General features: G+C 65.3%; 110 protein-coding genes and 1 tRNA gene (1 of these 111 running past the window's edge). 57 read left to right on the top strand and 54 right to left on the bottom strand.

All coding sequences use genetic code 11. The features are described from left to right. Nucleotides 1–124 precede the first annotated feature (124 nt). Nucleotides 125–502: a PRC-barrel domain-containing protein gene (locus AC066S_RS28505; RefSeq protein WP_126258537.1), complete on the bottom strand. Its 378-nt coding sequence runs from the start codon at nucleotides 500–502 to the stop codon at nucleotides 125–127. Between the two features lie 397 nt (nucleotides 503–899). On the opposite strand from AC066S_RS28505, the gene AC066S_RS28500 reads away from it, so the two are divergent. Together AC066S_RS28500 and AC066S_RS28495 are read left to right on the top strand one after the other, a co-directional pair. After that, the gene (locus AC066S_RS28500; RefSeq protein ID WP_126258536.1) at nucleotides 900–1,124 is read left to right on the top strand and encodes a hypothetical protein; all 225 of its coding nucleotides are present in this window, start codon (nucleotides 900–902) and stop codon (nucleotides 1,122–1,124) included. A gap of 298 nt (nucleotides 1,125–1,422) precedes the next feature. Next, on the top strand, nucleotides 1,423–1,617 hold the full coding sequence (locus AC066S_RS28495; protein WP_126258535.1) for a hypothetical protein: 195 nt from the start codon (nucleotides 1,423–1,425) through the stop codon (nucleotides 1,615–1,617). 303 nt (nucleotides 1,618–1,920) lie between these two features. Here the strand turns inward: AC066S_RS28495 and chrA are convergent, their stop codons facing one another. Together chrA and AC066S_RS28485 are read right to left on the bottom strand one after the other, a co-directional pair. Continuing rightward, the gene (chrA, locus tag AC066S_RS28490; protein ID WP_478271178.1) at nucleotides 1,921–3,306 is read right to left on the bottom strand and encodes a chromate efflux transporter; all 1,386 of its coding nucleotides are present in this window, start codon (nucleotides 3,304–3,306) and stop codon (nucleotides 1,921–1,923) included. Continuing rightward, entirely contained in the window at nucleotides 3,306–4,124 is an 819-nt protein-coding gene (locus AC066S_RS28485) for a chromate resistance protein ChrB domain-containing protein (protein WP_135169429.1), read from the bottom strand. Before AC066S_RS28485 ends, chrA begins: the two co-directional genes overlap by 1 nt. 196 nt (nucleotides 4,125–4,320) lie before the next feature. Here AC066S_RS28485 and dmeF point away from each other — a divergent pair, with 196 nt between their 5' ends. Continuing rightward, nucleotides 4,321–5,301, top strand: a complete 981-nt coding sequence (gene dmeF, locus AC066S_RS28480; protein ID WP_478271177.1) for a CDF family Co(II)/Ni(II) efflux transporter DmeF — start codon at nucleotides 4,321–4,323, stop codon at nucleotides 5,299–5,301. 77 nt (nucleotides 5,302–5,378) lie between these two features. Here the strand turns inward: dmeF and AC066S_RS28475 are convergent, their stop codons facing one another. Beyond that, on the bottom strand, nucleotides 5,379–5,570 hold the full coding sequence (locus tag AC066S_RS28475; protein ID WP_478271176.1) for a hypothetical protein: 192 nt from the start codon (nucleotides 5,568–5,570) through the stop codon (nucleotides 5,379–5,381). A gap of 31 nt (nucleotides 5,571–5,601) precedes the next feature. Beyond that, nucleotides 5,602–6,759: an MFS transporter gene (locus AC066S_RS28470; RefSeq protein ID WP_478271181.1), complete on the bottom strand. Its 1,158-nt coding sequence runs from the start codon at nucleotides 6,757–6,759 to the stop codon at nucleotides 5,602–5,604. A 170-nt stretch (nucleotides 6,760–6,929) separates the two neighbouring features. Here AC066S_RS28470 and AC066S_RS28465 point away from each other — a divergent pair, with 170 nt between their 5' ends. Next, entirely contained in the window at nucleotides 6,930–8,189 is a 1,260-nt protein-coding gene (locus tag AC066S_RS28465; RefSeq protein ID WP_126258530.1) for an adenylate/guanylate cyclase domain-containing protein, read from the top strand. Between the two features lie 111 nt (nucleotides 8,190–8,300). Here AC066S_RS28465 and AC066S_RS28460 read toward each other — a convergent pair whose 3' ends face one another. After that, nucleotides 8,301–9,545, bottom strand: coding sequence for an MFS transporter (locus AC066S_RS28460; protein ID WP_126258529.1), 1,245 nt, complete (start codon nucleotides 9,543–9,545; stop codon nucleotides 8,301–8,303). Between the two features lie 167 nt (nucleotides 9,546–9,712). On the opposite strand from AC066S_RS28460, the gene AC066S_RS28455 reads away from it, so the two are divergent. The 5 genes from AC066S_RS28455 (at nucleotide 9,713) to AC066S_RS28435 (ending at nucleotide 19,248) form a co-directional block, all read left to right on the top strand. After that, entirely contained in the window at nucleotides 9,713–11,065 is a 1,353-nt protein-coding gene (locus AC066S_RS28455; protein ID WP_126258528.1) for an Nramp family divalent metal transporter, read from the top strand. Between the two features lie 558 nt (nucleotides 11,066–11,623). Beyond that, nucleotides 11,624–14,737, top strand: coding sequence for an ATP-binding protein (locus AC066S_RS28450; RefSeq protein WP_478271175.1), 3,114 nt, complete (start codon nucleotides 11,624–11,626; stop codon nucleotides 14,735–14,737). Further along, complete coding sequence (locus AC066S_RS28445; protein WP_478271174.1) at nucleotides 14,734–16,020, top strand: cytochrome P450 family protein; 1,287 nt, start codon at nucleotides 14,734–14,736, stop codon at nucleotides 16,018–16,020. Before AC066S_RS28450 ends, AC066S_RS28445 begins: the two co-directional genes overlap by 4 nt. A gap of 19 nt (nucleotides 16,021–16,039) precedes the next feature. Continuing rightward, entirely contained in the window at nucleotides 16,040–17,851 is a 1,812-nt protein-coding gene (locus tag AC066S_RS28440; protein ID WP_478271173.1) for a hypothetical protein, read from the top strand. Further along, a complete protein-coding gene (locus AC066S_RS28435) occupies nucleotides 17,848–19,248 on the top strand; it encodes a Dyp-type peroxidase (RefSeq protein WP_478271172.1) in 1,401 nt (466 codons plus the stop codon). Before AC066S_RS28440 ends, AC066S_RS28435 begins: the two co-directional genes overlap by 4 nt. A 58-nt stretch (nucleotides 19,249–19,306) precedes the next feature. On the opposite strand, the gene AC066S_RS28430 is transcribed toward AC066S_RS28435, so the two are convergent. The 3 genes from AC066S_RS28430 to hemB form a co-directional block, all read right to left on the bottom strand. Beyond that, the gene (locus AC066S_RS28430; RefSeq protein ID WP_126258524.1) at nucleotides 19,307–20,083 is read right to left on the bottom strand and encodes an arginyltransferase; all 777 of its coding nucleotides are present in this window, start codon (nucleotides 20,081–20,083) and stop codon (nucleotides 19,307–19,309) included. Nucleotides 20,084–20,203: 120 nt separating this feature from the next. Continuing rightward, nucleotides 20,204–20,746: an RDD family protein gene (locus AC066S_RS28425; protein ID WP_126258523.1), complete on the bottom strand. Its 543-nt coding sequence runs from the start codon at nucleotides 20,744–20,746 to the stop codon at nucleotides 20,204–20,206. Nucleotides 20,747–21,028: 282 nt separating this feature from the next. Continuing rightward, nucleotides 21,029–22,090 (bottom strand): porphobilinogen synthase, encoded by a 1,062-nt coding sequence (gene hemB, locus AC066S_RS28420; RefSeq protein WP_478271171.1) that lies wholly within the window; start codon nucleotides 22,088–22,090, stop codon nucleotides 21,029–21,031. 125 nt (nucleotides 22,091–22,215) lie between these two features. Here hemB and AC066S_RS28415 point away from each other — a divergent pair, with 125 nt between their 5' ends. The 12 genes from AC066S_RS28415 (at nucleotide 22,216) to AC066S_RS28360 (ending at nucleotide 32,947) form a co-directional block, all read left to right on the top strand. Further along, a complete protein-coding gene (locus AC066S_RS28415) occupies nucleotides 22,216–22,701 on the top strand; it encodes a DUF6163 family protein (RefSeq protein WP_126258521.1) in 486 nt (161 codons plus the stop codon). A 521-nt stretch (nucleotides 22,702–23,222) separates the two neighbouring features. Continuing rightward, nucleotides 23,223–23,741, top strand: coding sequence for a transcriptional regulator LdtR (ldtR, locus tag AC066S_RS28410; RefSeq protein ID WP_018320040.1), 519 nt, complete (start codon nucleotides 23,223–23,225; stop codon nucleotides 23,739–23,741). Nucleotides 23,742–23,944: 203 nt separating this feature from the next. Continuing rightward, a complete protein-coding gene (locus tag AC066S_RS28405) occupies nucleotides 23,945–24,181 on the top strand; it encodes a hypothetical protein (protein WP_135169439.1) in 237 nt (78 codons plus the stop codon). A 37-nt stretch (nucleotides 24,182–24,218) separates the two neighbouring features. After that, on the top strand, nucleotides 24,219–24,440 hold the full coding sequence (locus AC066S_RS28400; RefSeq protein ID WP_135165432.1) for a hypothetical protein: 222 nt from the start codon (nucleotides 24,219–24,221) through the stop codon (nucleotides 24,438–24,440). A gap of 266 nt (nucleotides 24,441–24,706) precedes the next feature. Next, the gene (glyA, locus tag AC066S_RS28395) at nucleotides 24,707–26,005 is read left to right on the top strand and encodes a serine hydroxymethyltransferase (protein ID WP_126258517.1); all 1,299 of its coding nucleotides are present in this window, start codon (nucleotides 24,707–24,709) and stop codon (nucleotides 26,003–26,005) included. A gap of 29 nt (nucleotides 26,006–26,034) precedes the next feature. Further along, nucleotides 26,035–26,517 (top strand): transcriptional regulator NrdR, encoded by a 483-nt coding sequence (nrdR, locus tag AC066S_RS28390; RefSeq protein ID WP_028135990.1) that lies wholly within the window; start codon nucleotides 26,035–26,037, stop codon nucleotides 26,515–26,517. Further along, the gene (ribD, locus tag AC066S_RS28385; RefSeq protein ID WP_478271170.1) at nucleotides 26,514–27,662 is read left to right on the top strand and encodes a bifunctional diaminohydroxyphosphoribosylaminopyrimidine deaminase/5-amino-6-(5-phosphoribosylamino)uracil reductase RibD; all 1,149 of its coding nucleotides are present in this window, start codon (nucleotides 26,514–26,516) and stop codon (nucleotides 27,660–27,662) included. The genes nrdR and ribD overlap by 4 nt, the downstream gene beginning before the upstream one ends. Beyond that, nucleotides 27,662–28,285 (top strand): riboflavin synthase, encoded by a 624-nt coding sequence (locus AC066S_RS28380; RefSeq protein WP_135165429.1) that lies wholly within the window; start codon nucleotides 27,662–27,664, stop codon nucleotides 28,283–28,285. The genes ribD and AC066S_RS28380 overlap by 1 nt, the downstream gene beginning before the upstream one ends. A 155-nt stretch (nucleotides 28,286–28,440) precedes the next feature. After that, on the top strand, nucleotides 28,441–28,932 hold the full coding sequence (ribH, locus tag AC066S_RS28375; RefSeq protein WP_135169442.1) for a 6,7-dimethyl-8-ribityllumazine synthase: 492 nt from the start codon (nucleotides 28,441–28,443) through the stop codon (nucleotides 28,930–28,932). Between the two features lie 4 nt (nucleotides 28,933–28,936). After that, nucleotides 28,937–29,434, top strand: a complete 498-nt coding sequence (gene nusB, locus AC066S_RS28370; RefSeq protein ID WP_126258513.1) for a transcription antitermination factor NusB — start codon at nucleotides 28,937–28,939, stop codon at nucleotides 29,432–29,434. A 155-nt stretch (nucleotides 29,435–29,589) separates the two neighbouring features. Further along, entirely contained in the window at nucleotides 29,590–30,591 is a 1,002-nt protein-coding gene (gene thiL / locus AC066S_RS28365) for a thiamine-phosphate kinase (protein WP_478271169.1), read from the top strand. A gap of 235 nt (nucleotides 30,592–30,826) precedes the next feature. Continuing rightward, nucleotides 30,827–32,947: a sodium-translocating pyrophosphatase gene (locus AC066S_RS28360; protein ID WP_478271168.1), complete on the top strand. Its 2,121-nt coding sequence runs from the start codon at nucleotides 30,827–30,829 to the stop codon at nucleotides 32,945–32,947. 189 nt (nucleotides 32,948–33,136) lie between these two features. Here AC066S_RS28360 and AC066S_RS28355 read toward each other — a convergent pair whose 3' ends face one another. Both AC066S_RS28355 and AC066S_RS28350 read right to left on the bottom strand, forming a co-directional pair. Further along, nucleotides 33,137–34,135 carry a Bug family tripartite tricarboxylate transporter substrate binding protein gene (locus tag AC066S_RS28355; RefSeq protein ID WP_478271167.1) on the bottom strand — a complete coding sequence of 333 codons (999 nt, stop codon included), beginning with the start codon at nucleotides 34,133–34,135 and terminating at the stop codon, nucleotides 33,137–33,139. Nucleotides 34,136–34,363: 228 nt separating this feature from the next. Further along, nucleotides 34,364–34,849, bottom strand: coding sequence for an outer membrane protein assembly factor BamE (locus tag AC066S_RS28350; RefSeq protein WP_164718717.1), 486 nt, complete (start codon nucleotides 34,847–34,849; stop codon nucleotides 34,364–34,366). A gap of 98 nt (nucleotides 34,850–34,947) precedes the next feature. Between AC066S_RS28350 and AC066S_RS28345 the strand changes: the two genes are divergently transcribed. The 7 genes from AC066S_RS28345 to AC066S_RS28315 all read left to right on the top strand — a co-directional run bounded on the left by AC066S_RS28345 (nucleotide 34,948) and on the right by AC066S_RS28315 (nucleotide 39,675). After that, nucleotides 34,948–35,499 (top strand): ubiquinol-cytochrome C chaperone family protein, encoded by a 552-nt coding sequence (locus AC066S_RS28345; RefSeq protein WP_126258508.1) that lies wholly within the window; start codon nucleotides 34,948–34,950, stop codon nucleotides 35,497–35,499. Then, nucleotides 35,496–36,065, top strand: coding sequence for a YceD family protein (locus tag AC066S_RS28340; RefSeq protein ID WP_478271166.1), 570 nt, complete (start codon nucleotides 35,496–35,498; stop codon nucleotides 36,063–36,065). Before AC066S_RS28345 ends, AC066S_RS28340 begins: the two co-directional genes overlap by 4 nt. Before the next feature lie 301 nt (nucleotides 36,066–36,366). After that, entirely contained in the window at nucleotides 36,367–37,428 is a 1,062-nt protein-coding gene (gene plsX / locus AC066S_RS28335; protein WP_135165422.1) for a phosphate acyltransferase PlsX, read from the top strand. After that, nucleotides 37,425–38,405, top strand: coding sequence for a beta-ketoacyl-ACP synthase III (locus AC066S_RS28330; RefSeq protein WP_126258505.1), 981 nt, complete (start codon nucleotides 37,425–37,427; stop codon nucleotides 38,403–38,405). The genes plsX and AC066S_RS28330 overlap by 4 nt, the downstream gene beginning before the upstream one ends. A gap of 134 nt (nucleotides 38,406–38,539) precedes the next feature. Further along, complete coding sequence (locus tag AC066S_RS28325; RefSeq protein WP_205680496.1) at nucleotides 38,540–38,881, top strand: integration host factor subunit alpha; 342 nt, start codon at nucleotides 38,540–38,542, stop codon at nucleotides 38,879–38,881. Nucleotides 38,882–38,905: 24 nt separating this feature from the next. Then, a complete protein-coding gene (locus AC066S_RS28320; RefSeq protein ID WP_478271165.1) occupies nucleotides 38,906–39,487 on the top strand; it encodes a MerR family transcriptional regulator in 582 nt (193 codons plus the stop codon). A gap of 110 nt (nucleotides 39,488–39,597) precedes the next feature. Further along, nucleotides 39,598–39,675, top strand: a tRNA-Pro gene (locus tag AC066S_RS28315). A gap of 99 nt (nucleotides 39,676–39,774) precedes the next feature. Here the strand turns inward: AC066S_RS28315 and AC066S_RS28310 are convergent. The 5 genes from AC066S_RS28310 to AC066S_RS28290 form a co-directional block, all read right to left on the bottom strand. Continuing rightward, nucleotides 39,775–40,902 carry an acyltransferase family protein gene (locus tag AC066S_RS28310; RefSeq protein ID WP_478271164.1) on the bottom strand — a complete coding sequence of 376 codons (1,128 nt, stop codon included), beginning with the start codon at nucleotides 40,900–40,902 and terminating at the stop codon, nucleotides 39,775–39,777. A 463-nt stretch (nucleotides 40,903–41,365) separates the two neighbouring features. Beyond that, nucleotides 41,366–42,148 carry an outer membrane protein gene (locus AC066S_RS28305; RefSeq protein ID WP_478271163.1) on the bottom strand — a complete coding sequence of 261 codons (783 nt, stop codon included), beginning with the start codon at nucleotides 42,146–42,148 and terminating at the stop codon, nucleotides 41,366–41,368. Between the two features lie 212 nt (nucleotides 42,149–42,360). Next, nucleotides 42,361–42,696 carry a hypothetical protein gene (locus tag AC066S_RS28300; protein WP_478271162.1) on the bottom strand — a complete coding sequence of 112 codons (336 nt, stop codon included), beginning with the start codon at nucleotides 42,694–42,696 and terminating at the stop codon, nucleotides 42,361–42,363. Continuing rightward, nucleotides 42,693–43,946 (bottom strand): OpgC domain-containing protein, encoded by a 1,254-nt coding sequence (locus AC066S_RS28295; RefSeq protein WP_478271161.1) that lies wholly within the window; start codon nucleotides 43,944–43,946, stop codon nucleotides 42,693–42,695. The genes AC066S_RS28300 and AC066S_RS28295 overlap by 4 nt, the downstream gene beginning before the upstream one ends. A 260-nt stretch (nucleotides 43,947–44,206) precedes the next feature. Then, nucleotides 44,207–44,446, bottom strand: coding sequence for a hypothetical protein (locus AC066S_RS28290; protein ID WP_126258496.1), 240 nt, complete (start codon nucleotides 44,444–44,446; stop codon nucleotides 44,207–44,209). Nucleotides 44,447–45,055: 609 nt separating this feature from the next. Here AC066S_RS28290 and AC066S_RS28285 point away from each other — a divergent pair. Continuing rightward, nucleotides 45,056–46,027: an SDR family NAD(P)-dependent oxidoreductase gene (locus AC066S_RS28285; RefSeq protein ID WP_478271160.1), complete on the top strand. Its 972-nt coding sequence runs from the start codon at nucleotides 45,056–45,058 to the stop codon at nucleotides 46,025–46,027. 255 nt (nucleotides 46,028–46,282) lie between these two features. Beyond that, nucleotides 46,283–47,398: an alpha/beta hydrolase family protein gene (locus AC066S_RS28280; RefSeq protein ID WP_478271159.1), complete on the top strand. Its 1,116-nt coding sequence runs from the start codon at nucleotides 46,283–46,285 to the stop codon at nucleotides 47,396–47,398. A gap of 16 nt (nucleotides 47,399–47,414) precedes the next feature. Here AC066S_RS28280 and AC066S_RS28275 read toward each other — a convergent pair whose 3' ends face one another. Next, nucleotides 47,415–47,921, bottom strand: coding sequence for a MarR family winged helix-turn-helix transcriptional regulator (locus AC066S_RS28275; RefSeq protein ID WP_126258493.1), 507 nt, complete (start codon nucleotides 47,919–47,921; stop codon nucleotides 47,415–47,417). Between the two features lie 407 nt (nucleotides 47,922–48,328). Between AC066S_RS28275 and AC066S_RS28270 the strand changes: the two genes are divergently transcribed. After that, a complete protein-coding gene (locus tag AC066S_RS28270; protein WP_126258492.1) occupies nucleotides 48,329–49,816 on the top strand; it encodes a porin in 1,488 nt (495 codons plus the stop codon). Nucleotides 49,817–50,087: 271 nt separating this feature from the next. On the opposite strand, the gene AC066S_RS28265 is transcribed toward AC066S_RS28270, so the two are convergent. The 3 genes from AC066S_RS28265 to AC066S_RS28255 all read right to left on the bottom strand — a co-directional run bounded on the left by AC066S_RS28265 (nucleotide 50,088) and on the right by AC066S_RS28255 (nucleotide 51,971). After that, nucleotides 50,088–50,558, bottom strand: a complete 471-nt coding sequence (locus AC066S_RS28265; protein WP_135169452.1) for a GcrA family cell cycle regulator — start codon at nucleotides 50,556–50,558, stop codon at nucleotides 50,088–50,090. A gap of 72 nt (nucleotides 50,559–50,630) precedes the next feature. After that, on the bottom strand, nucleotides 50,631–50,828 hold the full coding sequence (locus AC066S_RS28260; protein ID WP_007603456.1) for a hypothetical protein: 198 nt from the start codon (nucleotides 50,826–50,828) through the stop codon (nucleotides 50,631–50,633). Nucleotides 50,829–51,029: 201 nt separating this feature from the next. Beyond that, nucleotides 51,030–51,971, bottom strand: a complete 942-nt coding sequence (locus AC066S_RS28255) for an acetamidase/formamidase family protein (RefSeq protein WP_478271158.1) — start codon at nucleotides 51,969–51,971, stop codon at nucleotides 51,030–51,032. Nucleotides 51,972–52,138: 167 nt separating this feature from the next. On the opposite strand from AC066S_RS28255, the gene AC066S_RS28250 reads away from it, so the two are divergent. From AC066S_RS28250 to AC066S_RS28240, 3 genes are read left to right on the top strand one after another with little or no spacing between them, the layout of a single operon-like run. Then, a complete protein-coding gene (locus AC066S_RS28250) occupies nucleotides 52,139–52,906 on the top strand; it encodes a YdcF family protein (RefSeq protein ID WP_164718737.1) in 768 nt (255 codons plus the stop codon). 57 nt (nucleotides 52,907–52,963) lie between these two features. Then, on the top strand, nucleotides 52,964–53,746 hold the full coding sequence (locus AC066S_RS28245; RefSeq protein WP_135169453.1) for a DUF169 domain-containing protein: 783 nt from the start codon (nucleotides 52,964–52,966) through the stop codon (nucleotides 53,744–53,746). Nucleotides 53,747–53,755: 9 nt separating this feature from the next. Further along, complete coding sequence (locus AC066S_RS28240) at nucleotides 53,756–54,934, top strand: saccharopine dehydrogenase family protein (RefSeq protein ID WP_478271157.1); 1,179 nt, start codon at nucleotides 53,756–53,758, stop codon at nucleotides 54,932–54,934. Nucleotides 54,935–54,946: 12 nt separating this feature from the next. Here AC066S_RS28240 and AC066S_RS28235 read toward each other — a convergent pair whose 3' ends face one another. Next, the gene (locus AC066S_RS28235; RefSeq protein WP_478271156.1) at nucleotides 54,947–55,387 is read right to left on the bottom strand and encodes a hypothetical protein; all 441 of its coding nucleotides are present in this window, start codon (nucleotides 55,385–55,387) and stop codon (nucleotides 54,947–54,949) included. 331 nt (nucleotides 55,388–55,718) lie between these two features. Between AC066S_RS28235 and AC066S_RS28230 the strand changes: the two genes are divergently transcribed. Then, on the top strand, nucleotides 55,719–56,189 hold the full coding sequence (locus tag AC066S_RS28230; protein WP_135169456.1) for a MarR family winged helix-turn-helix transcriptional regulator: 471 nt from the start codon (nucleotides 55,719–55,721) through the stop codon (nucleotides 56,187–56,189). A 100-nt stretch (nucleotides 56,190–56,289) separates the two neighbouring features. On the opposite strand, the gene AC066S_RS28225 is transcribed toward AC066S_RS28230, so the two are convergent. From AC066S_RS28225 to AC066S_RS28215, 3 genes are all read right to left on the bottom strand, one after another. Continuing rightward, nucleotides 56,290–57,537, bottom strand: a complete 1,248-nt coding sequence (locus AC066S_RS28225) for an O-antigen ligase family protein (protein ID WP_478271155.1) — start codon at nucleotides 57,535–57,537, stop codon at nucleotides 56,290–56,292. Between the two features lie 156 nt (nucleotides 57,538–57,693). Then, nucleotides 57,694–59,241, bottom strand: coding sequence for an undecaprenyl-phosphate glucose phosphotransferase (locus tag AC066S_RS28220; RefSeq protein WP_167767506.1), 1,548 nt, complete (start codon nucleotides 59,239–59,241; stop codon nucleotides 57,694–57,696). A gap of 118 nt (nucleotides 59,242–59,359) precedes the next feature. Continuing rightward, complete coding sequence (locus tag AC066S_RS28215; RefSeq protein ID WP_126258482.1) at nucleotides 59,360–60,493, bottom strand: glycosyltransferase family 4 protein; 1,134 nt, start codon at nucleotides 60,491–60,493, stop codon at nucleotides 59,360–59,362. Nucleotides 60,494–60,696: 203 nt separating this feature from the next. Here AC066S_RS28215 and AC066S_RS28210 point away from each other — a divergent pair, with 203 nt between their 5' ends. Continuing rightward, nucleotides 60,697–62,988, top strand: a complete 2,292-nt coding sequence (locus AC066S_RS28210; RefSeq protein ID WP_478271154.1) for a GumC family protein — start codon at nucleotides 60,697–60,699, stop codon at nucleotides 62,986–62,988. Between the two features lie 316 nt (nucleotides 62,989–63,304). Here the strand turns inward: AC066S_RS28210 and AC066S_RS28205 are convergent, their stop codons facing one another. Beyond that, nucleotides 63,305–64,486, bottom strand: a complete 1,182-nt coding sequence (locus AC066S_RS28205) for a GNAT family N-acetyltransferase (protein ID WP_478271153.1) — start codon at nucleotides 64,484–64,486, stop codon at nucleotides 63,305–63,307. A gap of 171 nt (nucleotides 64,487–64,657) precedes the next feature. Between AC066S_RS28205 and AC066S_RS28200 the strand changes: the two genes are divergently transcribed. Beyond that, on the top strand, nucleotides 64,658–65,704 hold the full coding sequence (locus tag AC066S_RS28200; protein WP_478271152.1) for a polysaccharide deacetylase family protein: 1,047 nt from the start codon (nucleotides 64,658–64,660) through the stop codon (nucleotides 65,702–65,704). Here the strand turns inward: AC066S_RS28200 and AC066S_RS28195 are convergent. Next, nucleotides 65,688–65,909, bottom strand: a complete 222-nt coding sequence (locus AC066S_RS28195) for a DUF2842 domain-containing protein (protein WP_126258479.1) — start codon at nucleotides 65,907–65,909, stop codon at nucleotides 65,688–65,690. The genes AC066S_RS28200 and AC066S_RS28195 overlap by 17 nt on opposite strands. Nucleotides 65,910–66,003: 94 nt before the next feature. Here AC066S_RS28195 and AC066S_RS28190 point away from each other — a divergent pair, with 94 nt between their 5' ends. Then, entirely contained in the window at nucleotides 66,004–67,080 is a 1,077-nt protein-coding gene (locus tag AC066S_RS28190) for a COX15/CtaA family protein (RefSeq protein WP_478271151.1), read from the top strand. Nucleotides 67,081–67,097: 17 nt separating this feature from the next. On the opposite strand, the gene AC066S_RS28185 is transcribed toward AC066S_RS28190, so the two are convergent. From AC066S_RS28185 to AC066S_RS28170, 4 genes are all read right to left on the bottom strand, one after another. Further along, nucleotides 67,098–67,439: a hypothetical protein gene (locus AC066S_RS28185; RefSeq protein ID WP_135165397.1), complete on the bottom strand. Its 342-nt coding sequence runs from the start codon at nucleotides 67,437–67,439 to the stop codon at nucleotides 67,098–67,100. Between the two features lie 173 nt (nucleotides 67,440–67,612). Continuing rightward, entirely contained in the window at nucleotides 67,613–68,893 is a 1,281-nt protein-coding gene (locus AC066S_RS28180) for an O-acetylhomoserine aminocarboxypropyltransferase (RefSeq protein ID WP_126258476.1), read from the bottom strand. A 138-nt stretch (nucleotides 68,894–69,031) separates the two neighbouring features. After that, nucleotides 69,032–69,616 carry a CoA-binding protein gene (locus tag AC066S_RS28175; protein ID WP_126258475.1) on the bottom strand — a complete coding sequence of 195 codons (585 nt, stop codon included), beginning with the start codon at nucleotides 69,614–69,616 and terminating at the stop codon, nucleotides 69,032–69,034. A gap of 107 nt (nucleotides 69,617–69,723) precedes the next feature. Continuing rightward, nucleotides 69,724–70,548: an enoyl-CoA hydratase gene (locus AC066S_RS28170; RefSeq protein WP_135169465.1), complete on the bottom strand. Its 825-nt coding sequence runs from the start codon at nucleotides 70,546–70,548 to the stop codon at nucleotides 69,724–69,726. Between the two features lie 86 nt (nucleotides 70,549–70,634). Here AC066S_RS28170 and AC066S_RS28165 point away from each other — a divergent pair, with 86 nt between their 5' ends. From AC066S_RS28165 to AC066S_RS28140, 6 genes are all read left to right on the top strand, one after another. Then, nucleotides 70,635–71,063 (top strand): PaaI family thioesterase, encoded by a 429-nt coding sequence (locus tag AC066S_RS28165; protein WP_126258473.1) that lies wholly within the window; start codon nucleotides 70,635–70,637, stop codon nucleotides 71,061–71,063. A 157-nt stretch (nucleotides 71,064–71,220) separates the two neighbouring features. Next, on the top strand, nucleotides 71,221–71,685 hold the full coding sequence (rplM, locus tag AC066S_RS28160) for a 50S ribosomal protein L13 (RefSeq protein ID WP_011087726.1): 465 nt from the start codon (nucleotides 71,221–71,223) through the stop codon (nucleotides 71,683–71,685). 1 nt (nucleotide 71,686) lies between these two features. Further along, nucleotides 71,687–72,166 (top strand): 30S ribosomal protein S9, encoded by a 480-nt coding sequence (rpsI, locus tag AC066S_RS28155; protein ID WP_478271150.1) that lies wholly within the window; start codon nucleotides 71,687–71,689, stop codon nucleotides 72,164–72,166. A 229-nt stretch (nucleotides 72,167–72,395) separates the two neighbouring features. Further along, nucleotides 72,396–73,616, top strand: a complete 1,221-nt coding sequence (locus tag AC066S_RS28150) for a GGDEF domain-containing protein (protein ID WP_478271149.1) — start codon at nucleotides 72,396–72,398, stop codon at nucleotides 73,614–73,616. A gap of 60 nt (nucleotides 73,617–73,676) precedes the next feature. Beyond that, complete coding sequence (locus tag AC066S_RS28145; RefSeq protein ID WP_126258471.1) at nucleotides 73,677–73,916, top strand: hypothetical protein; 240 nt, start codon at nucleotides 73,677–73,679, stop codon at nucleotides 73,914–73,916. Between the two features lie 101 nt (nucleotides 73,917–74,017). Next, the gene (locus AC066S_RS28140) at nucleotides 74,018–74,314 is read left to right on the top strand and encodes an antibiotic biosynthesis monooxygenase family protein (protein WP_478271148.1); all 297 of its coding nucleotides are present in this window, start codon (nucleotides 74,018–74,020) and stop codon (nucleotides 74,312–74,314) included. 16 nt (nucleotides 74,315–74,330) lie between these two features. On the opposite strand, the gene AC066S_RS28135 is transcribed toward AC066S_RS28140, so the two are convergent. After that, nucleotides 74,331–75,482, bottom strand: coding sequence for an AI-2E family transporter (locus tag AC066S_RS28135; RefSeq protein ID WP_478271147.1), 1,152 nt, complete (start codon nucleotides 75,480–75,482; stop codon nucleotides 74,331–74,333). Between the two features lie 134 nt (nucleotides 75,483–75,616). Between AC066S_RS28135 and AC066S_RS28130 the strand changes: the two genes are divergently transcribed. Together AC066S_RS28130 and AC066S_RS28125 are read left to right on the top strand one after the other, a co-directional pair. Further along, nucleotides 75,617–76,315: a hypothetical protein gene (locus tag AC066S_RS28130; RefSeq protein ID WP_478271146.1), complete on the top strand. Its 699-nt coding sequence runs from the start codon at nucleotides 75,617–75,619 to the stop codon at nucleotides 76,313–76,315. A gap of 89 nt (nucleotides 76,316–76,404) precedes the next feature. Next, nucleotides 76,405–77,178 carry a gamma-glutamyl-gamma-aminobutyrate hydrolase family protein gene (locus tag AC066S_RS28125; protein ID WP_478271145.1) on the top strand — a complete coding sequence of 258 codons (774 nt, stop codon included), beginning with the start codon at nucleotides 76,405–76,407 and terminating at the stop codon, nucleotides 77,176–77,178. 179 nt (nucleotides 77,179–77,357) lie between these two features. Here the strand turns inward: AC066S_RS28125 and AC066S_RS28120 are convergent, their stop codons facing one another. Then, the gene (locus tag AC066S_RS28120; protein WP_478271144.1) at nucleotides 77,358–78,239 is read right to left on the bottom strand and encodes an AraC family transcriptional regulator; all 882 of its coding nucleotides are present in this window, start codon (nucleotides 78,237–78,239) and stop codon (nucleotides 77,358–77,360) included. A gap of 160 nt (nucleotides 78,240–78,399) precedes the next feature. Between AC066S_RS28120 and AC066S_RS28115 the strand changes: the two genes are divergently transcribed. Next, nucleotides 78,400–79,026, top strand: coding sequence for a cupin (locus AC066S_RS28115; protein ID WP_478271143.1), 627 nt, complete (start codon nucleotides 78,400–78,402; stop codon nucleotides 79,024–79,026). A gap of 20 nt (nucleotides 79,027–79,046) precedes the next feature. On the opposite strand, the gene AC066S_RS28110 is transcribed toward AC066S_RS28115, so the two are convergent. After that, nucleotides 79,047–79,763 (bottom strand): Crp/Fnr family transcriptional regulator, encoded by a 717-nt coding sequence (locus AC066S_RS28110; protein WP_478271142.1) that lies wholly within the window; start codon nucleotides 79,761–79,763, stop codon nucleotides 79,047–79,049. 416 nt (nucleotides 79,764–80,179) lie between these two features. Here AC066S_RS28110 and AC066S_RS28105 point away from each other — a divergent pair, with 416 nt between their 5' ends. Next, nucleotides 80,180–80,917, top strand: a complete 738-nt coding sequence (locus AC066S_RS28105; RefSeq protein WP_135169473.1) for a Crp/Fnr family transcriptional regulator — start codon at nucleotides 80,180–80,182, stop codon at nucleotides 80,915–80,917. A 13-nt stretch (nucleotides 80,918–80,930) separates the two neighbouring features. Here AC066S_RS28105 and AC066S_RS28100 read toward each other — a convergent pair whose 3' ends face one another. From AC066S_RS28100 to lptF, 9 genes are all read right to left on the bottom strand, one after another. Beyond that, complete coding sequence (locus AC066S_RS28100; protein WP_478271141.1) at nucleotides 80,931–81,647, bottom strand: Crp/Fnr family transcriptional regulator; 717 nt, start codon at nucleotides 81,645–81,647, stop codon at nucleotides 80,931–80,933. Nucleotides 81,648–81,796: 149 nt separating this feature from the next. Then, on the bottom strand, nucleotides 81,797–82,033 hold the full coding sequence (locus tag AC066S_RS28095) for a hypothetical protein (protein WP_478271140.1): 237 nt from the start codon (nucleotides 82,031–82,033) through the stop codon (nucleotides 81,797–81,799). Nucleotides 82,034–82,110: 77 nt separating this feature from the next. Beyond that, nucleotides 82,111–83,169 carry an alcohol dehydrogenase gene (locus AC066S_RS28090; protein WP_478271139.1) on the bottom strand — a complete coding sequence of 353 codons (1,059 nt, stop codon included), beginning with the start codon at nucleotides 83,167–83,169 and terminating at the stop codon, nucleotides 82,111–82,113. 23 nt (nucleotides 83,170–83,192) lie between these two features. Further along, nucleotides 83,193–84,050: a 16S rRNA (adenine(1518)-N(6)/adenine(1519)-N(6))-dimethyltransferase RsmA gene (rsmA, locus tag AC066S_RS28085; RefSeq protein WP_135169476.1), complete on the bottom strand. Its 858-nt coding sequence runs from the start codon at nucleotides 84,048–84,050 to the stop codon at nucleotides 83,193–83,195. Continuing rightward, nucleotides 84,050–85,084, bottom strand: coding sequence for a 4-hydroxythreonine-4-phosphate dehydrogenase PdxA (pdxA, locus tag AC066S_RS28080; protein WP_135169477.1), 1,035 nt, complete (start codon nucleotides 85,082–85,084; stop codon nucleotides 84,050–84,052). The genes rsmA and pdxA overlap by 1 nt, the downstream gene beginning before the upstream one ends. Then, nucleotides 85,084–86,019, bottom strand: coding sequence for a SurA N-terminal domain-containing protein (locus AC066S_RS28075; RefSeq protein ID WP_167767507.1), 936 nt, complete (start codon nucleotides 86,017–86,019; stop codon nucleotides 85,084–85,086). The genes pdxA and AC066S_RS28075 overlap by 1 nt, the downstream gene beginning before the upstream one ends. Before the next feature lie 69 nt (nucleotides 86,020–86,088). After that, complete coding sequence (locus AC066S_RS28070) at nucleotides 86,089–88,575, bottom strand: LPS-assembly protein LptD (protein ID WP_164718713.1); 2,487 nt, start codon at nucleotides 88,573–88,575, stop codon at nucleotides 86,089–86,091. Continuing rightward, nucleotides 88,575–89,672 carry an LPS export ABC transporter permease LptG gene (gene lptG / locus AC066S_RS28065; RefSeq protein WP_126258455.1) on the bottom strand — a complete coding sequence of 366 codons (1,098 nt, stop codon included), beginning with the start codon at nucleotides 89,670–89,672 and terminating at the stop codon, nucleotides 88,575–88,577. Before lptG ends, AC066S_RS28070 begins: the two co-directional genes overlap by 1 nt. Then, nucleotides 89,669–90,838 carry an LPS export ABC transporter permease LptF gene (gene lptF / locus AC066S_RS28060; protein ID WP_126258454.1) on the bottom strand — a complete coding sequence of 390 codons (1,170 nt, stop codon included), beginning with the start codon at nucleotides 90,836–90,838 and terminating at the stop codon, nucleotides 89,669–89,671. Before lptF ends, lptG begins: the two co-directional genes overlap by 4 nt. 339 nt (nucleotides 90,839–91,177) lie before the next feature. On the opposite strand from lptF, the gene AC066S_RS28055 reads away from it, so the two are divergent. From AC066S_RS28055 to AC066S_RS28040, 4 genes are all read left to right on the top strand, one after another. Beyond that, nucleotides 91,178–92,677 (top strand): leucyl aminopeptidase, encoded by a 1,500-nt coding sequence (locus AC066S_RS28055; protein ID WP_478271138.1) that lies wholly within the window; start codon nucleotides 91,178–91,180, stop codon nucleotides 92,675–92,677. 6 nt (nucleotides 92,678–92,683) lie between these two features. Continuing rightward, nucleotides 92,684–93,136, top strand: a complete 453-nt coding sequence (locus AC066S_RS28050; protein ID WP_141935871.1) for a DNA polymerase III subunit chi — start codon at nucleotides 92,684–92,686, stop codon at nucleotides 93,134–93,136. 165 nt (nucleotides 93,137–93,301) lie between these two features. Continuing rightward, nucleotides 93,302–93,781 carry a hypothetical protein gene (locus AC066S_RS28045; protein ID WP_478271180.1) on the top strand — a complete coding sequence of 160 codons (480 nt, stop codon included), beginning with the start codon at nucleotides 93,302–93,304 and terminating at the stop codon, nucleotides 93,779–93,781. 343 nt (nucleotides 93,782–94,124) lie between these two features. Continuing rightward, nucleotides 94,125–95,090, top strand: coding sequence for a tripartite tricarboxylate transporter substrate binding protein BugD (locus tag AC066S_RS28040; RefSeq protein WP_478271137.1), 966 nt, complete (start codon nucleotides 94,125–94,127; stop codon nucleotides 95,088–95,090). Between the two features lie 188 nt (nucleotides 95,091–95,278). Here the strand turns inward: AC066S_RS28040 and AC066S_RS28035 are convergent, their stop codons facing one another. The 4 genes from AC066S_RS28035 to AC066S_RS28020 form a co-directional block, all read right to left on the bottom strand. Next, nucleotides 95,279–97,141: an ABC-F family ATP-binding cassette domain-containing protein gene (locus AC066S_RS28035; RefSeq protein WP_478271136.1), complete on the bottom strand. Its 1,863-nt coding sequence runs from the start codon at nucleotides 97,139–97,141 to the stop codon at nucleotides 95,279–95,281. 62 nt (nucleotides 97,142–97,203) lie between these two features. Beyond that, a complete protein-coding gene (locus AC066S_RS28030) occupies nucleotides 97,204–97,377 on the bottom strand; it encodes a hypothetical protein (RefSeq protein ID WP_478271135.1) in 174 nt (57 codons plus the stop codon). Nucleotides 97,378–97,601: 224 nt separating this feature from the next. Next, the gene (locus AC066S_RS28025) at nucleotides 97,602–97,862 is read right to left on the bottom strand and encodes a sulfur globule protein precursor (protein ID WP_126258448.1); all 261 of its coding nucleotides are present in this window, start codon (nucleotides 97,860–97,862) and stop codon (nucleotides 97,602–97,604) included. A gap of 75 nt (nucleotides 97,863–97,937) precedes the next feature. Next, nucleotides 97,938–98,180 (bottom strand): hypothetical protein, encoded by a 243-nt coding sequence (locus tag AC066S_RS28020; RefSeq protein ID WP_126258447.1) that lies wholly within the window; start codon nucleotides 98,178–98,180, stop codon nucleotides 97,938–97,940. Here AC066S_RS28020 and ndk point away from each other — a divergent pair. Both ndk and AC066S_RS28010 read left to right on the top strand, forming a co-directional pair. Beyond that, the gene (gene ndk / locus AC066S_RS28015) at nucleotides 98,173–98,595 is read left to right on the top strand and encodes a nucleoside-diphosphate kinase (protein WP_126258446.1); all 423 of its coding nucleotides are present in this window, start codon (nucleotides 98,173–98,175) and stop codon (nucleotides 98,593–98,595) included. The genes AC066S_RS28020 and ndk overlap by 8 nt on opposite strands. Nucleotides 98,596–98,636: 41 nt before the next feature. After that, on the top strand, nucleotides 98,637–99,497 hold the full coding sequence (locus tag AC066S_RS28010) for a TerC family protein (protein WP_478271134.1): 861 nt from the start codon (nucleotides 98,637–98,639) through the stop codon (nucleotides 99,495–99,497). A 9-nt stretch (nucleotides 99,498–99,506) separates the two neighbouring features. Here AC066S_RS28010 and AC066S_RS28005 read toward each other — a convergent pair whose 3' ends face one another. The 5 genes from AC066S_RS28005 to AC066S_RS27985 form a co-directional block, all read right to left on the bottom strand. Beyond that, on the bottom strand, nucleotides 99,507–99,818 hold the full coding sequence (locus AC066S_RS28005) for a DUF3240 family protein (RefSeq protein ID WP_478271133.1): 312 nt from the start codon (nucleotides 99,816–99,818) through the stop codon (nucleotides 99,507–99,509). Then, on the bottom strand, nucleotides 99,815–102,889 hold the full coding sequence (locus AC066S_RS28000; RefSeq protein WP_478271132.1) for an efflux RND transporter permease subunit: 3,075 nt from the start codon (nucleotides 102,887–102,889) through the stop codon (nucleotides 99,815–99,817). The genes AC066S_RS28005 and AC066S_RS28000 overlap by 4 nt, the downstream gene beginning before the upstream one ends. Further along, nucleotides 102,890–103,924 (bottom strand): efflux RND transporter periplasmic adaptor subunit, encoded by a 1,035-nt coding sequence (locus AC066S_RS27995; protein WP_235884747.1) that lies wholly within the window; start codon nucleotides 103,922–103,924, stop codon nucleotides 102,890–102,892. 329 nt (nucleotides 103,925–104,253) lie between these two features. Then, nucleotides 104,254–104,817, bottom strand: a complete 564-nt coding sequence (locus tag AC066S_RS27990; protein WP_478271131.1) for a cytochrome b/b6 domain-containing protein — start codon at nucleotides 104,815–104,817, stop codon at nucleotides 104,254–104,256. A gap of 11 nt (nucleotides 104,818–104,828) precedes the next feature. Beyond that, nucleotides 104,829–105,104, bottom strand: a complete 276-nt coding sequence (locus AC066S_RS27985) for a PepSY domain-containing protein (protein ID WP_478271130.1) — start codon at nucleotides 105,102–105,104, stop codon at nucleotides 104,829–104,831. Nucleotides 105,105–105,275: 171 nt separating this feature from the next. Here AC066S_RS27985 and AC066S_RS27980 point away from each other — a divergent pair, with 171 nt between their 5' ends. From AC066S_RS27980 to AC066S_RS27970, 3 genes are read left to right on the top strand one after another with little or no spacing between them, the layout of a single operon-like run. Next, nucleotides 105,276–105,563: a PepSY domain-containing protein gene (locus AC066S_RS27980; protein WP_430644572.1), complete on the top strand. Its 288-nt coding sequence runs from the start codon at nucleotides 105,276–105,278 to the stop codon at nucleotides 105,561–105,563. Beyond that, the gene (locus AC066S_RS27975; protein ID WP_126258438.1) at nucleotides 105,563–106,228 is read left to right on the top strand and encodes a response regulator transcription factor; all 666 of its coding nucleotides are present in this window, start codon (nucleotides 105,563–105,565) and stop codon (nucleotides 106,226–106,228) included. Before AC066S_RS27980 ends, AC066S_RS27975 begins: the two co-directional genes overlap by 1 nt. Then, entirely contained in the window at nucleotides 106,225–107,598 is a 1,374-nt protein-coding gene (locus tag AC066S_RS27970) for a sensor histidine kinase (protein WP_478271129.1), read from the top strand. Before AC066S_RS27975 ends, AC066S_RS27970 begins: the two co-directional genes overlap by 4 nt. A 37-nt stretch (nucleotides 107,599–107,635) precedes the next feature. Here AC066S_RS27970 and ppx read toward each other — a convergent pair whose 3' ends face one another. The 3 genes from ppx to AC066S_RS27955 all read right to left on the bottom strand — a co-directional run. Beyond that, nucleotides 107,636–109,138: an exopolyphosphatase gene (gene ppx / locus AC066S_RS27965; RefSeq protein ID WP_135165361.1), complete on the bottom strand. Its 1,503-nt coding sequence runs from the start codon at nucleotides 109,136–109,138 to the stop codon at nucleotides 107,636–107,638. 15 nt (nucleotides 109,139–109,153) lie between these two features. Beyond that, on the bottom strand, nucleotides 109,154–111,346 hold the full coding sequence (locus tag AC066S_RS27960; protein ID WP_164718710.1) for an RNA degradosome polyphosphate kinase: 2,193 nt from the start codon (nucleotides 111,344–111,346) through the stop codon (nucleotides 109,154–109,156). 153 nt (nucleotides 111,347–111,499) lie between these two features. Beyond that, nucleotides 111,500–111,924, bottom strand: partial view of a P-loop NTPase family protein gene (locus AC066S_RS27955; protein ID WP_135169488.1) — the 3' portion only. 253 nt of this gene lie beyond the right edge of the window; only the last 425 of its 678 coding nucleotides appear in the window; its start codon lies off the right edge, out of view — the gene reads right to left on this strand; its stop codon occupies nucleotides 111,500–111,502.

The raw sequence follows: 111,924 nt of genomic DNA, 5'->3' as shown, positions 1-111,924 counted from the left end.
AGCCTTGACGGCAGCACACCGGATCAAGCCTACTTCACCCCGCTGCCGCTCCGCACGGCAGCCTAACCCCGGCAGAGGCTCCACTTATCGACGCGGATATTCTGTTCAGACAACCGGGGCCAGCTCACAGGCCGCCTCGCCCTTCCCAGTAAGTGGGCGTCCCGTAATACCGGTGAGTTCGCGTTTCCCAATCTCGATCCTCCCAGGAGTCATCGCTGAACTCCGGCGCGTCCCTGAGCTGTTGCTCTGTGATATTGGTTCGGAAGCCTTCGAGGGACGTATCATACCTCAGAGCGCTCCAGGGAATGGGGTAGTGGCTGTGACCCAAGCCAACAAATCCGCCGAAGCTCATGACGGCATAAGCTACGCGGCCTGACACCTTGTCGATGATGAGGTGATCAATCTCACCGATATTCTTTCCATCCGCTCCATACACCTCGGTTCCCTGAATGTCTTCGCTCGAGATGCAGTGATGATCCGGGTGGGCTGTTGCGCGGGCCATGACTTTGTCTCCCTCACAGGTGGTTTTGGCCGCTTAACTCGGCAGCTACGAGGACGTTCCTGCGTTAAGCGTCCGTCGCAGCGCCAAATCGACGCGACATCAGCGAAGTGACGACAACCCTCAATATGGTCGGCTTAGTGGGCGCAACGGACGAGATTTGCTTGCGCTGAGTCTTTGGCCTTCTGACCCAAGCCCGAAGTCGGGAATGGTGCGCCTGTGAGTCGAAGATCGGTAACCTCGCGATAAACGATCTCTGAACTGCCTGTTCGGCCTGCGTTCATGTCGTCCCTTTAGTATCTCTACAGAGTAGTGAACCCGAGACGTAGTTTCCAGCCGTGGAGAATCCACGCCGCTCGATAATTTGCGTAGGGACACACTCACAATGGAGGAGACGACCATGAAGAAGCTTCTCATTTCGGCGGCTGCCGCTGCAATCATGACCGGCGCCGCCTACGCCCAGACGGAATTTTATGTAGTGCAAGACACCTCCACGAAGAAGTGCACCATCGTGGACAAGAAGCCGACCACCACTACCACCGTCGTTGTTGGCGACGGCAAGGCGTTCAAGACACGCACCGAAGCTGAGAGCGGGATGAAGACCATCAAGGTCTGCGCGAACTAGGGAGTGGTGGCGAGAAGCGATAAACCCCGCTCCGTCCGCTCCCATCGACAAGAGGGAGGCCGCTGAAGCGGTCTCCCTCTATTCACCGGCACATACCAACTGGAGGATTTGTTCGGCGCCTGCGACACGGCGGTATCGGATCACGATTTGAAACAGCGTGGTGCCGACACCCGAAGGCCTAGCCGGCCCAGCCCCCGGGCTGAGGCGTTTTTGTCGCATGTGTGCATTTTTACACCGAACTCGGAACAAACTTCGGTCCCTTGAATCATCCCACGTCAAAGCGTCCGGATGTTCCATCGTGTCACGTTTCAACCATTTCGCCCGCGAGGCCGCAGCGACGTTGCTGCGCATGGCAAAAACCACAAAGGATCCCAAGGTGGCTGCTGGCTTGGTGCAGCGCGCGGCAGACATAAAAGACCGCACTGGCGAGCTTCCTCCCGTTGACGTAGAGGCCATAGCCGACCAGCCGCCGAAGCCTTTAACGAAGAACTGAGGTTGCCTCTAAGGACGCCGCTCTCCACTTCGCGTGAGCCTATGTCTGACAAAGAACTCCGCAAAGAATGCCCTCAACCTCCTAAGCGATCCCGCGACGATGAAGCCCGGCAGGTTGTACAAGAGTACATCGAGGACACAAAGGCAGTTCTCAAAACGCTTCGCAGAGCACACTAGGATCGCTCACCGATGGCGGCCACTTTCGATGCGTTGAATGGCAGCTTCTGGCCCCAGAGCGGCCATGAAGCGCTGTCGGCTGCAACATCACCTCTCGATGCCTACCGGTCATGGCAGCCGGATTGCCCTAAATCACACCCGCCAGCCTCAGCGCCAAACCCGCCGCGCAGCTGCCCGCCAGCACCGTCAGCATTCCCAGCCTGAACCGGAAGATCGCCGTCGCCGCCGCGATCGCCAGCACGAGCGCGGGGATGTCGACGCTTGTCAGCACCGGCATATCAAAATTCAGCGGAAACGCCTGCACCGGCACCGTCTCGCGGAACAACGTGTGCAGGGCGAACCAGATCGAGAGGTTGAGGATCACGCCGACCACCGCGGCGGTGATCGCGCTGAGCGCGCCGGCGAGGCCTATGTTGCCGCGCAGGCGCTCGATGTAGGGGGCGCCGACGAAGATCCAGAGGAAGCAGGGCGTGAAGGTGACCCAGGTCGCGAGCAGGCCGCCGAGCGTGGCCGCGAGCATCGGCGACAGCCCGCTCGGGTCGCGATAGGCCGCCATGAAGCCGACGAACTGTAGCACCATGATCAACGGGCCCGGCGTGGTCTCGGCCATGCCGAGGCCGTCCAGCATCTCGTGCGGCTTCAGCCAGTGATAGTGCTCGACCGCCTGCTGGGCGACATAGGCCAGCACCGCATAGGCGCCGCCGAAGGTGACCAGCGCCATCTTCGAGAAGAACAGCGCGATCTGGCTGAAGACGCTGCCTTGCCCGAGCGCGAGCAACAACACCATCACCGGAACCAGCCAGAGCGCGAGCCACAGCGCGCCAACGCGGATCGCGCGCGCGGTGTCGGGCTTGACGTGCTCGGGCACGGCTTCGCCGAGCATGCTGTCGATCGCGGCGCCGCTGCCGCCAGGACCGTGACCGGCCGGCGCGAATTCCGGCCGGCCAGCTCGCGCGCCGACATAGCCGATGAGGCCGGCGGCGATGATGATGATGGGGAAGGGGACCGCGAAGAAGAAGATCGCGACGAAGGCGATGGCTGCGAGCGCGATCATGATGCGGTTCTTCAGCGCGCGCTTGCCGACGCGCACGACGGCCTCGACCACGATGGCGAGCACGGCGGCCTTCAGCCCGAAGAACAGCGCCTCGACGAAGCTGACATTGCCGAAGGCGGCGTAGACATAGCTCAAGGCCATGATGGCGATGATGCCGGGCAGGATGAACAGCCCGCCCGCCATCAGCCCGCCGGCGGTGCGATGCATCAGCCAGCCGACATAGGTGGCGAGTTGCTGCGCTTCCGGGCCCGGCAGCAGCATGCAGTAATTCAGGGCATGCAGGAAGCGGCCTTCGGAGATCCACTTCTTCTCCTCGACCAGGATGCGGTGCATCACCGCGATCTGGCCCGCGGGCCCGCCGAAACTCAGACAGGCGACGCGAAGCCAGACGCGGAAGGCTTCGTTGAAGCTGATGCCGTGACCGGCATCAGCTCCTGCTTGGACGTTGCGGGTGTCCATTACGCCTTCACCTTGTTGGTCGGCCAGTTGTGGGTCTCGGTGGTGGCGTCGCGGCACCAGCGGTAGAAGGCATCGTACAGCGTCATGCCGGCCTCGAGCTGTTCGAGGTCGTCGTCATGCATCCGCGACAGCCCGAGCGATGCCGCGAGCAGGCCGGGCGCCTCCGGCGCCAGATCCGGCCGTGCGGTGTCGGCGCCGCGCACCAGCGTCGCCAGCCGGAGCAGGGCGGGGGTGGCGATGCCGAACTCCTCGATCATGACGTCGAAGGTGCAGAGCTCGCCGCGGTGGCTCCAGAACACGTTCTCGATGTCGAACGGGGCCGCATTGAAGCGTTCGCCGACCGCGACCACTTCGGAAGGAGCGACATACAGGAACACCGCGTTTGGATCGACGAAGCGGCGGATCAGCCAGGGGCAGGCGATGCGGTCGACCTTCGGCCGCGCCCGCGTCACCCACACGGTGCGTCCCCTGGCATCGCGTGGCGGCAGCTTGCGGGCGTCGAGCAGCGGCAGCTTGGCCGCTTTCCAGCCCTCGAAGCCCCCCTCCAGCGTCTCGGCCTCGACGCCGAGCTGGCGCAGCCAGGCCGCTGTGCCCTGGGCAAGCTTCTCACCGCGGAAGCACGAGACGACGGCCCGGCGGCCGGCGAAGTCGCCGCCCCAGTCCGTCACATTCTCGTGGCTGAGCTTGATGGAGCCCGGGATCAGCCGCCGGTCGGCGGCAAAATCCTCCTCGGTGCGCACGTCGATCAGGACAGGCGTATTCGCGGTGCCGATCAACCGTGCCAATTTGTCAGATGATATGGTCGTGAATGTAGACATGGTGCGTCCTCGCAACAACCGAACGGGACGCGATGCTTGGGCTTGTCGCCTCGTGGGGAGATCGCTCAAATCCCCATGGCGCAGATTACACCGAAACTAAGTTGCACTGTCAATCCGCGGGACGATTGGACCTTAGAAAATTGGTGCCCGCCGTCTATATTGCGCGCCGACAGACCTGAATCTTCGGGAGAATTCGATGCATTCCCATTCCGTCGAACAATGGACCCACGACCACGCCTTCCTGGGCGAGAAGCACGACGCGAACGAGCGGCGCACCTGGTTCGTGGTCGTGCTGACGCTGGTGATGATGGCCGGCGAGATCGTGGCCGGCTCGCTGTTCGGTTCGATGGCGCTGCTCGCCGACGGCTGGCACATGGGCACGCATGCGGCCGCGCTCGGCATCGCCGCCTTCGCCTACCGCTTCGCGCGCCGGCATCTGGGCAATGCGCATTTCACCTTCGGCACCGGCAAGTTCGGAGATCTTGCCGCCTTCGCCAGCGCGATCATCCTGGGCCTGATCGCGGTCGAGATCGCCTATGAGAGCGTGCTGCGGCTGATCAATCCGGTGCCGATCGTCTATGGCGAGGCGATGGCGGTCGCCGTCCTCGGCCTCGGCGTCAACCTCGCCAGCGCGTGGCTGCTGCGCGACAGCCATGATCACCACCACGGCCATGAGCACGGCCACAGCCATGCACATGACGATCACGACGATCATGGCCACGACCACGATCACCATGGCCATCAGCATCGTCATCACGACAACAATCTGCGCGCGGCCTATGTCCATGTCATGACCGATGCCGCGACCTCGGTGCTGGCGATCGCCGCGCTCGCGGTCGCCATGTCTTCGGGATGGGTCTGGGCCGATCCCGCGGTCGGCCTGATCGGCAGCGTGGTGATCGCGAGCTGGGCGTTCGGCCTGGTCAAGTCGTCAGGCGCGGTGCTGCTCGACGTGCGGGCCGACGAGAAGCTGGAGCGGGTGATCCGCGCGCGCATGGAGGTCGGCGACGACCGCGTCACCGATCTGCATCTGTGGCAGGTCGGCCCCGGCCATTGTGCCGTGCTGCTCTCGGTGGTGTCGGACGAGCCGAAGCAGCCGGCGGTCTACAAGCGGCGGCTCGCCGGGCTGAAGGGCCTCAGCCACGTCACGGTGGAGGTCGAGACCTGCCCGCATTGACCAAGTCGATCGCAAATGCGTTGCGGCGCCGCCGGCGCAAAGCGCCTCGTCCCTCGATATGACCGCGGATCCCGCGATCAGCTTCGCGGCGCGGTCGCCGCGGGCGGGCTTGGCTCCGGCGTCTGCTTCGGCTTCAGCGTGCCGGCATAGAACGCGAGCAGCCAGACCAGGAGGACGGCGAGGAGGTAGACGCCCCAGGCCTGCGGCGGCGTGGTCGCCCAGCGCAGCAGGCCTTTGAAGGTGTGGGGCGGGCTGTTGTCGTCGCTCATGGCTCGGTTGTGCGCGAAAGCTCCGGCCCGGTCAATCCGGCCGCGGCCTGGTGCGGATCAGGAACAGTGCCGCCAGCGCCGAGAGGCTGAGCGCGGAGGAGACGATCAGCACCTTGGCGCCCATCAGATCGATCAAGAGGCCGAAGGCCAGCGGCGCCACCGCCTGCGCCATGCGTGCGGGAGCGCCGATGATGCCGAGACGGTAGCCGAAATCCTTCGGGCCGAAGATCGACAGCGGCAGCGTGCCGCGCGCGATCGTCAGGATGCCGTTGCCGGAGCCGTGGAACAGCGCGAACGCGCTTGCCGCGGCGCCGCCGAAGATCGCCATGATCGCCGCGCCGATCGGATGGGTCAGGCAGGCAAGCCGCGTCGACCACAGCGGGTGGAAGCGGCTGAGGAAGCCGGCCTCCAACATGCGCGCACCGACTTGCGCCGGGCCGATTAGGGCGCCGGCCGCGATCGCCTCGGCCGGCGTTGCGCCTGTGGTCTCGAGGATGCGCGGGAAATGCGCGGCCATGGCGCCGGTGACGGTCCAGACCGCCGCGAAGATGAAGGCGAGCAGGAGCATGGTGCGGTCGAGCGGCACATACGGCTTCGCGGCCGCGGCCGCCGCCTGCTTGGCGCCCTTGATCGCCGGCAGCATGAAGAAATTGAGGGGCAGGCCGATCAGGATGTTGGCGGCGGCCCAGGCAAAGCAGGTCTCGCGCCAGCCGATATGGGCGATGCCCCAGGCGGTGAGCGGCCAGCCGACGGTGGAGGCGAAGCCTGCCATCAGCGTGATGCCGGTGATGGGCCGGCGCGCCTCGGTGCCGTAGATGCGCCCGAGCGCGGCGAAGGCGGCGTCGTAGAGTCCCATCGCCATGCCGATGCCGAGCACGAGCCAGGCGATCGCCATCACCGCGACCGACTGCGAGACCCCGAGCAGCACCAGACCGCCGGCAATGGTCAGGTTCGAGGCCGACAGCACCTGGCGGCCGCCGACGAGGTCGATCTGCCGCCCGATGCGCGGGCCGAGCATCGCCGAGATCACCAGCGAGGCCGAGAACGCGCCAAAGATCCAGTTGGAGGAGACGCCGAGGTCGCGCGCCATGGGATCGGCGAGCAGCGCCGGCAGATAATAGCTGGAGGCCCAGGCCAGGGTCTGCGTGGTGCCTAGCGCCAGGATGATCGGAAGCTGGCGCTGGCTCATCCGCGCGTGCTTCCGATTCTGGCCGGCAAGATCCTCATCGTCGGCATTTGCCGTCCGTGCAGCGAGGGCGTCAACCGCAACCTCGGCATATTCGACCTGCGCGGGACGGGGAGCCTTGCGCGCGCGGCTCTGCGCCTTTCGCCCGTCACGAATGCACGCCATAATAGCGCATGCAAACAGCTTCCCGCCTTTCCTTGATAAACTGGATCGCCAGCCAGGGGCTCACGGGCCTGCCCGAACAGGAACTGCTCCGCGGCTTTTGCGAGCGCTGCTGCGACGAAGGGCTCGACCTGTCGCGCGGCCTCGTGATCATCGACACGCTGCATCCGATCTACGAAGGCCGCGCGTTCCGCTGGAGCGATACGCCGAGCAACGAGAGCGACGTCATCGAGTACGGCTCGACGGCGGAGGGCGACGCGGCCAAGAACTGGCGCCGCTCGGTGTTCTATCATTTGCTCGAGCATGGCCACGACGAGATGGTGATCGATCTCGCCGAGGCGCCGTCGCTGGATTTTGGGCAGATCGGCGACCTCGCCGAAAATGGCCACCGGCATTTCCTGGCTTTCGTGCACCGCTTCGGCGAGAGCGGAGCGCTCGGGCAGATGGACTGCCTCTACTCCTATTGGACGACGCGGCGGGACGACGGCTTCAGCGAGGCCGAGCTTGCCGCGCTGCGCGATCTCGTGCCCGTGCTCGGTCTTGCGATCAAGTCGGCACAGCAGGTCGACATCGTGCGCACGCTCGGCCGGGTCTATCTCGGCCGCGACGCCTCCGAGCAGGTGCTGCGCGGGCGCATCTCGCGCGGCGTCACCGAGCGCATCAATGCCGTGCTCTGGTACTCGGACCTGCGCGGCTCGACCGGGATCAGCGAGAGCATCGGTCCCGACGAGATCATCCCGTTCCTCAACGACTATGCGCAGGCCGTGATCGACGCGATCCACGAGGCCGGCGGCGATGTGCTGAAGCTGATCGGCGACGGCGTGCTCGCGATGTTCTGGGGTGAGGACATGGCGGATGCGCGGCGGGCGGCGCTCCGTGCCGAGCATCTGTTCCGCAAGAATATCGCGGCGCTGAATGCCCGCCGCGCGGCGGAGGGGCGGCCGACGACGACAGCCTATATCGGCCTGCATGTCGGGCAGGTCTTCTACGGCAATATCGGCAGCGAGGACCGGCTCGATTTCACCGTGGTGGGTCCGACCGTGAACGAGGTCAGCCGCATCGCCGCGATGAGCCGCTCGGTCGATCGCGAATTGCTGGCGTCATCCGAGTTCTACAAGGGCCTCGATGCCGCCGGACGCCGCTATCTCGTCTCCACCGGCCGCTATGCGCTGCGCGGCATCGGCCGTGCGCAGGATCTCTACACCCTCGATCCCGAGGTCGACGCAAGCGAGCCGGTGACGGGAAGCTACGAGCGCTATCTGGCGAATTAGGCTTCGCTGTTTCCGCTTGTTCGGTCATTGCGAGCGCAGCGAAGCAATCCAGACTGTCTCCGCGGTGGGATTCTGGATTGCTTCGCTGCGCTCGCAATGACGAGGGTGGGGTCAGCACCGTGCCGCGACCTCGTCCCCCACCATGTCCGGTTGCCGGTCCAGCGCCACGGCCGGCGAGAGCCAGATCACCAGGGCCTGCACGCCGAACACGGCGGCCGCCAGATAGAGGCACGCTTCCGCGCTAAAGAGCCCGCCGACGACCGCGCCCAGCGCCGAGCCGAGCGGGCGGGCGCCGTAGCTCATGATGTTGATGGCGGAGACGCGGCCCAACAGGCGCGGCGGCGTCACCGACTGGCGCAGCGTCGTGGTCGAGATTACCCACAGGATCGGCCCGACGCCGAGCAGGAAGAAGCTCAAGGCCGCGAGCCAGGGCGAGGGGACCAGCACCGTCAGCGCCATCACGATTGCGGCAATGAGGCCGGCGACCGGGCCGAGACCGACCACGGTGCCGAAGGCGATGCGCTGCATCACCCGGGTGGCGAGGAGCGCGCCGATCACCATGCCGACGCCGTACATCGTCAGCACCGTGCCGACGCCGGCGGCGGTGAGGCCGAGATGGCGCACGGCGTAGGGCACGAACACGGCGATCTGCAGGAACCAGCCGGTGTTGAAGATGAACTGGGTGATGAACACCGGCCGCAGCAGCGGATGGTGAAACACGAAAGCCGCGCCTTCGCGGATGTCCTGCAACGGATGGCGGCGCGGCGCCGGGGCGCGGGCGGGTTCAAAGATGCCCGATAGCAGCACCACCGCGATCGCCGACAGCGCCGCGGCGAAGCCGAAGGCCGGGCTCGCGCCCCACCAGCCCACCAGCGCGCCGCCGAGCGCGGGTCCGCCGGCGAAGGCGACGGTGCGCGCCAGCTCGATCCGCGCATTCGCTGCCGGCAACAGCTCCGCGCTCACCAGCGAGGGCACCAGCGCCGGCGCGGCCACGCTGTAGACGACGGTGCCGCACACCGCAGCGAAGCCGAGCAGCGCCAGCAGCGGCAGATTGAGCGCGCCGAGCGCGAGCAGCAGCACGATGGTCCCGAGCGCCACCGCCCGCAGCGCCTCGGCTCCTGCCATCAGCGAGCGGCGCGAGATGCGGTCGGCGAGCAGGCCGGCGGGAATGGCGAACAGCACGAAGGGCAGGGTCAGCGCGGTCTGCAACAGGCCGGTCTGGCCTTCCGCGACCCCGAGCGTGAGCACCGCGACGATGGGGGCGGCCGCCAAGGCGATCTGTTCGGCCGACTGCGCCGCGAGGTTGGACCAGGCGAGGCGGCTGAAGGTGTCGGGGAGGCGAGGCGGGTTTGACATGGCTCATATCCTGCAAAGTCGGATTGGCGCCAGTATTCGGCGCCGAGGGCCGCCAAACCCACCCGCTTCCCGACAAAGGGTGCGGAGACCGCCAGGACGAGAACCCATGCCACCAGATGCAGTTGCAAATGAGTTGCAATAAGCCTCGATTTCGGTATTCTCGTCGTATGGATGCCAGAACCCCTGATTTGACCCCCGACACCGCCGGCTGGCGCGCTGACGCGCCCGTCACCAAGAGCCTCGCCGAGGTGAACGCCACGATCGCCCTTCCGGTCGCAGGCCGCCAGTGGCGCCGGCTGCTCGCTTTCGTCGGCCCGGGCTATCTCGTCTCGGTCGGCTACATGGACCCCGGCAATTGGGCGACCGACCTCGCCGGCGGTTCCAAGTTCGGCTACACGCTGCTCTCCGTCATCCTGCTCTCGAACCTGATGGCGATCCTGCTGCAATCGCTGGCGGCGCGGCTCGGCATCGTCACCGACCGCGACCTCGCGCAGGCCTGCCGCGCCACCTATTCGCCGCCGGTGAACTTCCTGCTCTGGGTTGCCTGCGAGGCGGCGATCATCGCCTGCGATCTCGCCGAGGTCATCGGCACCGCGATCGCGCTGAAACTCCTGTTCGGCATTCCCCTGATCGGCGGCGCGCTGCTCGCCGCACTCGATGCCTTCCTGCTGCTGCTCCTGATGAACCGCGGCTTCCGTTTCCTCGAAGCCTTCGTCATCGCGCTGCTGGCGGTGATCGCGGTCTGCTTCGCGGTCCAGATCGCGGCCGCGGCGCCGCCGGTCGCGGAGGTGCTGCGCGGCTTCATGCCGAAGAGCGAGATCTTCACCAACCCCGAAATGCTCTACATCGCGATCGGCATCATCGGCGCGACGGTGATGCCGCATAATCTCTATCTGCACTCCTCGATCGTGCAGACGCGCGCCTATGAGCGCAACGACGAGGGCCGCCGCGAGGCGATCAAATGGGCGACGACGGACTCGACCATTGCCCTGATGCTGGCGCTGTTCATCAACGCCGCAATCCTCGTCGTCGCAGCCGCGACCTTCCACAAGAGCGGCCATTCGGATGTCGCTGAGATCGGGCAGGCGTTCGAGCTGTTGTCGCCGCTGCTGGGTCTCGGCATCGCCTCGACGCTGTTCGCGGTGGCGCTGCTCGCCTCCGGCCTGAACTCGACGGTGACGGCGACGCTCGCCGGCCAGATCGTCATGGAAGGCTTTCTCGATCTGCGCCTGCCGAGCTGGGCGCGCCGCCTGCTCACGCGCGGCATCGCCATCGTCCCCGTGATCATCGTCACCGCGATCTATGGCGAGCGCGGCACGGCGGATCTGCTGGTGTTCAGCCAGGTCGTGCTGTCGATGCAATTGCCCTTCGCCGTCATCCCGCTGGTCCGCTTCGTCTCCGACCGCCGCAAGATGGGGAAGTTCGCGATTCCAGCCTACGTCGCCACGATCGCCTGGATCGTCGCGGGCGTGATCGTGGTCCTGAACCTGAAGCTGTTGTTCGATACGTTGTTTGGATGAGTGCAGGGGGTGCCTGCTCCTTTGGAGCGGCAGCCCTGCAACGGGTTGGCTCCCGCGCGAGCCCGGCCGTCCCCTTGTGCGCGCATTCCGCGAGCCCTCCCGAGTTCCGCGCCGTCCGGCGGCTTTCGCCGCGCACCCGCGAACTACGGCTTTTCAATTGGTGCGAAGAGGTTATACTACCTTCAATTGCTAGTGGCCGCAGATTGCTCATGGGCCCTGTTATGACATTGCGTTTTTCAGGATTGATTTTTCTCCCGGCGGGATAATCGGCGGTCCCGCGCCGGAGTCAGTGCGCCGCATTTTCTCCGGTTACGTCTATGGGTTGTGCGCGACGTCGGCGCGCGGGAGCCAATGGTGAGGCCATTGGTTCGATGGACTGATTTTGACTGCGCGGGTTCACGTCCGGGGAGGGACGAGGATCAGGCCAGAAAGCGTTGATTGCTGCGTTGAAATCATTGATGAGTGTGTAGTGCCGTGACCAAGTGTCCCGCATGTTCGGCCCGTGTTTCCCGCGAGCACCGCTTCTGCTCTCAATGCGGCGCGCGCCTCGATCGTGCCGTGGAGCAGCCCGCCGCTGCATCGGTTGCCAGCACACTTGACCGCGAGGCGCGGATTGTTCCGCTGCACGATTACACCGCGGTTCGGTCACAGATGCTGACTGAAAACAAGCAGGTCAGCGTTCTCTTCGTCGACGTATGTGACTCGACATCCCTGCTCCAGCACGCCGACCCCGAGGAATCCCGCAACTATCTCGGCAAGGCGCTGAACCATTTGGCTGAGGCGGTCGGGACCTATGGCGGCACGGTCAGCCAGTTGCTCGGCGACGGGCTCGTCGCCTTGTTCGGCGCACCCGTGGCGCAGGAGGATCACGCGCTGCGGGCGTGCCTTGCCGCCCTCAAGATGCAGCGAGCAACCATTCCCGGCCACGCGGTTCAGGGCGTGGCCAGCCCGATGCTGCGCGTCGGCATCAATTCGGGCGAAGTCCTGGTCGGCGTCGTCGGACAATACGGCTGGTCGCACTACGGAGCAGACGGCAAGACGATTCACCTTGCATCGCGGCTCGAAAAGATGGCTCCGCCCGGCGGCATTCTGATCAGTGCCGCGACGCAGCGCCTCGTCGCGCAGCAGATCGACACGCGGCCGGTCGGGATGCGCTCGGTTCGAGGGCTGGACGGTCCGGTCGAACTCCATGAGGTCGTGGTCGCGACCGAAAGCTCGGCGGCGGCGCCGCTGACGCGCAAGCAGCGCTGGGCGCCCCTGGTCGGCCGCGAGGATTCCTTGCGGATGCTGGCCGGGGATCTCGACATCGTTCGAACCGGCGTGATGCGAACGGTCGGGCTGTGCGGCGATGCCGGAATCGGCAAGTCCCGCTTGATCGCCGACTGGATCGCCGCGCTTGCAGATCAGGGCATCGACGTCTGCCTTTCGCAGGCGAGAGGTTATGCGAGCGCGCGCGCCTACAGCACCGCCGCGGACCTGATCGCGAGCCTGGCCCGGTTGCCGCAAACAGGCGGGACGGATGCACAATCCGTTGGGCGAACCCTGGTCGCCGAATGGGCCCCCGAGGCAGCCGCACATCTCGCGGCGATCAATGACCTGTTGGATCTTGCGGCACCGGATCAGGCCTGGCTGGCGCTGAACCCGGTGCAGCGGCGACGTCGCATCGGCGAGGCATTGCTATGGCTCGTGCGCAGACGCGCCCAGGCGGGCCCGTTCGTGCTCGTGCTCGAGGACGTTTTCCTGGCCGACCGCGAGAGCCGGCGGCTGTTCGAGGCCCTGCTTCCAAAGCTTCAGGGACTGCCGATCCTCGTCTGCGTCAGCTATCGACCCGATTTCGACCATCAGTGGCGCGAGGCACCGTGGTTTGCAGAGCGGATGATCGAGCCTCTCCGCGACGGCGAGATGCTCAGGCTCGCGCGCGCCCTGCTGGGGGATGAACTGTCCGTGCTCGGCATCATGAGCGAATTGGTCGCGCGCGCCGACGGCAATCCATTCTTCCTGGAGCAGTTGGTCATTACGCTGATCGACGACGGATCACTCGAGGGAACGCCGGGTGCATACCGGCTGCAGCGCCCGCCCGGAGAGCTGCGCGTGCCGGGCTCCATCGCCGCGGTGATCAGTGCGCGCGTCGACAGGCTGCCCGAAGCCGCCAAATCCGCGCTCGAAGCCGCGGCGATCCTTGGCGACCCCATCACGCGCGAACTGATCGCCGCGATGCAGGCCGTGGACCTGGGGCGTGCAGAAGAATTGCTGGGTCTGTGCGTTGCATCCGGGTTGTTGGCGGGGCCGGATCAGGCGCGCGGTTCGCTCGAGCAGCACGCGTTCGCGTTTCGCCACGCATTGGTGCGCGACGTCGTGCTCGCCGCTCTCACGCGCGCGCGGCTGAAGGCGCTGCACCGGCAGGCCTTCCTGGCGCTGCATGCGCGGCCAGGGGCCGCTGAGGCGGATATCGCGCCGGCGCTGGCGCACCATGCCTTCAAAGGGGAGGAATGGGAGCAGGCGGCGAGATTCACCGTCAAGTCGATGGCGCGTGCCATCTCGCGCTCGGCCAATCAGGAGGCCCTTCAATCGTTCGAGAAGGGACTTCAGGCCGCCCGCCGTGTCGATGACGCCTCGGTTGCGCAGACCCTGGAACTCGCGCTTCGGCTGGAGGCGATCGGGGCGATGCTGGCTCTCGGCCAGATCGACGACATCTTCAGCAATATGGAGCGTGCGGAAGCCATCGCGGTTCAGCTGAACGATCAGCGCGCACGAGCGGCGGTGTCGACCGAGACGGCGGTGTTCCTGTGGATGCGCGGACGCTTCGAGCAGGGTCTGCGGTATGCTTCACAGGGTCTGGAGGCGGCCCGCCTGGCGCAGCGCCGCCACATGATGATGGCGGCGCATCAGACCCGCCTGATGCACCTCCACGCTCTCGGTCGATATGCAGAGGCCGCCGTCGAAGGCCAGGTTCTGCTCTCTGACTACGGACCGGAATTGTCGGCGCATGTCGTCCAATCCGGATGGGCCGCCATTCCCATCGTCAATCTGTATGCGTTTCATGCCAGCACGCTCTGGCGACTGGGAGACAGTGCAACCGCCCACGCGTTCTGTGCCAGGGCCTACGTGATCCTGTCGAACATCAACCATCCCTATTCCCGGCTGCTGATCGACACCGTCCAGTCGCAGATATGGATCGAGGGCATGGAGCTCGATCCTGCCGAGACCTTGATGCGCGCGGGCGTGCAGCAATGCGTGACGCACAACGTCCCGACCATGCTTTCGGTTTGCACGGGCGTTCTCGGCAGCGCGCTTGCGCGCAACGGCAAGGCCGCCGAGGCGGCGACGATGCTGGAGAAGGGGTTCGCCGACCGCATCTACGAGGCTGCCGGGCCCTACGGCAGGACGTTCATGCGCGTGAGCCTGGGCGTCGCCTATCGCAAGCTCGGTCGGCTCGACGATGCGATCGCGGTCGGTCGCAAGGCCGTCGAGGAGACCGTCGAAGAATACGGCCACCAGACCGAAGCTCTGTACGAGCTGGCGGAAACCTTGCGGCAGGCGGGCGATCTGACAGGCGCGGAAGCGAATTTCAAGCAAGCCGCCGAGGCGGCGGACCGTCTGGGCATGCCCCACTATCGCAAACAGGCCGCCGCGGCGCTCGCAGATGGGCGGAAGGACGGGTATGCAGCATGAAACTCTCGACCTATGAACCCGACGCGTTGCCACCGGGAGCCCGCCGTCTCTCCTATGGCCTGTTCTGCTGGCTCAACCGGCACACCACCGTCTTGCGCGCATTCGGCGCACTGCTTCGACACTGGCCTTCGGTCGGAGGCCGGCTCGGCTTGGCGGCGCGCGCCAGTGCCGTCAAGGACGTGCTGACGCGGACGCGCAGCTTCTCCAACACGGCGCATGCCGCCAACATGGTGTCTGGCGACTATCTCATCGGGATGGACCCCGGCCCGACCTATTCGGCTGATCGGGATCTGGTCCATGCGCGGCTGGCGTCGCTGGACGTTCCCGCCGATTCCGATGCCGAGGCGCAGCGACGGATCAAGGCTCTGAGCGGGCGCGGGGCGGGCGCATTCGACCTGATCGAAGACTACCTGATGTGGGTCGTATTCCACGCCATGCGGCCGCTGTTCGGCGCGGCCACGGGCGCGGTGGTGGCGGGGTCGACGACCGCTTCCGCACAAGGCGATGTCGACGAAGGCTTGCAACGACAATACATGCTCGAAATCCGCTATGTCGCAGGGCAACTCCTGGCCGGCAGCCTGGCGACACTCGATCTTCGGCGACGGGCCGAAGCCTGCGGGGATGCGCTGCAGGCGCGGATCGATCGCGTGAGCGGCCCGATCGGCGCCGCCTGGGGCGTCAAGAGCGCCTCCGAGGACATTGAACGGAATGCGGTCGGCCTTGCCTGGATATCGCATCCTGTCACCGTTCAGTCGGGAGCCCTTATCGTCCAGGAGCTGCTGGGACGCGCGAAGGTCTACGAGGAGCTGCGATCGAAGGCCGGCAAGCTCGGCGAGCCCGGCGTCTGGACCGATCCCGAGTTTCGCAAGATCGTGCGCAACCATGTGCTCGAGTTGATGCGCTTCCGGCCGATCTTTCCGCTGCTGGCGCGCGACGTGCCGCGCGACACGGAAATGGAGACCGGAGCGCGATACAACGCCGGATGTCCGGGCGGCGGCAAGGTCTCGCTGCTGTCGATCGCAGCGATGTTCGATCCCAGCGCCGTTCCCCAGAGCGGTCGCTTCTGCCCGGATCGCGATTGGGGCAAGAACGATGCCTTGCGGTATCTCATGTTCGGATACGGCTACCGCCAATGTCCCGCGCGGGATCATGCGGTTGAGATCCTGACAAGCGCGCTGATCGGCCTGCTCACCTTGCCGCGGCTGCAACTGGCGCGCGGTGAAGGCAAGGCCATCGCCTATGACGGGCCGCTGATGCTGCGCATGCGCATGCGTACCACCTGAGTGAGCGGAGAACACGGTCATGCTCGAGATCGTCCGGCAGCAGATGATCTGCATCGTTGCGCCAGGCTGGGGCGGCGGAGCGGAAATTCCAAAGCAGCATCACGATGCATTGGATGCCCTGCTGGAGGACGTCGCGGTGGTGCACTTCGCCTCGATCGGGCTGCTTCCGGCCTTGGCTGGCGCCCCGAACCAGCAGCCGGTGCTCGTGCTCGAGCTTGCGGTGGAGGAGGGGTTGCGCCCTTACGATCTGCTGTACCGCCTCGTCTACCATCCCGACGGCGCGATGTGGACGCTGTTCGGCGGCATGGTCGCTCCCCATGTCGCCGTGCCCACAGCCAAGGACAAGGAGCAATTGCTGAACCAGCTGATGAGCTGGCACAGCATCGCCGCCGGCGGCTTCGTCGGCGCGCGCGACCGTTCGGTCCGGCAGATCAGGATGGAGAGCGACCTGCTGGATCAGACGCGCATCGAAGCGCGAAAGCTGAAGCCGAAATACAGCAACGACCGCACCGCATTCGCCCTGGCACTGGCGCGGTGGGCTTACGCCAATCCCCGTTTCGAGTGGGCGGTCAAACGCGCGCCGCGATCCTATTGGCGCGGGAAGGGGGCGAGCAGCGGTGCGAAGCTCGCTTATCCCGTGGCGGCGATCGTGCTGTGGTTCGTCGTGCTCGGAATCGTCTGGGCCCTTCCGCGGGCCTATAACTGGTTCTTCGGCGAACCGGGGCACGTGGGGCGGGCCATCGAAGACGCCGTCACCAAGACGACCGAATGCCTGCTGACGATGAGCTGGCACGGGCTGCTGGCGTTCGCACTGATCGCATTCCTGGTCTGGCTGTTCCTGGTGCCGCTGCCCGCTCAATTCGTGTCCTGGAGGCGCTGGCTGAACAGCGTCCAGCAGGAGCTCGATCGGCCGACCCAGACGCTCTCGTCGCTGGCCACCTATGCGGGTGGCTGGCTGATCGGTGTGCCGCTGCTGCTGGCCGTCGCCGCGTGCGCCCTTGCCTACACGTTCGCGCCGCTGGCCTACGCGGTGGCACCGGACTATATGGCTCATGTCGTCGAACCGAAGCTGCCAAAGCTGACCGGATTGCAGATCACCGGGATCGCCGTCGTCGCGATCGCCGCGGTGCTTTGCATCGGTGCGCTGTCTTACCGGCTCAACCGCCGGTTCAAGAAGCTGAGTGAGCAGTTCTTTCATCCGCTCGAGGACGACGTTCCGCGCGCCCAGCAGATCCATCCGTCGATCGAGCGATGCGAGGCCGATCTGGTCGATGGAACCCAGCATATGTTCAGCCTTACGGAGCTGCGCGGTCCGCAATGGTGGAGCGCCTGGTGCATCCGGGTGGCGCTGCGGATCGTGACGTTTGCCGGACGCGTGTTCTTCACGCAAGGCTGGCTCGGCAACGCGCCGGGCATCCATTTCGGGCATTGGCACGTCATCGACAACGGTCGCCGCTTTCTGTTCTGCTCGAACTACGACGGCAATTTCGGCGGCTATCTCGACGACTTCATCAACGGCGCGGCCGTCGGCACCACGCTTGCCTGGCGCTGGACCGAGCTGCGTCCACGTGCTCCGGCGCTGCCCGGACAGCCCGGCATCGCAATGCCGCGCAGCTTTCCGCCGACGCGCTTCGTGGTGTTTCGCGGCGTGAAGTGCGAACTGAGATTCAAGTCCTATGCGCGCGACAGCATGCTGCCGCATCTCTACCATTTCGACGCCTGCAACCGGACAGTCGACCAGATCAATCTCGCCACGGGGCTGCGCGATGCCTTGTTCGGCGAGCGCAACGAGAAGAATGACGATCTGATCATGAGGGCCATCGAGACATGAGGTACGCTCCACGTCTCTCCGAACAAAGCCACGACATCCAGGGCATGTTGAAGAGCGGCTTCGGCTCGCTCACCACCAGCCGTTTCAGGCTGCTGACGATCCTCGACGAGAGGCTCGCGAAGGCATGGCTGGCGCGGCTGCTCGACACCGGCCTGGTCGCCAGCGCAGAACAGGTTGGCAAGCCGAAGCAGGAGAAGCAGCAGAAGGAGCCTCTCGATGCCGTCGTCGCGATCGGCTTCACCTATTCGGGGCTGACGAAGCTGGGCTGCCGGGAAACCAGCGAACATCCGTTTCCGACGCCGTTCCGCAGCGGCATGGGCAGCGAATTGCGCGCCAAGCTGTTGCGGGACGAATACCGGCAGTGGACCTGGACCGATCGCGAAGGCCCCGGCGGCGGCGAGGTGGTGCACATCCTGCTGGCGGAATGGAAGACGCGCGGCGCAGCTTCGCGGCTGCCCGCGATCGATCCGCACGCCTTCTCCGTTATCGAGGTGGGGGAGGAATCCGACTTCTTCGACGGGGATGGCAAGCTGCGTGAGCCGTTCGGGTTTCGCGATGGGCTCGCCCAGCCAGTGATCCGGGGCCTCAGGGACCAGGATGGCGAGAGCTTGAAGCAGGCGCGAGAGGGCGCTCGCGATCTCTATGACGACCGGGTCGTGGAGCCGGGCGAATTCATCCTGGGCTATCGCAACGAGTACGACGAGCTGACCTTTTGCCCGAACGTGGAGGGATGGACCAGTGCCAGCGGGCAGTTCACCCTGAACGGAAGCTACCTTGCCGTACGTCAATTCGAGCAGGATGTGGCCGCCTTCGAGGCGTTTGAAGCCGCGAATACGGACTTTGCAGCGGCGAACGGCGTCTCGGCCGGCGAGAAGCTGATGGGGCGCCGGAAGAACGGGCTGCCGTTGTCGTGGAAAGGCGATCCGGCCGTGCCTGTGTCGGATTCGGTCGCCGATGCATTCCGCTATCGCGTCGAGGACGCCAACGGTTTCATGTGTCCCAACGGCGCCCATGTGCGCCGCTCCAATCCCCGGGACTCACTTGGTATCGACGTTCAGTCGAGCATCAAGTCGTCGAAGCTGCACCGGCTACTGCGGCGTGGGCGGCCCTATCGCGAGAAGTCGGGCCGCCAAGGTATTTTCTTCATCGCCTGCAATGCGGATCTCGAGCGGCAGTTCGAGTTCATCCACCAGCGCTGGCTGCAGAACCGGCGATTTGGAGCGCTCGAGAGCCAGGACGACCCGATCGTCGGGTCGCAGCCGTGCCCGAAGGCCTTCACCATTCCCGGCCAGGCGAGCGGCGGCGAGGTTTCGCTGCAACACTTCACGCAGACGCTCGGCGGGGGTTACTTCTTTCTGCCGGGGATCACAGCGCTGAACTTCATCGCACGCGCTTGAGGTTGTTGTTTGCGAATGACCTTTGCGGAAGGCGCTTCGCGCTCTTCCGGACCGCGCCTCAATCCTGCGGCTCGGACGCCGCATCGCCCTGCGCGTCGATGCGCAGCCAGCCGGAGGGCGCGAGGCGCTGCTGCGGCAGGAAGCGGGCCTTGTAGTCCATCTTCTTCGAGCCCTCGATCCAGTAGCCGAGATAGACGTAAGGCAGCCCCTGCCGGCGGGCGCGGGCGATGTGGTCGAGGATCATGAAGGTGCCCATCGAGCGGCTGACCTGGCTCGGCTCGAAGAACGAATAGACCATCGACAGGCCGTCGCTGAGCACGTCGGTGAGGGCGACGGCGATCAGCTCCTCGCCGCGGCCGGTGACACCGCTGTCGGGGCCGCGCTTGCGGTATTCGATGATGCGGGTCTCGACATGGCTGTCCTCGACCATCATGGCGTAGTCGAGCACGGTCATGTCGGCCATGCCGCCGTGGCGGTGGCGGGCGTCGAGATAGGCCCGAAACACGGAATATTGCTCGGAGGTGGGCACCGCGCTGCGCTGCTCGCCGATGATGTCGGCGTTGCGCGCCATCACCTTGCGGAAGTTGCGCGAGGGCCGGAACTCGTTGGCGACGACCCGGACCGAGACGCAGGCGCGGCACTGGTCGCAGGCCGGCCGGTAGGCGATCGACTGGCTGCGGCGGAAGCCGCCATGGGTCAGCAGGTCATTGAGGTCGCCGGCCCGGTCCCCCACCAGATGCGTGAACACCTTGCGCTCATGCCGGCCCGGCAAATACGGGCAGGGGGAGGGCGCCGTAAGGTAAAATTGGGGGGTGTCGCGCGAGTGCTGGGTCAAGGGACGTCGTGGGCCTCCGAAGTGAATGTCAGCATCGCGCTACGGAAGCCCTTGGTCAATCGGTCTGCTCGGCGGGTCGGATCAGACAGCTTTAGTCGCTCCTGGTTGACAGGTTCTTGATCACCAGCTTCTGGCGCCCTGTGGCACCGGTGCGCGGACGGAATTGTTGATCACGACCGTTCCCAGCACGAAATCGTGCAGCAGCCGCCGGCGGCCGTTGAACAGGCCGACCAGCACCACGAAAGGCGTCAGGAACGAGACCGTCACCCAGAACAGCACGGCATGGGTGGCGCCGAGCACGAAATAGCCTGGCGCGCCGTACCAGGTGCGCAGCTCCAGATCCATCAGGCGCATGCCGATGGTCGCCGACGAAGGACCGCCGATGCAGGCGCCGTAATAGACGATGGCCCAGATCACCGAGGCGGGCCAGGCCAGCCAGAACAGCGCCCAGCCGATGCCGAGCGTAACCACGCCGAACAACGCGATGAAGATGTAGCCGAGGATCACCGGCACGGAGATCACGACCATGTCGATCAGGAAGGCGAACACCCGCCGCGTCGCAACGCCCCGGAACAGCTCCGGCTGCAGATAGGGGTCGTAGGCGTGCGGCTGCACCCCGCCGTCATTGCGCCAGGCGCCTGAATTGCCCGAGTCGTACGACATGGTCCGTCCTCCCAAGGGGGAAAACCCCGTGGCAAGACATGGGAATAGGCCATCTCCGTGCCAAGGGTGCATGGACATTAACAAGCCGAAATATTCCGGCGATTCGGGGGCGGGGCAGCCGCGCACGCAGCTGCCGTAGGGTGGGCAAAGGCGCGTAGCGCCGTGCCCACCATTGCTCGCTGTTCTGCACGATGGATTGGTGGGCACGCTTCCGCCTTCGCTCTGCGAGCTACGGCGGACAAGTCGCTTTGCCCATTCTAGGGCACCTTACCCTACGGCACCTTATCCTTGGGCGCGCAGCTTCTCCGCCGCCTTCGGCGCAAAGTAGCTCAGCACGCCGTCGGCGCCGGCGCGCTTGAAGGCGAGCAGGCTCTCCATCATCGCGCGATCGCCGTCGAGCCAGCCGTTGTTCGCGGCGGCCGCGATCATCGCGTATTCGCCCGAGACCTGGTAGGCGAAGGTCGGCATCGCGAAGGTGTCCTTCACGCGGCGGACCACGTCGAGATAGGGCATGCCGGGCTTCACCATCACCATGTCGGCGCCCTCGGTGATGTCGAGCTCGACCTCGCGCAGTGCCTCGTCGCTGTTGGCGCTGTCCATCTGATAGGTACGCTTGTCGCCGGTGAGCGTCTTGGCCGAGCCGATGGCATCGCGGAACGGGCCGTAGAAGGCCGAGGCGTATTTGGCCGCGTAGGCCATGATCTGCACGTCGAGCAGGCCGGAGCGGTCCAGCCCTTCGCGGATCGCGGCGACGCGGCCGTCCATCATGTCCGAGGGCGCGATGATGTCGCAGCCGGCTTCGGCCTGCACCAGGGCCTGGCGCACCAGCACGGCGACCGTCTCGTCGTTCAGGATCTTGCCGTCGGAAATCAGGCCGTCATGGCCGTGGCTGGTGAACGGATCGAGCGCGACGTCGCAGAGCAGGCCGATCTCCGGAAACTCCTTCTTGATCGCGCGCACGGCCTGGCAGACCAGGTTGTTCGGGTTGGTCGCTTCAGAGCCTTCCTCGTCGCGCAAGGACGGCTCGGTGTAGGGAAACAGCGCGATGCAGGGGATGGTGAGCTTCACGGCGCGCTCGGCCTCGCGCACGGCCTGATCGACACTGAGGCGCTCGACGCCGGGCATCGAGGCGACCTGCTCGCGCTTGTTGTTGCCGTCGATCAGGAACAGCGGCCAGATCAAATCGTCGGTGGTGAGCACGTTCTCCCGCACCATGCGCCGGGCCCATTCGGCCTTGCGGTTGCGGCGCGGCCGGACGGTCAGATCGAGGGCATGGGGCACCGCGGTGCCCTCGTGGCGCGAGACCTCGCGCAATTCGATCGGACGTCCGTATTTGATCGCCATCACTCTTCCTCCGGCTGGAATTATTCTTATACCAGCTCGCACGGTTCCCGTCACCGCGGCTTGACCTGCCGCAAGGAGGGGGCAGCCGATTGATTTTGCGGGCCGAAGCAGCCAGAAGGGGGACCATGTCCGAGATCTCCACCCGCGATGCGGCCCGCGACAGCGCCAGGGACAATAACAGAGACAACGCGATCTCCGTCGCTGCGATCTCGTCGGAGCGGGCCGAGTCCGACGACAATGTCTGGACGCGCCGCCTGGTGCTGTTCCTGCGGGTGATGGCGCTGCTGTCGATCCTGAAAGGTCTTTATCACTGGGCGCAGGTGACGGGCTTTGTCGGCGGCGAGGACGAGGCGTTCGAGAACCAGTCCATGGCCTGGCAGGCGGCGACCGTCTACTTTGCCGTGATCGAGCTCGTCGCCGCCGTCGGCCTGTGGCTGGCAACGCCGTGGGGCGCAGTGGTGTGGCTGACCACCGTGGTGTCGATGGCGGTGATCGAGCTGATGTTTCCGGGCATCTACGGCGGCAGCCTGGTCGTCGTCGGCGTCGAAGCCTTCATGCTCGCCGCCTATCTCGCGCTTGCCTGGATGGCCGCGCGCGAACGGCCGCCGTAGCGCGGACGACCGCAACGCGCGCTCGTGCCCCGGACGCAGCGCAGCGCGCCGCACTTGCGGCGTGATGCATTGCAGAGCCGGGGCCCATCTCTCCGCGTTCTCGTTTGTGGCTCCTGGGTCCCGGATCTTGGCTTCGCTCGTCCGGGACACGAGCGCTCGTCCGGGACACGAGAGTGTTGCGTTTGGTTGACCGCTGGTTGCCTAAAATTTGCGGTAAGTTTTCGTTGACCAGCCGGTTCCGCCACAGCTGTTACGCGCCCGTTTCGAAACAAGGCGGGCCTGTTCTGGAATGCGACAACTGGGGCGGACGGAGGGTGAACAGGACCTTGCGAAGGTCAACAGAGGCTTTCGAAAAGTACTTGTGGCACAGGCTTAATCCGCAATTCACTGTCTTAAATTCATGATCTCTTTATTCTCTTATTTAAGCCGATCTTCAAACGAGCCCCTTAAGTTGCACCTATCAGGCGGGACACAAGTTTCGTCGAATAAGTGTCGACAAAAACGACAACAGGGGAAGTGTCATGATGAAAGCCGTCGCAACTGCGGCAGATACCGCAGAGCGCGTCTCCGGCCAGCAGGGTTCGGTGCAGTCGCTCTATCTGGAAGCTTTGACTCTGGTGGAGCGGCTGCATCGCCGGCTCCTCGACGTGATCAAGGACGAATTCGATCGCCGCGGCCGTGCGGACATCAACTCGGTGCAGGCGCTCCTGCTCTACAACATCGGCGACAAGGAGCTGACCGCGGGCGAGCTGCGCACGCGCGGTTACTATCTCGGCTCCAACGTCTCCTACAATCTGAAGAAGCTGGTCGAGCTCGGCTTCCTCGATCATCAGCGCTCGCGCGTCGATCGCCGCTCGGTGCGCATTCGCCTGACCCCGCAGGGCCAGGAAGTCCGCCGCATCGTCGATGCGCTCTACCAGAAGCACGTCAAGACGGTGGAGCAGGTCGGCGGCATCTCGGGCGAGGAGTTCTCGACCCTCAACAAGTCGCTGCATCGCCTCGAGCGGTTCTGGACCGACCAGATCCTCTATCGCCTCTGAGCTTTCCGAAGGGACCAAGGTCAAGCCGGCCCGCAACAAGACCGGCAAGCCTGCCCGAACGTGCCTGACTTCCCCAGCGCGCCGGCCCGGAATTGCCCCGGGGCCGGTGCGTTTCCATTTTTGCACCTGCGAAAAAAATCCGCGGCTGCGCGGAACAAGTTCCGGGCCGAGGGCTTATCTCCCTCGGGATCGGAGACAGGGCGATGCTGGTCGAGCGCGGGCTTCAGGCGATGAACGTGGAACTCGTGAGCGAGGCCTACGCCATCGCCGCGAACTACCTTCGCCGCTCCGGCACGATCCCGGATACGCTCGTCACCGACGAACACCTGCTCGGGATCATCATCAAGCTGCTCCAGCAGGGCGAATTCAACAGGATCAGGCTCGCCAATAAGGCCATCGCCCAATTCCAGGCGCAGTCCGGGGCCCGCGCGGTTGCCTGATCAACAATCTCAAACCATCGACCAACCAGAGGGTGCCATGGAAGCCGCCATCGACCGCATCATGCAGACCTATGACCTGCTCGCCAACCGCACCGCCGCGGCCAGCGAGGAGGCGCGCATGAAGGTGACCAACTACCTGACCACACTGATGGAAGCCGGCGAGAAGGACCCCCACAGGTTGACGGTGTGCGGCCTGACCTATCTGCGCCAGCTCGACGGCAGCGTGGACCCGGTCAAGGCGGGGTATACGGGGCTGTGATGCGCCTTCTGCCGGAGCCCGCGGCTTCGGGCATGACCAGCTAAGGCCCGAAGCGGCCCCATTCCGACTAAGGCGGGTGGGGGCGCAGCGGCCCAGCCCGATCACCGAAAACCTCCACTCTCCACCATATCTGGCATAAATATCAGGCCCGACCCGCAAATGCTTGGCCTGTTGCGGGCGATGTGGTAGATCGCGCGTGCTTCCGACCGCCACACCAGACCCGCCCGCAGCCCGCCAAAAGGCCGCGGCGGTGGAGATATTCGCAGATGACCGCACCCAAGACCGCCTCCGCGCCCGATTCGTTTTTCACCGCCTCGCTGGAGCAGGCCGACCCCGAAATCGCCGCCGCCATCAAGGGCGAGCTCGGCCGGCAGCGCCATGAGGTCGAGCTGATCGCCTCCGAGAACATCGTCAGCCGGGCCGTGCTGGAAGCGCAGGGTTCGGTGATGACCAACAAATACGCGGAAGGCTATCCGGGCGCGCGCTATTACGGCGGTTGTGAGTGGGTCGACGTCGCTGAGAACCTCGCGATCGATCGCGCCAAGAAGCTGTTCGGCGCGAACTTCGCCAACGTGCAGCCGAATTCCGGCAGCCAGATGAACCAGGCGGTGTTTCTGGCGCTACTGCAGCCCGGCGACACCTTCATGGGCCTCGATCTCGCGGCCGGCGGCCATCTCACCCACGGCTCGCCCGTCAACATGAGCGGCAAGTGGTTCAAGGCCGCGCACTACACCGTGCGCCGCGAAGACCAGATCATCGACATGGATGCGGTGGCCAAGCAGGCCGAGCAGGTCAAGCCGAAGCTGATCATCGCCGGCGGCTCGGCCTATTCGCGCGCCTGGGACTTCAAGCGCTTCCGCGAGATCGCGGACAGCGTCGGCGCCTACCTGCTGGTGGACATGGCGCACTTCGCCGGGCTCGTCGCCGGCGGCGTACATGCCTCGCCCGTGCCGTACGCCCACGTCACCACCACCACGACGCACAAATCGCTGCGCGGTCCGCGTGGCGGCCTCATGCTGTGGAATGACGAGACGCTGACCAAGAAGCTCAACTCGGCGATCTTCCCGGGCCTGCAGGGCGGTCCCCTGATGCACGTGATCGCGGCGAAGGCGGTCGCCTTCGGCGAGGCGCTGCGGCCGGACTTCAAGGTCTATGCCAGGAACGTCGTCGAGAACGCCAAGGCGCTGGCCGAGACTCTGAAGGGCCATGGTCTCGATATCGTCTCCGGCGGCACCGACAATCATCTGATGCTGGTCGATCTGCGGCCGAAGGGCCTGAAGGGTAACGTCTCGGAGAAGGCGCTGGTCCGCGCCGCTATCACCTGCAACAAGAACGGCATCCCGTTCGACCCCGAGTCGCCTTTCGTCACGTCGGGCATTCGGCTCGGCACGCCGGCCGCGACCAGCCGCGGCTTCGGCGTGGCCGAATTCCAGCAGGTCGGCGGCATGATCGCCGAGGTCCTCAATGCGATCGCGCAATCCGCCGACGGCAAGGCGCCGCTGGTGGAAGCTGCGATCAAGGAACGGGTCAAGGCGCTCACCGATCGGTTCCCGATCTATCAGTAAGGTCAAGACAAACTGATCAAGGCAAGCGGATGCGCTGTCCGAACTGCAACAGTCTCGATACGCAGGTAAAGGACTCGCGTCCGACCGAGGACTCGTCCGTGATCCGCAGGCGGCGCGTATGCGTCGCCTGCAATTTCCGCTTCACCACCTTCGAGCGCGTGCAGCTGCGCGAGCTCACGGTGATCAAGCGCAACGGCCGCCGCGTGCCGTTCGACCGCGACAAGCTGATGCGCTCGGTGCAGATCTCGTTGCGCAAGCGGCAGGTCGAGCCGGAGCGGGTGGAGAAGATGGTCTCCACCATCGTGCGCGAGCTCGAGACCGGGGGCGAAGCGGAAATCTCCTCCGAGGTGATCGGGGAGACCGTGATGGAGCATCTGCGCACGCTCGACGACGTCGCCTATGTGCGCTTCGCTTCGGTCTATCGCAATTTCCGCGAGGCCAAGGATTTCGCCGAGGTGCTCGGCGAGCTCTCCGGCGAGGAGGAAGCGCGGCTCGCCGCGATCCGCAAATGATCTTCCGCATCCTGGAAGATCAGTTCGCGCAGAAGGCCCGCGAGGCCAAGGACGCCGATCTTCGTTTCATGCAGCTTGCGCTCGCGCTGGGCAAGCGTGGGCAGGGACGCACCTCGCCCAACCCGGCCGTCGGTGCCGTCGTGGTCAAGGATGGCGTGATCGTCGGCCGCGGCTGGACCCAGCCGGGCGGGCGTCCGCATGCCGAGCCTGAAGCCTTGCTGCGGGCCGGCGAAGCCGCGCGCGGTGCCACGCTCTACGTCACGCTGGAGCCGTGCTCGCATTTCGGCAAATCGCCGCCTTGCGCCGATGCAGTAATTGCGGCCGGCATCAAGCGCGTGGTGGCGGCGATCGAAGATCCCAATCCGGAGGTCGCGGGGCAGGGGCATGCGCGCCTGCGCGCCGCCGGCATCAATGTGGACGTGGGCCTGTGCGCGGCGGAAGCCGCATTCGACCATGCCGGGCATTTCCGCCGTATCCGCGATCAGCGCCCGCATGTGATCCTGAAGCTCGCGGTCTCGCCCGACGGCAAGATCGGTGCGGCCGGCGGCAAGCCGGTCGCGATCACGGGGGAGGCGGTGCGCAATCGGGTGCATCTCCTGCGGGCGCAAAGCGATGCGATCCTGGTCGGCATCGGCACAGTGCTGGCGGACGATCCGCTTCTCACCTGCCGCCTGCCGGGCATGGCGGCGCGCTCGCCGGTGCGCGTGGTGCTCGATCAGAGCCTGCGGATTCCCGGCGCGAGCAGGCTGATAGGCTCCGCGCGCGAGACGCCGCTCTGGGTGGTTGGTTCTGAGCTTGCGGAAGCCGCAGCAGCGACGCGGCTCGGTGCAACCGGCGCGCAAGTGATCCGCGTCCCGCCGGCAGGCGCCTCCGGGCTCGATTTACCGGCCGTGCTGCATGCACTGGCCGGCAAGGGCATCACCCGCCTGATGGTCGAGGGCGGTAGCCGGGTGGCGTCCTCGTTCGTCGCGGCCGACCTCGTCGACGAGATCTGGCTGTTCCGCGGCGCGGAAGCGGTGGGCAGTGGCGGCGTCGATGCGCTCGATGCATTGCCCCTGTCGAAAATCACGCAGTCGCAGGCCTACAAGGTTCATGCTAGCGAAACATTCGACAAGGATACTCTCACCATCTACGAGCGCGCGTAATGTTCACCGGCATTGTCACTGATATCGGCGAGATCGTCGGCTTCACGCCTGTGGCGCAGGGGCAATTGCACCGGCTGCGCATCGCCTGCCGCTATGATCAGACCACCATCGCCGACGGCGCCTCGATCGCCTGCAACGGCGTCTGCCTGACGGTCGTTGCCTCCGGCGTTGCCGACGGCAGGGACTCTCAGCAAAGGACCTGGTTCGATGTCGATACCGCGGCCGAGACGCTGGCGCTGACCACCGCCAGGCACTGGAAGGTCGGAACGAAGCTCAACCTCGAACGCGCCCTCAAGATCGGCGACGAGCTCGGCGGCCACATCGTCGCCGGTCATGCCGACGGCATCGCGACCCTCCTGAGCCGCGAGGACCTGCCCGATATGGCGCGGTTCGAGCTCTCGACCACGCGGGAGCTGGCACGGTTCATCGCCACCAAGGGCTCGATCACGCTCGATGGCGTCTCGCTGACGGTCAATACGGTGAAGGATGCGACCTTTTCGGTGCTGATCATCCCGCACACCCTGACGGTCACCACGATCGGTGGCTGGAAGGCGGGGGACGAGGTCAATATCGAGGTCGATCTGATGGCCCGCTACGCGGCGCGACTGACGGAAATGAAGTGACGGCAAGGCCGGTCTTTCCGGGGCGGCTCGAAGAGCCGAACCCGGAATCTCGAGATTCTCGATGCTTTGCATCGCCCCGGAATGGCAGTTTCTAACTTGGCTTACCCGCCTGCGGCGACTACATAACGCGCCAACCTCTAGAACGGAACTTAACGATGGCAGACGCGCGGCGCGCACCCCTGAAGGACCAGACCGACATTTCGGGCGCGCGCGCGCTGATTGTCGAGGCGCGGTTCTATGACGATCTCCAGGATGCGCTTCTGGACGGCGCGGTGGCCGAGCTGAAGGCGGCCGGCTTGAACCACGACGTCATCACGGTCCCTGGCGCGCTGGAGATTCCGGCCGCGGTGGCCATTGCGGTGGATGCCGCGGCGGCGAAGGGCAAGCCCTATGACGCCGTCATCGCGCTCGGCTGCGTGATCCGCGGCGACACCATTCATTTCGAGATCGTCTCGCAGGAATCCTCGCGGGCGCTGATGGACCTCGCGGTTGCGCGCCAGCTGCCGCTCGGCAACGGCATCCTCACCGTCAACACCGAGGCGCAGGCCTGGGCGCGGGCGCGCGCCAGCGAGCTCAACAAGGGCGGCGATGCCGCGCGCGCGGCGCTGGCGATGCTGCGCATCAAACGCCGCCTGGCGCAGGCCTGAGCCCATGGTCGACAACACCAAGAAGCCGGCAGGCCCTGCCGAGAAGAAGGCGAACCGGCGCGGTGCGGCGCGGCTCGCGGCCGTGCAGGCGCTGTACCAGATGGATATCGCGGGCGCCGGCATCAACGACATCTTCGCCGAGTTCGAAAGCCATTGGCTCGGCAACGAGGTCGAGGGCGACACGTATCTGCCGGCCGAAGCTGCCTTCTTCCGCGACGTCGTCTCGGGCGTCGTGCGCGACCAGAAGAAGCTGGATCCGCTGATCGACGAGGCGCTCTCGAAGGGCTGGCCCTTGAAGCGGATCGAGGCGATCCTGCGCGCGGTGCTGCGGGCGGGGGCCTACGAATTGGAGCATCGCAAGGACGTGCCGGGCCGCGTCGTCGTCTCCGAATATGTCGACGTCGCCAACGCGTTTGTCGACCGCGAGGAGACCGGCATGGTGAACGCCGTGCTCGACCAGATCGGCCGCCAGTTTCGCGGCGACGAGTTCGGGCGGGGGTAAATTGAGACGATGACTTCCGCCGTAGCCGTCACCCTGAGGTGCCGGAGCGAAGCGGAGGCCTCGAAGGGCGGCGGCGTGCCGCTGAGGCCGCACCTCGGCCGTGCATCCTTCGAGGCTCGCAAGGGCTCGCACCTCAGGATGACGGATCTGCTATCTTGACGCAGGACAAATACGAAGCCTCCGCCGAAGATTCCCTCATCGCGCGCTATTTCAAGCCGCTGGCGACCGATCCCGGTGCGTTCGGGCTGGTCGATGACGCTGCGGTGCTGTCGTCGTCCGGCGACGACATCGTCGTCACCACCGACGCCGTCGTCGAGGGCGTGCACTATCTTGCCAGCGATCCGCCTGACACCATCGCGCGCAAGGCGTTGCGGGTGAACCTGTCCGATCTCGCCGCCAAGGGCGCGATGCCGGCCGGCTTCGTGCTGACGCTGGCGCTGCGCAGCAAGGAGGATGCCTGGCTGCGGCCCTTTGCGGACGCGCTGGGCGAAGACGCAAGAGAATTCGCGTGTCCGCTGCTCGGCGGTGACACGGTCTCGACGCCGGGCCCGCAGATGATCTCGATCACGGCCTTCGGCCGCATCCCGCAGGGGCGGATGGTCGGCCGTACCGGCGCGAGGCCGGGCGATCGCATCCTGGTGACGGGCACGATCGGCGATGCGGCGCTCGGCCTCGACGTGCTCAAGGGCGGCGCGGCTGCCATGGCGCTCGCGAGCAGTCCCGCCGCGAAGGAGGCCCTGGTCGCGCGCTATCGCGTGCCGCAGCCGCGCAATGTGCTGGCACCGGCCGTGCGCGATCATGCGAGCGCGGCGATGGATGTCTCCGACGGGCTCGCAGGCGATCTGGTGAAGCTCTGCGCGGCGTCCGGGGTCTCAGCCAGTGTCGAGGTGGCAAGCGTGCCGCTCTCGGCCGCGGCAGCAAGCCTGGTCGCCCGCAACGTCGTTGGCATCGAGACACTGCTCGCGGGAGGCGACGATTACGAGGTGCTGTGCACGGTCCCGCCGGCGCAAGCCGATGCGCTGATCGCCGCGGGGCGGGCGGCCGGCCTTGCCGTCGCGGTGATCGGTAGCATCGTTGCGGGGAAGGAGAGGCCGCGCTTCCTCGACGGGCAGGGCCAGGAACTGGCTTTGACGCGGCTGTCCTACAGCCACTTCTAGGAATCGCTCCAAAGCGGCATCCTGGTTCTCAGCACTTGGTTCTAAATACCTGCCGAGATCGGCGTTTTCGGCCTTATCCGGCGTTGCACCCTCAATATGATTTTGGCAAGCTCGCGGCCGACTGAGGCCGCCCCTTTTGGGCAAGGGGCGGCTTTGTTCGAAATCAAGGCGCCACACCGTACAACGGACAACAAGAGGCGCCGGGGGTACATCAAGGATCTGAGGCAAACATCACATGACAGCATTATGGTTGATAGTGCTCTGCGGAGTGCTTTCCGTCGTCTACGCGATTTGGGCGACGTCTTCGGTGTTAAGCGCGGATGCGGGGTCGCCGCGCATGCAGGAGATCGCAGGGGCGGTGCGCGAAGGCGCACAGGCCTATCTGCGGCGCCAGTACACCACGATCGGTATCGTCGGCATCGTCATCTTCGTGCTGCTTGCCTATTTCCTCGGTCTTTATGTCGCGATTGGTTTTGCCATCGGCGCCATCCTGTCGGGAGCGGCCGGCTTCATCGGCATGAACGTCTCGGTCCGCGCCAATGTGCGCACGGCCCAGGCAGCGACGACGTCGCTTGCCGGCGGCCTCGAGCTCGCCTTCAAGGCGGGCGCGATCACCGGCCTTCTGGTCGCGGGTCTCGCACTGTTGGGGGTGACGCTTTATTTTGCCTTCCTGGTCCATTCGCTGAAGCTTGCGCCTGACAGCCGTGTCGTCGTCGACGCCCTGGTGGCGCTCGGCTTCGGCGCCTCGCTGATCTCGATCTTCGCCCGTCTCGGCGGCGGCATCTTCACCAAGGGGGCGGATGTCGGCGGCGATCTCGTCGGCAAGGTCGAGGCCGGCATTCCCGAGGACGATCCGCGCAATCCGGCGACCATCGCCGACAATGTCGGCGACAATGTCGGCGACTGCGCCGGCATGGCCGCCGACCTGTTCGAGACCTATGCGGTGACCGCGGTCGCCACCATGGTCTTGGCGGCGATCTACTTCGCCAAGACGCCGATCCTCGCCAACATGATGACGCTGCCGCTCGCCATCGGCGGCATCTGCATCATCACCTCGATCATCGGCACCTTCTTCGTCAAGCTCGGGCCGAGCCAGTCGATCATGGGCGCGCTCTACAAGGGCCTGATCGCAACCGGCGTGCTGTCGCTGATCGGGATCGCGCTGGTGATCTACTACCTGATCGGCTTTGGCAAGCTCGAGGGCGTCAACTACACCGGCATGGCGTTGTTCGAGTGCGGCGTGGTCGGCCTCGTCGTCACCGCGCTGATCATCTGGATCACCGAATATTACACGGGCACCGACTACCGTCCGGTGAAGTCGATCGCGCAGGCCTCGGTCACCGGCCACGGCACCAACGTGATCCAGGGCCTTGCCATCTCCATGGAAGCGACCGCGTTGCCTGCGATCGTCATCATCGCCGGCATCCTGGTGACCTACAGCCTCGCCGGGCTGTTCGGCATCGCGATCGCGACTGCCACCATGCTGGCGCTGGCCGGCATGATCGTCGCCCTCGACGCCTTCGGCCCCGTCACCGACAATGCCGGCGGCATTGCCGAGATGGCGGGACTGCCCAAGGAGGTGCGCAAGTCGACCGACGCGCTTGACGCGGTCGGCAACACCACCAAGGCGGTGACCAAGGGATACGCGATCGGCTCGGCCGGTCTTGGTGCTCTCGTGCTGTTCGCGGCCTACAACGAGGACCTCAAGTTCTTCGTTGCCCGCTCCGCGCAGCATCCCTACTTCGCCGGCGTCAATCCGGACTTCTCGCTCAACAACCCCTATGTGGTGGTGGGCCTGTTGTTCGGCGGCCTGTTGCCGTATCTGTTCGGCGCGATGGGCATGACGGCCGTGGGCCGTGCGGCCAGCGCGATCGTCGAGGAGGTCCGGCGCCAATTCCGCGAGAAGCCCGGCATCATGCAGGGCACCGACAAGCCTGATTACGGCAAGGCGGTCGACCTGCTGACCAAGGCGGCGATCAAGGAGATGATCATCCCCTCGCTGCTCCCGGTGCTGTCGCCGATCGTCGTCTACTTCGTGATCTATCTGATCGCGGGCGGCGGCGCGGCCGGCAAGTCGGCGGCGTTCTCCGCAGTCGGCGCCATGCTGCTCGGCGTCATCGTGACGGGCCTGTTCGTCGCGATCTCCATGACCTCGGGCGGCGGCGCCTGGGACAACGCCAAGAAGTACATCGAGGACGGTCATTTCGGCGGCAAGGGGTCCGATGCCCACAAGTCGGCGGTGACCGGCGACACCGTCGGCGATCCCTACAAGGATACGGCCGGACCTGCGGTGAATCCGATGATCAAGATCACGAACATCGTGGCCTTGCTGCTGCTGGCGGTCCTGGCGCACTGAGGGGCGTCAAAGAGACAAGAGAAAACCCCGCGGTGCGAGCCGCGGGGTTTTTGTTGTCTCCTCAATCTCACTGTCATCGCACGCGCAGGCGGGCGATCCAGTATTCCAGAGGCCATCGTGGGATACGGATAAGTCGCGGCGTACTGGATTCCCCGCCTTCGCGGGGAATGACAGCGTGAGTGCGAACGTTTACTGCACGTCCATCTGCAGCCCTTCCTTCTGGATGATGCCGGCGAACTTCTTCGTTTCGGCGTCCACGAAGGTGGCGAATTGCTGCGGCGTGCTGTAGTCGGCGCGGGCGCCCATGGCAGCGATCTGCTTCTTGACGTCGTCGCGCTCGAGCATCGCCTTGATCTGAAGATTGAGCGCGTTCAGCACCTCCGGCGAGACGCCCTTCGGCAGGAACACCGCGAACCAGGACGACACGTCGAAATTTGCCAGTTCCGGCGCGCTCTCGCGCATGGTCGGCAGGTTCGGCGCGAGCTCGCTGCGCTCGGTCGTGGTGACGCAGAGGCCGTTGAGCGTGCCGCTCTGCACCTGCGGCAGGGTCGGATAGAGATTGTCGAACAGGATCTGGATGTCGCCGGCAAGCGCGGCCTGGAGCGCGGGGCCGGCGCCGCGGAATGGGATGTGCGTCATCTTCAGGCCGGTGAGCTGGAGAAACCAGGCGCCGGTGAGGTGAGGGCTCTGGCCGACGCCGGAGGAGGCGTAGCTGAGCTTGTCCGGATTGGCCTTGAGATAGGCGATCAGCTCGGGGATCGACTTGATGCCGGTCTTCGGATGCGCCGACACGATGTTCGGGATCCGGATCATGTTGGTCACAGGCTGAAGCTGATCCGGCTTGTAGGTGAGATTCTTGAAGATGCTGTAGGCGATCGCGTTCGGGCCCGGATTGCCGACCAGGATGGTGTGGCCGTCAGGCTTGGCGCGGACCACCTCGGCCGTGCCGATGGTGCCGCCGCCGCCGGAGCGGTTTTCCACGACGGCCGACTGGCCCCATGCGTTCTGCAGATGCGCGGCCAGAAGCCGGCCCATCACGTCGGTCGAGCCGCCGGCTGCGGCGGGCACGACCAGACGGACAGTCTCGGTCGGCTTCCAGTCCGCAAAGCTCGATCGCGGCAGGATCGCTGCGGCCGAAAGGCCGGCAGCAGCGGTAAGCACGCGACGTCGGGAAAAAATCTTAGGCACGAATCCACTCCCTGTTTCTTTCTTTGCAGGGAGCGTAGGGAACCGCGGATGCGACGGCAAGTCGCGCGGGATCGCAAGCGACGCACGGAGGGCGGCACGACGCCGCAGGCGAGGGCGATTTACCTTCCGGCGGAATTGGAAGGCGCTCCAGATACTTGTCTTGCAGCTCCTGCAGCGTTTTCTCGAGGCGAGCCGGTCCGCGACGTCGCTCGAAAACGCCTTCGAGACTCAGTTGAAGCTGAGCAGCTTGAACAGCGGCGTGAGGTAGCTCATCTCCTGACCCGATGTCGGCGTGGTGCGGCTGATGAAGTCGAAGATCTTGCCGTCCTGCAGGCCGTAATTCGCCAGCCGCCGCACGCGCCGGTTCTTGTCGAAATAGACGGCAATCACGCGCTGGTCGACCACCTTCTGGTTCATGAAAGCGACCGGGCGCTCCGAGCGCTGCGAGATGTAGTAGAAGACTTCGCCGTCGAGTGTGGCGACGGTGGAGGGCGTGCCCATCACGATCAGCACCTGATCCTGGCTCGCGCCGATCGGAATCTGCTCCAGCGCGCCGGGCGGCAGGATGTAACCCTTCTGGAATTGCTCGCCGGTGCAGCCCGCGAGCGCAGCGCCGACCAGGGTCGCGGCGGCGAGCATGCGCAAGGCGCGCCAGCGTGCATGGAGGCCGCGCCGCGTGTTCGCGCGCAGGCTGGTCTGGTTCGTTGTCGTCATAGCGGAACTGATTCCGTCCCCTTGCGTCGCGCGAGGCGCTGAAGTACCGGGCGGAGGCTCTGAATGCAACACGCGCGCGCCCGCTTGCGGAAACCACAATGCTTTGGCCGTTCAATCACTTCAGGAAACCCCGGCTAACCCCTCCGGGCACCATTGAAGCCATCTATGGCATGATCGTGACGCAGGCGCGAGAACCCATATTTTACCGCGACTTGGCCGTGCCCGATACGGTTAACGGACGTTTCGATCTGTTGCTGCTGCATCTGTGGCTGCTGCTGCGACGCCTGCGCACGGTTCAAAGCGCCACCGAGCTGTCGCAGGTGCTGTTCGACCGATTCTGCGAGGATATGGACGACAATCTGCGCGAGATGGGGGTGGGCGACCAGACCGTGCCGAAGCGGATGCGGGCCTTCGGCGAGGCCTTTTATGGCCGCGTCCAGGCCTATGACCAGGCCATGGAGGCCGGCGGCAAGGCCCTGGCAGAGGCGATCTGCAAGAATATCTTGAACGGGACCGGCTTGGACCAGGCGGAGCGGCTCGCGGCCTATGCGCGGGCCAGTGAGGCTGCTCTCGGCCGGGCCGACGAGGCTGCGCTGCTGCGGGCCTCGTTTCGGTTTCCCCCAGCGCTTCCCGAGGATGTCACGCCATGAGCCGACCAGCGACCGGATCCCAGCCCGATCCTTGGCGGGCACCTGTCATCGTTGCCCAGATCCCCGACACCGGCCTGCATCGCAAGCTCGAGGCCTCGGCCGGCGAGCGGCAGGCCATCGCTGAGGTCGGCGGCGTGCGGGAGGTCCTGTTCGCCAGCGCCGACCTCGACGTGGTGCCCAGGAGCGGCGGCCGGGTTCAGGTGACCGGCACCGTCCGGGCCAGGGTCGGCCAGATCTGCGTGGTCACGCTGGATCCGATCGAGAGCGAGATCGAGGAGGAGGTGGACCTGATGTTCGCCCCCGAGCCCGAGGCGCGGCGCCTTGCCGAGCTGATCGAGGAGGGCGAGGACGACTCGGAGGCGCCTGAGGTCGCCGATCCGCCGGAAGCGATCGTGGGTGGCATCATCGATCTCGGCCGGGTCGCCACCGATGCCCTGTTCCTCGCCATCGACCCGTATCCGCGCAAGGAGGGGGCCGTGTTCGAGGCGGACGTCACCGCACTCGATCCGGAGGACCATCCGTTCGCCGCATTGAAGGCGCTGCAGGACAAGAAGAAAGGCCAATAGGTGGGTCTTTCCATGTCGGATCGCCTTGCGAGGGCGCGCGAGGCATTTGCCCGGATGGTTTCAAAGAATCTCTTATCTAGCTGATTTCGATGTATTTCTTGCGGATTCAGGGGTTTCTCAACGGGATCGCCCAGAAAGCAAAAGGCTGGGGGCAAGAGGTTGTTTCGGGATAACAAAACGCTATTGTCGCGCCCCGGTCGGGGCGCGGCGTGGCGCCTGACCGGTCGCCATGTCCGTGGCGAACCCATTCCGCGGCCCCGCTCGTTCAGGACCGCACCAGACCAGGTTTTCCAGGACTTTTATGCCAAGCAAGGTTCGCATTGCGCTTGACGCCATGGGGGGCGACGGCGGCGCCGCCGTGGTCATTCCGGGCGCGGCCATCTCGCTTGGCAGGCATCGCGACACGGAATTCCTGCTGGTCGGCGACCGCGCCAGGATCGAGCCCGAGCTCGATCGGCACCCCCAGCTCAAGGCCGCCTCGAAGATCATCCACACCGACGTGGCCGTCAGCGGGTCGGATAAGCCGAGCCAGGCGCTGCGGCGCGGCCGCAAGACGTCCTCGATGTGGCTTGCCATCGACGCGGTGAAGAAGGGAGAGGCGGATGTCGCGGTCTCCGCCGGCAATACCGGCGCGCTGATGGCGATGTCGCGCTTCCACCTGCGCACGCTGAAGGGGATCGATCGCCCGGCGATTACGGGGATCTGGCCGACCAGGCGCGGCGAGTCCGCCGTGCTCGACCTCGGCGCCACCATCGGTGGCGACGCGCACCATCTGGTGGCGCTCGCACTGATGGGCGCCGCGATGGCGAGCGTGCTGTTCGACAAGAAGCGGCCCACGGTCGGGCTGCTCAATATCGGAACCGAGGAGATCAAAGGGCACGAGGAAATCCGCGAGGCCGGGGAAATCCTGCGGGCCAGGAACCTGCCGGAGCTCGACTATATCGGTTTCGTCGAGGGTGACGGCATCGGCAAGGGGCTGGCCGATGTCATCGTCACCGAAGGTTTCAGCGGCAACATCGCTCTCAAGGCCGCCGAGGGAACCGCCCGGCAGATGGCCGAATTACTCCGCGACGAGATGAAGCGGAGCTGGCTGTCCAAGCTCGGCTATCTCTTTGCCCGCAGCGCCTTCCAGGCCCTGCGCGACAAGATGGATCCGAACAAGTCCAATGGCGGCGTGTTCCTGGGTCTGAACGGACTGGTTGTCAAAAGCCACGGCGGAACCAGCGCCGAAGGCTTTGCCTATGCGATCGATGTTGGCTATGAGATGGCTCACTACGATCTCCTGAACAAGATCAATCAGATGCTCAACCGCGAGGGTGGTGCACTCAATTCGGTGCAGGCCGCGCAGGAGGCTGTTTCGTGACTCAAATTCGTTCGGTCGTGCTCGGCTGCGGCTCCTATCTGCCGGAGCAGGTGGTGACCAACGCCCAATTGGCGGCGCGCATCGACACCTCCGACGAGTGGATCGTGCAGCGCACCGGCATTCGCGAGCGGCGCATCGCGGCCGAGGGCGAGTTCACCTCGCATCTGGCGATCAAGGCGGCGCAGGCCGCACTCAGCGATGCCGGCATGGATGCGCAGTCGATCGACCTCATCGTGCTGGCGACCTCGACGCCGGACAACACCTTTCCCGCCACCGCCGTCGCCGTGCAGAACGCGCTCGGCATCAACCACGGCGCGGCCTTCGACCTCCAGGCGGTCTGCTCGGGCTTCGTGTTCGCGCTCGCCACCGCCGACAATTTCCTGCGCACCGGCGCCTTCAAGCGCGCGCTGGTGATCGGCGCCGAGACCTTCTCGCGCATCCTCGACTGGAACGACCGCGGCACCTGCGTGCTGTTCGGCGACGGTGCCGGCGCGGTGGTGCTGGAGGCGCAGGAGCAGCCCGGCAATGCCGCCACCGACCGCGGCGTCGTGACCACGCATCTGCGCTCCGACGGCCGCCACAAGGCAAAGCTGTTCGTCGACGGCGGCCCGTCCTCGACCCAGACCGTCGGCCATCTGCGCATGGAGGGCCGCGAGGTCTTCAAGCATGCGGTCGGCATGATCACCGACGTCATCGTCGATGCCTTCCAGGCGACCGGGCTCAATGCCGACAGCATCGACTGGTTCGTGCCGCACCAGGCCAACAAGCGAATCATCGACGCCTCCGCCCACAAGCTCCATATCGCGCCGGAGAAGGTGGTGCTGACCGTGGACCGTCACGGCAACACCTCGGCCGCCTCGATTCCGCTGGCGCTGTCGGTGGCGCGCAAGGACGGCCGCATCAAGAAGGGCGACATGGTGCTGCTGGAAGCGATGGGCGGCGGCTTCACCTGGGGCTCCGCGCTGGTGCGCTGGTAGAGCCACACTCGGTAAAATTTTGCCGGAATCAGTCGCGATTATCGATGCGCCTGCATTGATGAGCGCTGTTGACCGCTGTATCGTAAGCTCATAATTTCAGACAACAATTGTTCGCCGTGATGTGGGGCAGGGCGATGACCGATCAAAGTAAAACCGTAACGCGAGTCGACCTGTGCGAAGCCGTCTACCAGAAGGTGGGCCTGTCGCGCACGGAATCGTCCGCCTTCGTGGAACTCGTGCTGAAGGAGATTACCGACTGCCTGGAGAAGGGCGAGACGGTGAAATTGTCCTCGTTCGGGTCGTTCATGGTGCGCAAGAAGGGTCAGCGCATCGGCCGTAACCCGAAGACCGGCACCGAGGTGCCGATCTCGCCGCGCCGGGTCATGGTGTTCAAGCCGTCGGCGATCCTGAAGCAGCGGATCAACGCCCAGCACCGTACCAACGGCGACGGCAGCAAGGCACAACCCGAGGCGTAACCGCCTTTCGGAAAGGACTGGCATTTGGACAAGGCGCCGGATGCGTTCCGAACCATCAGCGAAGTAGCGCAGGAGCTCGACATCCCGCAGCACGTGCTGCGGTTCTGGGAGACCCGGTTCTCCCAGATCAAGCCGATGAAGCGCAGCGGCGGCCGCCGCTATTACCGCCCCGACGACGTCGACCTGCTCAAGGGCATCCGCCGGCTGCTCTACGGTGAGGGCTACACCATCCGCGGGGTGCAGCGGATCCTGAAAGAGCACGGCGTCAAATCGGTGCAGGGCCTCGCCGACAGCGCCGCCGCGGTCTCGTTCGGCGCGATCGAGGACGCCATCGGCGCCAGCCTGATGGAGCCCGAGGACGAGGAGGCGCCGATCAAGGGCGTCACCGACACCGACGATGACGATTACCAGGGCGACGAAGAGGAAGGCATCGACTTTCGCTTCACCGAGGTCGACGACGAGGAAATCCTCACCACCTTCCGCAAGGGCGTCACCCCCGCCACGCCCGCCGGCCCCAGCGCGCTGGACCGGGAACGGCTGGGCCGGGCGCTCGCCGACCTCGTCGCAGCCAAGGAGATGCTGGATCAGGCGCTGAAGGACGGGTAGGGACGGTATTCGGACCGCCTGCGGCCAGTTCCGAACCTGTGGGGCAGGACGGCAAAATGCTGCGGCCTCGCCTTGCGCATCGCGCCGATCCTAGCTAATGGAACGACGTTCGGAGCGTGGCGCAGCCCGGTTAGCGCACTAGTCTGGGAGACTAGGGGTCGGAGGTTCAAATCCTCTCGCTCCGACCATTTCTTTCAAAGCATCTGTCCGGTGGATTGACCGCCGGCTTCGGGCCCGCTTCCGACAGTTGCGCTTCGCGACGATTACGCCGGCAGAAACCTGAGGACCTAATTGCGCGAGCGCGGATTGCCCAAGGGGGCGACCGCGAACTTCTCCTGCACGGAAAACAGATAGCTCGCAAGCTGCTTGTGCCGCATCTCTGTCACCGAGGCGAGCACTGCTGCGAGTACATTGGCCAGGACGACGGTGCATCCGAAAACGATCCATCCCCCGTCCTTCCAGAGCAGGAACGCTGGATACATGATCGTGTGGTGGAGCAGGTACAGCGTGAAGGAGTATCCGGCAAAGAACCGAACCGTCTGCACGATGGCGGCCGAGCTGGAAGGTTTTGTTGCCTGCGTCGCACCAACGATCCCGTACAAGAACAGAACGAGGAGAGGATAGGTTCTTGGCTGATACTCGGCATAAGGCCGCATAATCATGAAGTAGGCCGCGGCAGATGCCACGGCGATCGCCAGCGAGACCTTGCGAGGCGGGAGCCAACCGCGGCGCGCGAGAAAGTAGACGTAGGCGCCTCCGAGCCACAACAGAAACAAAGATTGGCCGAGCCCATCGTTCTGAAGCGCGCCAAAAATGTAGTGGATGGGGATTTGCCCAAAGAACAGGGCGACAGGGATGAGCAGGAGCGCTGCTTGAGGCCGCGCGCCCAAGAAGAAGAGTGCTGCGACAAAGAGATAGATGTGCCACTCGATGACGAGCGTCCACAGCTGACTGCCTGATCCGAATGTTGACGCCCGCAAGAAACTGAAATGCTCGAGCGGACCGCGGTACGTCTCGATCATGAAGATGTTGGCGACGAACGCCTTAAAATTGTAGCTGGCAGCGAGAGTCGCATCTCCGATCAAATGCAGTGTCAACGCGTCGATCGCGGCGATGGCGAGTAAGCAGGGTACCAGCCCTGAATAAATACGGGCCAAGCGGTCGATGAAAAAATGAGAAAATCCGTACTGCGCGTCTCTGGAAGATCTCTCGACCAAAGTATAGCTGATCAAAAATCCGGACAGCACGAAAAAGAGCAGCACGCCGACGTTTTGCGGGAGAGGCAACGCGCCGCCGCGTAGCTGCGGCATGAAGAAAGAGATTCCGTGTCCGATGCAGACCGCCTGCGCCGCGAGCGCGCGGAGCGCGTCCAGCGCCATCGAAGTTCCGTTCTTGGCGGGATTGAGATTGAACATGGAGGTCTGCTTCTGGAGGTCCGGACACTACGCGACAACCTCCAATCGATCAACCAGCGCGCCCGCTCAATGAAGGGTTCCTCTCGCACTACAAATTCCCCACAACGGAGACTCAGTCCTCTCGCTCCGACCATTTGTCCAAATCATTTCTGGGGCGGATTGACCGGGCGTAGGGCGCGCGCCGGCGGGGCCGCGTGCGCGACGATCGGCGGCGGGTGGCTGCTTCGGTGGTCGGCAGTGCGCGGCAGCCCGGTTGCTTTCGGGATTTCTGCGACGTTGAAATTCTTGAGCGTCTGGCCGATCGCCTTGCAGATTGTGTGAGGTTCAGCTGAAGCGAAATGACTTGTTCAGCTCAGCGGCAATCTCCGAAGTGGGGACTTGTCGGTAAGTCTTGGTCATATGAGCTCCCAATGCAGAAGGCCGGCTCAAAGAGCCGGCCTTTATTCGTCTCGATTGGAGCTAATCAGTACCTGGCGACGAGCGGGCCGCCGAAGCGGTAGTTCAACCGGACCAGACCAATGTCGACATCCTGACCAATCCGGTCGCTTCCGAAGAAGACGCCTGCCGGCGTGGTGAAGTTAATCGTGCGGTGGCCGAGGAAGATGTGGTCGTACTCGACGCCCACGGACCAGTTCGGCGCAAAACCGAACTCCAGGCCTACGCCGACGGCGGCACCCCAGCGCGTTTCGCTGGCTGACGCCAGAAGCGCGCCAGCGCCCGGCGTACCGGCAGCGGCATAGATGTCGTACTTGTCGCCGACCACTGCGCCACCGCCCTTCACATAAAACAGGACGTTGTTCCAGGCGTAGCCGACGTGACCGGTGAGCAGTCCGAAGGAATCGATGCGAGAACGGTTGCGATCGCCAGTAATCAGCCCTGAGCCAGGGAAGACCAAGCTTACGTTGTCGCCACTGAAGTCGGCCCAGTTACCCTGGCCCTCCAGGCCAAAGACCCAACTGGTCGACTGCCAGCGATAGCCCACCTGGCCACCGACCGTGCCGCCCGTCGCATTGTGGCAACCCTCACCCACGAGAGTGCCCGTCACCGGCGTCACGAAATCCCAGCACTTGTGGGCCGAGCCGCCGCCGCCGTTGATGCCGACGTAGAAGCCGCTCCAGTCGTAGATGGTAGCGACCGCAGGGGCCGGAGCCTTGGTGTAGGGTCGCGCGGCAAGATCCGCCGCGCTGGCGGGAGCCGCCAGAGCGAGAGCCAATGTTCCGGCCGCAGCCGCCATTACCTTTTTCATGTGAGTTTCTCCCCAGACTAACGAGTTCAATGAATCGACGTGTTCGCCCACCTGCCAGATCGAATGCTACGCCTGTGTTCAGGATTTGCTGTAGCGGGCTTGCAACACTTCCTGGCAAAGACACCGGCGGATTCCCAATCTATGTCAATGGGTTGGGAACCCTATGCACGATACGATGCATATGCAACGCAAGCGTTGGGCATTGACGCCCTCTACCTCAAATACCCCACCACCAACCGCATCGTCTCCTCCACCAGCGTCGCCACTGTTTTCTTCGACAGCATCTCGGCCCCATGCAGCACGGTGTTATGCGCCACCGCCTCGATCGCGCTGACGCAGATGAAGGTCGCGACGTCGAGGTCGACCTTGCGCATCTCCTTGCGGCGGCTTTCGAGATCGGTGCGCACCAGCGTGTGGACCTCGCGGTTGAAGGCCTCGACGTCTTTGAGCTGGCCGGTGCGGGGGATCTGCTCGGCGAGCACCCGGTGCAGATTCGAGTCGATGCGGTGGGCCTCGATCGCGAAGGTGACGGCCGGCGCGGTTGTCAAAGTCCTGTTAGCGGCGGCTGCTGCGTATCCGTCCCGCGAGCGACCTGCGCCGCCCTTCCGGCGCCGCGCAGTACAAGATGCTCGAGGGGACCGGTGACTTCAGGCGCCCTCTTTCCATCTACCGGACTCTCATGTGAAGATTTCTCCACTCGCTTTGACCAGGATCTGTAGTAGGCAACCGCCGTCATGATCGCGATTCCTGCGGCTCCGACGAGCAGTTGAGCGAGGATGCCGTTCCCTGCAAACTGCAGGATGAAGTACCCGATGAAGGCCAGGAGAATGCCCACACAAAACACTTCGAGGGACTGCTGGCCGCACTTCACCAAGGGTTGCCAGATGGTGGCTCGTAGCCCGCGCGCATCGATCGGTATGAACCGGGCACCAAGGATAATCAGCACCATCAAATGAAGATAGCGGTAGGGCGCCAGATTGGTCTTGTCGTTGGGATTGAAAAACTCGAACAAGGCAGGCGCAAACAAGGCCCGGAGCTGAGGTTGGTGAGCAGCTAACGTCATGAGCGCCGCAAAAATCAAATAGGCAATCGCAACAACCAGCACGAACCTGGACCGCAGCAGGAAATGCAGCCGCCCCGCACCCGTCAACGCGAGCCATGCGCCCGTGACAAACAGAAGCTGCCACGCCAGCGGATTGAAGTACCAGCTTCCCGACGGATAGGAAGGCAGGTTCCAATGGAATTGCCGCGCAGCCAGATACAACAGCACCGACCCGATCATGAGGGCGTCAGGAAATCTCAACATCAACCAGAGGATCGGAGCAAACAGGCCCATTAAGACGACGTAGAGCGGCAGCACGTCCAAATTCAGAGGCTTGTATCTCAGCAAAAGCCCCTGCGTCATCATCTCGATCGGCGCGTTCGTGACCGGTCCGGCGTTGAACAGATCGACCAGATCAGGCGCGTTGAACCTATCCGACAGGAAATGGATAGAAGCCAGGTAGATCATGAATAGCAGGATATGCGCGGTGTATATTTGCCACACGCGCCTGAATAGCCTGCTGGTTCCGAACACAAAGCCTCGCTCCATCTTTCGCGTATAAACGAGCGCTGAGGTGTAGCCGGAGATGAACACGAACAGGTCGGCCCCGTCGCTAAATCCATAATTTCGGAACGAACACCACACCAGCACCGTGCCGGGTACATGGCCGAGAAACATCGCCCAGTTGGCGAGGCCGCGAAACAGGTCGAGACGCAAATCACGTTGCGGTGGTGGCAGCGCAAGCGCGAGCTTCATTCTGCTTTCCATCGTGTAACGATTCACGATCGATGTCCGCGACCCAGCACTCCGCCGAGATCGCTCACGCTAGATGGCAGGCAATACAACAATGTTGGCGCGCTGAGGCCAGCGGGGTATTGACCTGAGTCAAGCGGCCCGCGGAGAGCCCCGCTATGCATGGTAATTTAGTCCGAGCAAAGCGCGCGCGCTGTGTCATCGGGCCTGGCGAGGTGGGCGTTTCCTCGATCCGTCGTGTTCGGATCAGTAGTTCTACGGGCCTAGGCGTGGCCCTTGATCTCGTAATGACCCGGCACGCATTTGAAGCGCTCGAGGCGCCAGTTGGCGTGATAGATCGGATGCTCGCCCATCCATTTCGCCAGGGGGGCCTGTGCGCCGATCGCGCACTGCATCATCGAAATCTCGGGCGTCATGTTGCTGTCGGTCACGATTTCTTCGACGCAACTGCCTGAGCTGGCTGCGCTAAGCCGGCAGAGCACGGCTACGACGGTCACGAACATTCCTGTCACCTCATCGGTCGTTTTGGACCACGTAGAGGATGCAAGCGGAGTGCCAGAGCCTGTGACACGCAAACAACACGCTGGCCTGGCCGACTCGACCCAGCGTCCGGAGTCCATTTGGCGATTCGGATTGTAAAAAATTTGCCCATAAACCGAAGCCGGACAAATACGGGAACCGGGCACTTATGCCTGACTGTGGCGCCGGCGACGCGGCCGCTCCCTCGCAACGGCCCGGCTATGTCACGTGCCTTCCTGGCGACGACCGCGCGCAAAGCGCCTCGTCCTTCGAGACGACCGCTTTCTGCGGTCGCCTCAGGATGAGGCTGAGGCATCGGTGCTTGTTTGAAACTAGCGCAGCGGACTCTGCCCTCATCCTGAGGGCTCGCCAACGGCGGGCGTCTCGAAGGATGGGCTGCGGGCGAGGTTGCGCCAGCAATAGTTTTGATCGCACCGGAGCGGCCGATAGTTCGCGCGCCGAAATAATTGATGCCGGAGGTTGCATTGCCGATCCGCTTTCATTTGCCGGTGCGGCGCTGCTACATTTTGTGCGCGCCGGCGGGCGGCGCTGTAACGAAGAAACATACCGACAAGGGAGGGGCCGAAAGTCCCATGAAGGATTTTGCAGGAAAGATCGCGGTCATCACCGGCGGCGGCACGGGAATGGGGCGTGAGCTCGCGCGGCAGCTCGTCGCCGAGGGCTGCAACGTCGCGATGTGCGACGTCTCGGAAGCGGCGATGGCCGAGACCAAGCGGCTGTGCGAGACCGAGAAGCTGCCGCAGGGCCTGCGCGTCACGACCCATGTCGCCGACGTTGCGATCGAGGATCATCTGAAGCGTTTTCGCGACGAGCTCGGCGAGCAGCACAAGACCGACCGAATCCATCTGCTGTTCAACAATGCCGGCATCGGCGGCGGCGGCAGCCTGTTCACCAACACGCGCGAGCAGTGGGAGCGCACCTTCAACATCTGCTGGGGCGGGGTCTATCTCGGCGTGCGCACCTTCCTGCCGATGCTGGTGGCGGCGGACGAGGCCCACATCGTCAACACCGCGAGCGTCAACGGCTTCTGGGCCTCGATCGGCATGAACCAGGCGCACACCGCCTACAGCTCGGCGAAGTTCGCGGTGAAGGGATTCACCGAAGCGCTGATCAACGACCTGCGCCTGCACGCGCCGCACGTCAAATGCTCGGTGGTGATGCCCGGCCATATCGGCACCTCGATCGTCTCCAATTCGCGCAAGATGCAGAGCGCCGACGGGTCGGAGCGGCTGAGCGAGGACGAGGTCGCGCTGACCCGCAAGCGCATGGTCGCGGCCGGCGTGCCGGATGCCGACAGGATGTCGGACGAGGACATCCAGGCGGCGTTCGCCGAGCGCGCCCGCAGCTTCCTGGAGGATGCGCCGACGACGGCGGCCGAGGCCGCCAAGATCATTCTCGACGGCGTCAAGGCGGAGCGCTGGCGCATCCTCGTCGGCGAGGACGCCAAGCGATTGGACGAGCGTGTGCGCGCAACGCCCGAGCAGGCTTATGACCGCGCCTTCTACGAAAGTTTTACGCAGGAGGTCGGCTGGCGGCTCGGCTGAGGCTGCCCGGGGGCGAATGCGCGCCGGTTGAGGTATGATAGCCATCATGTCAAGAGGTGCGCGGGAGATTTCGTGTGCCACCTCCTGCCAGTCCCCGGCCGCCTATGCCGGATTGGAATGTCATGCATGCGTCATGGATCGTCGTTCAAGCGATGTTGATCTTGAACGCCTGTAATGCCGCGCGCGGCGCCTTGGTCGGGGAACAAAAATAGTTTAGTCAGTCAGGGGTAACGCGATGAAAGAGCGCAGCTCCCGATGATGCCCGCATGCCTCTCCGACGACTGGACCCTTTGCCCGGAGCGAGAGGATATCTCCGCCGAGTTCACGCGGCTGCTGACCGCGGCCCAGGAGGGCGGCGCCACCATCGCCGAATGCCTGATGATCGCGCGGCAGCTGAAGCGGGGCGACGACAGCTCCTGGCATCGCGAGTGGAAGAAGCTGGCGCAAGCCAACCGGCAGCGCGCCGAGGCTGCCTTCGCGGAAGGCCACATGGCCAGCGCACAGCGCAACTGGCTGCGGGCCATGAACTATTATGGCGCGGCGGCGATGCCGCTGGAGCAGGGTGACGAGCGCCGCTGGGTCGCGGTGCTTGCGATGCAGGAATGCGCGCGCCGCTACCTTTCGGCGCGCAGCCCGGCGGGCGAGGTCGTGACCATTCCCTGGCTCGAGGGACACGCGCTGCAGGGCTACTTCGTCCCTGCGCCGTCCGGCAACGTGCGAGCGCCGACCGTGATCTGCATCGGCGAGCCCGGCCACCGCAAGGAAGAATTCCTGTTCAAGCTCGTGCCGCACGCGCGCGAGCGCGGATTCTCGCTGCTGGCGCTGGATCTGTTCGGCGAGCAGCGCGACGAATACATCGAGGCGCTGTTACGGCGCCGCGATCTCGAAGGCGCGATTCCCTGCGTCATGGACTATCTGGAGGGGCGCAGCGACATCGATTTCGCGCGCGTCGGCATCATTGCCGATGGCTGGGGCTCATCCTTCGTGGCGCGCGCGGTGTTGCAGGAGCCGCGGCTTGCCGCCGCGGTTTGCGACGGCGGCCTGTGGGACCTGCACGAGCGGGCCTTCTTTGCCAGCCGATTCGCGCTGAGCGACGTCAGCATCGTGCCGGTGCCGCATGCGCCTCTGATGGCCTCCAGCGCCGACTGCCCGGTGCTGATCACGCTCGGCGAGGACGGCTGGCTCAAGGCCGACCGGGCGCGTCAGATCGTCCAAAGCTCCCGGCTCGACAGCTCGGATGTGATGTTGAAGGTGTTCACGGCGGCCGAGACCGGAGCGGCGCAGTCCCATGCGGACAATCCGAGCCTTGCCAACGAATACATCTTCGACTGGCTCGAATCGCGGCTCGGCGCCGTCGCCCGGCGAATCTGAGCGCCGCCTTGAGGTGCTAGAAGTCGAGCGAGATCCGGACGCAGGCCTTCTCGAGGCGATTCTTCAGCGTCGCGAGCTTGGCGGTGAATTCGGTCAGTTCGTCCTCGTCGAACTCCTGGAAGACGAATTCGCGAATCGTCTTGTACTGCTCGTTGAGGCTCGCGATGTGCTTCTGCGTCTTCTCGGCCAGCGACAACCGCACCACGCGGGCGTCGGTCGGCGAGGGGCGACGGCGCAACAGGCCCTTCTTCTCGAGCAGCTTGGACTGGGTGGTGACGAAGGACGGATCGACGTGGAGAAGCTTGGAGACGACGTTGATCGGGATGCCGTCGTCCTTGTCGAGGTCGGAGATGGCCATCAGGATCAGCCATTGCGGGCCGCTGATGCCGAGCGTTTTCGCCCAGAACTGACGTAATTCCTCCAGATACATGTTGATCGACGAGATCTCCCAGGTGAAGCGCCTGATGATATCCAGATTGCCGGTCGAGCGCAGACGCGCTCCTTCTTTCCTCGTCGCGGACACAGCGTCACTCCCGTGAACCGTTGTTCAGGCCGGTGTTCATGGAAGGCCATAGTCCACGCAAGCCTGCTCTGACGCAAGTGCAGGGCAGGGTAATTGTGTCACGAAAACTACAAATATGATCAACTCAGCAGATCGGTTGGGACCCCGGGGTGTTGCGCGCGGGGCACAGGTTTAGCGAAACCACAAAGCTTAGTAGATAAAGTATTTTGTGTAGTTGAATGGCGCAGATATGTTGCTCGTGGCGGTGGGGGGTACTCGATCGTCCCGTTGCAGGTGGTTCGCTCACGTCCCTCGCGTCGAAAGCGAGTGTGTCCGAAGCGCAAAGTGGCCGAGCGGATTTGGAGAGACGGGGATCTGGGGGGCCTCACGGTCCAGTCTCCGTAAAATGAGCAACTTGGAGGTTTTGAATGAAAATGGTGAAGAGCCTATTGCTCGGCACTGCGGCGGGACTGATCGCCGTCGGTGGAGCTCAGGCGGCTGATCTCCCCGTGAAGGCCAAGGCGGTCGAATACGTGCGGATCTGCTCGCTGTACGGCGCAGGTTTCTACTACATCCCGGGCACTGACACCTGCATCAAGCTGGGTGGTTACGTCCGCGCCGACATGCTTCTCGGCGGCGGCGGCGACTACGGTTTCAGGAACAGCACGACCACCGTGAACGGTGGCTCGAACAACCGTCTGACGAACTACTACTACAGCCGCGCTCGTCTGGACTTCAATATCGATACCCGCACGGCGACCGAGTACGGCGTTGTTCGTACCTATGCTGACGCGGTATTCTCCTATGATTCGTCGAACGTCACTGGCAGCAATCCGTCGGCCTTCTCGACCGGCAACCCGGGGCTCGGCCTCTACCATGCGTTCATCCAGTTCGCTGGCTTCACCTTCGGCCGCACCGTCTCGATCTTCGACGCTCCGTGGCAGAGCTATCCGGCGGGCGGTCCCGATACCATTCCGGGCGGCTCCAACCACGTGAACGGCGTGAACCAGGTTGCCTACACGGCTGACTTCGGCCAAGGCATCACTGCTTCGTTCGCGCTGCAAGACGAGACCTCGGCGAACAATGGTCAGTCGAACCTCTGGAACGTGTCGTCGGGCACGGCCGCCCAGTTCGTGACGGGCGTCTATGGTGCCAACGCCTGGGGCGGCACGCGTTCGCCCGATATCATCGGTCAGGTTCGTGTCGACCAGGCCTGGGGTCTGGCCCAGATCTCGGTCGCGGCGCATGACATCCATGCCGGCTACTACGGCGCGACGGAAGTCAGCGGTCACCCGTCCGACAAGTGGGGCTGGGCTGTGCAGGGTGCCTTGTCGATCAAGAACATCCCGACCGGCGCAGGCGACGTCATCAACCTGCAGGCCGTCTATACGGACGGTGCAACCCGTTACAATTTCCAGAGCCTGTTCCCGCAGAGCTTCTTCATGTTCAGCGGTAGCGGCAACGGGGCGTATCAGAGCACTGGCTTCGCCGGCGTTGCCGACGGCGTCTTCGGCACCGGGACCGGCATCGATACCGTCAAGACCTGGGGCGTCCGTGGTGGCTACACCCACAACTGGAGCCCGAATTGGGCGAGCGCAGTGTACGGTGGTTATGCCCAGCTGAGGTACGGCGATGCGGGCAAGGCAATGATCTGCACCAATTTCGCAGCGATTGCCGTTGCCGGTGCCACCTGTAATCCGGACTTCAACTTCGCGGTCGTCGGTGCCAATACCGTGTGGACTCCGGTCAAGGGCCTTGCGTTCACTGCGGATGTGAGCTGGTCGCGTCTGGACCAGAAGTACTCCGGCAACATCGTGAGCCCGGGCATTGCCAGCGCAGCCAAGCCGGCGGCCGTGTACGAGCTGAAGGATCAGAACTCCGTCAGCATGCTGCTCCGCGCTCAGCGCAACTTCTGATCATCGATCGCGCAAATCGATGGAGAGCCCCGGCGGGAAACCGCCGGGGCTTTTTCACAGGTGTGGTCTTCGGAAAATCGAACGGCCGTTGCGGAACACGAAGGCGAGCCATGCGATTCGATCGCGGCAAATTTATTTACTTACTTGAGCTACTAAGCTATATAGCACTCAGCCAGATACGAAAGTTGCGGCTCTTAGCTTCATGCTAAGCCTCCAGAAACCTCCGGCGATGCCCCGCCGGAGGTTTTTTGTCGTCGAGATGCGCGCGACGTCAGCCGCGTATCGCGCGGGCGCGCGTGGGCGGCCGGTAGGCGAGGCGGCTGTGGCCGGCGCAATAGGGCTGCCCGTCCGGCGCCGTGTTGCCGCAGAAGCAGAAATCGTCTGCGCCCGGCGTCGAGATCGGCCAGCGGCAGCGATTCTCGGCGAGCTCCAGCAGCGAGCAGCGATTCGCCTCGTCGATCGGACCCGTCACCACGGGGGCGTCGGTGTCGCCATAGATCGTGGCGAGCATCTCGTATTGCAGCCGCGGCACGGCCTTCGCCCGCGCTGCGCCTCTGTCCTGAACCTTGCGCTCGTCACCGGTGCGGCCACGCGTCAGGTTGAGGCGGGATAGCTTGCCGATCACGGCGTTGCGGCTGACGCCGATATCGGCGGCGATCTCGCGGCAGGAGAGGCCGGCCTCGAAGTGCCGCTTCAGAAGCTCGATGCGTTCGTTGGTCCAGGTGGGTGAGAGAACAGGCATTTGTAAACGGTCCCAGGTTGCAGATGTCGGCCATCCGCCTCGAGATCCGTTCGCCTCACGTACCGAGTGCGCTCACGTCCTGCCATTGTCGCGGATCGACAGAAGACCGTCCTTGATGGCGAGACGGATGCCTTCCTCGATCAGGGTGCGTGCGACGCCGGGAACGCTGGTGCCGTGGGTGCCCTGTCTCACCAGCTTCTCCAGGTAGGTGATGGTCGAGAGCGCCAGGGTTACGGGAATGCGGTCAGTCTCGGCTTTTTCGGTGGCCATGGCCCGAACGCTAGCCTCTTACTCGGGTACATAAAAGTAACGATTAAGACTCTATTTAGGTTCAGGGGTGGAAGTCAAATGCATGCTGCGCTTGACGCTCAGCGTGTTGGAATCGCACAGGAAATTAGACGCGACTCGGCGCGCCGCACGGCAGGCCGGGCGGCGGCGGGGGCGTCAGCAGGTCGGGAGGAGCGGCCGAGCTCAGCCGTGCACGATGGCCTTTTCGATCATGCAATGGATGCCTTTCGACCCGTTGACGGTCTGGGTCACCCTGAGATCGGCGGCCAGGCTGCACAGTGTGTAGGCATCCTCGCGCGACAGGTTTCGCGTCTCGCCGAGCAGCGCGATCATGTCGCGCAGCGCGCGCACCACGCATTGGTCGAGGTCGGGGTCCATCGCCATGGTCATGTAGTGGGTCGCCGTCTCGGCGCGGGGATAGTCGAACCTGAGATCCTTGCGCAGCGTCAGGCGGAAGCGGCCCTGCAGCGCGGTCTCGATCGCGGTGACGCAGACCTCGCCGTCGCCCTGCACGCCGTGGCCGTCGCCGCAGGAGAACATCGCGCCCGGCACGAACACCGGCAGATAGAGCGTCGCGCCGGCGCCGAGCTCCTTGTTGTCGAGATTGCCGCCCGTGGCGCGCGGGATCAGCGAGGAGATCCGTCCCCAGGCCGGCGGCGGCGATACGCCCATCACGCCGAAGAACGGCTTGAGCGGCAGGTCGAGGCCCCACGGCATGCGGCCGGTCATCCTGGTACGGTCGAGCGGGATGTTCAGGATACGGGTCTCGTGGAAATCGTCGGGCAGGGTGCCGGCCAGCGGCTTGATCATGTTCCAGCCCCAATCCTGCCGAAGCTGAACGTCGAGGATCTCGACCGCGAGCACGTCGCCGGGCTCGGCGCCCTCGACCGCGATCGGACCGGTGAGAATGTGGCCGGGCAGCATGCGCTCGTTGCTGGCATGAACCTCGAACATTTCGGGGGGAATGTGAAACTTGTCGCGGTCAGGCAGCATGTCCGGTCCGCCGCTGATGGTGTCGACCGTCACCTCATCGCCGCTCGCGACGGTGAGGACGGGCTTCAGCGCGGCTTCGAAAAAGCCCCAATGGCAGGTCTTGGGGCTGGAATGCAGGTGGTGATGGGTCATTTGCCGCGTCCGGTCGCTTTCATCAGGCCGGGCTTGACCCGGCGATCGATCCTCTTTCAAGAAGCTTTCTGAAGATCGCCGGGCAGGTCAAGCCCCGCGCAGACCAGCAAGCTCATTCCCGCGAGGCGCCCCTGTTCTTCGTTCTGTCCAAGACAATCGGCACCGCGCTGCTGCCGATCAACCTTCTGGTCGAGCTCGGCATCGTCTCGCTGGTGCTGATGGCGACGCGCTTTGCCGCGCTCGGCCGCAGGCTGGCCGCGACCACGCTCGTGCTGCTGGCGCTGGCGGCGTTCTCGCCGCTCGGCAATCTCCTGATCTATCCGCTGGAATCGCGCTTTCCGGTGTGGGATGCCTCGCGCGGGGCGCCCGACGGCATCATCGTGCTCGGCGGCTCGGTCGACACCGACCTGTCGGCGGCGCATCGCACGCCGGTCGTCGCGCACGCCGCCGATCGTCTGTTCGCGCCGGCCGAGCTCGCGCAGCGCTATCCGAACGCGCGTATCGTCTTCACCGGAGGCTCAGCGAACCTGCTCTCGACCGAGGCGAAGGAGGCCGACTACTCCGCGCCGATCCTGGAGAAACTCGGCATACCGAAGCAGCGCCTGATCCTCGAACGTGACTCCCGTAACACCTGGGAGAATGCGATCTTCACCAAGAAATTGGTGTCGCCAAAGCCGGGCGAGCGCTGGCTTCTGGTGACGTCGGCCTTCCACATGCCGCGCTCGATCGGAATCTTCCGCAAGGCCGGATTTGAGGTCGAGGCCTATCCGGTCGACTGGCGGATGGGCGGACGTGACGATCTGTTCTCCTTCACCAACATGGCCGCGGACGGGCTGCGACGGACCGAAGTGGCCGTCCGCGAGTGGATCGGCCTCGTGGCGTACCGCCTGATGGGCAGGACCGACGAGTTGCTTCCGGGACCTGCGAAGGACTAGAACGAGAACCGCAAAACAAGAATACGCGGCGCACGATCGCTGCGGCCGGAGGAAGCCATGCAACAGCACAGTGCAGACAGCATCGATCTTGCCGGCATCGTCGCCGATCTCAACAGCCTGCTGCGGCTGAAGACCAATGTGATCGGCATGAAGCTGTTCGCGCAAGCGGCGGAGATGGAGGCGATCCCGAAAATCCGGCGGCCGAATGCGATCCACACCACCGACCAGATCGTCAGCATGGCGGCGCGGCTGGGCTGGACCGTCGGCATCACCGCCGACGATCTTGTAGGTAGCCAGTGCCGCGCGGTGATCGGGCTTAGCCCGCAGGACGACAAATGGCTCGCCGGCGAAAACTATGTCGGGGTCTGGCACGGCACGGCGGAGGATGCGCGCAAGCGCCAGGAGGCGCTGGACGTGGTTCCGTTCGGCCAATATCAGGCGCTCGCCGTCAGTCCGCTCGCGAGCGGCCGGCTCGATCCGCCCGACATCTGCCTCGTCTATGCGACGCCCGGGCAGATGATCATCCTGATCAACGGCCTGCAATATACCGGCTACAAGAAGTTCGAATGGGGCGTGGTCGGTGAGACCGCTTGCGCCGATTCCTGGGGGCGGGCGCTCAAGACCGGGGAGCCCAGCCTGTCCTTGCCATGCTATGCCGAACGGCGCTATGGCGGCGTGCCGGACGAGGAGATGCTGATGGCCTTGAAGCCCGCGCATCTCGCCAAGGCGATCGAGGGCATGAAGGCGCTGGCCAAAAATGGTCTGCGCTATCCGATCCCGCCCTATGGCATCCAAAGCGACGTCCGTGCCGGCATGGGCGTGAGTTACGCGAAAAAGTAAGGGACGAGCATGAGCTCTGCGAAATTCGACATCGTCGTCTACGGCGCGACCGGTTTCACCGGCCAGCTCGTCGCCGAATATCTGGCGGCGCAATACAAGGACGACAAGTCGCTGACATGGGCGATGGCCGGCCGCAGCCTGGACAAGCTGAAATCGGTGCGCGAGGCCATCGGTGCGCCCGCCGACACGCCGCTGATCGTGGCGGATGCGTCGGACGCCGCGTCGCTGAAGGCGATGGTGGCGCAGACGAAGTCGGTCATCACGACGGTCGGGCCGTACCAGTTCTATGGCGAGGATCTGCTCGCTGCCTGCGTCGCTGCGGGCGCGGATTATTTCGATCTCTGCGGCGAGCCGGTCTGGATGCGGCAGATGATCGACAAGTACGAGACATCGGCCAAGGCGAGCGGCGCGCGCATCGTGTTTTCCTGCGGCTACGACTCCGTGCCGTTCGAGCTCGGCACGTTCTTCGTGCAGGAAGAAGCCAGGCGCGTGTTCGGCGCGCCGGCCGCGCGCGTGAAGGGCCGGGTGCGCGACATGCGCGGCACGCTGTCAGGCGGCACCGCGGCGAGTGCCAAAGCAACTTTCGATGCGGTCGCCAAGGACCTCAGCCTCGTCGCCATTCTCAACGACCATTTTGCGCTGACGCCGGGGTTCACCGGCCCGAAGCAGCCCAAAGGCAATAGGGCGGCTTACGAGGAGGATCTGCAATCCTGGGCCGCCCCGTTCATGATGGCGCTGATCAACACCCGCAACGTCCATCGTTCCAACATGCTGATGGGCTTTCCCTACGGCAAGGATTTCGTCTACGACGAGATGGTCCTGACCGGTCCTGGAGAGAAGGGCGAGGCCAACGCAAAGCGCGTGATGGCGGCCAACGCCGAGAAAACCGGTCCTAACGCGCCGAAGCCGGGCGAAGGGCCGTCGAAGGAGGAGCGCGAGAACGGCTTGTTCGATCTGCTCTACGTCGCGATCGCACCGGACGGACGCCAGGTCCGCGCCGGCGTCACCGGCGACCGCGATCCCGGCTACGGCTCGACCTCCAAGATGATCTCCGAATGCGCGATCTGCCTGCTGCGTGATGCGAAGGATGTTCCGGACGGGATCTGGACGCCGGGCGCAGCGATGCAGCACAAGCTGATCAAGCGGCTGGTCGATCACGCCGGGTTGACGTTCGGGGTGGAGACGTAAGCCTTCGCTTTCTCACCTGTTGCAGGACCGGGCTTTCATTCTCAAGCCGTCTCGCGCGTTGAGCAGGAGCAGGGTGATGTTCGCAGCTCCGGCGACAAGCTCAAGAGCCTGGACCGCATAGAAGACTGCATCGAGCTCGGCGGCCTTCGCCTTGTGTGCGAGAAAGAAAGCGACCGGGACAAGCACGAGAAGGCCGTTGGCCGCGATCAGCGGCATTCGCTTGATCTTCGCGCCGATCAGGCCGGCCCGCCGTCCCTGTGACAGCGCAAGGCCTGATCCGGCCGTCGCCGCAAGCGCAGGGATCAGCACGAGAAAGCCCCACGGTATGGCAGTCTTGACGGCAGTGATGACGGATTGGGACGCGAAGAGCTCGCTGAACGCAGTAGAGAGCCAGAAAGCCGAGATCGTGAGAAGCGCGGTCCCGCCTGCAACGGGATGAATCATCTTGATCACGGCCTGTTTCCCTTCTGGTTATCGTTCGAGCCCCGAGGCGACCCCGGTGGGCGCGATGCGACCGCCGCGAACGTGACCCGGCCCTCTGCGGGGCGCGTTTCATGACGCAAGATGTCCGCGGCTACCGCTTCATGCGGCGCGGAAATCGGGCCCGCGCCTCCGAGAAGCGGCGGCCTCAGAACGGCATTCGGTGGGGTCGGCTGGATCGCATGGCGCATCACGGGCATGACAAACTCTCGCGTCTGGTCCAATATGACATCATGGTGTCGAAGTCGGCGCCAGCGATAGCCTAATTGACATGATGGTGTCAATAGGGATTTATGGAGTCAATATGCGCGCTATCAAGCGATCTCCGGCGGGTGACGCCATGACCGATCTCATTCTCGACCTATTCAGGGTCAATAACCTGACCTTGACGTGGGGCGATCGCTTGGTAGCCCCACTCGGACTGACCAGCGCCCGCTGGCAGATTCTGGGGGCGATCGTTGGCGCGGACCGTGCGCAGCCGGTCGCCTGGCTCGCCCGCGACCTCGGCGCTAACCGCCAGAATGTTCAGCGTATCGTCAATGACCTGGCCCATGAAGGGCTCGTCACCTTTGAACTCAATCCACATCATCGCCGCGCCCATCTCGTGGTCCTGACCGACAAGGGACTGAAGACCTACGACGCTGCCATCCGCCTGTATGCCCCCAAGATCAACTCGCTGGTACAAGGTCTCCCGATAGAAGAGATCAAGACCGCCGGCCGCCTCATCAAGGCGCTGCGCAAGAAGCTCGAACAGGAAGTGAGTGCAGATGCCTGACCAGACCTTTGCGCAACGTCCATTTGAATATCCTGGACGACAATGCGGCGCCGAACCGCGACGCTCCAGAAGCTGTCAGCCTCGAGAGAGCGTTCCTATCTCAAGCTGAAGGCGCTTCGTCGTCGGCCCTGATCCTGTAGATCTGTGCGGCCGCGATCATGCCCCACATCGCGCCCAGCATCATCCAGAAGTGCCGCCAGTGGTCGGTATCGATCACGAAGCTTTCGCCGACGGTGCCGACGAAGGCGGAGAAGATCGCGAGATAGGCGCGCTGCCAGGGCACCGGGACGAAGATGTGGCGGAAGCCCATGATCACGGTGGTGAAGACCAGCGCGGGATAGCACACGCCGGACAGCCAGCCGCCGGACATGAAGGCGTTGAGATAGGAGTTGTGGGTGTCCTCGGGGAAGAAGCGGTGGAATTGCAGGGGACCGATGCCGAACGGCAGGCCGAGCGCCATCTCCGCACCGAGGATGTGACGGCCGAACCGGCCGAAGCGGCCTTCGTCATAGCTCTGGCCGAAGCTTGCGCGCTGCTTGAACATCTCCGCGGTGGACTCGAACGACAGCAGCACCGCGATCAGCGCCAGCCCCAGCACGGCGGCCACGACCGCCATGACGACGATGCGCGAGCGCTGCGCGTTGGTGCGTCCGGTCAGCACCATCAGCGCCAGCATGAAGGCCGAGGTCAGCACCAGCCCGCCCCAGGCGGCGCGCGAGAAGGCGAGCAGGATCGCCAGCGACATGATGGCGAAGGCGATGACGTTGCGGAATGCCTTGGCCAGCTTGTCCGATACCACGCTCTGCAGCGCAAACAGCGCCGGCAGGATCAGGAAGGCGCCGAGCACGTTCGGGTCCTTGAACGTGCCGCGCGCGCGTCCGTAGAGCGTGAGGAGGTCGTTGCCGCCGGGCACCAGGTGGAAGTAGCCGGCGACCGCCAGGATCGAAGCCACCATCGCGCCGACCACGAGCCCGCGGCGGAGCATGTCGAGCCGGGCCGCGGTGTCCTCGGACATCACCATGGCGAAGAACACGACGGTCACCGCCATGTACCAGGAGGTCGCGATCCAGCTCACCACCTCGGATTGCTCGAACAGCGGGATCGCGCTGATGGTGTAGCCGAGATTGAGCAGGACCAGCAGTGCGATCAGCGGCATCAGCGCGAGCCGCAAGCGAAGGCCGGTGGCGAAGAACGTGACGGCGGCGAGCAGCGTCACGATCTCGTAGGGGCTCGGTTCGATGAAGACGACCGCGCCGGAGGCGCCGACCAGCCACACCAGCGCGCGCTGCAGCGCCAGCACGCCGGGCGCGGCCAGTTTCACTCCATCGGCTGTCGCCGCATACGCCATCACTTGCTCATACGCTTACGCAACTCGTACGCCACAACTTCCGCTGGATCGCCCGGCTTGACCGGGCGATCCAGTACTCCGCGGCGCGCGTTGCAGAAGAACGGCCGGAGCTGCGGCGTACTGGATGCCCCGGTCAAGCCGGGGCATGACGGAAACTCAATACGCGTTCTCGTTCTTGGTTAGGAGCGAGATCGGCGTCTTCAGGAGGATGTAGAGGTCGAACAGCACCGACCAGTTCTCGATGTAATAGAGGTCGAACTCGACGCGCTTCTGAATCTTCTCTTCGTTGTCGATCTCGCCGCGCCAGCCGTTGATCTGGGCCCAGCCGGTGATGCCCGGCTTGACGCGGTGCCGGGCGAAATAGCCGTCGACGGCCTCGTCGAACAGCCGGCTCTGCAGCTTGCCCTGCACCGCGTGGGGGCGCGGGCCGACCAGGGAGAGATTGCCGGCGAAGACCACGTTGAAGAGCTGCGGCAGCTCGTCGAGGCTGGTCTTGCGGATGAAGCGGCCGACGCGGGTGACGCGCGGATCGTTCTTGGTGACGACCTTGGAGGCGGTCGGGTCGGCCTGGTGGTGGTACATCGAGCGGAACTTGTAGACGTCGATGCGCTCGTTGTTGAAGCCGAAGCGCTTCTGGCGGAACAGCACCGGTCCCGGACTGTCGAGCTTCACCGCGAGCGCGACGAGGCCCATCACCGGCAGGGCCGCGAGCAGGGCAAGGCTGCCGACGACGCGGTCGAACAGCCATTTCATCACCAGATCCCAATCCGTGATCGGCGCCTCGAACACGTCGAGAGTCGGCACCTCGCCGAGATAGGAATAGGAGCGCGGCCGGAAGCGCAGCTTGTTGGTGTGCGCGGAGAGGCGGATGTCGACGGGCAGCACCCAGAGCTTCTTCAGCATCTCCAGGATGCGCGTCTCCGCCGAGATCGGCAGCGCGAACAGCACGAGATCGACGCGGGTGCGGCGGGCGAACTCGAGGATGTCGTCGACCTTGCCGAGCTTGTGCGCCCCGGCGCAGGTGTCGAGCGCGCGACTGTCGTTGCGGTCGTCGAACACGCCGAGCACGTGGATGTCGGAATCCTCCTGCGCCTTCAGCGCTTCGACCAGCTGCTCGCCGTTGCTGTCGGAGCCGACGATGATGGTGCGGCGGTCGAGCCGGCCCTGGCGCGCCCAGCCGCGCACCAGCGAGCGCAGCACCAGTCGCTCGGCGATCAGGGCGGCGAGCCCGAGGACGTAGAAGGCGGCCAGCCATAGCCGGGAGATTTCGCTGCCGTATTTGGCGAAGAAGGAGATGCCGATGAACAGCAGGAAGACGAACGACCAGGACGAGATCATCCGCGTCATCTGCCGCAGCTGTCCGCGGAACAGCTGGACCTGATAGAGGTCGGCGGCCTGGAAGCAGACCACGGCGGCGACCGCGACGGCGACGACCTCCGCCGGGTAGACCCAGCTGAAGCCGGAGAGCGGCATCACGTAGCCGATATAGAGCGCGATGCCGACGAGGCTCAGCAGCGCGAAGTCGGCGAGGCGCACGAAGCCGGCGATCACGATCGGCGAATAGGCGCGGGAGACCTTCTGGTTGACGACTTCGAGCGCTGCCGGCGAGAGCCGGCGGCGGCGCTCGACGAAAGACTGGTCAGCGGGCTTCGCCGCAGCGCTGGTCGCGGCGTCGAGCATCGAGCGTGCGTTGAGCGGTTCCACGGGCGTCCACGTCCATTCCAAAGCCCGCGGCACGGCGTTGAGCGCCCGGGCGAGCATCCCCTGGACCTTGGACTATCGAACAAATCGGAAGATTCTCTAAAGCGGGTCGTAAGAATGGTTAGTGATCGGTAAATGCGTCGCGATAGCCGGCGAGCACGCCGTCGACCATCGCGGCTTGCGAGAAATGCGCGGAGATGCGTTCCCGCAAGGTGGCGGCGCGCTGTGCGGTGGTCTGCGGATCGTTCAGCGCTGCGGCGATCGCTTCCGCCATGGCCTCGGGATTGCTCGGCGCGAACAGAGCGGGGCTGTCGGCGCCGAAGATTTCGGGGATGCCGCCGATTCTGGACCCGATCATCGGGATGCCGGCAGCGCCGGCTTCGATCACGACATAGGGCATGGAATCGCCGCGCGAGGGGACGACCAGCAGCCGCCCCTTGGAGAAGCCGTAGCGCGCCTTGACGTGGCCGATGAAGCGGATCGCATCGGTGAGGCCGAGCGTCTCCACCTGCGCCTTCAGCGCCGCCATTTCCTCGCCGTCGCCGCCGAGCGTCAAGGTGACCTTCCTGCCGCCCTCGTGCAGGCGCGCCACGGCATCGATCAGGAGATCCGCACCCTTGATGTGCCTGAACTCGCCGACATAGCAGAGGTCGGTGGCATCGTCGGCGGTCACGACAGGCTCGAACTCCTCGGGCGTGACGCCGTTGAAGACGCAACGCACCACGCCCTTGGGGGTGCCGACGATGCGTTGATAGGTGTCGCGGGCGAACGCGCTCTCGAACAGGAACAGGTCGGTCGAATCCATCAGCGCGCGCTCCAGCCGCGCGTAGAACTCGCCCTTGAAGGTGTTGAGCGGATAATGCAGCGAGCCGCCATGCGGCGTGTAGATGCGGATGGTGTCGTCGGAGCGTCGTCGCATCCGGATGAAGGCGCCGGCCTTGGCGCCGTGGCCGTGCATGACGTCGGGCTTCAGCGTGGCGATCAGGCGCCGCATGCGTAGCCACACCAGGACGTCGTCCGGCGAGGGCTCGCGGCGGATCGCTAGCCGGTGCACGCCGAGCTTCAGCCGCGGGGCGAGCTCGGCAAGTGCCTTGTCGGCACGTTGGCCGCCGGTGAGGCTGTCGGCGAGAATGCCGACATGATGGCCGCGGTCGACCTGGCCGTTGGCGACATCGAGGATATGGCGGAAGATGCCGCCGACCGGAGCGCGCACGGCGTGCAGGATACGAAGCGGCCGGTCAGGAGAGGGAGGCATGTATCAAAACCAGCGCTCGACGGCGAATGCCGAACTATTCCTTGGAAATATCGAGATGGATTAAGGGCCCTCGTGGTTAACAAACGGTGACGAGCGCGCGTTGCGGCTATCGCCGCCGCTGCGATTAACCCAGCGGCAACCTTAATGGAGTGTAATCGCGCCGGTTGCGGTAGCTTGGTGGCGTTGCCCTGCGGGAGTGTTCGATGCGTTTAGCGTTCTGGCGTGCCGGCAAGGACAAGGCGGTAATTGCGCGTGCCGTGTCAAAGCCGAAGGCCGAAGTCGCGCCCAAAGCTGACAAGGCTGAAGTCAAGGTCGAGCCCAGGATTGAAGCAACGCCTGCGCCGATCGTCACGAAGCAGGCGCAAGTTGAAGCCGGCGATATCGACCTGCACGCGCTCGGAGCGGCATTGGCGCGCAAGCGCGGCTGGATCGTCGTGCCGACGGTGCTGGCGCTGGTCGCGTCAATTGCCGCCGTCAATCTCGTCACGCCGCGCTACAAGTCCGAATCGCGCATCCTGATCGATGGCCGCGAAAACGTATTCCTGCGCCCGAACAGCGACCGCGCCGAGGAGCGCCAGGCGCTCGACGCCGAGGCCGTCACCAGCCAGGTGCAGCTCGTGCTGTCGCGCGATCTCGCGCGCGAGATCATCAGGAAGAACAAGCTCGCCGAACGTCCCGAATTCGATCCCGTGCTGCAAGGCGTCTCGCCGCTGAAGTCGCTGGCCGCGATGATCGGGCTCGGCCGCGATCCGTTCTCGATGACGCCGGAAGAGCGCGTGCTCGATGCCTATTACGAGCGCCTGCAGGCCTACGCCGTCGACAAGTCGCGCGTGATCGTGGTCGAATTCCAATCCGCCGATTCCGAGCTTGCGGCGCGCGTCGCCAATTCGATCGCCGACGGCTATCTCGTGCTGCAGCAGGCGGTCCGCCAGGACCAGGCCAAGAACGCCAGCCAGTGGCTCGCCGGGGAGATCGAGAGCTTGCGCAAGAAGGTCTCCGAGGCCGAGGCCAGGGTCGAGGACTTCCGTTCCAAGTCGAGCCTGTTCATCGGCACCAACAACACCACGCTGTCGAACCAGCAGATGGGCGAGGTCAACACCCAGCTCAACAATGCGCGCTCGATGAAGGCGGATGCGGAATCCAAGGCGCGGCTGATCAAGGAAATGCTCCAGAGCGGCAAGCCGATCGAGGCGGCGGAGGTGCTGAACTCCGAGCTGGTGCGGCGGCTGTCGGAGCAACGCGTGACGCTGCGTGCCCAGCTTGCCGAGCAATCCTCGACGTTGCTCGGCAACCATCCGCGCATCAAGGAATTGAAAGCCCAGTTGGGCGATCTCGACACCCAGATCCGCGACGAGGCCAGCAAGATCTCGCGCTCGCTGGAGAATGACGCGCGGATCGCCGGCGGTCGGGTCGACGGCCTGACCGTGAGCCTGGAGCAGCTCAAGAAGCAGGCGGCCTCGACCAACGGCCAGGACGTCCAGCTCCGCGCGCTCGAGCGCGAGGCCAAGGCGCAGCGCGATCTGCTCGAGACCTATCTCGCCAAGTACCGCGAGGCCAACACCCGCGAGACCATCGACACCGCGCCGACCGACGGCCGCATCATCTCGCGCGCCATCGTCTCGAACACGCCGGCCTATCCGAAGAAGCTGCCGATCGTGCTGATCGCGACGCTCGCGACGCTGCTGCTGTCGTCCGGCGTCGTCGTCACCGGCGAGCTGTTGCGCCAGACCGCGCCCCGCGCGGTGGCGGCGATTTTCCCGGCACAGGCGCCGGCGCGGCGGGAGCCGACGGTCCAACCGGCCGTCGCGCCAGCCTCGGATCCCGGCATCGAGCCCGCTCCGGTGGAGCGCGCGCCGCTCCAACAGGAGCTGACGACCGATGCGGATGTCACCGAATTCATCGAGATCGAACGTTTGGCCGAGGATTTGCGCGGCGCCGGCGCTGCCGCGAAGAAGGTCACCGTGCTCGGCACCGCCTCAGGCGAAGCCATCACGCTGTCGACGCTGACGCTGGCACGGCATCTGGCGCGCGAGGCGCGTGTCGTGGTGGTCGATCTCGCCGCGTCCTCGCCGACGATCGCCGCGGTGTCCGTCGATGCTTCGGCGCCGGGCCTTGCCGAGCTGATGCAGGGCGAGGCGTCGTTCGCGCAAGTTATCACCCGGGACAAGCTGTCGCGGCTGCATCTGGTCATGGCCGGCCGTCCCGGCTTCGACCGCAGCCTGCTGCAATCGCCGCGGGTGACGCTCGCCATCGACGCGCTGCTGCGCGCCTATGATCACGTGTTGATCGATGCCGGCAGCGCTTCGGATCTTCCGGCCGAGCTGCTGACGGCGCATGCCCGCGCCGTCGTGGTGCCCGATGCCGCGATGACGCCGGATGCGCGCGCGCTGATGTGCGAGCAGCTCCGGGCCGTCGGCTTCAGCGCTGTGACGATGCTGAACAAGCCGGTGCAGCCGTCGAATGCGACGGAAGCGCCGCGCGTGGTGGCGGCGTAGGCTTTTAGCTCTCTCTCTCCGCGCTCGGAATCGTAGGGTGGGCAAAGGCGCGCTCGCGCCGTGCCCACACCTATCCAATATAGTGACAGAAGACGTGGGCACGCTTCCGCCTTCGCTCTTCGAGCTACGGCGGACAAGTCGCTTTGCCCCTAACCCTCTCCCCTTGTGGGAGAGGGTGGCTTCGCGAAGCGAAGACGGGTGAGGGGTTTCTACCCTCATCAGAGGTCTAGCGAGTCGAGAGAACCCCTCATCCGGCGCTTCGCGCCACCTTCTCCCACAAGGGGAGAAGGAACAGCACCTCACGAAAGGTTGGAGTCTACCCGAACGCCTGCCGCAGCCGGCGGGCGAGGTCGAACAGCATCTGGTTCTGCTTCACCAGCCGCTTGCCGCGGCTCAGCGATGACATCGCCATTGCGGCGAGGGTTCCGCGCGAGGTCAGCGGGACGAAACTGTCGAAGATCTCTTCGTCGTCCTTGCAGAACATCCGCTTGTAATCGTCCGAGCCGATGCCGAGGTCGAGCGAACGGTAGCCGCGCTCGCCGTAGCGGTCGATGATGTAGCGCATCAGGATCAGGCCGGGGCTGTAGCGGGCGTGCTCGGACATCGTGTAGGTGTTGAACATCATCGAGAAGCGCTCGCCGTCGGCGACGCCGGCGAAGATCGCGATCACCTCGTCGTCGCATTCGAGCGCATGGATGTCGATGACGCGGCCTTCGCCGCGCGGCGCAAGGCAGGCGCTGCGGACGAACTGTTCGACGCCGGGCTCGGCGAAGACGTTCGGGAGCTTCTGCTCCGCCATCCGCACCGGCTTGACGCGAAAGAACCAGTCGAGCAGGCGGGCAATGTCGGCGTCGGTGGTGGCCAGGTGGTAGCGATAGCCGGCGAGAGCCTGGAGCTTCTTTTCCTTGCTCTTGAGACGGCGGCGAAGCGAATTGCTGATCCGCGATGCCGGCGGCCCGCCCGGCTCCATCACCAGCTGCGGACAACCGTTGATGGCGCTCTGTCGCGGCAGCAGCGCAAACGGGTTCGGCTGGTCGTGCCAGCGCAGCGGCTGCTGCGTCAGCGCGAGCACGTCGAGGTGCTGGCGGAGCGGCGCCAGCAGCGCCTCGAGATCGGCGGCATTGGTCTGCGCGGCGCAGGCGGCGTCCCACAGGCCCATGTTGAAGGTCGTATGCTTGCCGCCCATGAAGCAGGCCGTGCGCACGCCGTGGCCTTGGCGCAGCGAGAGCGGCAGCAGCAGCAGCGGATTGCGATCGGCGTCGCGGGCGATCACGACGAAGGGGCGCGCGCCCTCGCGCGCGCCGACCAGCCGCTGCCAGGGGCTCAGCAGATCGAACCGCTGATAGGGCGTGTAGAGGTGGCCGGGCTCCTCGAAGCTGCGCCAGACCGCCTCGGCGGCGTCGAGATCGGTGACGATGTCGACCTGCGCGATACGGCTCGCTTTCGACCGCGCTGGCGCTTCTGCCGTCCGGCTTTGCATCGCCGCAGCCATGGTCATTCGCGAAACCTGTCGAGAAATCAGAAATAGACGCCAATCGGCCTGTGGCCGACCTTTGCAAAGAAAGGTCAACAAAGGGTAAGGACAATGGGAGCGGGAACGGGCGCCTTGAGGGCGCCAACGGTGAGGCTCAAGGGTGAGGCTCAAGGGTGAGGCTAAAAGGTGGGGATATTGGCCTCCGACGACAGATGGCTGGAACGGCTGCGCCTCGAACTGGCCTGGTTCACCGGCCGGGCCGCGCTGGGCAGCCGCGGTGCCGGCGCCATCCTGCGCCTTGAACGGGTACGCCCGCGGCGCGGCGGGTTTCAGCCGCTGCGCGCGCACGAGATCACGCCGCAATTCCTCGATCGCGCCATTCGCGCGCTGAAGCGCTGGGAGTACGATTTTCTCGGCATGGACGAGGTCTGCCGGCGCGCCGTGACGTTGCCGGAGCCGCGGCGCTTCGTGGCGCTCACCTTCGATGGCGCGTCCAAGGATCTCATCGATTTCGCCTACCCCGTGCTGGCACATCACGCGGTGCCCTTCACGATCTACGTGCCCACCGCGTTTCCTGACGGCGTCGGACAGGCCTGGTGGCTCGGGCTCGAACAGGTGATCGCGCGCGAGAGCCGCATCAACCTGATGATGGGCGAGAAAGAGCAGCGCTTCGTCGTCACCGATCGGGCCGGGAAGCAGGCGCTGTTTGCGCATCTCGAGAGTTGGTTGCGCTCGCTGTCACCGGCGGATCTGGCGGCGGCGGTCGCCGATCTCTGCACGCGCTACCGGATCGACCTTGCCGCACTCTCGCGCGAGGCTTCGATGGATTGGGAGGATCTGGCGAAGCTCGCTGCCGATCCGCTCGTCACGATCGGCAGCGCGACCGTGAACTATCCTGTTCTCGCCAACATGAAGGACAGTGCGGCGCTGCGGGAGATGACGATGGGCAAGGCCGTTGCGGAAGCCGCCTTCCGCCGCGAGGTCGGGCATTTCGCCTTTCCGTTCGGCGATCGCGCCTCGTTCCGGCGCAGTCATGTCATCATGGCTGAAGAGGCCGGCTTTGCCAGCGCGGTGTCGACCATCCCGGGCATCGTGGATGCGGAGGGACGGACCAATTTGCGCGCGCTGCCGCGGATCTCCTGGGACGGCCGCGTGCGCTCGCTGCGCATGTTGCGCGTCCTGGTGTCGGGCGCTGCCTTTGCGCCGGTGAAACCGACCGGCAGCACTACCGGCCAGACTTGACGCGGTCGGGACGCTGCATCCAGCTCACGATCGGCATCGCCGGCAGCACCCAGCCCATCCCGACCACCACGTAGTAGATCGCCTGCCGCCAGCCGGACTCGGCAATCCACGGCATCTGCGCTGCGGCCATGCCGAGCAGGGCCCAGACCGTTGCCAGCACCAGCAGCAGGATGGCGCCGAGGAACTTGCGGGTGCGGATCGTCATGACGGGAGCTTGCTGTTGTCGCGTAACTTGCGCTGCGGGAGCGGGGGACTATAAGGGGCACGCAGTCCGGTTCAAGCCCTGGTTTTGCCCCTGAATGACGACGAATTCCGTTCCAACAAACCCGCATCGCGCCGTGCGCTGGTGGCTGATCTCCGTCGCCGCGCTGATCGCGTTGATGGTGCTGGTGGGTGGCGCGACGCGGCTGACGGAATCCGGCCTTTCGATCGTCGAGTGGAAGCCGGTCACCGGCAGCGTGCCGCCGCTGTCGGAGGCGCAGTGGACCGAGGCGTTCGAGGCCTACAAGAAGATCCCGCAATATCGCGAGCTCAATGCAGGCATGAGCCTGTCCGAGTTCAAGGAGATCTTCTGGTGGGAGTGGAGCCACCGCTTGCTCGGCCGCTTCATCGGCGTCGCCTATCTGTTGCCGTTCCTGTTCTTCCTGTGGCGTGGCGGTCTGTCCGGTGAGCTGAAGCGCCGGCTGTGGCTGCTGTTCGCGCTCGGCGGGCTCCAGGGTGCGGTGGGCTGGTGGATGGTCGCCTCGGGACTGACCGAACGGGTCGAGGTGTCGCAATATCGGCTGGCGACGCACCTGCTGCTCGCGCTGCTGATCTTCGCCGGCATCGTCTGGACGGTGCGGCGGCTCGAGCAGCGGCCGCAGATCGCAGCGCCGGCGCGGCTGCGGTTCATGAGCGCGCTGCTGCTGGTCGTGACGTTGGTGCAGATCTATTTCGGTGCGCTGGTCGCGGGCCTGCGCGCCGGCCGCGCCTACAACACCTGGCCGCAGATCGACGGCGCGTTCATTCCCTCGGCCGAGCGGCTGTGGTTCGAGACGCCGTGGTGGCGCAACATGTTCGACAACGTCCTGACGGTGCAGTTCGAGCACCGCATGACCGCCTATGCGCTGTTCGTGCTGGCGTTGCTGCACGCAATCGACGCGGTGCGCGCGCGCGCAGGCGCGGCGGGGGCGCTGTGGCTGCTCGCCGCGGTGAGCGTGCAGGCGGTGCTCGGCATCCTCACGCTGCTCAACCAGGTGCCGATCGACCTTGCGCTGTCGCACCAGGCGGTCGCGATCGCGGTGCTGACGCTTGCGGTGATGCAGGTGGAGCGGCTCGCTTCGCGCCAGCAGACGCACGCGCAGCCGCGCGCGGTTCCGGTCGGTCAGGCCGGCTGATCACATCGGCCGACTGATCAGCAATAGCCGTAAACACCGCACGCATAGGGCAGGCGCCAGAAATAATCGACCTGCTTCCCGCCGTAATAGGCGCCCTGATAGTCGTAGTCCCAAGGACGGCCGTAATAGCCGGGCAGCGTGTGAGAGCCGGGCAGGAGCGGTGTGCCGGGCAGATTGCGGATGTAGCTGCCGACGCCATAGGCCGGCGAGATCAGTGCATCCGGATCGGTCTCGACATAGACCTGCGGCGGCTCCTGCGGCGCGACGGCCCGCCGCTTCGGCGTGGCCGGCAAGTCGGCAGCAACGGCAGCCGAGACCGTCAGCATCACTGTCAGGGCAGGCACCATCCAGCGCAGCATCGTCGGCTCCGAATCAAAGGGGCGATCCAAGGACGATGTATGGGGCAGATATGGTTAATGACTGTTAACTGACGGTCGCCAAAGCGACCGTCATTCCGAGCCCGGAATCTCGAGATGGTGATGCTATGTGGAGGTTCCGGGTTCGCGCTTCGCGCGCCCCGGAACGACAGCGACTACGCCCCCAGCGCCTGTTCCAGATCTGCGATCAGGTCTTCCTTGTCCTCGATGCCGATCGAGAGCCGCACCACGTCGGGGCCGGCGCCGGACTTGATCTTGGAAGCGTCGTCGAGCTGGCTGTGCGTGGTCGAAGCCGGGTGGATCACCAGCGAGCGGGTGTCGCCGACATTGGCGAGATGCGAGAACAGCTGCAGCTTCGACACCAGGTTGACGCCGGCGTCATAGCCGCCCTTCAGGCTGAAGGTGAACACGGCGCCCGCGCCCTTCGGCGCGTATTTGCGGGCCAGCCGGTTGTACTTGTCGCTCGGCAGGCCCGCATAATTGACCGAGGCCACCGCCGGATGTCCGGCGAGGAATTCGGCAACCGCCTTGGCGTTGTCGCAGTGCTTCTGCATCCGCAGCGGCAGCGTCTCGATTCCCGTGAGGATCATGAAGGCATTGAACGGCGACAATGCCGGTCCGAGATCGCGCAGGCCGAGCACGCGGCAGGCGATCGCGAAAGCGAAATTGCCGAAGGTCTCCTGGAGGCGGATGCCGTGATATTCGGGCCGCGGCTCCGACAGCATCGGATATTTGCCGCCGGTGGACCAGTCGAAGGTGCCGGCATCGACGATGATGCCGCCGAGCGAATTGCCGTGACCGCCCAGAAATTTCGTCAGCGAGTGCACGACGATGTCGGCGCCGTGGTCGATCGGGCGGATCAGATAGGGCGAGGCCAGCGTGTTGTCGACGATCAGCGGCACGCCAGCCTTGCGCGCCACCGTCGAGATCGCCTCGATATCGGTGATGCTGCCGGCGGGGTTGGCGATGGATTCGATGAAGATGGCTTTCGTGCGCGGCGTCACCGCGCGCTCGAAGCTCGCGATGTCGTCGGGATCGGCCCACACCACGTTCCAGCCGAAGCTCTTGAAGGCGTGCGTGAACTGGTTGATCGAGCCGCCGTAGAGCTTTCTCGCGGCGATGAACTCGTCGCCGGGCTGCAGCAATTGCTGCAGCACCACGACCTGCGCGGCATGGCCCGAGGCCACCGCCAGCGCGGCCGTGCCGCCTTCGAGCGCCGCGACGCGCTCTTCCAGCACCGCATTGGTGGGATTGCCGATGCGGGTATAGATGTTGCCGAATGCCTGCAGGCCGAACAGCGAGGCGGCGTGGTCGGCGTCGTTGAACACGAACGAGGTGGTTTGATAAATCGGAGTCGCGCGCGCACCGGTGGTGGGGTCGGGCTGTGCACCGGCATGCACGGCGAGGGTTGAAAATCCCGGAAGGCGATCGCTCATTGAGGGCGTCCTGTTCTTGTGGCCTGAAATCGCGCGGCATGCTGATGGGCGCCGCGCTCGCCGTCAAGGCGCCACGTCAGTTCGGAGTGATCTTGCTAGGCATTGCCGCGTTCGCGAAACGAATCCTTCGCGATTGCGTCAGCTTTGCTCGTTCTTGTTTTTGGCGGCCCGATCGGATGCCGCGGTCTCGCCGCCGCCGACACTCATCCGATTGAGGGAGAGCCGCATGCCCTGCGTTGGTGCCGGCGCGCGCTTGGAGCTCAGCGTGCGCGAATTCACGCCCATCCAGGAGATCTCGGACGACAGGCGGCCATATTCGATCTTGGGGCAGCGGTTCATCACCACCTTGATACCGACCGATTCCGCCTTCGCCGCCGCGGCTTCGTCACGTGCGCCGAGCTGCATCCAGATCACCTTCGGCAGCGGATCCAGCGTGAGCGCCTCTTCGACCACGGGCATGATGTGGCTGGAGTTGCGAAAGATGTCGATCATGTCGATCGGACGCCCGATGTCCGATAGTGAGGCGACAAAGGGTTTTCCGAGCAGCTCCTTGCCGACATGGCCCGGATTGACCGGGATCATGTCGTAGCCGCGCTGCGCCAGGTATTTGAACGCGAAATAGCTCGGCCGCACGTTGACCGGCGAGGCGCCGACCATCGCGATCGACTTCACGCTGTTGAGGATGCCGCGGATGTAATTGTCGGGATAGGCGTCGTGGTTCATTGGATCTTCTTTGCTGCTGTCATTGCGAGGAGCGAAGCGACGAAGCAATCCAGTCTGTCACTGCGGAGGGATTCTGGATTGCTTCGCTTCGCTCGCAATGACGAATTCTATTCATCCCGCCATGTCGGCTTGCGCTTCTCGATGAAGGCGCCGATGCCTTCCTCGGCGTCGCGCGCCATCATGTTCTCGGTCATCACCTCTGCCGCATAGCGATAGGCGTCCGCAAGGCTCATCTCGGCCTGGCGGTAGAACGCCTCCTTGCCGAGCTTGACGGTATAGGCGGATTTCAGCGCGACCTGCTGCGCGAGCTCGATCGCGGCACCGAGTTCGGTGCCGGCGGGCACCACGCGGTTGATGAGGCCGATCTCGCGGGCCCGCTCGGCCGTGACAGGCTCTCCCGTCAGCAGCATCTCCATGGCCTGCTTGCGCGGGACGTTGCGCGACAGCGCCACCATCGGCGTCGAGCAGAACAGGCCGATGTCGACGCCGGGCGTGGCGAACTTCGCGTCCTCCGATGCGATCGCAAGATCGCAGCTGGCAACCAGCTGGCAGCCGGCCGCGGTCGCGATGCCTTGGACGGACGCGACCACGGGCTTCGGCAGATGCACGATGGCCTGCATCATGGCGCTGCAGGCATTCATCATCTCGGCGAAGAAGGCGCGGCCGCGATCGGGATCGGTGCGGCGCGCGGTGAGCTCCTTCATGTCGTGACCGGCCGAGAAGGCCGGGCCGTTGGCGGCGATCACGACGCCGCGGACAGCCTTGTCGTCGCGGATATCGTCGAGCTCCGCATGCAGGCTCGCGATCATCGCGGCCGACAGGCTGTTGCGCGCGGCGGGGCGGTTCAGCGTCAGGATCGCGATGGGACCTGCGGTCTCGCGCAGCAGGATCGGCGGTTGCGGGGAGGGGGCGCGGGCGGCCGTGACGGACATTGACGCGATTTCCGCTAAATGATTGCAATTGGATGACACAGATAACTTAATGTAACAGGGCAAGCGAAGCGAGGGCGGGGAACGGCATGGCGTTAGCGAAATTGAGCGTGGCAGAGGTCGAGCAGTTCCTCCGTCACGAGTTTCCCCAGGCCTTTAGCGGCGACGACATCACGATCGAAAGCGCGGACGGCCAGACTTGCCTCCTGCGGCAGCGTTACAGCGAAAGGATGCTGCGGCCGGGCGGGACCGTGTCCGGCCCGACGCTGATGGCGCTGGCCGATTTCGCCATGTATGTGGTGCTCCTGTCCGCGATCGGGCCGGTCGGGCTCGCCGTGACCACCAATCTCAACATCAACTTCCTGCGCAAGGGCCTGCCCGGCCAGGACGTGCTGGCCGAGGCGCGGCTGCTCAAGCTCGGCAAGCGGTTGGCGGTCGGGGAGGTGAAGCTGTTGTCCGGCACTTCGCCCGATCCGATCGCCCATGTCACCTCGACCTATTCCATTCCAAATGTTTGAGCTTTTTGCAGGTAATATAGCACCATATTTATAAGCAATTGATATTACATATATAATTTACGTCGCTGGGCATTGACCGTGGCGCGTCTCTTCACTAGAACCCGCGCAGTCCGGTGCGGTGTTCGCGCCGATGCTCCCCGTCCACGGAAACTCTGACATGAAAACCTTTTCGGCAAAGCCGGCTGAGGTGACGAAGAAGTGGGTGCTGATCGACGCCAAGGGTCTGGTCGTCGGCCGTCTCGCCACCATCGTCGCCATGCGCCTGCGCGGCAAGCACCTCCCGACCTACACCCCGCACGTCGATTGCGGCGACAACGTCATCATCATCAATGCGCAGCATGCGGTCCTCACCGGTCGCAAGCGCGAGCAGAAGACCTATTACAAGCACACCGGCTATGTCGGCCACGTCAAGGAGCGCACCGCGCGCCAGATCCTCGAGGGCAAGCATCCCGAGCGCGTGCTCGAGAAGGCCGTCGAGCGCATGATTCCGCGTGGCCCGCTCGGTCGCGTGCAGATGGGCAACCTGCGTGTCTATGGCGGGGCCGATCATCCGCACGAGGCGCAGCAGCCCGAGAAGATCGACATCGCCAAGTTGAACCGCAAGAACACGAGGGCCGCATAACATGGCCGAATCCATCCAATCGCTCGACCAGCTCTCGCAGCTCAAGACGGCGGTCGCGCCCGACGCGCCCAAGCACGAGAAGAAGGTCGACAAGTTCAACCGCGCCTATGCCACCGGCAAGCGCAAGGACGCGGTCGCCCGCGTTTGGATCAAGCCGGGCGCCGGCAAGGTCACCGTCAATTCGCGCGAGGTCGAGGTCTATTTCGCCCGTCCCGTGCTGCGCATGATGATCGAGCAGCCGTTCTCCGTGGCCCAGCGTTCGGGCCAGTACGACGTGATCTGCACCGTTGCCGGCGGCGGCCTGTCCGGCCAGGCCGGCGCGGTCCGTCACGGCATCTCCAAGGCGCTGACCTATTTCGAGCCGGAGCTGCGCGGCGTGCTCAAGAAGGGCGGCTTCCTGACCCGCGACTCGCGCGTGGTCGAGCGCAAGAAGTACGGCAAGGCCAAGGCCCGCCGCTCCTTCCAGTTCTCGAAGCGTTAATCGCTTCGGTCGCATTCGCCGCGAAAGCGGCTTCAATGAGATGCAAAAGGGCGCTGATTTCAGCGCCCTTTTTGCTGCTCGTTTGTATGCAAATTGAGGGCGTGTTTCGGGAAAACTTGGCCTCCCGCGAAAACCTGAATGGAACTCGCCAGACTTAGCGTCGCCTTCGGAAGGGCGCGCAAATCGGATGTGCCGATCGCGTAACTGCTATGATCTAAAGGGGGCCGACATGATGTCGCTCGATAGCATCACGCTCTATTTGGTCGCCACCATGGTTGCCGCATTGCTCGGCGCGATGATGGTGTTTTTCGGCAGGCAGGAAAACAGCCCTGCACTGAAATGGTGGGGCACCGCCTATCTGCTCGGTGCCGCGTCCGTCGCGCTATGGACCGCGGCCGGCGACAGACTCGGTCCGCATCTCTATCTGGCGTTAAATGCCGTCGGCTTCGTTGCCTGCGGCATGGTGTGGAACGCGGCGCGCGTCTTCCATGGCCGCAAGCCGAACTGGCCGGGTCTCGTGCTCGGCGCGCTCGCCTGGATCGCCGCCGTGACATTGCTGGATCCCGCGGCATCCATGCTGCGCATGATCGTCGGTGCCGGCATCGTCTCGGTCTATGCGGCGCTGACCGCCAGCGAGCTCTGGACCGAACGGCGCAAGAGCCTGCAACGACGCTGGCCGGCCTTCGTGATGCCGGTGATGCACGGCTGCGTGTTGATGCTGCCGATCCTGATCGGCAGCATCCTCCGCCCGAACGATGCCGGCTTCTCCGGCAGCATCTGGGTCACCGTATTCGCGGTCGAGCTCATCCTCTATGCCGTCGGCACCGTCTTCGTGATCTTCATGCTGGTGTCCGAGCGCACGGTGACCGCGCACCGGACCGCGGCTTCCACCGATCCCCTGACCGGCATGCTCAACCGCCGCGGCTTCTCCGAGGCCTGCGGCCGCGTCATCGAGCGCGAGGCCAAGGCCGGGCGCCCCGTGACCGTGATGATCTTCGACATCGACCACTTCAAGTCGATCAACGACCGCTTCGGCCATCCCGCCGGCGACGAGATGCTGAAGCTGTTCTCGACCGTCGTCGTCAGTAATTTACGCATCTCCGACCTGTCGGGCCGCATCGGCGGCGAGGAATTCGCAGCGCTCTTGCCGTGCTCGCTGGAGGAGGGCGTGCTGGTCGCCGAGCGCGTGCGCGAGGCGTTCGAGACCTCCGGCGTTGTGGTCGATGAGGGTCCGGTCGATACCACCGTCAGCATCGGCGTCGCCGGCGGGCCTGCCGGCACCGAGCTCGAAGTGCTGCTGGCGTCCGCCGACACCGCGCTCTACCAGGCCAAGCGCGGCGGCCGTAACCGCGTCGAGGCGGCGGAGGAGCTGCCGTTGTCGCTGGAGAACTGGCGCCGCCAGAGCGCCGCGCGGGTCGGTGCGCCGCAGGCGCGGCCGGCCACCGCCTGAGACGCGAGGCGGCGTTTGCGGTAATGCTCTGTTTACCATTCGATCCCTACCATTGCGGTCATGGAATCGATCCGTCGACAGAACCCGCAAGCCGCCCTGATGTCGCTCGAAGCCGCTGCGGCCTCGGCACGCAGTGGTTTCGCCTGCCTGTTCTCGACCGCGGATGAATACGAGAGCGCGCTGATCACCGAGCGCCGCGCGCAGGGCCGCTACACGCAAAGCCGCCGCAGCACCTGGCCGCTCGCGCTGTTCGCCGGTTGCGTCCTCATCGTGGCGGGCACGGTCCTGCTGCTGGTCTGAGCGATCTGCATATTTGGGCCGACCAGGGCGCCGTTTCGGCGCCTTTTTCTTTTTCGCCGGCTGCGCTAGACACGCCCATCGAACAAGAAGGGTGGAAACCGATGATCACCGAGATCGCGCAAATCGACGTCAAGCCGGGCAGCGAGAAGGACTTCGAGGCCGCCGTCGCCAAGGCCAAGGCCGCTTTCGGCCGCTCCAAGGGCTTTCACGGCCTCGAATTGCACAAGTCGATCGAGAAGCCGCAACGCTACCGGCTGATGGTGAAGTGGGCGACGCTTGAGAACCACACCGTCGATTTCCGCGGCTCGGAGCATTTCACCGAATGGCGCGGCCTCGTCGGCCAGTATTTCGCGTCGCCCCCCGAGGTCGAACACACCGAGACCGTGCTGACGACCTGAGCCGAGGCGGGCCGCCTCACGCCGCCTCCATCAGCGGCGCCGCCTCATAAGTCTTGAAATGGTCGATCATGACCTTGGCGATGGCGACCAGCGGCAGCGCCAGGGCCAGGCCCCAGATTCCGAACACGACGCCGAGCAGGATCTGGAACGCGAACAGCGTGGCCGGCGGGATGTCCAGCGCCTGCCGTTGCAGGACCGGCGTCAGCACGTAGCTCTCCATGGCGTGCACGCCCATGAAGAGCAGAAAGGCCGACAGGGCCGGGATCCAGCCCGAGGCAAGGCTCGCCAGCACCACGATGACGCCGGCGATGATGGCCCCGACGGTCGGGATGAAGGCGAGCAGGCCGGCCTGAATTCCCAGGATGAACGAGCCGGGAATGCCGATGAGGGCGAGGCCGATAAAGGTCACCATACCGACCGCGAGCATGACGATGATCTGCGCGATCAGCCAGCGCTCGAGGGTCTCGGCTATGCGGTCGATGATGAGGGTGACGCGGGTGCGGTGCCTGGCCGGCGCCAGGAACAGGAGGCCGTCGTGATAGACGGCCGGCTGGGCGGCGAAGGCGAAGCCCAGGAACAGCACGATGAAGATGTTGCCGACGCCGTGGATGGTGCCGAGCAGCACCTTGAAGGTCTGGCTCACGATCGCGCCGCCGCTGGAGGCTAGCGCGCCCGCGCCGGGCAAGGCGCTGCGTGAGGGCGTCGCCGGTGGGGGGCTCGTCTCCGCCGGCGGACTGACCGCGGAATCGGCTCCGCCGTTGCCGAGATCGAAGAAGCTGGTGTCGATGCCGTGGTTGTCGAGGAACGACCTGACATTGGCGAGCTGCGACTTGAGGGTCTTGCTCAGCAGCGAAGCCTGCTCGGCGATGGTGGCGCCGCCGAGATAGGCGATGCCGGCGAGCATCAAGCCAAGCGCGGTGCAGACGATCGCGAGCCGCACCGCATGCGGCAGAGGCACGCGGCGACCGAGCGCGATCGTCAGCGCGTTGAGGCCGAGACCGAGCAGCATGCCGGTGAAGATCAGCAGCAAGGTCGCCGCGAAATACCAGGTGAAGACAAGCAGCGCGGTGAACAGCACGATGCCGATGCCCCCGACCGAGATCGCCCAGGCCTGATCCCGGGCCAGTTCGCTGCGAGTGAGGGAGCGTTCATTTTTGGATAGGGTCACATCGGGTCCTTTCGGGGCCAAGGGCGCCGCACTCTCTCGATAAACGCGCTTCCGATCAAGACCACGTCAACGCTCTGGTTTGACGCCGGCAAGCCGACGGTGCAGAGCGGTGAGGACAGAACAACGGGGGCGGTTTGAGCTTCATCAGCAAATGGGCAGGTCTGCTCGGACTCCTGGCCGTGCTCGTGATCGGCGACCAGATCCGCATCCACCGGCCCGGCCACAAATATCGCCTCACAGTCGAGGTGACGACGCCCGACGGGATCAAGTCCGGGTCCGGCATTCTGGCCGTCGTGCCCGACCGCAATTACAACCGCGGCGGCCGCACCACGATGCGCGGGGAGGCGGTGTTCGTCGACCTCGGTCAGGGCAAGAATCTGGTGGCCTCGCTGGCGCACTGGCAGGGCGCCAGGCTGGACTTTGACGACATCAACTATGTCGCGCTCCGCGCCTACGGCGCCGGACGCGGCAACCGCGTCTCGTTCAACGATATGCACCGGCAGACCGGCGTGGTCCCGGTGCAGGCAGACCTCGTTCCCGTGCTCCTGAGCTTTGGCGATCCCAGCGATCCCACGACCGCCCGGCTCGTCGCCGCCGACCATGCGGAGGCGGTTCTGGGCGAGGGCCATGCGATCCGCGGCCTTTCGGCCGAAGTCGTACCCAACGGGTTTTGGCCGATTGATTTCGGTGGGGTGCTCGGGGAGCCCGTGACGCGTGGCATCGACGCGAAGCTGCCCTGGCTGACCGCGCGCGGCGATGGCGCGGCAACGGCGCTGAAGGCCGCCGGTCTGCCCGCCGGGGGCGAGGCCCGGGCGGCATTTGCGCGAAAATAGCATTGCCGTCCCGCGATCCCCTCTGTTGAATTTGTTCCATCCGAGGGGCATGTTGGGAGAATCTTCTGACGGGAGGCGCGGAACGACAGATGAGAAAGCCGGTCGTCGGCGTGATCGGGAATGCCCATCGCGTCGAAAATCGATTTCAGGTCCAGATGGTCGGCGAGCGCAATTTGCGCGCCGTGGCCGAGGTCTCCGGCGGCTTGCCGGTGATGTTCGCGGGCTCGCCTGACATCACCGATATTGCGGCACTGCTCGACACCGTGGACGGCATCATCCTCACCGGCGCACGGGCCAACGTGCACCCGACCCGTTTCAACGTCGACCCCTGCGAGAAGCACGAGCCCTACGACATCCACCGCGACGAGGTGGCGCTGGCCCTTTCCGTTGCCTGTGTTGCCCGCGGCATCCCGCTGTTCGGCATCTGCCGCGGCCTGCAGGAGATGAACGTCGCCTTCGGCGGCTCGCTGCATCCGGAGATCCGCGAAATTCCCGGCCGTATGAACCATCGCATGCCACGGCTCGAGAACGGCGAAATCCATCCCGATCCGACCGTCATATTCGCCGACCGCCACGACGTCGACCTGACGCCGGGCGGGGCGTTCGCAAGGATTCTCGGCTGCGAGAAGATCAGGGTCAATTCGCTGCACGGCCAGGGCATTCTCGATCCCGGCAAGCGCGTGCTGATCGAGGGCGTCGCCGAGGACGGCACCATCGAGGCGATCCGGATCGCGGAAGCCCCGAGCTTCGCGCTCGGCGTGCAATGGCACGCCGAATACGATCCCCAGCACAATCCGATCAACCGCAAGCTGTTCGAGGCGTTTGGCGAAGCGCTGGTGGCGCGGCAGAAGGCGGTGGCGTAACTCGCCCTCGTGTCCCGGACGCGCTGCAGCGTTCATACGCTGCGCTGAGCCGCGGCCCGGCGCTCTGGACTCCGGTGCAGCATGGGCCCCGGCTCTGCAGCGCACCGCCATGAGGCGCTGCGCTGCGTCCGGGGCACGCGCACGCATCCTGGAATGACGATGGATGCGGTGAGAGCAGTTCATTTCAACGGCAGGAACAGATCCGCGGCCGCCTCGTGCTCGGCGACATCAGGAACGAAGCTCAGCCGCTGGCAATAGATCGGGAAGTCGCGGGCTTCCTCACCGCTGGCCGGAAGCCAGTCGCGATAGAGGAACAGCGCGGCGGGCTCGAGATTGTCGGTGTTGCCGACGACGCGTAGCACGGCGCAGCGGCCGCCCGGAATCTCGCCGGCTTTGATCGCTGCCCCGTTTGCCTCGATCGGCTTGTCGGTTCCGACGCAGAGGTCCACGCTGTAGTCGGCGGGCGAGGCCGGCCGCCGCTCGGACCGCCAGACGTTGAAGGTCGGACTCGTGCTCGGGTGCAGGCCGGCGGCTTTGCGCCAGGCGATGAACCGCTGGATGGTGGCGGGGAGCGTCGCCGGATCGCCGCGGTGCTCCATGATCGCCACCGACGTCGTCGGCACATTGCGGATCGTCACGTCGTCGCTGGTAAAGGTCTTCTGCATGAACTTGCTCCTCGCATTGTCGAGAGGCCCGAAGGCCGCAAGCCACGGCTCCCAGTCGGGAGACTTCCGGAACGACGACGGCGATTGCCCGAACCGTTGCCGAAAGGCGCGGGCGAAGGCGTCAGGCGCGTCGTAGCCGGCATCCATCGCGATATCCGTGACGCTTTCGGCGTCGCTGTAGGCCAACCGGTATGAAGCGCGCTTCATGCGGGCGAGCTGGATATAGCGATGCACGGACAGCCTGAAGGTCGCCGTGAACTGCCGGTGGAAATGATACTTCGAGTAGGCGGCGACGCTGCTCAGCGCATCCAGGTCAAGATCATCATCCAGATGCCGGTCGATGTGATCCAGCACCCGCTGCATCCGGGCATGGTAGTTGCGAAGCGCCGCCGTCATCGTTCCGTTCTCCGTGGCAGCGCCAGCTAAAGCCTATGCGGGCAGGAGGTGCTCGACCGATCTTGCGGTTTTGCCACGGGGCGCAGAAAGCCGCCAAGCTGTTTTCACCTTGGGAAACTTCTCGCCTCCGCCGCCGTTGAATCGCGGCTGAGGAGACGCCATGCCGATCAAGGATCAGGTCAAGAATTTCGCCAGGAAGCTGGTGGAGGACTGTCCCGATGCAGCAGCGTTGCGCGCGCTGGTGCGGGCGCGAAGGCCGGCCGCCCTCCATTTTCGCGACGACGGCATCGTGCCGAACAATCCGAAATTTCCAGCATTGCTCTATCGCGGGGCGGTGAAGCTGACGAGCCGGCGCTTTCGCCCTGACGTCATCATCGACACGATGTTCGATGCGAATGGCTGGGGCCGGTCATGGCGCGATACCGTGTACGACTTCGTCCATTATCATTCGCAGATCCATGAGGTGATGGGCGTGGCACGCGGCACGGCCAGAATCGAGTGCGGCGGGATCAAGGGGCGAATCCTGAGTGTGAGGCCCGGCGATGTTCTGGTCCTCCCCGCAGGCACGGGACACCGTCTCATCGAGTCCAGTCGGGATTTTCTGGTGGTCGGCGCCTATCCGCAGGACGGGACCTATGACGAGTGCACCGACACGCGCGAGCGTCCCGACGCCATCAGGCGCATCGCCAAGGTCCGGAAGCCGAAGACGGATCCGGTCCTTGGCCGCGGCGGCCCGCTGCTGCGCGCGTGGCGGAAAGAGCGGCCGCGATCGCGAGCCGGCGGGTAGCGCTGCTCGGCGGTTTCTCCTCACGTCCGCCGCGCTCCCGTCAGATAGTCCGGCGCGAAGTCCGCAAGCCTGCGCAGCTCCTCGGGTTGCAGCAGCTCGATCTCGCTGCCCTCCCAGGCGATCAATCCACGATGCCTCAGCTCCTGGATGGTGCGATTGACGTGGACGATCGAGAGTCCGCAGGCATCTGCAACGTGCCGCTGCGTCATCGGCATCTGGAAGCAACCGTCGTCGAGAAGGCCGACGAGCTCCAGCCTTGCGGCGAGCTCGCAGATGAGGTGCGCGACCTTGGCCAGGGCCGCCTGCGCGCCGAGGCGGGCGATCCATCGTCGCGAGATCGCCGCATCGATCAGCGTCTCGCGCCAGAACGCGCGAGTCAAATGCACCGAGCCGTCGAGAAGCTGCTTGAGCTGGCTGTGCGCGACCGCGCCGACGATAGTCGGTCCGAGGCCGACGAGGTCTGCATCCATCGGCGAGACCAGCAGCGCGTGCAGGCAGGGCATGTCGCCGGGAACGTGGAAGGCAAGGATCTGGCTGCGGTCGCCGACGATGCGGGTCTGGTAGAGGAAGCCGTGCACGACGAAGACGCAGCGCGAGGCGGTCTCGCCCTGGCGCAGCACGATCTCGCCGTCGGCGACCTGGCGCAGCGTGGCGGGCAGGGCGGCGATCTGTCGGCGTTCGTCCTCGGACAGGTCTTCGACGACCTGCAGACGCGCGATGAACTTTTGATGCGGCATGAGCCTCGCGTGCCGGTTCAATTCTCGCGCGACCTGGATGCCTCGACGAAGCGCCCAGACAGCTTTGCGAGGGTCCAGGCGGAGACGGGCGCAGAGCGGAACTCGCGAATGGCACGGGCGAGTTCCTGATCGGACATCGGCCGGCCGGCTGCTTCAGCGTGCCTTCGACGAAGGCATTCTCGATGCTGTCGAGGTGCTCGCTCGTATCCGGCGTGAACAGGCTGCGGATACGTTCCAGGATCGTCGCAGGGCTCATGAAGGGACGGCTCGGCTCGTCGTCGAGGTGACGGGGTGGATGCGACCCGGTACGGTCGCAGATCGAATTAGCAACCTCTGCTTCCGAGACGCGTTCTAGTCCGCTGAAGCCATGCCGGACGTATCATTTGATAGAACCCGGCGCGATTTTTGGCGGCCCCATGGAAAAAGCCCACGACGTGCTGATCCGGAACCTGTGCGAGCACACCGCGCTCGCACCGGAGGATCTCGCCGAGATTCGCGCGCTCACCTTCACGCTGCGCGATTTCGAGTCGAACGAGGATTTCATCCGCCAGGGCGACGAACCCGAGCATTCGGTGCTGGTCGTCTCGGGCATGGTCGCGCGCTACCATCTGCTCGGCGGCGGCGGGCGGCAATATCTCGCCTTCCACCTCACCGGCGACCTGCCGGACGCGCAGGGCCTGTTCATCGACCAGATGGACCACGGATTGAGCGCGCTGGGGCCCGCCTCGGTCGCCTTCATCCCGCATCGCGAATTGTTCATCGCGTTCCGGCGGCGGCCGAGCTTTGGGTTGGCCATCTGGCGCGAGACGCTACTCGATGCCGCGATCTTTCGCGAAGCCATCACCAACAACAGCGCCCGGCCGATGCAGGCGCGTATGGCGCACCTGTTCTGCGAGCTGTTCTACCGCGCCCGCGCCGCGCAGCTCGTCCGCGGCAATCGCTGCCCCTTGCCGATCAGCCTGGCGCAGCTCGGCGAGACGCTGGGCATGGCGATTGCGACCGTGAACCGGACGCTCGCCGAGCTCAGGCGCAGCGGCGCCATGGATCTGCGAGAGGGCGAGCTGATCGTGCTGAAATGGCGCGACTTGCAGCGGCTCGGCGATTTCAGCCCGACCTATCTGCACCAGAAACGGCAGTCGTCGCCGCCGGCGTGAGTCCGCCGGCATGTTAGCCATCGGCGGATGCCGCGCCGAGCACTTCGTCAAAATGCTTCTTCACCCAATCGTTGCAGCAGCAGGCTCTGGCGGCGAGCGCCGCTGCGTCGAGGATCAGGATGGCGCCGCGCCGGGTGGCGAGGATGCGCCGCGCCTTGAACATCTGGATGACGCGGCTGGCATAGCTGCGGGAGACGCCGAGCATGCCGGCGAGCTGCTCGTGGGTGAGGGGGATCTCGGCCTGGCCGATACGCTCCTGCGTGGAGATGATCCACTTGGCGGCGCGCTGCTCGATCGAATGCGCGGCGTTGCAGGCCGCGTTTTGCAGCAATTGCGCGAACTGGCAATCGGCATAGCGCGAGATCGCCTCTTCCAGCGCGGCCGACCTCTGCTGCGCCTGCTCGAGCACGCGCAGCGGCAGCCGGACGAGCGTGCCGCCCAGCTTCACGACGATGCGGGAATAGGCGAGCGAAGGATTGCGGCCGGCGGCAACGCCCACCGCACCCTCGCGTCCCACCAGCAGGCTTTCGACCTCGCGATCATCCTCGACCGGAACGGCGAACGACACGAGCGTGGCGCCGCAGGGGAAATGAACCGCCGCCACGGCGTCGCCGGCGTGATGCAGGATGTGGCCCGCCTCGATGTCGACCGGCTGGAGATGAGGTGCAAGAAGTTCGAAATCTCGCGGGGCGAGCTGCCGGAGCAGATCGTTCTGGGGCCGACCGGTCACAGTCTCTTCTCTTGGCTGGCCGGGAATCGGCGCCGGTCAGAACCCTACGTTTCCGTGGCGGAACCAACGGTTCCAAAGTGCACACAAGGCGAGGCTCGGGGTCGAAAAGTTCGCGCCTCTGCCGCCGGGCCCGCATGGGCGATGAAACATCACCCGACGCGGGCTTCGCGGTCCCCTGTGGATCGGCGTTCGGCCGCATGCGCGCGATAGGCGTCGATCGCCCTGTTGGCCAGCATCAGCTGCCGGCGTTCGCCGGTCCTGAGCTGGGCTTCGATGGCGTCGAGAAGGACGTTCGCGCTCTCGTCCGGCGGGCCGAGCTCGCCGCTCTGCTCGAGGCAGCTCCAGGCGATGAAGAATGCGCTTTCGACGGTGCAGCGGATGGACATGCGCTGCCAACGCGGCGAGGTCGAAGGCGTTCCGTGCGGCGGGCGCAACTTGCGTCGGGCCCGCAGCAAGCGATCGGTCAGTTCTTCAGCACGATGCGGCCGACGACCTTGCCGGCACGAAGCTCGTCGATCCATTTCTGGACCTCGCCCATCGGCTCCTCGCGCATCGGCGTCGGCCTGATCTTGCCGGCGCGCGCCAGCGCCATCAGCTCGTGGGCCTCGGCGAGCGTGCCGACCATGAAGCCCTCGATGGTCATGCGCTTGTAGACCCATTGCACCATCGGCAGCGTGAACTGACCGCCCATCAGGCCGGAGACAACGATCTTGCCGCCGCGCGCGGCGACTGCGACCGCAAAGGCCATCGACTTCTCGTTGCCGGCGAAATCGACGATCTCGTCGAACCCGCCCTCGGTCTCCTTCAGGATGCGCTTGATCACGTCGGGCTCGGCCGGATCGTAGGCGACGGCGGCCCCGTTCTTGAGTGCGGTCTCTCGCGCGGCCGCTGAGAGGTCGGCGACCGTGATCGGCTGCTTGAACATCGCCTGCGCGAACGACAGGCCCATCATGCCGACGCCGCCGAGGCCGATCAGCAGAAGGTTGCGCTGGCGCGGACGGTCGACCAGGCGCTTGAGCGCGCCATAGGCGGTGACGCCGGAGCACATCAAGGTCGCGGCCTGGTTGACGGGCAGGGGATCGTAGTCGAGCAGATATTTCGCGTCGGGCACCAGCACGTGGGTGGCAAAGCCCCCGTCGATGGAGACGCCGAGGAAGCGCTGCTTCACGCAAAGATTCTCGTCGCCATTGGCGCAGTCGCGGCACTGGCCGCAGCCGATCCAGGGAAAGACGGCCTTCTTCGCGCCGACGAGACCCGCCGGCAGGTCGGGGCCGACCTCGTCGACCACGCCGGCGATCTCGTGGCCCAGCGTGAACGGCAGCGTCATGCCGCGCGTGGTGTCGAGCTTCTTGCCGCCGCCGAGATCGGCATAGCCGTCCTGGATGTGCAGGTCGGAATGGCAGAGGCCGCAGCGCTCGATGCGCACCAGCACCTCGCGGCCTTGCGGCTTCGGCGTGTCGACGATGGTCTCGCACAAGGGCGCGTCGAACTTGACCAGGGACTGCCTGCGCATCAGCGCCATTTTCTTTCCTCCGGAATTCTTGGTTACTCGGTTTCGCTGCGTATATCCGCCAATTCGCGCGCCATGGCAACAAAGCCGGAAATGGGAATGGTTTCCGCGCGCCGCGTCGCATCGACGCCGGCGGCCTGCGCGAGCCGGGCCGGATCGACGCCGAGCGACTTCAGGCTTTGCCGCAGCATCTTGCGGCGCTGGCCGAAGGCGGCGGCGGCGACCTGTTCGAGCAGCTTGCGATCGCAGGCAAGCGGCTCTGCGCGCGGCTTGAGGCGCACGACGGAGGAGGTGACCTTGGGCGGCGGCACGAAGGCGGACGGCGCGATGTCGAACAGGATCTTGGTCTCGCAGCGCCAGTTGGCGAGCACGCCGAGCCGGCCGTAGGCCTCCTCGTCCTCGCGCGCCACGATGCGCTCGCCGACCTCGCGCTGGAACATCAGCACCATCATGTCGTACCAGGGCGGCCAGGGCTCGCTGGTGAGCCAGTTGATCAAGAGCTGGGTCGCGATGTTGTAGGGCAGGTTGGCGACGATTTTCGCGCGCGCGTCATCGAGCAACGGGCGGGGATCGAATGTCATGGCGTCGCCGTGCACGATCTCGAGCCTGTCAGGATAGTGCGCGGAAATATCCTGCAAGGCCGGGATCGCGCGCTCGTCGTGCTCGATGGCGATCACCCGCCTCGCGCCGAGCGCGAGGAGGGCGCGCGTCAGCCCGCCCGGGCCGGGGCCGATCTCGACGATGGTGGAATCCTCGAGCGGCGCCGCGGCGCGCGCGATCCGCGCCGTGAGATTGAGGTCGAGCAGAAAGTTCTGGCCGAGCGATTTGCGCGCCGACAGCGCGTGGCGGCGAATGACCTCGCGCAGCGGCGGGAGGTCGTCGATCGCGCTCATCAGCTTTGTGAGCTTGGTGAAGCCGCCATGCGGCTGGCGAGCCTCAAGGCTGCGATCAGGCTCGCTGGGTTGGCTTTGGCCGTGCCGGCGATGTCGAAGGCGGTGCCGTGATCGGGCGAGGTGCGGACGAAGGGCAGGCCGAGCGTGACATTGACCGCGTTGTCGAACGCGACCGTCTTGATCGGGATCAGCGCCTGGTCGTGATACATGCAGATGGCGCAGTCATAGGTGCTGCGCGCGGCCTCGTGGAACATGGTGTCGGCGGGCAGCGGGCCCCTGGTCTCGATACCGTCGTTGCGCAGGACTTTCAGCGCCGGGGCGATGACGGTCTGCTCCTCGTGGCCGAGCGAGCCGTCCTCCCCGGCATGCGGATTGAGGCCGGAGACCGCGATGCGCGGCCGCGCGATGCCAAAACGGGATTTCAGCTCGGTTGCGACGATGCGCACGGTCGAGACGATCAGCTCGCTGGTGAGCTGGGCCAAGGCATCGCGGATCGAGACGTGAATGGTCACGGGCACCACGGCGAGTTGCGGCGACCATAGCATCATCACCGGCTGCGGCACGCGCCCGTTCTTGGCGGCGAGCTCGGCGAGGAATTCGGTGTGGCCGGGATGACGGAAGCCCGAGCGGTAGAGCACGCTCTTGGCGATCGGATTGGTGACGACGGCGCCGGCGCGGCCCTCGCGAACATCGGTGACCGCCTGCCGGATCGAGGCGAGCGCGGCGGGCGCGCTCGATGCGTCGGGCTTGCCGGGCTCGGCGGTCGCGCGCTCGCCGGTGGCGACCACGGGCAGGGCCTCGGTGAAGGCAGCAGCGGCCTCGCCGGGGCTCACCGCCGCGGTCCTGACGCCGGCCCCCAGCGACGGGGCGAGCGCCTTGGCCCGCCGCGCGATCAGCGCCTCGTCACCGAGCAGATAGAAGGCGGGCAGGTTCAGCTCGCGGCGCCGCAGCCAGGCCGCGATCGTGATGTCGGGGCCGATGCCGGCGGGCTCTCCCAGGGTCAGGGCAAGGGGCTTTGCTGCGCGATCGGCCATCAGCGGTTGCGATATTCGATCATCGCGGCCTTGCGGAGCTCGTCGAGATAGGCCTTCTGGGTCTTCTCGTATTTCTCCTGATACATCTTCTCGCGGACCTCGCGCTTCTTCGGCGTGTCGATCATGGTCGGCTTGCGCGAGCACAGCACCACCATCTCGATGCCGTTCTTGGTCAGCTCGGGCGCGGTCAGGTGGCCGATCGGGGTGTCGTCGAGCACCTTGCGCAGCACCTCCGGCAGTTCGGCGGTGGTCTTGGTGACGGCGTCCCGAATGGTGACGTTCGGTGTCGAGCGGAACAGCGAATTGGCTTCTTCGCAGCTTCCGACGCGCGCGCGATAGCTCTCGGCTTCCTTCTTCCGGGTCTCCAGGAACGACGGGGACGAGCCGCGCGGCACGATCAGCACGATCGGCTGCATCTTGTACTCGGTGCCTTCGACCTGCAGCTTGTCGCCGGTCTGGGCCTGCACGGCCTGCGCGACGTCGCGCTCGCCGACCAGCAGCTTCTCCTTGAAGCGGCCGCGCACGAGGCTGGTCCAGACCATCTCGGACCTCATGCGGCTCTTCAGCGTCTCGGGGCGGAGGCCTTTGGATTCGAGCGACTTGGCGAGCTGGTCCGGCGTGATGCGCATGCGCTGCGCCATGCCCTCGAAGGACTGGTTGATGTCGGAGGCGCTGGGATCGACCCCGTACTTCTTGCCCTCCTTGATCTTCACCTTGTCGTCGATCAGCTCGTTGATGACCTCCTGCCGGCTCGGGGTCTTCTGCGTCGTCAGCTGGTCGAGCTTGGAACGCTGCTCGATGTCGAAATCGGTGATCGGATCACCGTTGACCATGACGACGATGTTCTGCGCGCGCGACGGCGAGGGCAGTCCGGTCAGGATCAACCCGGCAGTGATGGCGAGCAGGAGGCGGAAGACGGGCAATGGGGTCGTCATGATTGTCGCTCGCATGTCAGCCGCGTCGAGCCTGTGATGGGGGCAAGCGCGGCCGGCACTTCAAACCGTTCACTGGAGGCCGGAGGAACTGCTGGTCGTCGACGAGTTCGCCAGCGTGCGCAGGCCGATCTGGAACATGAACGCGTGGCTCAACACGGGCGGCGTGGTGCCCGCAGAATAACTATACGAAGTTACGTAGTTCGCCGCCAGCACGAAGCAATCGTCGACATAGCCGGCACCGACCACATATTGGTTGATCTTGTTGGCCTCGAGGTCCCAGCGCGCCGAGCCCGACACCACCCAGTTGTTCGCCACCTTCAGCGAGCCCGAGGTCAGGATGCCCTCGCGGCGGGTCAGATAGCCGAGCTCCGGCTGCGCTGCGTAACTGCCATACAGCATGCTGACCGACCAGCGATTGAAGTTGGCGCGGCCTTCCGCCTCGAAGCGCTGCACGTTCCAGGTCTGCTCGTCCATGCGGGAGCGGACGCTGAACGTGTAGGTGCTGTTGGGCGAGTAGCTGGCGCTCGCGACGTAATCGGAACGCGGCTTGTCCAGGCCGGAATTGATGCCCGTATTGATGGCGTCCTGGACCGCGAAGGAATTCATGCCGAACAGCTGGTAGGACTGGCCGAACAGCACCTTGACGGCGCCGCCCTTGTCGAACTGCGTGGTGGACTGCACGCCGACATTGGCGCGGCCGCCGCCCTCGACGCGGTCGTAGCCGGAGAACTTGTCGACGCTGAACAGGTTGGAGGCGTCGAACACCAGGCTCTGGGCGTCCTCGTTCGGGAGCTTGCCGGCATAGGTCTCGTTCGGCCGGATGATGATCTGCGCGATCGGCTCGAGCGTGGTCGATCCCCAGGGCTGGATGTTGATGAAGGGGTAGCGGTATTCGAGGCCCACGGTCGGCATCAGGCGGAACGCCTGGGTGTCGCCGACGGGAAGATAGTTCGACACGCCCGGCTGGTTGGAGACCGAGGAGTTGATCGCATCGGCGCGCAGGCTCGCGAACGGCGTCCAGATCTGGCCGAACGGGTCGGTGAAGGACTTGCGCCATTGCGCTTCCGCCGTGAGGCGGGTGTAGGTGCCGGGGAAGCCGCGCAGCAGGCACTGCGAGGGCATGCGGGCGAGCGGATCGGCCGATGCCGTCGTGCACAGGCTGTTGGTGTTGGCCAGCGTCGTGATCGGATCGAACACCGACTGGTCGCGCGACAGGTTCACGAAATTGGTCTTGTAACTGAACTCGCCGCCGAACACCGGATAGTTGAGCACGTTGGAATAGTCGATCACCGGATAGACGATCGGCACCTGGCTCTGGTTACCCGAATAGCTCAGCCAGTACATCGTGCGCGCGTCGAAGAAGCTGCGGTTGCCGACACCGGTCAGATAGAGCTGCGACAGCGCTTCCGTCGGCAGCAGCAGGAACGAGCCGAGCGGATCGCGGTACTGATAGAGGCGGTAGTCCGAGAAGAAATAATAGTCGGACATCAGGACGCCGTCCCAGCCCCAGACCCATTTGTCGTTCAGCGCGAACTGACCCTTGGTGTCGATGGCGCCGCGGAAATCGCGGTCGCCGGGCTGCCCGGCAAACGCTCCGGGATCGAGCTGGTTGATGCCGTAGGCGCGGATCTGGTAGGCGCCGTCGATCAGGCGCTGTCGGAATTCGCCCTGCAGCAGCACGCCTTGCCGCGACAGGAAGCGCGGGGTGAAGGTTGCGTCCATGTCGGGCGCGATCGCCCAATAATAGGGAACCTCGACGCCATAGCCCGTGTTGTCCGTGCCGGAAATGTAGCCCGGCATCAGGAAGCCGCTCTTGCGCTTCACGGTCGGGTCGGGCGTCGAGAAATAGGGCATGTAGGCGAGCGGCACGCCGAAGAATTCGAGCTGCGCTGTCTCGAAATACAGCATCTTCTCCTGCTGGTCGTGGATGATGCGCGCACCCTTGACCTGCCACAGCGGCGGCTTCTTCGGATCGTCCCGACACGGCGCGCAGGCCGTGTAGACGCCGTTCTCGAACACCGTGTAATTGCCGCTGGAGCGGTCGGCGCGGCTCGCGGCCATGCGGGTCTGGTCGGCGGTGTCCACGCGCAGCGAATCGACGAAACCGTCGCGGTAATCGTCGGAGAGATCCATGATCTCGGCATAGGTGATCTTGCCGTCGGCATCCGTCATGCGGATGTTGCCCTCGGCATGCAGCCGCTTGGTCTTCTGGTCGTAGATGACCCTGTCGGCCTCGACGCTGGTGCCGTTGTAGAACAGCTGGACGTTGCCGACCGCGGAGACGCGCGAATTATTGTAGTCGTAGTCGACCTCGGTCGCCTGCACCAGCATCTGGTTGTCGTTGGCGACCCTGGGCGGCTTCGGACGCGGCGGTAGCGGATTGTAGGTATATTGGGCGGAGGCCGGCGCCACGGCGGCAACGTCGATCAGCCCGCCGAGCGAGGCAGCGGTCACGACGGCGAGCAGCAGCCTGCGGATGGACAAGCCGTGCCCGTTCGCGCGCATCAACATGCGCCGCGTCAAACGAGACACGAGCCCTCGTTGGACGGCACTCACTAACCGTCCTCCTGATAGAGCAAGGCCAAAAAGCCGGTGAGGCCGCCCACTACAACGGGCAACCACGCCGCAGCGATCGGATGCATCAACTCAGCCTTGCTCAAGTCCTCAGTTACTTTCGACAGAACGTAGAGCAGAAAGCCTGCGCCCACGCCACTCAAAACCATCTTTTGCACGCCGCCCATCCGGAAGAAGCGCAACGACACGGAGGCCGCGAGCATCACCATGGCCGCAAGCAAAAACGGCTGTGCCAGAAGCTTCTGATACTGGAGTCGGTAACCGGCTGTCGCGAAGCCCGAGCTTTCGGACGAGCGGATGTAGCTCGGTAGTTGCCAAAAGGACACAGTCTCTGGGGTGGAGAAGCTGTTGCGGACCTGCGCCTCGGTTAGCGTCGTCGGAATCTCCAGGCTGGCCTGGTCGATCGGCGGGGCGTCCAGCGAGAAGCGGCGGACGCCCTTGAACAGCCAGCGGCCGGCCTCGAGCGTCGCCTCGCGCGCCTCGACCCGTTCCTTGAAGTGCTGCTCCGGGTCGAACCGGAACAGCGTCAGCCCCGTGAGCCGGACGCCCTGCTGCTCGCTGCGCGCCGCGTTGATGATGGTCTGGCCGTCGCTGGTCACCTGATTGAGCCAGAAGCCGGAGGCGTCCTGGATACCGCCGCCGGGCGCCGAGCCGAACAGCTCGGCCTCCATGCGCTTGGAGGCTTCGCGCAAGTTGGCCGACATCGGATTGTAGGCGACGGTGGCGATCACGCCGATCAGGAGCGCGCTGCCGAGCGCCGGCGAGATGAACTGCCATGCGGAGATGCCGGCGGCGCGCGCGACCACGAGCTCGAGCCGGCGGGAGAGGGCGAGATAGCAGGTCATGGCGCCGATCAGCATGCAGAACGGCGTCAGCTTCTCCAGAAGCTGCGGCACCCGGAACAGCGAGGTCTCGGCCACCATGAGCGCGGAGGCGGAGGCGAGGCCAGAGGTCTTGCGCACCATCTCGATGTAGTCGACCAGCACCAGCAGCAGGAAGATGCTCGCGAACACGCCGAGCGCCGCGACCACGAAGCGGCCGGCGAAATAGCGCCCGAGTGTGTTGGTGAGCATGCTCATGCGGTGGCCGGACGTCCGAACAGCCGCGCGATGCGCGCGTTCGACCTGTTGATGGCCTCCATCAGGCCGGGGGGCGGCTCGACCACGACACCGCTGACGATGATCCACAATCCGATGCCGATGGCGCCGAACACCATCGCGTATTGCACCAGCACCGGGCCCGACGACTTCACCGCCATCACTGAGCAGGCAAAGCCCGCCATGCGCAAGCCGAACACCGCGATGATCGACGAGCCGATCGAGAAGTTGCGGCTCTGGCGGGTGGTGCGCGGCGCGCCGAGGAAGGCGAAGGTCAGCACGGCAAAGGCGAAGGGATAGATCGGCGCGAGCAGGCTGTCATGCAGGGCCGAGCGGAATTGCCCGGGGATCTGCCTGTAGACGGGGTCGTCCTCGGACGGCGAGAACAGCTCCCAGAGATAGCGCTCGCGGATGCCAAGGGTGACGTCGCGGCCCTGGTTGGAGAATTTCGACATGTCGAAGCCGTAGCGGCCGAAGGCCACCAGCGCCGGATCGCGCTTGCCCGCCTCGAAGCGCTGCAGATTGCCCGTCTCCAGCACCAGGAACGAGCCGGTCTCGTTCTTCACGACCTCGCCGCGTTCGGCGACGATCGAGACGCGCTCGTTCGGATCGCGGCGGTCGTCGATGAAGATGCCGGCAAGAATGCCGCCGGGCTGGCGTTCGCGAATCCGGATCGTGAGGTTCTTGTCGAGCTGGGCGAAGCGGCCGGGCTGCAGGATGTTGGTGAGCACGTCCGCGGTGATCTCGGCATCCCACTGCTTGATTCGCCGCATGCCGTCGGGGGCGAGATAGGCCGCGATGAAGGCAACCAGCAGCGCCACCACGCAGGTTGCGTAGAAGAACGGATAGAACAGCCGGAACGGCGAGAAGCCGGCGGCATTCATCACGATGATCTCGGAATCGGTCGCGAGCTTGTTCAGCGTGTGCGAGATCGCGATCATCAGCGCGATCGGCGAGATGATCAGCACCAGGGCCGGGATGACGAGGCTGGTGATGCCGAGGAAGGTGAGGATGGTCTGACCCTGGCTCGTCATCAGGTCGATGCCGCGCAACGCCTGCGTAATCCAGATCACGCCGGTGAGGCTGACCAGGACCAGCGCAAACGACGCCAGCGTCGTGCGGAAGATATACCTATCGATCGACCCCATGCGCTACCGCACGAATCCCACCAAGTCCCCAATGTCGGCCGAAATTCCGCTTGTCCAACCAATCCCCGATCAGGGGATCCCCAAGGTTGGCCGCAGGGCTCTTCCGCCAGCTTACTCTCTCACTACCATCCCTTTGATCCGTCAACAAAATGGCTGCCCCGTGGCACCCTCAATATATGGTTAATATTTCGCTCGTTGTGGCCCTGAGGCCACGGGGGTGCTTGGCATGAGCCCAGCCGCTGGCCCATAGTGCGCAAGGCGCAGTGAATCGTCGTTCAGGTCTGGCCCCGGCCATGGCCGTAAATGACAAAAAGACCAAAGCTTTTGAAGGAGTTACCCATGTCCGATGCCATCAAGGTCGGCTTCGTCCCGTTGTCATCAGCCGCCCGTGGCATCCTGGTCGTGTTCTGCGACGACAGCCTGAAGGTCGGTCCCGCGACCGCCAAGGCGCTGGGCGGCGCTCTCGACCTCGTGAAGCGGGCGGCGGCCGCCGCCGCCTTCAAGGGTAAAAGCGGGGCGGCGCTGGACATCCTGGCGCCGGAAGGGGTGAAAGCCGCCCGACTGCTGGTGATCGGCGCCGGCAAGGCGGCCGGCCTGAAGGCGAACGATTTCCTCAAATTCGGCGGTGTGGCCGCGAGCAAGCTTCCCGCCGGGACTGCCGCCATGACCGTCATGGCGGAGCTGCCGGATGGCGCGATGACGAGCGAGCAGGCGGTTGCGATCGCCTCCGGCCTGCGCCTACGCGCCTACAAGTTCGACCGTTACAAGACCAAGAAGAAGGACGGCGAGGAGGGCGGCTCGCGCGCCGACATCTCGCTTGCGGTCGGCGATGCCGCTGCCGCGAAGAAGGCGTTTGTCGCGGCCGGCCATGTCGTCGACGGCGTGATCATCGCGCGCGACCTCGTCAACGAGCCGCCGAACGTGCTCTTCCCCGAGGAGTTCGCGCGCCGCGCCAGTCAGCTCCGCAAGCTCGGCGTCAAGGTCGAGGTGCTCGACGTCAAGGCGATGCAGAAGCTCGGCATGGGCGCGCTGCTCGGTGTCGGTCAGGGCTCGGCGCGGCCGAGCCGTACCGTGATCATGCGCTGGGACGGCGGCAAGAAGGGCGAGGCGCCGGTCGCCTTCGTCGGCAAGGGCGTCTGTTTCGACACCGGCGGTATCTCGATCAAGCCGGCCGGCAGCATGGAGGACATGAAGGGCGACATGGGCGGCGCGGCCTGCGTCGTCGGCCTGATGCACGCGCTGGCGGCGCGCAAGGCCAAGGCCAACGTGGTCGGCGCCATCGGCCTCGTCGAGAACATGCCCGACGGCAATGCGCAGCGGCCGGGCGACATCGTTACCTCGATGTCGGGCCAGACCATCGAGATCATCAACACCGACGCGGAAGGCCGTCTCGTGCTGGCCGACGTGCTCTGGTACGTCGCCAAGAAGGTGAAGCCGGAATTCATGGTGGATCTGGCGACGCTGACCGGCGCGATCGTGGTCGCGCTTGGAACCGAGCATGCCGGCATGTTCTCCAACAATGACGAGCTTGCCGAACGCCTGCTGACGGCCGGTATCGAATGCGGGGAAAAGGTCTGGCGCATGCCGCTCGGTCCCGAATACGACAAGCTGATCGATTCCCAATTCGCCGACATGAAGAACACCGGCGGCCGTCATGGCGGCTCGATCACCGCGGCGCAGTTCCTGCAGCGCTTCGTCGACAACACGCCCTGGGCCCATCTCGACATCGCCGGCACCGCCATGGGCGCGCCGAAGACCGACGTCAACCACAGCTGGGGCAGCGGCTACGGTGTCCGCCTGCTCGACCGCCTCGTCGCCGACCATTACGAGCGCAAATGACCCGAGATGACTGAAGTCCTGTTCTATCATCTGCAAAACATGACGGTGGAGAACGTGTTGCCGCCGCTTCTCGAGAAATCGCTCGAGCGCGGCTGGCGCGTCGTGGTCCAGTCGACCTCGGAAGAACGCGCCGACGCGCTCGACGCGCATTTGTGGACCTATCGCGACGATTCCTTCCTGCCGCACGCGACATGGCGGGTGAACGACGCCGCCGATCAGCCGATCGTGCTGGCGATCGAGGAGGGCAATCCCAACGGCGCCCATGTCCGCTTCCTGGTCGACAATGCCGCCCTCCCGGAGGACGCGCAGGGCTATGCGCGCATGGTGCTGCTGTTCAACGGCGACGACCCGGATGCGCTGGCGCTCGCCCGCAGCGCCTGGACGGATTGCAAGGCGCGGGGATTTGATGTCACTTATTGGCAGGCCGACGAGCGGGGCCGGTGGCAGCGTCGGAATTAGCGTCCTTCGCAATTAATGATAATTTGCACTTTTCGGGCGATGCTGGCTTTGGCCACCTTCGTGCCGCAAAGTGATGTTGGGACAATCGCTTAGGGCTGGTCCTTCATGCGGGGAATTTGGTTTATCGTGCGACATCAAAAGCTTCCCAAGTCGCTCCTAATTGCGTTGGCTGCCGTAGCACCGCTGGTCGCGGGCTGCTCGGGCGGGAGCGATCTGTTGTCGAAGGACGCGGAATGGTTCCAGAAGCCGGGCCGTCTCTTCATCAAGAACATCTCGATCGAGTCGCCGCCGCTGACCCCCGACAAGCCGGTCGGAGCTGAGGATCTCGTCAGCGCCGATGGCGGCTGTCCCGGCATGGCGCCGCCGCCCGGGCCGGCCGACGCCAATGCGTCGACGACGGCGCCGATGGGCGGCACGGTCGCGCTCGGCCACACCGAATGCGACGTGGTGCGCGGCATCGGCGCGCCCGCGAGCGTCAACCTCTCCAACGATGCCGCCGGCCGCCGCGTTGCGGTGGTGACGTGGGCCTCCGGCCCGCGCGCGGGCATCTACACCTTCACGGCCGGACGGCTGTCCTCGATCGAGGGCAATCCGGACCCGCAGCCGGTGCCGAGGGCGGCGAAGCCGAAGAAGAAGCACGCGTAAGGCGTATCAGGCGCTATCGACGTCATCGTGCCCCGGACGCTGCGCCGCGCTTGAGCGATGAGCGGCCGAGCCGGGGCCCAACAGCCGCGCGCACGCTGAAGCGTGAATCCCGGCTCAGCGTCGCGTCATTTCATGGCGCGTCGCGTCCGGGACACGAGGCCTTCGACCCCGCCGCTTCATCAAACCGAGTGCGGACTTGAGCCGATGCGGCCAGGCCATCGGCCGCGCTCGCGCGCCTTCGCACAGATCGCAACACTTCTGACGCGTCTGATGTGTCGCTTTGGTGATGGCCGCGCGGCCAGGAATGCGCTTTGATGGTGTCAATAACAAACCGGAGGAAACCATGCGGTTCATCGCCCTCGTGTCGGCGCTGCTCCTGCCGTTTGGCGCGGCGCTCGCCCAGGACTATCCGACCAGGCCCATCACCGTGCTGGTGCCGTTCGCCGCCGGCGGGCCGACCGACACCATCGCGCGCCTGACCGCGGCGGGCATGGCGAAATCGCTGGGACAGCAGGTCATCGTCGAGAACGCGACTGGGGCCGGCGGCACCATCGGCTCGACCCGTGCCGCGCGCGCCCAGCCGGACGGCTACACGCTGCTGATCCATCACGTCGGCATCTCGACCGCGGCGACGCTGTATCGCAACCTCAGCTACGACACCAAGACAGCCTTTGCGCCGATCGGGCTCGTGACCAATGCGCCGATGACCATCATCGCGCGTGCCGATTTTCCGGCCGACACGCTCAAGGAATTGGTCGCCTACGCCCAGCAGCAGGGCGACAAGCTGACCTACGCCAATGCCGGCCTTGGAGCGGCATCGCATCTTTGCGGCATGCTGTTCATGACAGCGATCCAGAAGCAGCTCACCACGGTGCCGTACAAGGGCAACGGTCCGATCATGAACGATCTGCTCGGCAAGCAGATCGATCTCACCTGCGACCAGGCGACCAACACCACCGGTCCGATCACGGCCAAGCAGGTCAAGGCCTACGCGATCACCACCAAGGAGCGGCTGAAGAGTCTTCCCGACCTGCCGACGGCGGACGAGGCCGGCCTCAAGGGGTTCGAGCTCGGCGTCTGGCACGGCATCTATGCGCCCAAGGGCACACCGCCGGCGGTCATTCAGAAGCTCACGGCGGCGCTCCAGGCCGCACTGAAGGATCCGGCGCTGATCGCCCGGTTCAACGACATCAACACCGAGCCGGTGCCGCAGGACAAGGCGACGCCGGAGGCGCTGGGCGCGATGCTGACGAGCGAGATCGACCGCTGGGCGCCGATCATCAAGGCCGCCGGGCAATACGCGGACTGAGCCGGTCCGGCTGCGGACGCCGGCGTATTCGCCGCTATCGTCGCGTAGACGTGCCCCGGACGCAGCGCAGCGCGCGAGCGATGCGCTGCTGAGCCGGGGCCCAGGAGCCGCGTGCGCGCTGACGCATGGCTCCCGGCTCTGCGTCGCGTCATTTCATGACGCGCCGCGTCCGGGACACGAGAGCTCGCTTACCCCGCCGCCTCATCGAACTGTGTGCTCGCCTCCAGCCATTGCTCCTCCGCCCGCGCCAGCGCGTCGGCCGCGTTCGCCCGCGCCTTCGACAGCTGCGCGGCCTGCTTGGGATCGCGCGTAAAAATATCGGGCAGGGCAAGGGCTGTATCGATCTTGGTGATGATCTCGCTGACGCGGGCGATCTCGGCTTCGGCCTCCGCGATGCGCTTCTTCAGCGAGCCGCGATTGTCCGACCTTGCGCGCTGCGGCTTTTCGCTCGCGGCGCTACGCTCGCGCGGGGCGGGCTCGCCGTTGCGTGTGGACAGCACCAGGCGGCGATATTCGTCGAGGTCGCCGTCGTAGTTGGTGACGGTGCGATCGGCGACGATCCAGAGCCGGTCGGCGCAGGCCTCGATCAGATAGCGGTCGTGCGAGACCATGATCACCGCGCCGGGAAATTCGTTGATGGCTTCGGCCAAAGCGCCGCGGCTGTCGATGTCGAGATGGTTGGTCGGCTCGTCCAGGATGATCATGTTGGGACCGAAGAAGGTCGCAAGGCCCAGGAGCAGCCGTGCCTTCTCGCCGCCCGACAATTTGCCGGCCTTGGTGTCGGCCGCCTTGCCGGAGAAGCCGATCGCGCCGGCGCGCGCCCGCACCTTGGCCTCCGGCGCATCGCCCATCAGCTTGCGGACGTGATCATAGGCGGAGGCGTCTTCATTCAGTTCGTCGAGCTGGTGCTGCGCGAAATAGGCGATCGACAGCTTGTCGGCCCGCGTCACCCTGCCGGAGAACGGCGCAAGGCGTCCGGCCAGCAGCTTGACCAGCGTCGACTTGCCGTTGCCGTTGGCACCCAGCAGCGCGATGCGGTCGTCGTTGTCGATGCGCAAGGTGACGCGATTGAGCACGGGCGCGGCGGGATCGTAGCCGACCGAGGCGTTGTCGACCGCGATGATCGGCGGCGAGAGGATTTTTTCCGGCGCGGGAAAGCTGATCTCGCGCACGTCCTCGGTAACCAAGGCCGTGATCGGCTTCAGCCGCTCCAGCATCTTGACGCGGGATTGTGCCTGCCGCGCTTTCGAAGCCTTGGCCTTGAAGCGGTCGACGAAGGCCTGCAGGCGGGCGCGCTCGGCCTCCTGGCGCTTGACCTGCTTGGCATCGAGCAGCTCGCGCGCGGCGCGCTGCTCCTCGAACGAGGAATAGCTGCCCTTGTAGAGCGTGAGCTTGCCGCGCTCCAGATGCAGGATCTGGTCGACCGAGCTTTCCAGCAGATCGCGGTCGTGGCTGATCACGATCACGGTGCGCGGATAATGCGCGAGGTGATCCTCCAGCCATAGCGTGCCTTCGAGGTCGAGATAGTTGGTGGGCTCATCGAGCAGCAACAAATCGGGGGCCGCGAACAGGGTGGCGGCAAGCGCGACGCGCATGCGCCAGCCGCCGGAGAATTCGGCGCAGGGGCGGAGCTGATCGGCGGCGGAGAAGCCGAGGCCGGAGAGGATCGCGGCGGCGCGGCTCGGTGCCGAATGCGCGTCGATGTCGACCAGGCGGGTCTGGATCTCGGCGATCCGATGCGGATCGGTCGCGCTCTCGGCTTCAGTGAGCAGCGCGTCGCGTTCGAGGTCGGCCTTGAGCACGACTGAGATCAGGCTTTCCGGCCCGTTCGGGGCTTCCTGGGCCAGGCTGCCGATGCGCCAGCGCGGCGGCAAGGTCACCGAGCCGTGCTCGGCGGCCAGCTCGCCGCGGATCACCTTGAACAGCGTCGACTTGCCGGTGCCGTTGCGTCCGACCAGACCGACGCGCGAGCCCGGCGTGATCTGCACGGAACTCTGGTCAATCAGAAGGCGTCCGGCGAGGCGGATGGAGAGGTCGGTAATGGACAGCATGCGGCCTTGTCACCGCAGCCGTGGTCAAACGCAACCCGTTTCTGCAATGGCTTGACCGCCGCTCAATGCGCGTCGCGGTCGCGCCGCTCCAGCTCGTTGAGGAGCTGCTCGAGATGGGTCGGGAGCCGTGTCTCGGGACGCAGGCTCTGCTGGAGCCGTTCGCCCACGGCATCGCAAATCGATCGGCTGGTGCGCCCGTCGATCTGTTCGCTGTCATTGGCAAAGGGCCCAACCATCGCGCGGTTCCGTGTGCTCAGAGTAAAGACACGGTACCAAGTCATTGACCCCCAAAATGGTTTCGCCATTCCTTGGGGATCACTGCCATTCTCGTCAAAATTGCATGAACCCGCGCCATCCACTCAAAATGCGAAGCCCCGGCGGGGGGATCGCCGGGGCTTCTCTTGGAAGGTACCTGTGGGGGGCGCAGATACCTTGGGGGTTTAGAAAGGTGCTGTCGGGCTCAGTAGCAGCGGTTGATCAGCCGCCAGCGGGGTCCCCAGGGGGTCGGGACCAGCCGGCGCACATAGCAGCCGCCATAACCGTAGGAGACCGGGGCATAGAAGCGCGGTCCGCCCCAGCGGTAGCCGCCGTGCCAGCCGCCACCGCCATGCCCATGCCAGCCCGGGCCGCCGCCACGCCAGTGAGCGGAGGCCGAGGTCGGCGCCAACGCGGCACCGAGCGCAACCGCAGCGACAGCGGCAAGCGAAAGTTTCCTCAACATGGTGATCTCCTCAAAACTGCCGGCGCGGGGGCGATCCGCGTCGATGGAAAGGCCGCCGAAACGTCCGCCTGATGGTCAGGTTTGGGCTTCGATGGAAGGAGCATAAGCCGGCAGGCCGAACCAAAGCCTGAATGGAGGCTTCAGATTCGGTTCATCTCGGTGAAATCTCGGTAATTCATGTCCGGATCCGGCCGTGCCGCCGGCGGCGAAGCCTGTGATGTCATCCCGCCGCTCGCTTGCCGTCCGGCAAAGGCGCCGATATAAGCCCCGCAACCCGGCAATCACCGCTTTTCTTCCCAAGGACAAGATCATGGCCATCGAACGGACTTTCTCGATCATCAAGCCCGACGCGACCGAGCGTAACCTGACCGGCGCCGTCAATGCCGTGATCGAAAAGGCGGGCCTGCGGATCGTCGCGCAGAAGCGTATCCGCATGACCAAGGAACAGGCCGAGACCTTCTATGCCGTCCACAAGGCGCGCCCGTTCTTCGGCGAGCTGGTCGAGTTCATGACCTCCGCTCCGGTCGTGGTGCAGGTGCTGGAAGGCGAGGGCGCGATCGCCAAGTACCGCGAGGTGATGGGCGCGACCGATCCGGCCAAGGCGGCCGAGGGCACCGTCCGCAAGCTCTACGCCAAGTCGATCGGCGAGAATTCGGTGCACGGCTCGGATGCGCCGGAGACGGCCGCGATCGAGATCGCGCAGTTCTTCTCGGGCAACGAGATCGTCGGCTGATCAATCCGCCGTAAGTTAAAGACCGGACGAAAGGACTCATTGTGGACTGGCTCTGGCAGATCTTCGATCCCGCGACGATCGGGGCGTTCTTCACCCAGTTTCGCAACGAGATGGCTGCGCCGACCTTCTGGATCGCGGTCGGCAAGATCATCTGGATCAACATCCTGCTCTCCGGCGACAACGCGCTGGTGATTGCGCTGGCGTGCCGCGGCCTCTCGCCGCGACACCGGCTGTGGGGCATGATCTTCGGTGCCGGCGCGGCGGTGATGCTGCGGATCATCTTCACCGGCATCGTCGCAACGCTGATGGAGCTGCCTTACCTCAAGCTGATCGGCGGACTCGCGCTGATCGTGATCGCGGCCAAGCTCCTGGTGCCGGAACACGAGGACGAGGACGACGTCGACGCCGCCGCGCATCTGTGGCACGCCATCCAGATCGTCGTGGTCGCCGACATCGTCATGAGTCTCGACAACGTCATCGCGGTGGCTGCCGCTGCCAATGGCAGCGTGCCGCTCCTGATCCTCGGCCTTGCCATCAGCGTGCCGCTGATCGTCGCTGGCGCGGCGCTGATCATGGCGCTGCTCGAAAAGCTGCCGGTGCTGGTCTGGGCCGGTGCGGCGCTGCTCGGCTGGATCGCGGGCGAGGTGATGGCGACCGATCCCGGCGTCGCGCCGAGGCTGCACACGCTGTTCGACGGTCCGTTCGGCGCCTCGCTTGACAGCATGCTCGGTGCCGTGCGTATCCCGCCGCAGTTCGGCCATGGCGGCGCCGGCGGCGAATATTTCTGCGCCGCGCTCGGCGTCATCGTCGTGCTGGTGGTCGGCACCATCTGGCGCGGACGCAAACTGACCGCCGCCGCGCTTGAATCGTCCGAGCGCCACGCCAGGGCGTCGGCCGAATAGGCCGACCTCTCAGTCGATCCGGCCGAGTTCCATGACCTGCGTCGTCCAGTAGACGAGCTTGGTTCCGGCGAACGAAACCCGCAGACGGTCGAGCAGCCGGCCCGCCTCTTTTCCTGGCAGCACCACTTGCACGACGGTCTGGTCGGCATGGCCCTTCACGCGTTCGGCGGCCGTATGCAATCGAACCTCGGTGCCGTGACCCGAGCCCTGCGTGGCCGTGAATCCGGAAACCAGATCGCTCTGTTCGGCGAGATGGTCGAACACCTCGTCGCGGAGCCGATGCGGCACGATCAGCGTGAGGCAGACAAGCTGGTCGATCATTTCGCCACCTTCGACGTCCCGCCATAGCGGCGATACAGGATCGGCAGGAGAATCAGGGTGAGCAGGGTGGAGGACAGCAATCCTCCAATCACGACGATAGCAAGCGGCCGCTGCACCTCGGATCCCGGACCGGATGCGAACAGCAGCGGGATCAGGCCCAGCGCCGTGATGCTCGCGGTCATCAGCACCGGCCGCAGCCTGCGCATGGTGCCTTCGACGACGATGCGGTGCTCGGGGACGCCGTGGGCGCGGAGCAGATTGAAATAGGACACCAGGACGACGCCGTTGAGCACGGCAATGCCGAGCAGCGCGATGAATCCGACCGAGGCCGGCACCGACAGGTACTCACCCGTCACCACCAGGGCGAAGACGCCGCCGATCAGGGCAAAGGGAATGTTGACGAGCACCAGCAAGGCCTGGCGGATGGCGCCGAACGTGGTGAACAGCAGCACGAAGATCAGGCCGATCGCGACGGGAACCACGATCGACAGGCGCGCGGCGGCGCGTTGCTGGTTCTCGAACTGTCCGCCCCAGGTCAGCCGGTAGCCGTTCGGAAGCGGCAGCTCGCTCGCCACCTTCTGGCGCGCGGCTTCGACGAATCCGACCATGTCGCGGCCGCGCACGTTGGCGCGCACCACGCTCATGCGGGCGCCGTCCTCGCGGTCGATCTTCACCGGACCGTCGACGCGCTGGATGCGGGCGACCTGTGACAACGCGACATGCTGTCCCGAGGCCAGCGTCAGCGGCAGGCTCGCCAGCAGCGTCGGCGCTTCCCGCGTCGTCTCGCTGCCCCGGACCAGGATCGGCGTGCGGCGTCCCTCCTCGAGCGCGGTCCCGATGGTTCGGCCCTCGATCTGGGTTCGCAGCGAGTTGACGATGGAGTCCACGGTCAGGCCGAGGCGGCCGGCCTCCATGCGATTGACCGCGACCGTGTAATACTGAGCGCCTTCGTTCAGCGTGGTGTAGACGTCCTCGGCCCCGTCGATGCTGGAGAGGATCGCCGACAGTCTTGCCGCGGTTTCATTCAACCTGGCGATGTCGGGGCCGAAGATCTTGACGGCGACGTCGCCGCGCACGCCGCTGATCATCTCCTGCACGCGCATGTCGATGGGCTGGGTGAAGCTGAGCGAGATGCCGGGAAAGCCGGTCAGGACCTCGCGAAGCTTCTGCAGCAGGGCCTCGCGGTTGTCGGTCGCGCGCTCGGCCGCCGGCTTGAGCACGAGGAACGTGTCGGTCTGGTTGGGACCCATGGGATCGAGGCCAAGCTCGTCCGACCCGGTGCGGGCGACGATGCCGGCAATATCAGGCACGGCCAAAAGCGCGGTCTGGAGCCTGGCGTTGATGGCAAGCGACTCGTCGAGGTTGACGGAGGGAAGCGTCTCCACGCTGACGATGACATCGCCTTCGTCCATCGTCGGCATGAAGGTCTTGCCGAGCTTGGTATAGGCGAAGCCCGCCGCAACCAGGCCGATCAGGGCGGCCGCCATCACCTTGCGCTCGTTGTTCAAGGCCCAGTCCAGTGCCGGGGCGTAGACCCGTTGGGCCGCACGCACCAGCAGGGGATCGCGATGCGAGGCGGATTTGAGCACGAAGGAGGTCGCGACCGGGATCACGGTGAGCGCCAGCAGCAGCGAGCCGGCCAGCGCGAAAATGATGGCCAGCGCGACCGGGATGAACAGCTTGCCCTCCAGCCCCTGCAGCGTCAGCAGGGGGACGAACACGATGATGATGATGAGCACGCCCGAGGCGACCGGCTCCAGCACTTCGCAAACCGAACGGTAGATCAGGTGGATCAGCGGGAGAGACTTGCCCGGTTCGTGCTTGCCGAGGTTGCCGACGATGTTCTCGACCACGACCACCAGGGCGTCGATCAGCATGCCGATCGCGATCGCAAGTCCGCCGAGGCTCATCAGGTTGGCCGACATTCCCACCACGCGCATGATGATCAACGCGATCACGATGGCGAGCGGCAGGCTGAGCGCGATCACGAGCGAAGCCCGCCAATTGCCGAGGAAGAGCAGCAGAAGAACGATGACGAGAGCGGTGGCCTCGCCGAGGGCCCGCACCACGGTGCCGACGGCGCGATTGACCAGGCGGCTGCGGTCATAGAACACGTTGATGGAGACGCTTTTGGGCAGCGAGGGCTGCAGCTCGGCGAGCCGGGCGCGCACGTCGCGGATAAGCTGACCCGCGTTGGCGCCGCGCAGGCCGAGGACGAGCCCCTCGACGGTTTCGCCGCGGCCGTCCGCCGTGACGGCGCCATAGCGCGTCAGCGTCCCGGCTTTGACGGTCGCGACGTCGTTGACCAGGATCGGCACACCCTCGCGGGTGTCGACCACGATGGCCTTGATGTCCTCGATCGAACGGATGCTGCCTTCGATCCGAACCAGCGCGCTGTCCTCGCCCTGGTTCACCCGTCCGGCGCCGTCGTTGCGGCTGTTGGCTTCGATGGCTCGGCGAAACAGGTCGTAGGAAATGCCGCGCGCCGCCAGCGCGTCGTTGCGCGGCACGATCTCGAAGGCGCGGACATAGCCGCCGAGCGCATTGACGTCGGCAACGCCGGGCACGGTCCGCAGCGCGGGGCGGATCACCCAGTCGAGCAGGGTCCGGCGCTCGGCGAGCGAAAGCTCGGGACTGTCGATGGTGAACATGAACATCTCGCCGAGGGGGCTCGTGATCGGCGCCAGACCGCCGCTCACCCCTTCCGGGAAGTCGCGCGAGATGTTCGACAGGCGCTCCGAGACCTGGTTGCGTGCCCAGTAGATGTCGGTGCCGTCCTCGAAATCGACGGTGATGTCGGCCAGCGCGTATTTCGTGGTCGAACGAAGCACCTTCTTGTTCGGCAATCCGAGCAGCTCGAGCTCGACGGGGACGGTAATGCGCTGCTCGACTTCTTCGGGGGTGAGGCCCGGCGCCTTCATGATGATCTTCACCTGAACCGGCGAGACGTCGGGAAAGGCGTCGATCGGCAGGCCGGGCAGGAGGACGGCGCCCGCGCCGATCAGCAGCAGCACGCTCAGCATCACGAACAGCCGCTGCGACAACGCGAACGCAACCAGGCGGCGGAGCATCTATTGTCCCAGGCCTAAGAGAATGCCGCGAAGCGCCGAGATGCCGCCGATCGCGATCGCATCCCGGTCCGTAATCGGGCCCGACACGACGACGTGATCCTGATCCTCAGCGAGCAGCTTGACCGGGACCAGGCGGAAGCCGCCGTCGAAGGCGACGAAGACCGAGGTCTGCTCGCCCCTCCGGATCAGCCCGCTATAGGGAATCTCAAAGGCGCTTTCGCCGGCGGAAAGAAAGCCGATGCGGGCCGCGGTGGTCTGACCGGGATGCAGCTCGCCGTCGTTGGGGACCTCCGCGCGCACCAGGATGGTCTGGGTGGCAGGGTCGATGGTCTCGGAGACCAGCACGACCGTGCCGGGCGTGGAATAGCCCTCGATCTCGACTTTCGCGCCGGTGCGGATCGCTCGAATATTGGCGGCGGGAACTGCGATCTCGGCCCACAGCGGCGACAGCCGCGCCAGCTTGACCAGCGGCGCGGATTGTTCGAGCCGCTGCCCTGGCGACACCGCGACCTCGACCACGGACGCGGTTTGCGGCGCATTGACCGTGAGCGTGCCGCTGATCGCCGCTTCCTGGGCCAGTCGGGAAATGGCATCGTCCGACATCCCGCTGAGGCGCAGCATCTGGCGCCGTTCGGCGACGACGAGAGCCGCCTGGCGCGCTTCGGCCTGGCTGGCCTCCAGCACGCGTTGCGGCACGGCCTTGCCCTCGAACAGATCGACGTTCCGCTTGAGTTGCTGGCTGGCGAGATGCTCCTGCGCGATCGCGTGCAAATAGTCGCGTTGCTGGGAGACGAAGCTTGGACTCTCCAGGGTGACCAGCGGCTGGCCGGCCGTGGCGCGATCGCCGCGCCCGACCAGGAGATTGGCGACCATGCCCGCCACCGGCGCGCTGACAACCCACAATTGCGGCGTGGGGACCATGATCTGGACCGGGTAAGGCAGCGTCAGATCGGTCCGGCTGGCAACCGGATGGGTTACCCGGACGCCGAGATTGCGCGCCTGCGCATCGCTCAGCTTCACCTCGTCCTGCGCCATCGATGCCGAACTCAGCAGGCTCAATGCAACGGCGAAGAGCGCACGAACGAGCACGCCCCCGGACGAGGTGAGAGGGAGAGTTCTGCGACGGACTCGCATGAGGAAAAACCCAGACCTGGAGGCGAGCGAAGCGCTGATCGATTGCAGGTTTCGCTTAGCCCACCGGAGCATCGATGGGTTGATTTGCCTCAAGCGGGCCAGCCCCTTTGGAAGGCTGCTCGCCGTTCGTGGCGCGCTTCGGTTGATCTCAGTCGATTGCTTCATGACCGCAGAGGTCAAGCTGTCGTCGCGCCTTTCGGAAAGGGGGCGGGCAGGCCAACCGACCTCGCTCATGATGGACGCTTCCTTCCCGTGATCATCGCCGTCACCAGGCTCTCACGGTGCTCGAAGCTTGCCAGCAGGACGCCAAGCACATGGACGACCACGAGGCCGATCGTGAGGTTGGCGAACGCCTCATGGACCTCCTCCACCCATTTCGCTCCCCAGAAGCTGTCGGTCGTCATCATGTAGCCGGTGGTGCAGGTGCCGATCAGCATGACGATCAGCGCCACGACCATCATGCCGCCGGCAGGATTGTGGCCAAGAAAGCGTGGCGCCCTGAGCAGCGCCATATCGCGCATATAGGCGAGCACCGCGCGCGGCGAGCGCACGAAGTCGCTGAAGCGTGCATGGCGCGGTCCCACGAAGCCCCACACGATCCGGAGCGCAAGCAACCCGGCAATGGTGTAGCCGGCGGCGATATGGATCTTTTCTATCTCGTCCCCGGTCGCATAGGCGAGCAGAAACAGCCCGGCCAGCGACCAATGGAACACGCGGACGAAAAGGTCCCAGACCTTTACCGTAGCCGGCGGCTTGGCGCCGCCGGCTACGACCGTATCGTGAATGGCGCTCATGATGCGGCCCCTTACAGCTGACCGACGATCCGGCCGCTGGTCGGATCGACGAACAATTCGACCCGGCTGCCGGACTTGTCGATCGTGTAGAGCTCGCCGCAGGCGTTCTTGAGCTTGGCCTTCTGGACCTTGTAGCCCTGGGCTTCGATCTTGGCCTGCAATTGCTCGATCGACAGCCAGCTGTTCTGCGGCGCCGCAGTGCAGGGACGCCCGAGGCTGCCGGCGTGAGCGGTCGCGGCGGCTGCGAGCAAGGCGGCGGTGGCGGCGATGATGGTGATCTTGCGCATGTTCTCTCCAGCTTGTGGCGCCCGGCCGCGTCATGCGGCGAGGCGATGGGCGGACAGTGCCAGAACCGCCCTGACGGCCGCCTGTTGATCCACGTCAGCAATTTGTCAGGTCGATTGGGGCATTCTCTGCCAATGCAATCCTCAGGCTTTCTGGAATTCCTCGCGGTGCCGCTGCTGGCAGGATTCCTGCTCGCGCCGATGCCTGCGGCCGCAGGCGACCACGATAAGGGCGCGCCGGACGCGGTTCGCCGCGCAGTCGAGGCCGGCGAGATCAAGTCGCTCGCCGACATTCTCGCCTCGCTCCGTGGCAAGCTGCCGGGCGAGGTTGCGGGGGTCGAGATAGAGCGTGAGCGCGGCCGCTGGATTTACGAGTTTCGCCTGGTTGACGACAAGGGCCGGCTCTACGAAGCGCATGTGGACGCGCGTAGCGGCGAGATCGAACGCATCAAGGAGAAGTGATGCGCGTGCTGCTCGTGGAGGACGATCGACGGATCGCGGCCGATGTGGAGAGGGCGCTCCGCGCGGCCGGTTATGTGGTCGAGACCGTCGGCAACGGCGAGGAAGCCTGGTTCCGCGGTGACACCGAGGATTACGGCGCGATCGTCCTCGATCTCGGCTTGCCCGGCATGGACGGTCTGGCGGTGCTCAAGCGCTGGCGCGCGAATGGGCGGTCTATGCCGGTGCTGATCCTGACGGCGCGCGGCAGCTGGGCCGAGCGCGTCGATGGCATCGACGCGGGCGCCGACGATTACCTGCCGAAACCGTTTCGCATGGAGGAATTGCTGGCGCGGCTGCGCTCGATCGTGCGCCGCTCGGCGGGGCATGCCTCGCCACGGATCATCGCCGGCGAGGTCGAGCTCGACGAGCGTCAAATGAAGGTGATGCTGCGCGGGGTACCCGTCGCGTTGTCGCCGTTGGAATACCGCCTGATCGCCTTTCTCCTGCACCATCGCGGCCGCGTCGTATCGCAGCAGGAGCTCGATGAAAACGTCTATGGCCACGGCGAGGACCACGAGTCGAATGCGCTCGAAGTGCTGATCGGCCGCGTGCGCAAGAAGCTCGGTGCCGACCTGATCGAGACCCGACGCGGCTTCGGCTATCTGGTACCGGAGACGACGCCATGAGCTGGGGCTCGCTGCGGCTGCGACTGGTCGCTGGCGGACTCGTAGCTATCCTGGTCGCGCTGACGATTGCCGGCGCCGGGCTGACGTTGCTGTTCGAACGCCATGTCGCGCGCACCATCGGCGAGGATCTCGACGTTTATCTGAAGCAACTCGTCGCGGGTATCGACGCCGACGCGCAGGGCAGGCTGGTGGTCGGCCGGCCGCCGGCCGATCCTCGTTTTGCCGACCCTCTTTCGGGCTTGTACTGGCAGGTATCGGACGATGGCGGTCAGGTGCTGCGTTCACGTTCGCTCTGGGACACGGCGTTGGACCTGCCGCGGGATGAGCCGTCGCCTCGCGAATTGCATCGTCATGTCATCCCTGGACCCGCCGACGCGCGGCTCCTGGTCAGCGAACGCCGCGTGATGCTTACCCTGGGCGACCGCCGCGCGCCGGTGCGTGTCGCGGTGGCGGCCGATCTCGCCCGCGTGACGGCCGCCGCCTCGCATTTCGCCAGGGATCTGGCGCTGGCGCTTGGCGTGCTGGGGCTGGTGCTGGCGGCGGCCACCTCGATCCAGGTCGGCCTCGGCCTTCGTCCGCTGGACGCACTTCGCCGCGGCGTCGCGGACGTCCGCTCCGGGCAGCGCAAGCATCTCCCCGTCGAGGTCCCGACTGAGGTGAAGCCGCTGGTGGAAGAGGTCAACAGCCTGATCGACGCCCAGGAACGCGAAATCGAACGGTCGCGCAGCCGCGCCGCCGACCTGGCACACGGGCTGAAGACGCCGCTTGCCGCACTCGCGGCCGATGTCGCGCTGTTGCGTCAGCGCGGTGAGAAGGAGGTCGCGCAGGCAATCGAGGCCGTCGGCGAGACAATGAGCCGTCACGTCGACCGCGAGCTGGCACGTGCGCGGGCGAGGGGGACGGCACGCCTGCGCGGCGGTATTTCCACGCCGCTCAGACCGCTTGTCCAGTCCCTGATCCTGACGCTGGCGCGTACGCCTGCGGCACAGCGGCTCGCCTTCAAGACCTGCATGACGGGCGAGCCGAGCGTGCCGCTCGATCGCACTGATCTGGCGGAAGTGCTGGGCAATCTCTTGGAAAACGCCGCTCGTCACGCCAAGAGCGAAGTGCGCATTGGCGCGGATGCAGCGAAGCCGGCGATCACGGTCGAGGATGATGGTCCGGGCATCGCGCCCGCCGAACGTTCACGCGTGCTCGAACGCGGGGTCAGGCTGGACGAGCGTGGCGAAGGGGCCGGCCTCGGCCTCGCGATCGTTCAGGACGTGCTCAGTGCCTACGGATGGCAGCTGATTCTCGCCGAGTCCGAGCTCGGTGGACTGAAAGCCATCGTCGCGCCGGCGGGCAGGTGCGATCGGATGGCTGCTGATTGAAGAACCCCAGCCGCTCGCTTGACACCTGTTCTGTTCGTCAGCGCCGCACGATCGAGCCGGCGCGGCCAATCAGGCGGGCGAGTTGGCGGAAACGGCTGCCGACGCGGTCGGCGACGAGGTCGCCGAGGCGGTGCTCGAACACCAGCATTAATTTGCGTCCCTGGCTGCGGAAATGCGTGGCGGGCAAGACACCCGGACGTGCCGCCGAGATCAGATGCGCGACGCGGAACGCCGCGCCCAAGAGACGCGCGCGTTCGAGCTGCGCCGGCGTCAGCAGCTCCTGCGTGGTGACCGGCGGCTGATTTTCTTCGCTGAGGCCCGCATAGCGATAGAACACCGACAGGCCGACGAAGGCGCGCTCGGTGTGGGTGATCGCGCCGAAATTGCCGTTGACGACGAGGCTCAGCGTCTGCTCGCCGCGGTGATCCGGATGCACGCGCCAGCCGATATCGGACAAGAGGCACGCGGTGTGGCGCAGCCGCCGGTCTTCCTCGGTCTCGCGCAGCTTGACCACGCGCACGAGGCGATCGGTCCAGGCGATCAGCTCGCGGGCGTGCTTCGCCGAGCGCGACAGCAGCTGGTTCAGCTCCTCCGCGGCGCAGATCAGGCCGTCCTTGTTGCGTTCCGCCTCCGGCAGCTTCTCGTGCAGCAGGCCCTCGCGCACGCCGAAGGTCGAGAACACGATGGTCTTCGGCTTCGCCACCCGGATGATGTGCTCGAGCACCAGGGCCGCATAGGTGAGGAGCGGGCGGCGCGCATCGGCAACGCTCTCGATGTCGGCGAGCATGTTTGCGGCTGCCAGGCGCCGCAGCCTGCGGGAAAAGTCGAGCGCTTCCGCCGCGGACAGCGAATAGCCGTGCATCACCTGGAGCGGATAGCCGCTCTGGATGATATGAATGCGCGCGAGGGCGCGCCAGGTCCCGCCGACCGCGTAGAAGTTGCGGCCGCGGCCCGCGGTCAGCTGCGGCACCTCGTCGAGCTCCTCGCGCACGATGCGATCGGCGCGCTTGAGCGATCTGTGCGCAAGATCCTGCAGCGCGAGCCCGCCGAGCGGCAGTGTCACGCCGCTGCGTACGCTGTTCTTGCGCACGTCGATCAATTCGAGCGAGCCGCCGCCGAGGTCGCCGACGATGCCGTCGGGATGATGGATGCCGGAGATCACGCCGAGCGCCGACAGCCGCGCCTCGCGCGGGCCCGACAGGATCTCGATCTTCACGGCGCAGATGCGCTCGGCCTTGGCGATGAAATCAGCGCCGTTGGAGGCGTCGCGGCAGGCGGCTGTGGCGATCGCGAACACGCGTCCGACCTGCATCACGCGGCACAAGGCGCGAAAGCGCTTGAGCGAGGTCAGCGCCTTGTCGACGGCGTCGGGGGCGAGCAGGCCGGTGCTCTGCACCTCGCGCCCGAGACCGCACAGCGTCTTCTCGTTGAAGATCGGAATGAGACTCCGCGCCAGCGCCTCGTAGACGACGAGACGGACCGAGTTGGAGCCGATGTCGATGACCGCGACGCTCGAGCCGCGCTTGCGCGGCCGCTTCACGTCGGAAATCCCCGATCAGGACGGATGGCGTTCGTTCCGGCGCGTGAGACGACGCGGCGAGGATTCCTTGAGCGACTTTCCACGGCCAGACAGACTCGGATTTGTCATGAAGTAGTTGTGGACGTTGAAAGGCTCCTCGCCTTTCGCGGTCTTCATACGCGTTGAGGACCCGTCCGGCAACAACTGCCAGCTCTGTTCATTGTCTTTCAGGTTGGCGACCATGATCTGTTCGAGAACCTGCTGATGCACCGTCGGATTTTGCAGCGGACACAGCACCTCGACGCGGCGGTCGAGGTTACGCGGCATCATGTCGGCGGACGAGATATACACAGCCGCCTTGGCGCTCGGCAGGCCCTGGCCCATGCCGAAGCAATAGATTCGGCCGTGTTCCAGGAAGCGCCCGATGATCGATTTGACCCGGATGTTCTCGGATAGGCCGGGAATGCCGGGGCGCAGGCAACAGATACCGCGCACCACGAGCTCGACCTGCACGCCGGCCTGCGAGGCCTCGTAGAGCGCGTCGATGATATCGGGGTCGACCAGCGCATTCATCTTCATCCAGACCGCGCCGTGCCGGCCGTGCCGCGCATGCGCGGTCTCGCCCTGGATGTGCTCGATGATGCGCTTGCGCAAGGTCAGCGGCGACACCGCCATCTTTTCCAGATCGCTCGGCGCGGCGTAGCCGGTGATGAAATTGAACACGCGCGCGGCGTCGCGGCCGATGGTCGGATCGGAGGTGAAGTAGGAAAGATCGGTGTAGATGCGCGCGGTGACCGGGTGATAATTGCCGGTGCCGGTATGAACATAGGTGGTGAGGCTGCCACCCTCGCGGCGCACCACCATCGAGAGTTTTGCGTGCGTCTTCAGCTCGAGGAAGCCGTAGACGACCTGCACGCCGGCGCGTTCAAGGTCGCGCGCCCAGCGGATGTTGGCTTCCTCGTCGAAGCGCGCCTTCAGCTCGATCAGCGCCGTGACGGATTTGCCGGCCTCGGCGGCTTCGGCGAGCGTGCGCACGATCGGCGAGTTGTTGGAGGTGCGGTAGAGCGTCTGCTTGATCGCGACGACGTCGGGGTCGCGTGCGGCCTGCTGCAGGAACTGCACCACGACGTCGAAGGATTCATAAGGATGATGGACGACGAGATCCTTCTGCCGGATTGCGGCAAAGATGTCGCCGCCGTGCTCGCGCACACGCTCGGGGTGGCGTGGCACGTAAGGGGTGAATTCGAGATCGGGACGGTCGATGCGGGTGAGCTGCGAGAGCTCGTTCATCGCCTGCACGCCGTCGACCAGGAAGACCTCGTCGTCGGCGGCCGACAACGCGTGCTGAACGAAGTTGCGCAACTGCTCCGGCATCTTGGCGTCGATCTCGAGCCGGATCACCGATCCGCGGCGGCGGCGCTTCAGCGCCGTCTCGAACAGGCGGACGAGGTCTTCCGCCTCTTCCTCGATTTCGAGCTCGGAGTCGCGGATGATCCGGAAGGCGCCCTGGCCGTGCAGATTGTAGCCGGGGAACAGGCGGTTGATGAACAGGGCAGTAGCCTGTTCCAGCGAGATCAGCCGAACGATCTTGCCGTCGGCCGGCAGGCGGATGAAGCGGTCGATCTTGCCGGGCATGCGGATCAGCGCGTTCATCTGCTTGCCGTCGGCTGCACGCGTGAGCTGGAGCGCGATGGTGAAGCCGAGGCTCGGGATGAACGGGAAGGGGTGCGCCGGGTCGATCGCCAGCGGCGTCAGCAACGGGAACACGTTGTTGAGGAAGTACTCCTCGATCCAGGTCCGTTCCGCCTTGGTGACGTCCTTGCCGTCGACCAGCACGATGCCGGCATCGGCCAGCGTGCCGCGCAGGTCGCGCCAGATTGCCTGCTGGTCGGAGGCAAGTTCGGAGACGGTGCGGTTGATCAGCGCGAGCTGCTCGGATGGCGTCAGGCCGTCGGGGCTGCGTTCGGCGATGCCCTCGCGCACCTGGGCCTTGATGCCGGCGACGCGGACCATGAAGAATTCGTCGAGGTTATTTGCTGAAATCGACAGGAATCGCACCCGCTCCAGCATCGGGTGGTTGGAATTGACCGATTCCTCCAGGACGCGGCGGTTGAAATGCAGCCAGGAGAGCTCGCGATTGATGAATCGTTCGGGGCTGGAGGCGATCGCCGGCAGACCCTCAGCTTCCACGATTTTTTCTTTTGTTTCAATGGTTTGCGCAGAGTCCATCAGAAGTCTGTCCATCCTGTCTCGCCTCACTTTGCGATCTATGCGCAAAACCCGCGGGAGCATGTGTTACAGCGATGACGTTTCGATGACATTGATGTTCCGCCGCTTCGCTGCGTCAAGCGGGCCTCGCGGCCTGCGCGCGGGCGCGCGGGATCAGGCATCCCGGAGTAGCTCGGCGGCCAGCGCCCGGGTCACGGGGCGGCCGAGCCGCAGGGCCTCGCTGTCAAGCAGTTCCACGGCCTGGCGGGCGGCGGCCGAGGACCGCTCCAGGCGGGTGGCGAGATAGCTGACCACGCTCTCGTCCACATTGAGCTGGCGGTCGGCGCAGAATTTCACGATCAGGCCGCGGAAGAGCTGGTCGTCCGGGGGCAGCAGCGTGACCACCGGCACGGCGCGCAGACGCGAGCGCAGGTCGCGAAGCTCGATCTCCAGCGCGGCCGGCAGCTCGCGTCCGGTGAAGAGCACGTAGGCGCCGTCCTCGCGGGCAAGGTTCATCAGGTGAAAGAGGGCGCGTTCGTCGAAATCGCCCGCCCGGAGATCCTCGACCACCAGGGCGCCGGTGGCGAGCGCGCCCGGAA

It is taken from the genome of Bradyrhizobium sp. CFUWI (assembly GCF_056429085.1).
The sequence above is the reverse complement of the archived record's forward strand: the minus strand, read 5'-3'. Positions and strand labels throughout refer to the sequence as shown.

Bases quoted from the DNA above. Each gene is read 5' to 3' on its own strand.
- AC066S_RS28505 (WP_126258537.1), bottom strand. From the start codon at position 502: ATGGCCCGCGCAACAGCCCACCCGGATCATCACTGCATCTCGAGCGAA.
- AC066S_RS28500 (WP_126258536.1), top strand. From the start codon at position 900: ATGAAGAAGCTTCTCATTTCGGCGGCTGCCGCTGCAATCATGACCGGC.
- chrA (WP_478271178.1), bottom strand. From the start codon at position 3,306: ATGGACACCCGCAACGTCCAAGCAGGAGCTGATGCCGGTCACGGCATC.
- AC066S_RS28485 (WP_135169429.1), bottom strand. From the start codon at position 4,124: ATGTCTACATTCACGACCATATCATCTGACAAATTGGCACGGTTGATC.
- dmeF (WP_478271177.1), top strand. From the start codon at position 4,321: ATGCATTCCCATTCCGTCGAACAATGGACCCACGACCACGCCTTCCTG.
- AC066S_RS28475 (WP_478271176.1), bottom strand. From the start codon at position 5,570: ATGAGCGACGACAACAGCCCGCCCCACACCTTCAAAGGCCTGCTGCGC.
- AC066S_RS28470 (WP_478271181.1), bottom strand. From the start codon at position 6,759: ATGAGCCAGCGCCAGCTTCCGATCATCCTGGCGCTAGGCACCACGCAG.
- AC066S_RS28465 (WP_126258530.1), top strand. From the start codon at position 6,930: ATGCAAACAGCTTCCCGCCTTTCCTTGATAAACTGGATCGCCAGCCAG.
- AC066S_RS28460 (WP_126258529.1), bottom strand. From the start codon at position 9,545: ATGTCAAACCCGCCTCGCCTCCCCGACACCTTCAGCCGCCTCGCCTGG.
- AC066S_RS28455 (WP_126258528.1), top strand. From the start codon at position 9,713: ATGGATGCCAGAACCCCTGATTTGACCCCCGACACCGCCGGCTGGCGC.
- AC066S_RS28445 (WP_478271174.1), top strand. From the start codon at position 14,734: ATGAAACTCTCGACCTATGAACCCGACGCGTTGCCACCGGGAGCCCGC.
- AC066S_RS28440 (WP_478271173.1), top strand. From the start codon at position 16,040: ATGCTCGAGATCGTCCGGCAGCAGATGATCTGCATCGTTGCGCCAGGC.
- AC066S_RS28435 (WP_478271172.1), top strand. From the start codon at position 17,848: ATGAGGTACGCTCCACGTCTCTCCGAACAAAGCCACGACATCCAGGGC.
- AC066S_RS28425 (WP_126258523.1), bottom strand. From the start codon at position 20,746: ATGTCGTACGACTCGGGCAATTCAGGCGCCTGGCGCAATGACGGCGGG.
- hemB (WP_478271171.1), bottom strand. From the start codon at position 22,090: ATGGCGATCAAATACGGACGTCCGATCGAATTGCGCGAGGTCTCGCGC.
- AC066S_RS28415 (WP_126258521.1), top strand. From the start codon at position 22,216: ATGTCCGAGATCTCCACCCGCGATGCGGCCCGCGACAGCGCCAGGGAC.
- ldtR (WP_018320040.1), top strand. From the start codon at position 23,223: ATGATGAAAGCCGTCGCAACTGCGGCAGATACCGCAGAGCGCGTCTCC.
- AC066S_RS28405 (WP_135169439.1), top strand. From the start codon at position 23,945: ATGCTGGTCGAGCGCGGGCTTCAGGCGATGAACGTGGAACTCGTGAGC.
- AC066S_RS28400 (WP_135165432.1), top strand. From the start codon at position 24,219: ATGGAAGCCGCCATCGACCGCATCATGCAGACCTATGACCTGCTCGCC.
- glyA (WP_126258517.1), top strand. From the start codon at position 24,707: ATGACCGCACCCAAGACCGCCTCCGCGCCCGATTCGTTTTTCACCGCC.
- nrdR (WP_028135990.1), top strand. From the start codon at position 26,035: ATGCGCTGTCCGAACTGCAACAGTCTCGATACGCAGGTAAAGGACTCG.
- ribD (WP_478271170.1), top strand. From the start codon at position 26,514: ATGATCTTCCGCATCCTGGAAGATCAGTTCGCGCAGAAGGCCCGCGAG.
- AC066S_RS28380 (WP_135165429.1), top strand. From the start codon at position 27,662: ATGTTCACCGGCATTGTCACTGATATCGGCGAGATCGTCGGCTTCACG.
- ribH (WP_135169442.1), top strand. From the start codon at position 28,441: ATGGCAGACGCGCGGCGCGCACCCCTGAAGGACCAGACCGACATTTCG.
- nusB (WP_126258513.1), top strand. From the start codon at position 28,937: ATGGTCGACAACACCAAGAAGCCGGCAGGCCCTGCCGAGAAGAAGGCG.
- AC066S_RS28360 (WP_478271168.1), top strand. From the start codon at position 30,827: ATGACAGCATTATGGTTGATAGTGCTCTGCGGAGTGCTTTCCGTCGTC.
- AC066S_RS28350 (WP_164718717.1), bottom strand. From the start codon at position 34,849: ATGACGACAACGAACCAGACCAGCCTGCGCGCGAACACGCGGCGCGGC.
- AC066S_RS28345 (WP_126258508.1), top strand. From the start codon at position 34,948: ATGCTTTGGCCGTTCAATCACTTCAGGAAACCCCGGCTAACCCCTCCG.
- AC066S_RS28340 (WP_478271166.1), top strand. From the start codon at position 35,496: ATGAGCCGACCAGCGACCGGATCCCAGCCCGATCCTTGGCGGGCACCT.
- plsX (WP_135165422.1), top strand. From the start codon at position 36,367: ATGCCAAGCAAGGTTCGCATTGCGCTTGACGCCATGGGGGGCGACGGC.
- AC066S_RS28325 (WP_205680496.1), top strand. From the start codon at position 38,540: ATGACCGATCAAAGTAAAACCGTAACGCGAGTCGACCTGTGCGAAGCC.
- AC066S_RS28310 (WP_478271164.1), bottom strand. From the start codon at position 40,902: ATGTTCAATCTCAATCCCGCCAAGAACGGAACTTCGATGGCGCTGGAC.
- AC066S_RS28305 (WP_478271163.1), bottom strand. From the start codon at position 42,148: ATGAAAAAGGTAATGGCGGCTGCGGCCGGAACATTGGCTCTCGCTCTG.
- AC066S_RS28295 (WP_478271161.1), bottom strand. From the start codon at position 43,946: ATGAAGCTCGCGCTTGCGCTGCCACCACCGCAACGTGATTTGCGTCTC.
- AC066S_RS28290 (WP_126258496.1), bottom strand. From the start codon at position 44,446: ATGTTCGTGACCGTCGTAGCCGTGCTCTGCCGGCTTAGCGCAGCCAGC.
- AC066S_RS28285 (WP_478271160.1), top strand. From the start codon at position 45,056: ATGAAGGATTTTGCAGGAAAGATCGCGGTCATCACCGGCGGCGGCACG.
- AC066S_RS28280 (WP_478271159.1), top strand. From the start codon at position 46,283: ATGATGCCCGCATGCCTCTCCGACGACTGGACCCTTTGCCCGGAGCGA.
- AC066S_RS28270 (WP_126258492.1), top strand. From the start codon at position 48,329: ATGAAAATGGTGAAGAGCCTATTGCTCGGCACTGCGGCGGGACTGATC.
- AC066S_RS28265 (WP_135169452.1), bottom strand. From the start codon at position 50,558: ATGCCTGTTCTCTCACCCACCTGGACCAACGAACGCATCGAGCTTCTG.
- AC066S_RS28260 (WP_007603456.1), bottom strand. From the start codon at position 50,828: ATGGCCACCGAAAAAGCCGAGACTGACCGCATTCCCGTAACCCTGGCG.
- AC066S_RS28255 (WP_478271158.1), bottom strand. From the start codon at position 51,971: ATGACCCATCACCACCTGCATTCCAGCCCCAAGACCTGCCATTGGGGC.
- AC066S_RS28245 (WP_135169453.1), top strand. From the start codon at position 52,964: ATGCAACAGCACAGTGCAGACAGCATCGATCTTGCCGGCATCGTCGCC.
- AC066S_RS28240 (WP_478271157.1), top strand. From the start codon at position 53,756: ATGAGCTCTGCGAAATTCGACATCGTCGTCTACGGCGCGACCGGTTTC.
- AC066S_RS28230 (WP_135169456.1), top strand. From the start codon at position 55,719: ATGCGCGCTATCAAGCGATCTCCGGCGGGTGACGCCATGACCGATCTC.
- AC066S_RS28225 (WP_478271155.1), bottom strand. From the start codon at position 57,537: ATGGCGTATGCGGCGACAGCCGATGGAGTGAAACTGGCCGCGCCCGGC.
- AC066S_RS28215 (WP_126258482.1), bottom strand. From the start codon at position 60,493: ATGCCTCCCTCTCCTGACCGGCCGCTTCGTATCCTGCACGCCGTGCGC.
- AC066S_RS28210 (WP_478271154.1), top strand. From the start codon at position 60,697: ATGCGTTTAGCGTTCTGGCGTGCCGGCAAGGACAAGGCGGTAATTGCG.
- AC066S_RS28205 (WP_478271153.1), bottom strand. From the start codon at position 64,486: ATGACCATGGCTGCGGCGATGCAAAGCCGGACGGCAGAAGCGCCAGCG.
- AC066S_RS28195 (WP_126258479.1), bottom strand. From the start codon at position 65,909: ATGACGATCCGCACCCGCAAGTTCCTCGGCGCCATCCTGCTGCTGGTG.
- AC066S_RS28190 (WP_478271151.1), top strand. From the start codon at position 66,004: ATGACGACGAATTCCGTTCCAACAAACCCGCATCGCGCCGTGCGCTGG.
- AC066S_RS28185 (WP_135165397.1), bottom strand. From the start codon at position 67,439: ATGCTGCGCTGGATGGTGCCTGCCCTGACAGTGATGCTGACGGTCTCG.
- AC066S_RS28180 (WP_126258476.1), bottom strand. From the start codon at position 68,893: ATGAGCGATCGCCTTCCGGGATTTTCAACCCTCGCCGTGCATGCCGGT.
- AC066S_RS28175 (WP_126258475.1), bottom strand. From the start codon at position 69,616: ATGAACCACGACGCCTATCCCGACAATTACATCCGCGGCATCCTCAAC.
- AC066S_RS28170 (WP_135169465.1), bottom strand. From the start codon at position 70,548: ATGTCCGTCACGGCCGCCCGCGCCCCCTCCCCGCAACCGCCGATCCTG.
- AC066S_RS28165 (WP_126258473.1), top strand. From the start codon at position 70,635: ATGGCGTTAGCGAAATTGAGCGTGGCAGAGGTCGAGCAGTTCCTCCGT.
- rplM (WP_011087726.1), top strand. From the start codon at position 71,221: ATGAAAACCTTTTCGGCAAAGCCGGCTGAGGTGACGAAGAAGTGGGTG.
- rpsI (WP_478271150.1), top strand. From the start codon at position 71,687: ATGGCCGAATCCATCCAATCGCTCGACCAGCTCTCGCAGCTCAAGACG.
- AC066S_RS28150 (WP_478271149.1), top strand. From the start codon at position 72,396: ATGATGTCGCTCGATAGCATCACGCTCTATTTGGTCGCCACCATGGTT.
- AC066S_RS28145 (WP_126258471.1), top strand. From the start codon at position 73,677: ATGGAATCGATCCGTCGACAGAACCCGCAAGCCGCCCTGATGTCGCTC.
- AC066S_RS28140 (WP_478271148.1), top strand. From the start codon at position 74,018: ATGATCACCGAGATCGCGCAAATCGACGTCAAGCCGGGCAGCGAGAAG.
- AC066S_RS28125 (WP_478271145.1), top strand. From the start codon at position 76,405: ATGAGAAAGCCGGTCGTCGGCGTGATCGGGAATGCCCATCGCGTCGAA.
- AC066S_RS28120 (WP_478271144.1), bottom strand. From the start codon at position 78,239: ATGACGGCGGCGCTTCGCAACTACCATGCCCGGATGCAGCGGGTGCTG.
- AC066S_RS28115 (WP_478271143.1), top strand. From the start codon at position 78,400: ATGCCGATCAAGGATCAGGTCAAGAATTTCGCCAGGAAGCTGGTGGAG.
- AC066S_RS28110 (WP_478271142.1), bottom strand. From the start codon at position 79,763: ATGCCGCATCAAAAGTTCATCGCGCGTCTGCAGGTCGTCGAAGACCTG.
- AC066S_RS28105 (WP_135169473.1), top strand. From the start codon at position 80,180: ATGGAAAAAGCCCACGACGTGCTGATCCGGAACCTGTGCGAGCACACC.
- AC066S_RS28095 (WP_478271140.1), bottom strand. From the start codon at position 82,033: ATGTCCATCCGCTGCACCGTCGAAAGCGCATTCTTCATCGCCTGGAGC.
- AC066S_RS28090 (WP_478271139.1), bottom strand. From the start codon at position 83,169: ATGGCGCTGATGCGCAGGCAGTCCCTGGTCAAGTTCGACGCGCCCTTG.
- rsmA (WP_135169476.1), bottom strand. From the start codon at position 84,050: ATGAGCGCGATCGACGACCTCCCGCCGCTGCGCGAGGTCATTCGCCGC.
- pdxA (WP_135169477.1), bottom strand. From the start codon at position 85,084: ATGGCCGATCGCGCAGCAAAGCCCCTTGCCCTGACCCTGGGAGAGCCC.
- AC066S_RS28075 (WP_167767507.1), bottom strand. From the start codon at position 86,019: ATGACGACCCCATTGCCCGTCTTCCGCCTCCTGCTCGCCATCACTGCC.
- lptG (WP_126258455.1), bottom strand. From the start codon at position 89,672: ATGAGCATGCTCACCAACACACTCGGGCGCTATTTCGCCGGCCGCTTC.
- lptF (WP_126258454.1), bottom strand. From the start codon at position 90,838: ATGGGGTCGATCGATAGGTATATCTTCCGCACGACGCTGGCGTCGTTT.
- AC066S_RS28055 (WP_478271138.1), top strand. From the start codon at position 91,178: ATGTCCGATGCCATCAAGGTCGGCTTCGTCCCGTTGTCATCAGCCGCC.
- AC066S_RS28050 (WP_141935871.1), top strand. From the start codon at position 92,684: ATGACTGAAGTCCTGTTCTATCATCTGCAAAACATGACGGTGGAGAAC.
- AC066S_RS28040 (WP_478271137.1), top strand. From the start codon at position 94,125: ATGCGGTTCATCGCCCTCGTGTCGGCGCTGCTCCTGCCGTTTGGCGCG.
- AC066S_RS28035 (WP_478271136.1), bottom strand. From the start codon at position 97,141: ATGCTGTCCATTACCGACCTCTCCATCCGCCTCGCCGGACGCCTTCTG.
- AC066S_RS28030 (WP_478271135.1), bottom strand. From the start codon at position 97,377: ATGGTTGGGCCCTTTGCCAATGACAGCGAACAGATCGACGGGCGCACC.
- AC066S_RS28025 (WP_126258448.1), bottom strand. From the start codon at position 97,862: ATGTTGAGGAAACTTTCGCTTGCCGCTGTCGCTGCGGTTGCGCTCGGT.
- ndk (WP_126258446.1), top strand. From the start codon at position 98,173: ATGGCCATCGAACGGACTTTCTCGATCATCAAGCCCGACGCGACCGAG.
- AC066S_RS28020 (WP_126258447.1), bottom strand. From the start codon at position 98,180: ATGGCCATGATCTTGTCCTTGGGAAGAAAAGCGGTGATTGCCGGGTTG.
- AC066S_RS28005 (WP_478271133.1), bottom strand. From the start codon at position 99,818: ATGATCGACCAGCTTGTCTGCCTCACGCTGATCGTGCCGCATCGGCTC.
- AC066S_RS28000 (WP_478271132.1), bottom strand. From the start codon at position 102,889: ATGCTCCGCCGCCTGGTTGCGTTCGCGTTGTCGCAGCGGCTGTTCGTG.
- AC066S_RS27995 (WP_235884747.1), bottom strand. From the start codon at position 103,924: ATGGCGCAGGACGAGGTGAAGCTGAGCGATGCGCAGGCGCGCAATCTC.
- AC066S_RS27990 (WP_478271131.1), bottom strand. From the start codon at position 104,817: ATGAGCGCCATTCACGATACGGTCGTAGCCGGCGGCGCCAAGCCGCCG.
- AC066S_RS27985 (WP_478271130.1), bottom strand. From the start codon at position 105,104: ATGCGCAAGATCACCATCATCGCCGCCACCGCCGCCTTGCTCGCAGCC.
- AC066S_RS27975 (WP_126258438.1), top strand. From the start codon at position 105,563: ATGCGCGTGCTGCTCGTGGAGGACGATCGACGGATCGCGGCCGATGTG.
- AC066S_RS27970 (WP_478271129.1), top strand. From the start codon at position 106,225: ATGAGCTGGGGCTCGCTGCGGCTGCGACTGGTCGCTGGCGGACTCGTA.
- AC066S_RS27960 (WP_164718710.1), bottom strand. From the start codon at position 111,346: ATGGACTCTGCGCAAACCATTGAAACAAAAGAAAAAATCGTGGAAGCT.